108 protein-coding genes and 3 pseudogenes (1 of these 111 running past the window's edge) are annotated in these 115,343 nt (G+C 49.2%); 25 read left to right on the forward strand and 86 right to left on the reverse strand.

The genetic code is table 11. The features are described 5' to 3' along the window. Positions 1-189 precede the first annotated feature (189 nt). From LKD70_RS02245 to LKD70_RS02255, 3 genes are read right to left on the reverse strand one after another with little or no spacing between them, the layout of a single operon-like run. Positions 190-1,029, reverse strand: coding sequence for an SGNH/GDSL hydrolase family protein (locus tag LKD70_RS02245; protein WP_227706435.1), 840 nt, complete (start codon positions 1,027-1,029; stop codon positions 190-192). Between the two features lie 22 nt (positions 1,030-1,051). Continuing rightward, on the reverse strand, positions 1,052-2,407 hold the full coding sequence (locus LKD70_RS02250) for an MFS transporter (protein WP_227706436.1): 1,356 nt from the start codon (positions 2,405-2,407) through the stop codon (positions 1,052-1,054). Further along, positions 2,404-3,693, reverse strand: coding sequence for a family 1 glycosylhydrolase (locus tag LKD70_RS02255; RefSeq protein ID WP_227706437.1), 1,290 nt, complete (start codon positions 3,691-3,693; stop codon positions 2,404-2,406). The genes LKD70_RS02250 and LKD70_RS02255 overlap by 4 nt, the downstream gene beginning before the upstream one ends. A gap of 154 nt (positions 3,694-3,847) precedes the next feature. Here LKD70_RS02255 and LKD70_RS02260 point away from each other — a divergent pair, with 154 nt between their 5' ends. After that, positions 3,848-4,978 (forward strand): AraC family transcriptional regulator, encoded by a 1,131-nt coding sequence (locus LKD70_RS02260; protein WP_227706438.1) that lies wholly within the window; start codon positions 3,848-3,850, stop codon positions 4,976-4,978. Positions 4,979-5,151: 173 nt separating this feature from the next. Here LKD70_RS02260 and tnpA read toward each other — a convergent pair whose 3' ends face one another. Next, positions 5,152-5,580 (reverse strand): IS200/IS605 family transposase, encoded by a 429-nt coding sequence (tnpA, locus tag LKD70_RS02265; protein WP_227706439.1) that lies wholly within the window; start codon positions 5,578-5,580, stop codon positions 5,152-5,154. A 263-nt stretch (positions 5,581-5,843) separates the two neighbouring features. On the opposite strand from tnpA, the gene LKD70_RS02270 reads away from it, so the two are divergent. Then, positions 5,844-6,290 carry a sporulation initiation factor Spo0A C-terminal domain-containing protein gene (locus LKD70_RS02270; RefSeq protein WP_227706440.1) on the forward strand — a complete coding sequence of 149 codons (447 nt, stop codon included), beginning with the start codon at positions 5,844-5,846 and terminating at the stop codon, positions 6,288-6,290. Positions 6,291-6,762: 472 nt separating this feature from the next. Here LKD70_RS02270 and LKD70_RS02275 read toward each other — a convergent pair whose 3' ends face one another. The 8 genes from LKD70_RS02275 to LKD70_RS02310 all read right to left on the reverse strand — a co-directional run bounded on the left by LKD70_RS02275 (position 6,763) and on the right by LKD70_RS02310 (position 15,198). Further along, complete coding sequence (locus LKD70_RS02275) at positions 6,763-7,242, reverse strand: hypothetical protein (protein WP_227706441.1); 480 nt, start codon at positions 7,240-7,242, stop codon at positions 6,763-6,765. 63 nt (positions 7,243-7,305) lie between these two features. Beyond that, positions 7,306-8,313, reverse strand: coding sequence for an alpha/beta hydrolase (locus LKD70_RS02280; protein ID WP_227706442.1), 1,008 nt, complete (start codon positions 8,311-8,313; stop codon positions 7,306-7,308). A gap of 129 nt (positions 8,314-8,442) precedes the next feature. Further along, a complete protein-coding gene (locus LKD70_RS02285) occupies positions 8,443-9,273 on the reverse strand; it encodes an Mrp/NBP35 family ATP-binding protein (protein WP_227706443.1) in 831 nt (276 codons plus the stop codon). A gap of 156 nt (positions 9,274-9,429) precedes the next feature. Continuing rightward, positions 9,430-10,305, reverse strand: a complete 876-nt coding sequence (locus LKD70_RS02290; RefSeq protein WP_227706444.1) for a Uma2 family endonuclease — start codon at positions 10,303-10,305, stop codon at positions 9,430-9,432. 128 nt (positions 10,306-10,433) lie between these two features. Then, a complete protein-coding gene (locus LKD70_RS02295; protein ID WP_227706445.1) occupies positions 10,434-11,846 on the reverse strand; it encodes an amidophosphoribosyltransferase in 1,413 nt (470 codons plus the stop codon). A gap of 121 nt (positions 11,847-11,967) precedes the next feature. Beyond that, the gene (locus LKD70_RS02300) at positions 11,968-13,116 is read right to left on the reverse strand and encodes an ABC transporter permease (RefSeq protein WP_227706446.1); all 1,149 of its coding nucleotides are present in this window, start codon (positions 13,114-13,116) and stop codon (positions 11,968-11,970) included. Beyond that, complete coding sequence (locus LKD70_RS02305; protein WP_227706447.1) at positions 13,103-14,236, reverse strand: ABC transporter permease; 1,134 nt, start codon at positions 14,234-14,236, stop codon at positions 13,103-13,105. The genes LKD70_RS02300 and LKD70_RS02305 overlap by 14 nt, the downstream gene beginning before the upstream one ends. A gap of 32 nt (positions 14,237-14,268) precedes the next feature. Continuing rightward, positions 14,269-15,198, reverse strand: coding sequence for an ABC transporter ATP-binding protein (locus LKD70_RS02310; RefSeq protein ID WP_227706448.1), 930 nt, complete (start codon positions 15,196-15,198; stop codon positions 14,269-14,271). 205 nt (positions 15,199-15,403) lie between these two features. On the opposite strand from LKD70_RS02310, the gene LKD70_RS02315 reads away from it, so the two are divergent. Genes LKD70_RS02315 through glgX form a run of 3 tightly spaced genes read left to right on the forward strand, consistent with a single transcriptional unit; the run spans position 15,404 to position 19,293 of the window. After that, positions 15,404-16,522: a sensor histidine kinase gene (locus LKD70_RS02315; protein ID WP_227706449.1), complete on the forward strand. Its 1,119-nt coding sequence runs from the start codon at positions 15,404-15,406 to the stop codon at positions 16,520-16,522. Next, on the forward strand, positions 16,503-17,129 hold the full coding sequence (locus LKD70_RS02320; RefSeq protein WP_227706450.1) for a response regulator: 627 nt from the start codon (positions 16,503-16,505) through the stop codon (positions 17,127-17,129). Before LKD70_RS02315 ends, LKD70_RS02320 begins: the two co-directional genes overlap by 20 nt. Positions 17,130-17,172: 43 nt before the next feature. Beyond that, entirely contained in the window at positions 17,173-19,293 is a 2,121-nt protein-coding gene (gene glgX, locus LKD70_RS02325; RefSeq protein WP_227706451.1) for a glycogen debranching protein GlgX, read from the forward strand. A gap of 99 nt (positions 19,294-19,392) precedes the next feature. Here glgX and LKD70_RS02330 read toward each other — a convergent pair whose 3' ends face one another. The 14 genes and pseudogenes from LKD70_RS02330 to LKD70_RS02400 all read right to left on the reverse strand — a co-directional run bounded on the left by LKD70_RS02330 (position 19,393) and on the right by LKD70_RS02400 (position 34,083). Continuing rightward, a complete protein-coding gene (locus LKD70_RS02330) occupies positions 19,393-20,268 on the reverse strand; it encodes a M15 family metallopeptidase (protein WP_227706452.1) in 876 nt (291 codons plus the stop codon). Positions 20,269-20,561: 293 nt separating this feature from the next. Next, positions 20,562-21,803, reverse strand: a complete 1,242-nt coding sequence (locus LKD70_RS02335) for a metal-dependent hydrolase family protein (protein ID WP_227706453.1) — start codon at positions 21,801-21,803, stop codon at positions 20,562-20,564. Between the two features lie 86 nt (positions 21,804-21,889). Next, positions 21,890-22,890 (reverse strand): annotated as a pseudogene (locus LKD70_RS18495) (proline racemase family protein). Between the two features lie 81 nt (positions 22,891-22,971). Continuing rightward, positions 22,972-23,355: a RidA family protein gene (locus LKD70_RS02350; protein ID WP_227706455.1), complete on the reverse strand. Its 384-nt coding sequence runs from the start codon at positions 23,353-23,355 to the stop codon at positions 22,972-22,974. A 3-nt stretch (positions 23,356-23,358) separates the two neighbouring features. Continuing rightward, positions 23,359-25,449, reverse strand: coding sequence for an acetate--CoA ligase family protein (locus LKD70_RS02355; protein ID WP_227706456.1), 2,091 nt, complete (start codon positions 25,447-25,449; stop codon positions 23,359-23,361). A 28-nt stretch (positions 25,450-25,477) separates the two neighbouring features. Next, positions 25,478-26,014, reverse strand: a complete 537-nt coding sequence (locus LKD70_RS02360; protein WP_227706457.1) for a 2-oxoacid:acceptor oxidoreductase family protein — start codon at positions 26,012-26,014, stop codon at positions 25,478-25,480. Then, on the reverse strand, positions 26,014-26,754 hold the full coding sequence (locus LKD70_RS02365) for a thiamine pyrophosphate-dependent enzyme (protein ID WP_227706458.1): 741 nt from the start codon (positions 26,752-26,754) through the stop codon (positions 26,014-26,016). Before LKD70_RS02365 ends, LKD70_RS02360 begins: the two co-directional genes overlap by 1 nt. Position 26,755: 1 nt before the next feature. After that, positions 26,756-27,841, reverse strand: a complete 1,086-nt coding sequence (vorB, locus tag LKD70_RS02370) for a 3-methyl-2-oxobutanoate dehydrogenase subunit VorB (RefSeq protein WP_407690884.1) — start codon at positions 27,839-27,841, stop codon at positions 26,756-26,758. 21 nt (positions 27,842-27,862) lie between these two features. Next, on the reverse strand, positions 27,863-28,072 hold the full coding sequence (locus LKD70_RS02375; RefSeq protein ID WP_227706459.1) for a 4Fe-4S binding protein: 210 nt from the start codon (positions 28,070-28,072) through the stop codon (positions 27,863-27,865). Positions 28,073-28,083: 11 nt separating this feature from the next. Then, a complete protein-coding gene (locus LKD70_RS02380; RefSeq protein WP_227706460.1) occupies positions 28,084-29,631 on the reverse strand; it encodes a BCCT family transporter in 1,548 nt (515 codons plus the stop codon). Positions 29,632-29,745: 114 nt separating this feature from the next. Next, the gene (locus LKD70_RS02385) at positions 29,746-30,171 is read right to left on the reverse strand and encodes an aconitase X swivel domain-containing protein (RefSeq protein WP_227706461.1); all 426 of its coding nucleotides are present in this window, start codon (positions 30,169-30,171) and stop codon (positions 29,746-29,748) included. Next, complete coding sequence (locus tag LKD70_RS02390) at positions 30,159-31,448, reverse strand: aconitase X (protein ID WP_227706462.1); 1,290 nt, start codon at positions 31,446-31,448, stop codon at positions 30,159-30,161. The genes LKD70_RS02385 and LKD70_RS02390 overlap by 13 nt, the downstream gene beginning before the upstream one ends. A gap of 495 nt (positions 31,449-31,943) precedes the next feature. Further along, positions 31,944-32,846: a PhzF family phenazine biosynthesis protein gene (locus LKD70_RS02395; RefSeq protein WP_227706463.1), complete on the reverse strand. Its 903-nt coding sequence runs from the start codon at positions 32,844-32,846 to the stop codon at positions 31,944-31,946. Between the two features lie 22 nt (positions 32,847-32,868). Next, a complete protein-coding gene (locus LKD70_RS02400) occupies positions 32,869-34,083 on the reverse strand; it encodes a PucR family transcriptional regulator (RefSeq protein WP_227706464.1) in 1,215 nt (404 codons plus the stop codon). Between the two features lie 555 nt (positions 34,084-34,638). Between LKD70_RS02400 and abc-f the strand changes: the two genes are divergently transcribed. After that, positions 34,639-36,162 carry a ribosomal protection-like ABC-F family protein gene (abc-f, locus tag LKD70_RS02405; RefSeq protein WP_227706465.1) on the forward strand — a complete coding sequence of 508 codons (1,524 nt, stop codon included), beginning with the start codon at positions 34,639-34,641 and terminating at the stop codon, positions 36,160-36,162. A gap of 124 nt (positions 36,163-36,286) precedes the next feature. On the opposite strand, the gene dnaJ is transcribed toward abc-f, so the two are convergent. From dnaJ to LKD70_RS02605, 40 genes and pseudogenes are all read right to left on the reverse strand, one after another. Next, entirely contained in the window at positions 36,287-37,492 is a 1,206-nt protein-coding gene (gene dnaJ, locus LKD70_RS02410; RefSeq protein WP_227706466.1) for a molecular chaperone DnaJ, read from the reverse strand. A gap of 86 nt (positions 37,493-37,578) precedes the next feature. Beyond that, complete coding sequence (gene dnaK / locus LKD70_RS02415) at positions 37,579-39,444, reverse strand: molecular chaperone DnaK (RefSeq protein WP_227706467.1); 1,866 nt, start codon at positions 39,442-39,444, stop codon at positions 37,579-37,581. A gap of 58 nt (positions 39,445-39,502) precedes the next feature. After that, complete coding sequence (gene grpE, locus LKD70_RS02420) at positions 39,503-40,249, reverse strand: nucleotide exchange factor GrpE (RefSeq protein WP_407690885.1); 747 nt, start codon at positions 40,247-40,249, stop codon at positions 39,503-39,505. Between the two features lie 15 nt (positions 40,250-40,264). Continuing rightward, positions 40,265-41,314, reverse strand: coding sequence for a heat-inducible transcriptional repressor HrcA (hrcA, locus tag LKD70_RS02425; RefSeq protein WP_227706468.1), 1,050 nt, complete (start codon positions 41,312-41,314; stop codon positions 40,265-40,267). A gap of 137 nt (positions 41,315-41,451) precedes the next feature. Continuing rightward, a complete protein-coding gene (locus LKD70_RS02430; RefSeq protein ID WP_227706469.1) occupies positions 41,452-42,696 on the reverse strand; it encodes a coproporphyrinogen-III oxidase family protein in 1,245 nt (414 codons plus the stop codon). A gap of 13 nt (positions 42,697-42,709) precedes the next feature. Next, the gene (lepA, locus tag LKD70_RS02435; protein WP_227706470.1) at positions 42,710-44,524 is read right to left on the reverse strand and encodes a translation elongation factor 4; all 1,815 of its coding nucleotides are present in this window, start codon (positions 44,522-44,524) and stop codon (positions 42,710-42,712) included. Positions 44,525-44,581: 57 nt separating this feature from the next. Next, positions 44,582-45,715, reverse strand: a complete 1,134-nt coding sequence (holA, locus tag LKD70_RS02440; RefSeq protein ID WP_407690886.1) for a DNA polymerase III subunit delta — start codon at positions 45,713-45,715, stop codon at positions 44,582-44,584. Continuing rightward, positions 45,640-48,003 carry a DNA internalization-related competence protein ComEC/Rec2 gene (locus LKD70_RS02445; RefSeq protein ID WP_227706471.1) on the reverse strand — a complete coding sequence of 788 codons (2,364 nt, stop codon included), beginning with the start codon at positions 48,001-48,003 and terminating at the stop codon, positions 45,640-45,642. Before LKD70_RS02445 ends, holA begins: the two co-directional genes overlap by 76 nt. Beyond that, on the reverse strand, positions 48,000-48,926 hold the full coding sequence (locus tag LKD70_RS02450) for a GerMN domain-containing protein (RefSeq protein WP_227706472.1): 927 nt from the start codon (positions 48,924-48,926) through the stop codon (positions 48,000-48,002). Before LKD70_RS02450 ends, LKD70_RS02445 begins: the two co-directional genes overlap by 4 nt. An 11-nt stretch (positions 48,927-48,937) precedes the next feature. Further along, positions 48,938-50,308 carry a sensor histidine kinase gene (locus tag LKD70_RS02455; RefSeq protein WP_407690888.1) on the reverse strand — a complete coding sequence of 457 codons (1,371 nt, stop codon included), beginning with the start codon at positions 50,306-50,308 and terminating at the stop codon, positions 48,938-48,940. A 61-nt stretch (positions 50,309-50,369) separates the two neighbouring features. Beyond that, positions 50,370-51,056 carry a response regulator transcription factor gene (locus LKD70_RS02460; protein WP_227706474.1) on the reverse strand — a complete coding sequence of 229 codons (687 nt, stop codon included), beginning with the start codon at positions 51,054-51,056 and terminating at the stop codon, positions 50,370-50,372. A gap of 25 nt (positions 51,057-51,081) precedes the next feature. Next, positions 51,082-51,807 (reverse strand): helix-hairpin-helix domain-containing protein, encoded by a 726-nt coding sequence (locus LKD70_RS02465; protein ID WP_227706475.1) that lies wholly within the window; start codon positions 51,805-51,807, stop codon positions 51,082-51,084. Between the two features lie 219 nt (positions 51,808-52,026). Next, positions 52,027-52,461: a DMT family transporter gene (locus LKD70_RS02470; protein WP_227706476.1), complete on the reverse strand. Its 435-nt coding sequence runs from the start codon at positions 52,459-52,461 to the stop codon at positions 52,027-52,029. A 139-nt stretch (positions 52,462-52,600) separates the two neighbouring features. Beyond that, positions 52,601-53,782, reverse strand: coding sequence for an aspartate aminotransferase family protein (locus LKD70_RS02475; RefSeq protein ID WP_227706477.1), 1,182 nt, complete (start codon positions 53,780-53,782; stop codon positions 52,601-52,603). Further along, positions 53,769-54,671: an acetylglutamate kinase gene (gene argB, locus LKD70_RS02480; protein WP_227706478.1), complete on the reverse strand. Its 903-nt coding sequence runs from the start codon at positions 54,669-54,671 to the stop codon at positions 53,769-53,771. Before argB ends, LKD70_RS02475 begins: the two co-directional genes overlap by 14 nt. 103 nt (positions 54,672-54,774) lie before the next feature. Continuing rightward, complete coding sequence (argJ, locus tag LKD70_RS02485) at positions 54,775-55,998, reverse strand: bifunctional glutamate N-acetyltransferase/amino-acid acetyltransferase ArgJ (RefSeq protein ID WP_227706479.1); 1,224 nt, start codon at positions 55,996-55,998, stop codon at positions 54,775-54,777. A 117-nt stretch (positions 55,999-56,115) separates the two neighbouring features. Next, positions 56,116-56,610: pseudogene (locus tag LKD70_RS02490) on the reverse strand (GNAT family N-acetyltransferase); the annotation flags it as partial. A gap of 186 nt (positions 56,611-56,796) precedes the next feature. Then, complete coding sequence (gene argC, locus LKD70_RS02495; protein WP_227706481.1) at positions 56,797-57,837, reverse strand: N-acetyl-gamma-glutamyl-phosphate reductase; 1,041 nt, start codon at positions 57,835-57,837, stop codon at positions 56,797-56,799. Between the two features lie 269 nt (positions 57,838-58,106). Then, positions 58,107-58,709, reverse strand: coding sequence for a hypothetical protein (locus tag LKD70_RS02500; protein WP_227706482.1), 603 nt, complete (start codon positions 58,707-58,709; stop codon positions 58,107-58,109). After that, positions 58,660-60,060 (reverse strand): ABC transporter permease, encoded by a 1,401-nt coding sequence (locus LKD70_RS02505; protein ID WP_227706579.1) that lies wholly within the window; start codon positions 60,058-60,060, stop codon positions 58,660-58,662. Before LKD70_RS02505 ends, LKD70_RS02500 begins: the two co-directional genes overlap by 50 nt. Then, the gene (locus tag LKD70_RS02510; protein WP_320442576.1) at positions 60,060-60,839 is read right to left on the reverse strand and encodes an ABC transporter ATP-binding protein; all 780 of its coding nucleotides are present in this window, start codon (positions 60,837-60,839) and stop codon (positions 60,060-60,062) included. The genes LKD70_RS02505 and LKD70_RS02510 overlap by 1 nt, the downstream gene beginning before the upstream one ends. 126 nt (positions 60,840-60,965) lie before the next feature. Next, positions 60,966-61,880 (reverse strand): sensor histidine kinase, encoded by a 915-nt coding sequence (locus tag LKD70_RS02515; protein WP_227706483.1) that lies wholly within the window; start codon positions 61,878-61,880, stop codon positions 60,966-60,968. A gap of 118 nt (positions 61,881-61,998) precedes the next feature. Next, positions 61,999-62,664 (reverse strand): response regulator transcription factor, encoded by a 666-nt coding sequence (locus LKD70_RS02520; RefSeq protein ID WP_227706484.1) that lies wholly within the window; start codon positions 62,662-62,664, stop codon positions 61,999-62,001. 2 nt (positions 62,665-62,666) lie between these two features. Continuing rightward, the gene (locus LKD70_RS02525) at positions 62,667-63,917 is read right to left on the reverse strand and encodes a glutamate-5-semialdehyde dehydrogenase (protein ID WP_227706581.1); all 1,251 of its coding nucleotides are present in this window, start codon (positions 63,915-63,917) and stop codon (positions 62,667-62,669) included. Between the two features lie 159 nt (positions 63,918-64,076). Further along, positions 64,077-64,295: a FeoA family protein gene (locus LKD70_RS02530; RefSeq protein WP_227706485.1), complete on the reverse strand. Its 219-nt coding sequence runs from the start codon at positions 64,293-64,295 to the stop codon at positions 64,077-64,079. Between the two features lie 182 nt (positions 64,296-64,477). Beyond that, positions 64,478-65,005: a nitroreductase family protein gene (locus LKD70_RS02535; protein WP_227706486.1), complete on the reverse strand. Its 528-nt coding sequence runs from the start codon at positions 65,003-65,005 to the stop codon at positions 64,478-64,480. A 46-nt stretch (positions 65,006-65,051) separates the two neighbouring features. Further along, positions 65,052-65,333 carry a hypothetical protein gene (locus tag LKD70_RS02540; RefSeq protein WP_227706487.1) on the reverse strand — a complete coding sequence of 94 codons (282 nt, stop codon included), beginning with the start codon at positions 65,331-65,333 and terminating at the stop codon, positions 65,052-65,054. 80 nt (positions 65,334-65,413) lie between these two features. After that, positions 65,414-66,595: an iron-containing alcohol dehydrogenase gene (locus LKD70_RS02545; protein WP_227706488.1), complete on the reverse strand. Its 1,182-nt coding sequence runs from the start codon at positions 66,593-66,595 to the stop codon at positions 65,414-65,416. A 119-nt stretch (positions 66,596-66,714) separates the two neighbouring features. Further along, positions 66,715-67,251 (reverse strand): cysteine hydrolase family protein, encoded by a 537-nt coding sequence (locus LKD70_RS02550; protein ID WP_227706489.1) that lies wholly within the window; start codon positions 67,249-67,251, stop codon positions 66,715-66,717. Positions 67,252-67,259: 8 nt separating this feature from the next. Beyond that, a complete protein-coding gene (locus tag LKD70_RS02555; RefSeq protein ID WP_227706490.1) occupies positions 67,260-68,117 on the reverse strand; it encodes a DNA-3-methyladenine glycosylase family protein in 858 nt (285 codons plus the stop codon). 233 nt (positions 68,118-68,350) lie between these two features. Then, a complete protein-coding gene (locus tag LKD70_RS02560) occupies positions 68,351-69,856 on the reverse strand; it encodes a redoxin family protein (protein WP_227706491.1) in 1,506 nt (501 codons plus the stop codon). 128 nt (positions 69,857-69,984) lie between these two features. Continuing rightward, positions 69,985-70,671 (reverse strand): FadR/GntR family transcriptional regulator, encoded by a 687-nt coding sequence (locus tag LKD70_RS02565; protein ID WP_227706492.1) that lies wholly within the window; start codon positions 70,669-70,671, stop codon positions 69,985-69,987. A gap of 143 nt (positions 70,672-70,814) precedes the next feature. Continuing rightward, positions 70,815-71,699: a 2-hydroxy-3-oxopropionate reductase gene (gene garR / locus LKD70_RS02570; RefSeq protein ID WP_227706493.1), complete on the reverse strand. Its 885-nt coding sequence runs from the start codon at positions 71,697-71,699 to the stop codon at positions 70,815-70,817. Between the two features lie 36 nt (positions 71,700-71,735). Beyond that, positions 71,736-72,665, reverse strand: coding sequence for a transketolase family protein (locus tag LKD70_RS02575; protein ID WP_227706494.1), 930 nt, complete (start codon positions 72,663-72,665; stop codon positions 71,736-71,738). An 18-nt stretch (positions 72,666-72,683) separates the two neighbouring features. Then, positions 72,684-73,508 (reverse strand): transketolase, encoded by an 825-nt coding sequence (locus LKD70_RS02580; RefSeq protein WP_227706495.1) that lies wholly within the window; start codon positions 73,506-73,508, stop codon positions 72,684-72,686. 1 nt (position 73,509) lies between these two features. Further along, the gene (locus LKD70_RS02585) at positions 73,510-74,550 is read right to left on the reverse strand and encodes a zinc-dependent alcohol dehydrogenase (RefSeq protein ID WP_227706496.1); all 1,041 of its coding nucleotides are present in this window, start codon (positions 74,548-74,550) and stop codon (positions 73,510-73,512) included. A gap of 2 nt (positions 74,551-74,552) precedes the next feature. Beyond that, positions 74,553-76,592: a glycoside hydrolase family 127 protein gene (locus tag LKD70_RS02590; protein ID WP_227706497.1), complete on the reverse strand. Its 2,040-nt coding sequence runs from the start codon at positions 76,590-76,592 to the stop codon at positions 74,553-74,555. A gap of 66 nt (positions 76,593-76,658) precedes the next feature. Next, positions 76,659-77,501 carry a carbohydrate ABC transporter permease gene (locus LKD70_RS02595; RefSeq protein WP_227706498.1) on the reverse strand — a complete coding sequence of 281 codons (843 nt, stop codon included), beginning with the start codon at positions 77,499-77,501 and terminating at the stop codon, positions 76,659-76,661. A gap of 3 nt (positions 77,502-77,504) precedes the next feature. Beyond that, positions 77,505-78,410: a carbohydrate ABC transporter permease gene (locus LKD70_RS02600; RefSeq protein ID WP_227706499.1), complete on the reverse strand. Its 906-nt coding sequence runs from the start codon at positions 78,408-78,410 to the stop codon at positions 77,505-77,507. A 22-nt stretch (positions 78,411-78,432) separates the two neighbouring features. Next, positions 78,433-79,686 carry a sugar ABC transporter substrate-binding protein gene (locus LKD70_RS02605; RefSeq protein WP_227706500.1) on the reverse strand — a complete coding sequence of 418 codons (1,254 nt, stop codon included), beginning with the start codon at positions 79,684-79,686 and terminating at the stop codon, positions 78,433-78,435. A gap of 623 nt (positions 79,687-80,309) precedes the next feature. Here LKD70_RS02605 and LKD70_RS02610 point away from each other — a divergent pair. The 4 genes from LKD70_RS02610 to LKD70_RS02625 all read left to right on the forward strand — a co-directional run bounded on the left by LKD70_RS02610 (position 80,310) and on the right by LKD70_RS02625 (position 85,500). Further along, positions 80,310-81,329: an Rpn family recombination-promoting nuclease/putative transposase gene (locus LKD70_RS02610; RefSeq protein ID WP_227706501.1), complete on the forward strand. Its 1,020-nt coding sequence runs from the start codon at positions 80,310-80,312 to the stop codon at positions 81,327-81,329. Positions 81,330-81,597: 268 nt separating this feature from the next. After that, a complete protein-coding gene (locus LKD70_RS02615; RefSeq protein WP_227706502.1) occupies positions 81,598-82,638 on the forward strand; it encodes an Rpn family recombination-promoting nuclease/putative transposase in 1,041 nt (346 codons plus the stop codon). Between the two features lie 251 nt (positions 82,639-82,889). Further along, on the forward strand, positions 82,890-83,888 hold the full coding sequence (locus tag LKD70_RS02620) for an Rpn family recombination-promoting nuclease/putative transposase (protein WP_227706503.1): 999 nt from the start codon (positions 82,890-82,892) through the stop codon (positions 83,886-83,888). Between the two features lie 379 nt (positions 83,889-84,267). Continuing rightward, entirely contained in the window at positions 84,268-85,500 is a 1,233-nt protein-coding gene (locus tag LKD70_RS02625; protein ID WP_227706504.1) for an argininosuccinate synthase, read from the forward strand. Positions 85,501-85,612: 112 nt separating this feature from the next. Here LKD70_RS02625 and LKD70_RS02630 read toward each other — a convergent pair whose 3' ends face one another. The 4 genes from LKD70_RS02630 to LKD70_RS02645 form a co-directional block, all read right to left on the reverse strand. Then, positions 85,613-86,752, reverse strand: a complete 1,140-nt coding sequence (locus tag LKD70_RS02630; protein ID WP_227706505.1) for a helix-turn-helix domain-containing protein — start codon at positions 86,750-86,752, stop codon at positions 85,613-85,615. Positions 86,753-86,959: 207 nt separating this feature from the next. After that, the gene (locus LKD70_RS02635; RefSeq protein ID WP_227706506.1) at positions 86,960-87,787 is read right to left on the reverse strand and encodes a C39 family peptidase; all 828 of its coding nucleotides are present in this window, start codon (positions 87,785-87,787) and stop codon (positions 86,960-86,962) included. A 135-nt stretch (positions 87,788-87,922) separates the two neighbouring features. Next, positions 87,923-89,185, reverse strand: a complete 1,263-nt coding sequence (gene uraA, locus LKD70_RS02640) for a uracil permease (protein WP_227706507.1) — start codon at positions 89,183-89,185, stop codon at positions 87,923-87,925. A 69-nt stretch (positions 89,186-89,254) separates the two neighbouring features. Continuing rightward, entirely contained in the window at positions 89,255-90,274 is a 1,020-nt protein-coding gene (locus tag LKD70_RS02645) for a dipeptidase (protein ID WP_227706508.1), read from the reverse strand. Between the two features lie 126 nt (positions 90,275-90,400). On the opposite strand from LKD70_RS02645, the gene LKD70_RS02650 reads away from it, so the two are divergent. The 3 genes from LKD70_RS02650 to LKD70_RS02660 all read left to right on the forward strand — a co-directional run bounded on the left by LKD70_RS02650 (position 90,401) and on the right by LKD70_RS02660 (position 91,661). Then, a complete protein-coding gene (locus LKD70_RS02650) occupies positions 90,401-91,132 on the forward strand; it encodes a gamma-glutamyl-gamma-aminobutyrate hydrolase family protein (RefSeq protein WP_227706509.1) in 732 nt (243 codons plus the stop codon). Between the two features lie 25 nt (positions 91,133-91,157). Continuing rightward, positions 91,158-91,340: a hypothetical protein gene (locus LKD70_RS02655; RefSeq protein ID WP_227706510.1), complete on the forward strand. Its 183-nt coding sequence runs from the start codon at positions 91,158-91,160 to the stop codon at positions 91,338-91,340. Between the two features lie 81 nt (positions 91,341-91,421). After that, the gene (locus LKD70_RS02660; protein WP_227706511.1) at positions 91,422-91,661 is read left to right on the forward strand and encodes a spore coat protein; all 240 of its coding nucleotides are present in this window, start codon (positions 91,422-91,424) and stop codon (positions 91,659-91,661) included. A 66-nt stretch (positions 91,662-91,727) separates the two neighbouring features. Here LKD70_RS02660 and LKD70_RS02665 read toward each other — a convergent pair whose 3' ends face one another. The 7 genes from LKD70_RS02665 to LKD70_RS02695 form a co-directional block, all read right to left on the reverse strand. Next, positions 91,728-92,570, reverse strand: a complete 843-nt coding sequence (locus LKD70_RS02665) for an HAD-IIB family hydrolase (protein ID WP_227706512.1) — start codon at positions 92,568-92,570, stop codon at positions 91,728-91,730. Positions 92,571-92,634: 64 nt separating this feature from the next. Continuing rightward, complete coding sequence (locus LKD70_RS02670) at positions 92,635-92,844, reverse strand: hypothetical protein (protein WP_227706513.1); 210 nt, start codon at positions 92,842-92,844, stop codon at positions 92,635-92,637. Positions 92,845-93,005: 161 nt separating this feature from the next. Further along, the gene (locus LKD70_RS02675) at positions 93,006-93,638 is read right to left on the reverse strand and encodes a hypothetical protein (protein WP_227706514.1); all 633 of its coding nucleotides are present in this window, start codon (positions 93,636-93,638) and stop codon (positions 93,006-93,008) included. Then, complete coding sequence (locus LKD70_RS02680; RefSeq protein WP_227706515.1) at positions 93,635-94,369, reverse strand: ATP-binding cassette domain-containing protein; 735 nt, start codon at positions 94,367-94,369, stop codon at positions 93,635-93,637. The genes LKD70_RS02675 and LKD70_RS02680 overlap by 4 nt, the downstream gene beginning before the upstream one ends. A gap of 87 nt (positions 94,370-94,456) precedes the next feature. Continuing rightward, a complete protein-coding gene (locus tag LKD70_RS02685; protein ID WP_227706516.1) occupies positions 94,457-95,647 on the reverse strand; it encodes a sensor histidine kinase in 1,191 nt (396 codons plus the stop codon). A gap of 7 nt (positions 95,648-95,654) precedes the next feature. Beyond that, complete coding sequence (locus LKD70_RS02690) at positions 95,655-96,350, reverse strand: LytR/AlgR family response regulator transcription factor (RefSeq protein ID WP_227706517.1); 696 nt, start codon at positions 96,348-96,350, stop codon at positions 95,655-95,657. After that, positions 96,341-96,853: a flavodoxin gene (locus LKD70_RS02695; protein WP_227706518.1), complete on the reverse strand. Its 513-nt coding sequence runs from the start codon at positions 96,851-96,853 to the stop codon at positions 96,341-96,343. Before LKD70_RS02695 ends, LKD70_RS02690 begins: the two co-directional genes overlap by 10 nt. A gap of 292 nt (positions 96,854-97,145) precedes the next feature. On the opposite strand from LKD70_RS02695, the gene LKD70_RS02700 reads away from it, so the two are divergent. Continuing rightward, positions 97,146-97,283, forward strand: coding sequence for a helix-turn-helix domain-containing protein (locus tag LKD70_RS02700; protein ID WP_407690887.1), 138 nt, complete (start codon positions 97,146-97,148; stop codon positions 97,281-97,283). A 732-nt stretch (positions 97,284-98,015) separates the two neighbouring features. On the opposite strand, the gene LKD70_RS02705 is transcribed toward LKD70_RS02700, so the two are convergent. The 4 genes and pseudogenes from LKD70_RS02705 to LKD70_RS02720 form a co-directional block, all read right to left on the reverse strand. Next, on the reverse strand, positions 98,016-98,561 hold the full coding sequence (locus LKD70_RS02705; protein WP_087308756.1) for an AAA family ATPase: 546 nt from the start codon (positions 98,559-98,561) through the stop codon (positions 98,016-98,018). A 199-nt stretch (positions 98,562-98,760) separates the two neighbouring features. Continuing rightward, positions 98,761-99,536, reverse strand: a pseudogene (gene ant(9) / locus LKD70_RS02710) (aminoglycoside nucleotidyltransferase ANT(9)). Positions 99,537-99,560: 24 nt separating this feature from the next. Beyond that, complete coding sequence (locus LKD70_RS02715; RefSeq protein WP_002578723.1) at positions 99,561-100,331, reverse strand: nucleoside phosphorylase; 771 nt, start codon at positions 100,329-100,331, stop codon at positions 99,561-99,563. Between the two features lie 24 nt (positions 100,332-100,355). Continuing rightward, positions 100,356-101,153, reverse strand: coding sequence for a helix-turn-helix domain-containing protein (locus LKD70_RS02720; protein ID WP_002578724.1), 798 nt, complete (start codon positions 101,151-101,153; stop codon positions 100,356-100,358). A gap of 338 nt (positions 101,154-101,491) precedes the next feature. Between LKD70_RS02720 and LKD70_RS02725 the strand changes: the two genes are divergently transcribed. From LKD70_RS02725 to LKD70_RS02760, 8 genes are all read left to right on the forward strand, one after another. After that, positions 101,492-101,905 (forward strand): cysteine-rich VLP domain-containing protein, encoded by a 414-nt coding sequence (locus tag LKD70_RS02725; RefSeq protein ID WP_058722955.1) that lies wholly within the window; start codon positions 101,492-101,494, stop codon positions 101,903-101,905. A gap of 111 nt (positions 101,906-102,016) precedes the next feature. Beyond that, on the forward strand, positions 102,017-102,412 hold the full coding sequence (locus LKD70_RS02730) for a replication initiator protein A (RefSeq protein WP_087308758.1): 396 nt from the start codon (positions 102,017-102,019) through the stop codon (positions 102,410-102,412). 184 nt (positions 102,413-102,596) lie between these two features. After that, entirely contained in the window at positions 102,597-103,541 is a 945-nt protein-coding gene (mobV, locus tag LKD70_RS02735) for a MobV family relaxase (protein ID WP_087308759.1), read from the forward strand. A 72-nt stretch (positions 103,542-103,613) separates the two neighbouring features. Continuing rightward, entirely contained in the window at positions 103,614-103,808 is a 195-nt protein-coding gene (locus LKD70_RS02740) for a hypothetical protein (protein ID WP_087392011.1), read from the forward strand. 145 nt (positions 103,809-103,953) lie between these two features. After that, the gene (locus LKD70_RS02745; RefSeq protein WP_265104726.1) at positions 103,954-105,531 is read left to right on the forward strand and encodes a DUF4368 domain-containing protein; all 1,578 of its coding nucleotides are present in this window, start codon (positions 103,954-103,956) and stop codon (positions 105,529-105,531) included. Positions 105,532-105,826: 295 nt separating this feature from the next. Next, positions 105,827-106,570 (forward strand): hypothetical protein, encoded by a 744-nt coding sequence (locus LKD70_RS02750; RefSeq protein ID WP_227706519.1) that lies wholly within the window; start codon positions 105,827-105,829, stop codon positions 106,568-106,570. Positions 106,571-106,589: 19 nt separating this feature from the next. Continuing rightward, complete coding sequence (locus tag LKD70_RS02755; protein ID WP_227706520.1) at positions 106,590-107,540, forward strand: ABC transporter ATP-binding protein; 951 nt, start codon at positions 106,590-106,592, stop codon at positions 107,538-107,540. After that, positions 107,537-108,322 (forward strand): ABC transporter permease, encoded by a 786-nt coding sequence (locus tag LKD70_RS02760; RefSeq protein ID WP_227706521.1) that lies wholly within the window; start codon positions 107,537-107,539, stop codon positions 108,320-108,322. Before LKD70_RS02755 ends, LKD70_RS02760 begins: the two co-directional genes overlap by 4 nt. Before the next feature lie 7 nt (positions 108,323-108,329). On the opposite strand, the gene LKD70_RS02765 is transcribed toward LKD70_RS02760, so the two are convergent. Both LKD70_RS02765 and LKD70_RS02770 read right to left on the reverse strand, forming a co-directional pair. Next, positions 108,330-109,739, reverse strand: coding sequence for a sensor histidine kinase (locus LKD70_RS02765; RefSeq protein WP_227706522.1), 1,410 nt, complete (start codon positions 109,737-109,739; stop codon positions 108,330-108,332). A gap of 1 nt (position 109,740) precedes the next feature. Continuing rightward, positions 109,741-110,460, reverse strand: coding sequence for a response regulator transcription factor (locus LKD70_RS02770; RefSeq protein WP_227706523.1), 720 nt, complete (start codon positions 110,458-110,460; stop codon positions 109,741-109,743). 156 nt (positions 110,461-110,616) lie between these two features. On the opposite strand from LKD70_RS02770, the gene LKD70_RS02775 reads away from it, so the two are divergent. Genes LKD70_RS02775 through LKD70_RS02785 form a run of 3 tightly spaced genes read left to right on the forward strand, consistent with a single transcriptional unit; the run spans position 110,617 to position 112,876 of the window. Continuing rightward, positions 110,617-111,387: an ABC transporter ATP-binding protein gene (locus tag LKD70_RS02775; protein ID WP_227706524.1), complete on the forward strand. Its 771-nt coding sequence runs from the start codon at positions 110,617-110,619 to the stop codon at positions 111,385-111,387. Further along, positions 111,384-112,109 (forward strand): ABC transporter permease, encoded by a 726-nt coding sequence (locus tag LKD70_RS02780; RefSeq protein ID WP_227706525.1) that lies wholly within the window; start codon positions 111,384-111,386, stop codon positions 112,107-112,109. Before LKD70_RS02775 ends, LKD70_RS02780 begins: the two co-directional genes overlap by 4 nt. Beyond that, positions 112,106-112,876, forward strand: a complete 771-nt coding sequence (locus LKD70_RS02785) for an ABC transporter permease (protein ID WP_227706526.1) — start codon at positions 112,106-112,108, stop codon at positions 112,874-112,876. The genes LKD70_RS02780 and LKD70_RS02785 overlap by 4 nt, the downstream gene beginning before the upstream one ends. Here the strand turns inward: LKD70_RS02785 and LKD70_RS02790 are convergent. The 3 genes from LKD70_RS02790 to LKD70_RS02800 all read right to left on the reverse strand — a co-directional run. Then, positions 112,836-113,759: a sensor histidine kinase gene (locus tag LKD70_RS02790; RefSeq protein ID WP_227706527.1), complete on the reverse strand. Its 924-nt coding sequence runs from the start codon at positions 113,757-113,759 to the stop codon at positions 112,836-112,838. The two genes, LKD70_RS02785 and LKD70_RS02790, sit on opposite strands and share 41 nt — an antisense overlap. A 101-nt stretch (positions 113,760-113,860) precedes the next feature. Continuing rightward, positions 113,861-114,733 (reverse strand): ABC transporter permease, encoded by an 873-nt coding sequence (locus LKD70_RS02795; RefSeq protein WP_227706528.1) that lies wholly within the window; start codon positions 114,731-114,733, stop codon positions 113,861-113,863. Then, a protein-coding gene (locus LKD70_RS02800; RefSeq protein ID WP_227706529.1) for an ABC transporter ATP-binding protein crosses the window boundary here: on the reverse strand, positions 114,726-115,343 show its 3' portion. The gene runs 297 nt beyond the window's last position; only the last 618 of its 915 coding nucleotides appear in the window; its start codon lies beyond the right edge, outside the window; the stop codon is at positions 114,726-114,728. The genes LKD70_RS02795 and LKD70_RS02800 overlap by 8 nt, the downstream gene beginning before the upstream one ends.

Here is a 115,343-nt window from a genome sequence, read left to right on the forward strand (position 1 = left end):
CTCCAGAAAAAAAGTAAGCGAAGATAAAACATTACTATATTTCAAGTATGGTGCACAAAGTGCCACAATCCCTGTATCTTCAAGGATTGTGGCACTCGTTTTTCTTTTCAACTGTCAAAGATGGGATATTACCATGAATGACCAGTAAAATCAATGACTGGCTGCGCATAAAATCCATATGAATCCGGATTATTCCCTCAATAACTGCATCAGGATCTCCGCACAGATCTCATGGCCCTGTTTTGTCGGGTGATTCAGTCCGTTTGCAAGCATATCTTCGGCCGGGTATCCCCTTTTCTCATAAATTTTCCAGACACGGTATACATCTGCAAGACACACTTTCTCTTCATCTGCGATTTTCCTAATTGTCAGAGCACGGCTTTCCAAAGAGGAAACAACGTTGACCGCATTCTGCATCTGCACCTCATCATTCGGCGTCATTAAAATAATATCTGCTTCTGTCTCCAGTTTAATTTTCCTGACAATTTCACGCAGCACATTTTCATATACTTCTGTACCGCCGCATTCAGGCGGCCAATTCAGCGCACCATTTATAATAACAAGATCCGGTTGATGGCAAATTACATCCCGATGTAGACGCCGTTTCATTCCAATGAGTGTATCTCCTGAAATTCCTGCATTGACTACGCTGACTGATGTCATTTCATATTTTTCTATCAGCATTTCTCTGAATTTTTCCAGATAGCACTCCCGTACATCTGTCACTTCAACAGCGTCAAACTCTCCCAGAAGACCTTTCCTGTGTTTTTCAAACAATTCGTTCTTGCTGCCATTAAATTCAAAATGTCCGGCTGTCACGCTGTCACCAAGTGCAACAATCAACGGATTCCTGCGCGGCATGCCGTCTTCCGGCGTCTCATAATAATCATACTGTACTATTTGTCCCCGGTTCTTTTTCATACATTCCACAAATTTTCCCGGACGTCTTACCGGCTGACCGAAGCACTGTTCTGCAATTTGCATCATCGCCTCAAAATTTTCACTCCGGGACTCAATCTGAGTTTTCATTCTCTGTCTCCTTTATTGAAAACTACCTGTTTTTTATTGCCTCCAGCTTTTTATCTACATCGATAAAAGAAATACATATCATAACCAGCACAGCGCAAATAAACGGGATAATGCAGAATCCGAGCTTTACTGCAAACTGGGTATGGGCTGTCTGCGCGGTCAGGGAGGCATCATACTGTCCCCATGCAAGAAGCCATCCGATGGCTGCCGACCCAAGACCAATTCCAATCTTCTGACCAAAACTTGAAATACTGTTTGTAACCCCGCTGAAATCTCCTTTTTCCGTAATATCCGTATACACAGCTACATCCGAAACAGTCGCGAACAGGAGCGCGTTCACAAATCCCATTCCGACAGATTTCAATACCATACCGATCACAATAACCTGAAGCGTGGCCGGCAGTGCCGCAGCGATAAGAAAACCTGCCGCCTCAATTCCTCCTCCTATGAGCAAAGCCGAACGTTTTCCAAATTTTTTTGCGACACGGGGGACAATGTCAAGCGCCAGTATAATCAAAGCCGGGAGGAAGCTTGCCGCAGAGATAATACTCATAAACTGCATTCCTCCGAGTACATCTCTCACAAAATATACCATAGATGCCCCATTTACTCCAAGGAGCAACCAGTTCAGCAGAAATGCCCCGGCAAGAATCAGAATATACCGGTTGCTTGTAATAACTGTTACACTGTCCTTGAATGTAGTATTTGGTTTTTCTTCATCCGCATGAACCTGAGAAGAATTTTCTTTACATACCATTCCCGTAATCAGCAGACAGAAAAGTGAACCTCCTCCATATATCAGTATCATCATGTCATATCCAGTCTGCGAAAAACCGTATTTCCCGAGAATTTCCACTGTAAAAATATTTGCCAGCATCATTGCCAGAGTCGCAAAAAATGTTCTCGTTCCCGTCAGCTTCATTCTTGTCTGTATATCGTCACTCATATAAGTACACAGCGTACTGTAGGAAACATTCAAAATAGTCATACAGATAACAGTATTAAAAATATACGTTGCAACTACATAGATGCTCCGTCCGATTCCTTCCAGTCCGGCCGGCACATGAAAAATTAGGAAAAACGATATTATTAACGGAACGATCCCTATGAGAAGCCAGGACCTTGCCTTCCCGAATTTCAAATTTGTATGGTCAATAATATACCCCATAACCAGATCAGAAAGAGCGTCGAAAACACGCGCAATAATCATCAGTGTTCCAACCATTGCCGCGCTGATCAGCACATTGTCCGTATAGTACAATGTAATATATGATGCTGTTGCGCCACTCATCATATTTCCGGCGAAGTCTCCCAGCCCGTAGGCAATACGGTGACCGAATTTTATTTTTCCGCTATTTTGCATCTGATTTGTTTTCATCTTGCTTCCTCCTGTAAATCATTTTTCGAAGGCATACTTTTCAGATATTTTTGAATCATTTCTTTACTGCACTTGTGGGTTCTTGAAATATCTCCCAGAAGTCTGCCGCTGTCTTTTGGTATTCTACGGTAAGTTACTTTTTCCACCTCCGCGATTCCAAACTGAGGCAGACAGCTTCCCCACTCCCAGTTGTCAAGCAGCGACCAGCACATATATCCCCATACCTCGACGCCCATATCCATAGCCTCACGGATAGCCTGAAGCATAGATGTAAGATATACAATCCGGAAACGGTCATCCTCCGTTGCCATTCCATTCTCTGTAATCATACAGGGTTTGTCTTTCATTCTAAGAAGAGCATTGATCATAATATCCGGATAAATTTCATCTGTGTAAAATGGGATTTTCAGACTACGTATATGGCTCGCCCGGTAGATCGGATGATCCATCAGCCAGTCTTTTTTTCTTCCGTCTACCATACATCTTGCATATGTATTAAACGCCCAGAAGTCACAGCTGTCTTTTACATCTTTCACATATTTTCCATCGAATCCCGGCGCGCATATTTCGCCGGTACGGATGGCATGTAAAAAATATTCATTTTCCAGGAAGTCCGAGTATCTGCAAAGTGCGTTATCCAGCATATCTGTCTGTCCCCGATATGGCATTTTCATCGAATACGCAAGTGTAGTTGAAACCGGTTTCGCAGAATATTTTTTTATGATTTGATATCCTGCCGCATGGTATTCCAACAAATTCAATCTCTCATTCATGTCATAGCGGTAGGGAAGATTGGGTTCATTGATTACAATCCAATAATCTACGTACGGTTCTACAATCGGAACAATATATTCCACATATTTTTTCCATTCTCCCATCTGATTTAAATCGGTAAATTTTCCCAGCCTGTCAAACCATATCGGATGTGCAAAATGATAAAGTGTTAAACATATTTTAACCCCTGCCTCCTTCAGCTCATTCAGCTGTCTTACATAATGATCTGTTGCCTCTCTGTCAAATAATCCCTGTTCCGGTTCGATGCGGGACCATTCAACAGACATTCTGTATGCATCAAGTCCGAGTTTCTTTATCAACTCTATATCGTCCCTGTACATACGATAACTGTTGCACGCGATTCCGGCGGGCTGATAATAGTCGGAAGGCGGAAATATATCAGGATCATCGAACTGGGAATGACTGTTTCCATCTATCTGCTGACCTGCTGTTGATGCACCGAATATAAAATTTTCCGGGAATTTAATTTCTCTGTACTGAAAAATATCCATTGTTTCTCTCCTTTATTTCTTGAGCCGGCTTCTTTTTTCTTATATTACCACTTGAAGATCCCGTAACACACATGATATATTTACATATAATCCGTACTTTTTTTACTTTTATATTCTATTAACTGCAGGGGCGGAAAAAAAGGGAGGCGCTTTCATGAATTTCTATGTTCCTTTATCTTTAATCAGGAAAGAACTGCTGCAGCACTATGAAAAATTCGGCTCCTGCTGCACCATTTCTTTTATCTGTGAAAAACTCCGGAAGAAACCGGAGCTGCTGATACAGCAGTACAATAACCCGTTTTCCGAATTTGTCGAATCACTGACGGATAAAGAATTTATGGATCTATTTTTTCAAAGCCTCTATCCTGTAGGTCAGACATGGTCTGCAATAAAAAATAACGATCCTTACAGCTACAACACAGAAACCTTGTTTTCCAAAAACAATCTGTTTCTTGTTTTTCTCCATGAGAACTTTGCAAAGCAGGGTCTCCACAGTCACCAACATTTTGAAATTACATACGTCTACCAAGGCGAATGCACGATCATTTTTGAGAATTCCTCCCTGCAGATGAAAGAGGGGAATATCTGTATTGTTCCGCCGGGTACAATACATGAACCTCTTGTCCTCGACAGGGAGTCTTTTGTAATAAGTCTTTCCATGACGGCAGAAGCATTTGAAGCTGCTTTCTCCGTTGTTCTGCTTCGCCGTGATTTAATTGCATCTTATATACAGACGATCCTCTTTGGGAAAAATATGCAGAATTATCTTTTCATTCCATGTTCCAATACAGATAGTATGAAAATCGCTGTACGGCATATTGCATACGAGGCGCGCCGACTCAGTTCCTTTTCCTACAGCTTCTGTGTCAGCTGGCTCAGTATTTTTATGAATTGTGTACTTGCAAACTACCAGTCAAATATTCAACTGTTTAACGAGGGAGGTCAAAAAACTTCTCACTCAGAATATATGGCGCTGCTCAATTATATTCAGAGTAATTATCGAACCGTCACTCTGGATTCCGTGGCTAAGATATTCAATTATAACAAATCCTATCTTTCCAGGCTGATTTTACAAATTACTGGGAAATCATTTATAGAAAATATTACGGAATTCAAGCTGAATGCCGGTAAAGAATTATTGGAAAACACAGATTATTCTCTGGATCAGATTGCAGAATTAATCGGTTACAGCTCTGGAGACTATTTTTCAAAGGCATTGAAAAAGAAAGATCATATTTCACCTTCAGAATACAGGAAGAAGGCAAAGGCACAGCCGCTTGTGTGAAAAGCCTGATTTTGTCCCATCCTGTCTTTCTTCAAAACTCTCTCATTGTTTAAGTCTGTCCATCTTCTAAGTCACAACCACCACTTCAAGTGGTGGTTTGATTTGGCCCTCATAAGGGCCGGTTACATGCTCGCCCAAAAGGGCGGGTATCGCAAGCGTTGTTACTGGTCCGCTTATAAAGCGGTACTTCCTGAATCTTCTCTCCTCGACTCTTCTGCTTGCTCTTTTATATATTTCTTTATTGCATCTTCTGTGATATTACCAATTGTTGAAACATAATATCCTCTGGCCCAGAACGCTTTATCCCATTTGCTCTGCAGTTCCGGATGTCTATCATATATCATTAGCGTACTCTTCCCTTTTAAGTACCCCATAAATTTTGAAATACTATACTTGGGTGGAATGGCTACGCTTAAATGAATATGATCTTCGCATACCGCACCATCTATAATCTCTACATCTTTATATCTGCATAATGTAGAAATTATATCTCTTACATCTGCTTTCAGCTTTCCATACAGTATTTTCTTTCTGTATTTCGGAATAAAAACGATATGGTATTGGCATTTCCATCTTACGTGTGATAAACTCTTATTGTCCATTTTGGACCGCCTCCTATACTAAATTTTGAGTTTGGCTTGCGACACCATTCTCATTTTAGCATAGGAGGCTTTTGATTGTTATCCTACACGCTCCTGCTTACTCCATTCTCCCCAGCATAGCTGGGGGATTAGGCTTTTCATTTATTCGACCTTTTGAGGTCGAAAATAGTCGAAACAATTGTATTGTCTGCCAAAATATTACATTTTAGGATAATATTGGTGTACAGAAGGAACAGAGTTCTCAGATCGGAGAGGATGTACAGATGAATTATGAAAAAGTAATAATGAATACTCTGGATTCCTTTGGAGTTACCCGTTCTTACACAGGTTACGATTATGTAGTGCACGGACTCCTGCTCATTATTGAAGACCGGGAGCGGATTGAATGTATCACAAAACATCTCTACCTGGATATTGCAAAGCATTATCATACTTCATGGAACTGCGTCGAGAAAAATATGCGGACCGTTGTCAACTCCGTCTGGAATTCGCGCAACACAGAACTGCTGGAAGCAGTCTTTAGCCGGTCATCAAGGACAAAAAAGCCAACAAACAAAGACTTTCTGAAATATATGTACGATTATGTAATACAGCCAAGAAAAGAAATCTCCATCGCCGGCCGGAAGATTCCCTTCGTTTGTCCGATCTCAAACAATTACTGCGAGGCTCTGGTGTCGTTCTATATCCGGATCGCGCGTATGATTGAGTAATAAGGGAAATCTGGGTTTTTCTGACAGAGAAACTGAGGAAACATGGAATACAGAATACGGATAAACTTACAATCTCCTCTGACACTGCGACTGCATTCACTTGCTCAGGGTCGCGCTTTGCGCTCCATTCGCCGTTCATGCAGCACAGTGTCAGAGGAGATCTGTTTCCCTGCGTATGAAGTTTTCAATCCTTCCGGCAGTATCATACCAGAAAAAGGCAGAATTCCGCACGGAAGGATGCACGTACCGGAAATTTCTTCCTTACAGAGGAAATTCATTTTGTTGCAAGAGCGTCTTACGACTGTTCCAGTGGCGGTTGAAATAAACAGCCGGAAAAAGTTCTGCTGCGTGAGCGGCGAATGGAGCGCTACGCGCGCCCCTGAGCAAGGGAACGCAGCAGGACTTTTTCCGGCGTACACATTTACAGCTCACTCTGTCAGAGGGGGCGAAACTCTGCAGCAAAACCAGATTCCTAATACTGACACATCACCACGACTTTCTGCGGCGTCGTCCGGGCCGGTATGCTGAACGTCGCCGCCGTGTAGTAGACGAGCAGCTCCGAATTCTCCGGGCTGCACGTATACTGCTGTCCGTTCAGCGTCGCTACATTTGTCATAGGTCCTATATTAATCTGTAGGGAATTGTCCGCGGATGTGAGATTGTCATCAAAATAGTCCAGCAGGACCTGCTGCCCTCTGCGAAGCGATGTCACCAGTTCCGCGCGGTACTGGGGCGGATAGACGGCCGGCGTCGGAAGATTCGTATCATAAAACGCCGCAATCCGCATTCCCGGGCGGAGACGCACATTGTCGATCACAATTGTATCCCCGTCCACCACTACATTTACAATATTGGAATCACTGATCAGGGATACCGTCATGGAACAGCAGGAATCCCCTCTGTTGATTCCCTGTATAATTCCCTCTACTTTCTCGAATGTCTCATATGCCATAACAGAAAAACTCCTTGGTCTCTTTCTGTTATACTATGCGCCGGCCATCCGTTGAGTGCCATTTCAGGCTCCATACTTCCACAAATCACCAAGCCACTGTTCCGCCAGTTTCGGCCAGGCTCCCACCTGGGGAAGGGTCTGTCTGATCTGCTCTTTTGTAATGGGATCCCACTTTTCCTTTTTCGTTCCGTCCAGTCCGAAATGGTTTAAAATCTCTTCGCCTTTCTCCTTAGGGCAGACGGTCTCGCCCCTCTCGATCGCCGCGGCAAGCATCCGGATCTGCTCGTGTGTGTACGGTACACTGAAATCCCTCTCCAGCCACTGTGATGTGGCGACAGAAAGCCCGTGGACTCCTTCCGGGAACACGTGGTGCGCGAAAGGTACCCCTGCTTTCTTCAAAGCCATGGCAAAAAGATAACTGTTCTCCACCGGGACCGTAAGATCCGTCACGGTCTGCCAGAGGAAACACGGCGGGGTATCCTTTTTTACATGTTTCTCAAGAGACATATAATCCAGATCTTTCTTCCCCGAATCTTTTCCGAAAAGCGCGGTGAAGGAATCCCTGTGCGCATATTCACCGGATGTAATCACCGGGTAAGCGAGAACGGCGGCATCCGGACGGTTGGATATACCTTCATATTCCGGGGATTCATCCTCCACATCTTCTCCGTGCACACACAGGCTTCCGCAGAGATGTCCTCCTGCGGAAAATCCGCATACCGCCACCCGCGACGGATCCACCGCGTATTGCTGCGCCCTTTTCCGTAAGATACGTACTGCCCTTGAAATGTCTTTGAGCGGCTGAAGCCCGAGCGGCGCTTTCAGCTCATCGAGGAGATTGACTGTGTACGCAAGCACGAATACATTGTATCCCGCGCTGTAAAATTCCATAGCGGGAAGATGAGCCTCGGAAGGCGACACATCCCTGTATCCGCCGCCCGGGACGACAAGCATCGCCGGATGGATCTCCCGGTCTTCGTGGATATAGCTCGTCAGAAACGGGATGAACCCGTAAGCGGCAGGATATGAATATTCATCTTCATTCCAGATTATTATCTTCTCTCCTGTCATGTAAAATCCCTCCTGTCCTGGAATTCACAGACAGCGGGCACTTTTCCCCGCGCGTTCTGTTTCCCGCGCGCCGGAAAGATCCGCCCGCTGTTTCTGCTGTTTTATCCGTCTGTTTTCTGTTTCCCTGTATCAAAGCTCTGTGTCTTTCAGATACGGATTCTTTGCCTCGTAGAACTTTTCATCCTCAACAGCCTGTGCAAGTTCTGCGTCGATCGGCATTTTCCCGAGTACCGGAACGCCCATTTCCTCTGCGATATCCTCGATATGGCTCTCGCCGAACACTTTGATCTCCCTGCCGCAGTCCGGACATTTCACATAGCTGTAGTTCTCCACGATACCGAGAACAGGGATGTTCATCTGTTCTGCCATATTGGCAGCTTTCTTTACAATCATCTGCACAAGATCCTGCGGAGAAGTCACAATCACGACTCCGTCCACCGGAAGCGACTGGAATACGGTAAGCGGCACATCGCCTGTTCCGGGCGGCATGTCCACAAAGAGATAATCGATATCTCCCCACATAACATCTGTCCAGAACTGCTTCACCACTCCGGCGATGATCGGTCCCCTCCAGATCACAGGAGCAGCCTCATCCTCCAGAAGCAGGTTGACAGACATAATTCTCGTCCCGTCCTTTGCGATACACGGCATAATGCTGTCTTCCGTTCCTCTGGCCTTCTCATGCACTCCGTACATCTTCGGAATCGAAGGTCCGGTGATATCTGCGTCGAGGATTCCGACCGTATAGCCTTTCTCAATCATCATCCTTGCAAGCGACGCCGTCACAAGTGATTTTCCGACTCCTCCCTTGCCGCTCACCACACCGATCACTCTCTTAATCGAGGAGTACTGGTTTGCGGGCTCACGGAAATCTGTCTTTTTGCTGCTGCATGAATCCGCATGTGCACAGCCGGCACAGGATTCTTCTGTGCATCCGGCTGTATTCTGTTCTTCTGCCATAGTTATTTCCCTTCTCTCTGATACATTCCGCCGCTGCATAAGACTGTTCTGCGCGGCGTTTCACTGGACAGTATACCACATTTGACAAAGAATTGTATACCTTCTCTGCGCTTTTCTCTGCGCTTTCCCGCGTTTGCTCCGTTTTCATCCGCCCTTTTACGATCTGTCCGATTCGTCCCCGTCTCCATCCGGAACCTGGCCGTCTTCCCCTTTCAGTTCGCGGACAATTTCAAACAACCTTTTCATCGGTATTGTCAGTTCATTTTCGAAAATCCCCACCGGCACATCCTCATCCGGCCCGTATACCCTGATCAGATCCTCCTCGTCCGTCCAGAATACATACGTCTTCTCCCCGTCGGGATCTACCACCCAGTACTCGCGCACTCCGGCCTGCGCGTATTTTGCCATCTTCAGCTTCAGATCCATCTTCCTCGAACTCTTTGACAGGATTTCCAGCACAAAATCAGGCGCGCCCATAATGCACCGGTTGATAATCTTTGACCGCTTGCAGATGACAACCACATCAGGCTGAAGCATGGTTCTGTCATCACAGTCGATCTGGACATCTACCGGGGACGGGAAAACCATGCATCCGCCTTTTTTCTCTGTTACATAGTTAAACAGCGCAGAAGTAAAAAATGTAACGATATACTGATGTACTGTGCTGGGAGCAGCCATGTCATAGATCACGCCGTTTAAAAGCTCCACCCGGCGCTCATCCGGCAGCGCATAGTAATCATCCAGTGTATACCCGTCTTTCCGGACATGGTACGCCGTCGAGGATTCACGGACAGCGCCTGCTGTATAATAGTCTTTTTCCCATCCTGCCGATTCGTCATCCCAATCAGCACGATTCGATACATCCGGGCAGAGTACAGCCTCCAGCGCCTGCATGGTCTCCCTCCGCGGCCGTTTTGTCTCTCCGGTAAAAATCTTCTGGATCGTTCCCTGGGGAACTCCCGACAGTTTCGCAAGCTGTTCAAAAGTATATCCGGTCTTTTCCTTGTAATAATGCAGCTGGTTCAGGTTCATATGCACACCTCCATTCAGAAAACGCAGCCTGATTTTCCTGCGAAGCAGAAAACGGTTAGAAAACGGTTGTTCTGTTCATAGAATACCGTTTTCTAACCGATTTGTCAATCTTTTATTCTTTCCCTCTTTTACTCTTTTCCGTTAAAGCAGTACGTGCACACTTCGCACGGCTTAAGCCCGATCGATGCGATCAGATCATCCAGCCTGTGATAGCGGAGCGTCGTAAAGTTCTGGAGCTTCCGGATCTCCTCAATCATTCTCGCGTAGCGGCATGAATCCGGATTCGTGTACTCTTCCAGCACTTCCTCCGGGCAGTTGTCCCCCTCCTGCTCCCGGATCACGCGCCGGGTAATCAGTTCCATATCCGATTTGGACCGGGAGAAATTCAAATATTTGCACCCGTACACAAGAGGCGGGCAGGCAGGCCGTACATGAACTTCCTTTGCCCCGCTCTGGTACAGGAACTCCGTCGTCTCCCGAAGCTGCGTTCCGCGGACAATGGAGTCGTCGATTAAAAGCAGTTTCTTATCCTGGATCAGCGCCTGCACGGGGATCAGTTTCATCCGGGCGATCAGATCCCTCTGGCTCTGGTTCGCCGGCATGAATGACCGGGGCCATGTGGGCGTATATTTGATAAACGGCCGGGCGAACGGGATCCCGGATTCATTGGCATATCCGATGGCGTGCGCAATTCCCGAGTCGGGTACGCCTGCCACAACGTCCGGATGGACAGAGTCCCCGTCCCGCTTCGCAAGCATACTTCCGCACTTGTACCGCATCTCCTCCACATTCACCCCCTCGTAGGATGAAGTCGGATAGCCGTAGTATACCCAGAGGAAAGAACAGATCTTCAGCTTGTCTCCCGGCTGCACAAGCGTCTCGGCTCCCTCAGGCGTGATCCGGACGATCTCGCCGGGGCCGAGCTCCCTGTAATCCGTAAATCCCAGGTTGATATAGGCAAAGTTTTCAAATGACACACAGCAGGCGTCTTCCTTCTTTCCAAGGACAACCGGCGTCCTTCCGTAAAGATCCCTCGCCGCGTAAATCCCGTCCTTTGTCATGACAAGCAGGGTCATGGAGCCGTCGATCATCTCCTGCGCATAGCGGATTCCCTCTGTCAGAGTAGGCTTTTTGCAGATCAGCGATCCGACCAGCTCCGTAGCATTGATCTGCCCGCCGCTCATTTCCAGGAAATGGGAATGTCCGTCTTTGTACGCTCTCTCCAGAAGTTCCTCAAGGTTGTTGATCTTCCCCACCGTCGTAATCGCGAAGCTTCCCAGGTGGGACTGAATGAGAAGCGGCTGGGGCTCATAGTCGGAAATACATCCGATCCCCATATTTCCCTTCAGTTCCTCTACGTCCCGCTCAAACTTCGTCCTGAACGGAGAGTTCTCAATATTATGAATCGCGCGGTTGAATCCTTCCTTACCGTACACTGCCATACCGCCCCTCCGGGTTCCCAGGTGGGAGTGATAGTCCACTCCGTAAAAAAGTTCCAGTACACAGTCCTTCTTCGATGCCACTCCAAAAAAGCCGCCCATGTGTATATACCCTCCTTCATTTTGATAAACAGCTTCATTCTTTTACCAAATACAGCATAAAGGAAACAGCTGCGGAAAGTCAAGAACCCGTGAAAAAGAATTTTTCCGGAAAGGCCGTACGTTAAACAGCCCTCTCCTTTCTTTTTGCCGCAGCCAGGGTCAGGCAGACAAGCGCCGCCGCGAACAGAACCTGTATCCCGATTCCGCTTAAAATCTGCGTCATAACGTTCCCGGCCGAATCTCCATACCGGGCCAGAAGCGTGTTCACGGATTCATACCAGTAAACGGGAAGGAACTGCGCGGCCTTCCGTACCGGGCCGCTCAAATAATCCATCTCCACAAACACGCCGCAGAGGAAACACATGCCCAGTCCCAGAATGTTCACAATCCCGTTGAGCGCATCGGACGTTTTCACAAGCGTTCCCACAAAATAAGCCAGTGACAGAGAGACAAGAAGCAGGGCGAAGGAATTAATCAGATACCATCCTGCTGCCGAATTATTGAGAAATTCCCGGCTGTACAGAACAAGCGCCGCCAGAGTGGCTATCAGCCACAGCGATATTGCGAGGACACCGGACGCGGCAAAACCTTCCAGGCTCTGCCGCCGGGCCGGCACCGCGGATGCCTTCATTCTCTGCGGAAGGCTTCCTCTGCCGAATCCCATCAGAATATATCCCATAACATAGCAGAGCACGCTTAAAAACAGATATGGCAGATAGCGGTAATAAAATACATAAGCTGGGGTTCCTCCCTCGTTTCCGCTGAAATCCATCAGTTCAACCGACGCGCTCTCCCTGTCCGCGGCAGCGTCTGCGATCTCCTCCTCCGAAAAACCTGCGGCCGCGTAAACCCTTGCGAAATTCACAAAATTGTCAATCTGCTGTTCCACGTAATGCCCTGAGTAAGTTCCGGGAACCGACGTCACTTTCAGGCTCTCTTCCCCGAGAATGCATGTTTCAAAAAAGTTTTCGGGAATCCTGACAATATACTCCACATTCCGGTAGAACAGATCTTCCTGCATGGATTCCCTGTCTTTGTCAAGCATTACCACCTCATTGGTTTTCCCGATATATGCGGCCAGCCCTGCAGCCGCCTCTCCCCGGTCATCGTCCACAATACCGACAGGTACGCTCCTGGCAGAATAATCCTGCGTCTCTTCACCCGCAAACATCTGAAACATTGCCGTGACCGCAAAAAAGATGCCGAGATACATCAGAATCATCCAGAAATTTTTTCTGGCGATTTTCATATATGCCTTAAATACTGCCATAACGTTCCCTCCTTATCAGCAGATATGTCCCCGCCGTCAAAAGCACGCACATGACCGCCAGGATCACCATATCCTGCGCATATCTCTCCGGCGCATCGTATACATTCAGGCAATAGAGAGCGTCCGAGATAACCGCCGCGGGGTTGATCCGGTTTAAAAGCGGGGCGGTCCGGTCAACCGCATTTTTCACATCAGCGTTCATAAGCCCTGCCAGAAAGCTCATTGCCATAGACACTCCGATCATTATTCCGATCTTCACGCCCTCTCCCATTCTTCCCACACTGGTAATAAACATTCCCATCGTCACACCGATCATGCTTCCCATAAAAACCGCAGGAAGCATCTCCAGGAAAGACCCTGTAAACTCCAGCTTCAGAATATACTTCATATAAGCCAGCAAAAGCGACATATTCACGAAATGAATGCCAAACGATACCGCCGTCTCTGCAAGAATCATCTTAAGCCTGTGCACCGGCCCCGCGCACCGCCTGGCTGCCAGCGGCGTCAGGTTCGCCTGCATCTCCATGGCTGAGCTGTATCCGATAAAACACCCGTACAGACAGGCCATTCCGATCAGTGCGTAAAAAAACTGCGCTGTCCCGTCCGTCGTCCTGCCGCCAAGCGAGACCTGTTCCACCGTATCTGTATATTCTCCCATCTGGTTTACCGCACTTTCCATCCCTTCCGGGTGAAGAGCCGCCACATCCTCCAGCGTCTCTTTTCCCTCCATGTAGCTCTCCAGTACCATTTGGAGGATAGTCTGCGCAAATCCGGTTGTGCTTACAGTAAGCGAAGGATTTTCCCCGCTGTAAAAGATCCCGTCCACTTCGCCTTTTTCGAGCGCGTCCAGCGCCTCCTTCCGCGTCATTTCCTCTGCGAGCATCATGTCGGAGGATTCTTCCATCGCTTCCAGATAAGAAGAAAAACTTTCTGTTCCGGACAGTTCCCCTCCTTCATCCGCCACTACCGCCGCTCTCACAGTTTCAAAATCCGCCTCCCCGATCTGCCCGATGGAAAAATACATGACTGTAGCCAGCACAAACGGGAAGATAAGCGGCCAGAAAATCAGGCTTCTGTTCCGCAGCTTTGTAAGCAGGCTGTATTTGATTAAATGCATCATCTGACGTCCCTCCTGTTTTCATAAAAGTCTGTTTAATCTCTGAGCTGCTTGCCTGTAATCTCAAGGAACACGTCATTTAATGTAGGAAGCTCGGAGAACACCCGTCCAAACGGGATTTCACGTTCATTTAAAAAATTGAGGATATGGATCAGGTTGTGCTTTCCTTTCGTACACTTGACCGTAAGCGTCTGTCCTTCGTACCGGACCTCGTATACTCCCGGAAGCTCCCTCACTCTTTCCAGTTCCTCCCCGGCCAGTATCACAGCTTCTATCGTCACTGTCTCTCCGGTTTTGATCATACTCTTCAGCTCTTCTTTTGTTCCCACAGCGATCTCTCTGCCATGGTCCATAATGGCGATTCTTGTGCAGATCTGCTCTACCTCCTCCATATAATGAGATGTATAGACAATCGTCGATCCCTGTCTTGAAAGCTCGCAGATCCCCTCCAGTATCCGGTTCCTGCTCTGAGGGTCCACCGCCACAGTGGGTTCATCCAGAATAATCAGTCTCGGCTTATGCGCAACTCCGCAGGCGATATTCAGCCTTCTGAGGAGGCCTCCGGAGAGCTTCTTCGGATATGCCTTCCGGTAATCTTCAAGGCCGGCAAACCGTATGGCTTCCTCAACCAGTTCTTTCCTTTTTCCTTTGTCCGATACATACAGGCTGCAGAAATAATCGATATTGTCCCGGACGTTCAATTCCTCAAATACAGCCACATCCTGCATAACAATTCCGATCTGCCGTTTCACCCGGTAATTGTCCGGCGCCATCTCCTCGCCCATAATTTTAATCGATCCCCTGTCAAATTTTAAAAGGGCGAGCATACAGTTGATCGCGGTTGTCTTTCCGCTTCCGTTGGGGCCCAAAAGTCCGAATATCTCCCCTTCTTTTACGTTCAGATTAAAATGGTCCAAAGCGACTGTGTTTCCGTACCGCTTCACAAGATTTTCTATTTTTATCACAACGCGTACCTCCTGTCACATTTCATTTTATGCTGTCATTATAGAACAGCACATTTGCTTGCTGTAGTGTTCTCTGTCACAGACCCGCATGACAAATGTCACTTTCCGGGTATGTTTGTGCCGTCCTTTCTTTATTTTTCTTTGCTTTCCCGCTGTGATAGTCTATAATTATCAGTAGTAAGACACTGGTTTTCGGAGGGACACTATGTATGCGGATACAATACAGGAAGAGCTGAATTACATTCTGCTCCTTCTTTTGTGTATATTTTCACTGTTTTATGTACGCCCGGATCTTCTCTATGTGGCGGCGTTTCTCTGCGCCCTTATTCTCTGCTCAGCGGATCGTTTTCTGAATGGCAGCCGCATCTTCGGCGCTCTCTGCGTCTGCTTTTTCGCCGCGTTTTTCCTGGCTCCGCCGTTTTTCTTTTTCGCCCCGGCCGTCATGTACGGCCTGTTCCGGCGCAGACTTTTCCCGGCGGCAGGCCTGTGCATCATTCTGTTTTTGCTCTGCGCATTCCGTCTGCATATTTCAGGTACTGTGCTTTTTTTCCTGGAACTGTTCGGATTTGCCGCCGGTTTTCTTCTTGCAAAAACTTCCAGGGAATGTTCAGAGTTAAAAGACGCACTCAGACGCATTCAGGATGACAGCGCGGAACGTGACATTCTGCTCACAGAAAAGAACCGGACGCTTCTGGAAAAGCAGGACTATGAAATTTACACAGCTACATTGAAAGAGCGCAACCGGATCGCCAGAGAGATTCACGACAACGTAGGCCACCTTCTCTCCCGCTCCATCCTGCTTGTAGGCGCTGTTAAATCCGTCAACCGCAACCCTTCTCTCTCCCAGACAATTGACTCCCTGGACGAGACGCTCTCTCAGGCCATGACAAGCATCCGCGCAAGCGTCCACGATCTGCGGGATGATGCCGTCAACCTGGATGAAGCCGTGCGTTCTCTTCTTCGGGAATTTACATTCTGTCCGGTCTCCTACTGCTTCGACGCAGGCAGGTTTATACCCAGAGATGTAAAATACAGCTTCATCAGCATTATAAAGGAAGCCCTCTCAAACATCATGCGGCACAGCAGCGCGGAGAATGCCTCCATTACCATCCGGGAACATCCCGCCCTCTATCAGCTCTGCATTGAGAACGACGGTCCGCCGGGAGTCCACCCACCGGAAGTGACGGGCGGAATGGGCCTTTCCAATATGCGTGAACGGGTAAATAAACTTGGGGGAAGCATCCACTTTTTTACAGAAAACGGATTTAAAATACTGATTACTATACCAAAAAGGAGTTCTTACCATGAAACTGATACTGATTGACGACGACTGCCTTGTCGTAAGCGCTCTGAAGATGATTCTTGAATCGCAGCCCGGATTTGAGGTCGCCGCCTCTGCCTTTGACGGAAGTGAGGCCCTCTCCCTGTACAGAAAGCACCGTCCTGACGTCCTGCTTATGGACATCCGCATGAAGGGAATGGACGGCCTTAAGGCATCCGAGCAGATTTTAAAAGAATTTCCCGATGCCCGCATCCTTCTTCTGACAACCTTTTCCGACGACGAGTATATTATAAAAGCCCTGAAGCTTGGCGCGGCCGGATATCTTCTCAAACAGGATTATGAAAATATTATCCCGGCAATCCATGCCGCAGCGTCCGGACAGTCCGTATTCGGAGACGGAATCGTCTCCCGTATCCCCGGACTCATCGCAAAGGACGAGAAACCTTCCTTTGATTATACGGCGCACGGGATCAGCGAGCGGGAACTGGACGTAATACGCCTTATCGCGGAAGGGCTCAACAACCGTGAAATTGCCTCACAGCTGTATTTAAGCGAGGGAACCGTGAGAAACTATCTCAGTATGATACTTGATAAACTCGGCCTCAGGGACCGTACCCAGCTGGCCGTATTCTATCTGGAGAGAAGATAGCTTCCGCTGTCTTTCCGGATAACCGAAAAAGGAGATGAATTATATGTCACTGCACACATCCGACCTTATACTTGTTCCGGGGCAGCAGCTGCAGCCGCTTGATACGATCTCCGGCTTTCAGGTACGTCCCGGCTTTTTCCGCTTCTTCGGGGCGACAATTATTCCCGGAGGGGTAAATTTTACGATTCAGTCTCACGGGGCGGCCTCCTGCGAACTTCTCCTTTTCCACCGTGAAGCCGAGGAGCCGTTCGCCGCGCTTAAATTCCCGGAAAATTACAAAATCGGTTTTGTCTACTCCATGATTGTATTCGGACTGGACGTAGAGGAATTTGAGTACGCGTACCGGCTGGATGGCCCCTATGATGAAAAAAAGGGACTGCGCTTCGACAGGACAAAAATCCTTCTTGACCCATACGCGCGCGCCGTCACCGGCCAGAGTCAGTGGGGCTGTACGAACAATCCTCAGCACAGCTACCGCGCCCGCGTCGTCCACAATAACTTTGACTGGGGACTTGAACGCTCCGCCCCTATTCCCATGGAGGATCTTGTCATCTATGAACTGCATGTGCGGGGCTTTACAAAGTCTCCCACTTCCGGCGTGGAATGTCCGGGAACCTTCCGGGGACTGGAAGAAAAAATCCCGTATCTGAAAAAGCTGGGCATCAACGCGGTAGAGCTTATGCCCGTATTCGAGTTTGACGAAATGCGTGACGCCCGCCTGATCGATGAAAATGAGCTGCTTGACTACTGGGGCTACAACCCGGTCTGTTTCTTTGCCCCGAACACAAGCTACTCCTCCTCCACAGAATACAACCGGGAGGGCATGGAGCTTAAAAGAATGATCAAGGCGCTCCACGACAACGGCATCGACGTAATTCTGGACGTTGTATTTAATCATACCGCCGAGGGCAATGAACTGGGGCCTTCTTTCTGCTTCAAGGGATTTGACAACAACATCTACTACATGCTGACACCGGACGGGAAATACTATAATTTCAGCGGATGCGGCAACACGTTAAACTGCAACCACCCGGTTGTCCAGGAACTGATCCTGGACTGTCTGCGCTACTGGGTGACAGACTACCGGGTAGACGGGTTCCGTTTTGACCTCGCTTCCATCCTGGGAAGAAGCGAGAACGGTACGCCTTTAAATCAGCCGCCTCTCCTTCGCAGTCTGGCATTTGACCCCATTCTCGGAAATGTAAAGCTGATCGCGGAAGCCTGGGACGCCGGCGGCCTCTACCAGGTAGGATCGTTCCCCTCCTGGAAACGCTGGGCTGAGTGGAACGGACGCTACCGCGACGATATGCGATGCTTTTTAAAAGGCGATGCCCACATGGCGGCAATCGCGGCGCAGAGAATGACAGGCTCCCCCGATCTGTACGATCCGGTATATCGCGGCGGAAATGCCTCTGTAAATTTTCTGACCTGCCATGACGGCTTTACTCTGTATGACCTTTACAGCTACAACCAGAAGCACAATGAAGCCAACGGATGGGACAACACAGACGGTTTTGACGACAATAACAGCTGGAACTGCGGCGTGGAAGGGGATACTGACGACCCGGATGTCCTTTCCCTGCGTTTCCGCATGATCAAAAATGCCTGTGCTGTCCTCATGTGCAGCCGCGGGACTCCCATGTTTTTATCCGGAGACGAATTCGGCGATACCAGATTCGGAAACAACAACCCGTACTGCCAGGACAACGAGATCTCCTGGATTGACTGGAGCCTGCTTGAGAAAAACGCAGACCTGTTTGATTTTTTCCGCTACATGATCGCCTTCCGCATGAACCACCCGGCCATCCGCAAGGATCTGGAGCCAAGCTACATCGGCTTTCCTTCCATGAGTATCCACGGGCTTATTCCCTGGGAAACAGACACTCCCAAAAATGACTTTGTGTCCTGCGTTCTTTTCTCAGGCTACGACGAGGACGCCGCCCGGGAGGATCTGGTCTATGTAGCTGTAAACGCGCACTGGACAGCGGCAAATCTGACTCTGCCCGATCTTCCTGACGGGTATACATGGAAAATTGCCGTCAACACAGGCGATAAAAAACAGCAGACCTTTTCGCCGGAGGAAATGCCCTCCGCGGAAAAAAATCTGCTGCTCGGTGAACGGTCTGTAATTGTATTTACAGGAGAAAAGCTGCCTCTCTCTTAGGGGCAGCTTTTTCACGAAAACATTCTCTGCTCCACAGGCGGTTCTCTCCGAAACATTTCCCGGCTCACGGGCGGCTCACCTTCAGAATCGCCCCTGGCTTTACGAACGGTTCTGTCCAAGATACTCTTCAAGAGTCACATTCTGTTCTGTAATCTCTTTCGCCGTCTCTGCTCCCACATAGCGGTAATGCCACGGCTCATAAACGATTCCCGTAATCTCTTCCGTTCCTTCCGGATACCGGAGAATAAATCCGTATTCCCAGCAGTGCTCCATCAGCCACTGCTGCTCGGCTGTGCGGGCCTGTCCCTCATCCAGCTGCGTATACCCTGCTGAAACGATATCAACCGCCAGCCCGCTTGCATGCTCGCTCGTGCCGGGTACAGCCACATTGCGCGCCGTCTCGCTATATGCCTCCGCCTCTGTAAGACCCTGTCCCATGCGCTGGCTGACTCCGTCATTGAAGAGCTGCGTCTGGTAATCATAGGAGCGGTATCCTGATATTACATACATATCAAGCCCCTGGGCGGAAGCGTCATTTAACATCTTTAAGAGTGCGTCGGCTATGCGGGAATCCACAGAGTGTGAATCATCAATCTGTGTAAGACTCGCGGGTGTATAGGAAGCGTCCAGCGGATGATCCCTGTTTATGAGAGCAAGCATCCAGCTGTCCTCACCTGCAAGCATCTGGGCGTTGTCCTGCTGTACGGTCTCTGTTTCACTGCCCGCCGTCCCGGAATCCCCGGACGCCGCGTCCTCCGCGCTGTCCGCCGTCTGATCTGCGTCTGATACGCCCCCCGCTGAAGCTTCCGAAGAAGTCTGCGCAACAGTTTCCTCAGTCTGGGCCGCATCCGCTGTTTTCGCAAAAAGCCTCTGAAATTCCGGTGATAAAAGAATCAGGCCAACCAGGATCAGACTTAAAACTCCGGTCGCTGCAGGTTTAATTATTCGATAATGCTTTCGGTAAAATAATTTCATGTCGGTCTTTTCCGTATTCTGTGTTTTAAAGTACAGAGCCCATTATAACACCTGCTCCGGATTTTTCAAGGGGGTGGAAAAATGCAGGGGGTGGAAAAATGCAGCGAAATGAGAACTCCGGAAAATCACAGCGTATATGCCTTGAATGGAGGGCGCCAGTTCTGGGCATACAATGCGGCTGTGATTTTCCGGATTCTCTGTGATTATATGATATTCAGGATGGCTTTCCCGTCCGGTTTTGTACATGTGAATTAAAATAACGGGATTTCCATGCAAAATCTTTGGAAAAACTTCTACAGGTTATTTCTGGCGAAGTCTCCTTCTTTCATAATGACGAGCATATTGTCGACTGTAATATTCCTGATGTTCTCCAGCGGGTTCCCGTCGATGACAAGCAGGTCCGCGCTCTTTCCTTCCTCCAGAGAGCCTGTCACATCGTCTACCTTTAACACTTTCGCGCCGTTTAATGTTGCGGCTACGATTGTGTCCATCTCGCTGATTCCTGCGCATTCAACAAATGCGTGCAGCTCACCCACCGCTGTCTCGCCGTAAGGTGTCATCTGGGAGTTGAAGGAATCAGAACCGATTGTCAGCAGGATTCCTCTTTCCTTTGCCTTTTTCAGGTTCGCGTAGATACGCTGGAGATCTTTCTCCGCCACTGTCTCTCCCGGGTACTGGTCATGAAGCGCCGGGTCATATTTGGGCGGGAATGTCTTAAGCCATGCCGGCATGAAATTGATCGTCGGGCAGAGGGCGATTCCCTTCTCCGCCATCATATCCAGCGTCTCGTCATCCAGCGACTGGCCGTGTATGATCAGGTCGACGCCGGCCTTTACTGAATTGTAGGCGCTTCCGAAGCAATGGGACCATACAGGCACATGGCGCATCTTGCACTCGTCAACAACCGCCTGGACTTCTTCCATCGTATAATGCTGGTCCATAGCCGTCTCCCAGCGCCAGATACCGCCGCCGGTCGCCCAGATTTTGATCGCATCCGGATTCTCACGGAGACGTCTGCGTACTGCTTTTCTTAAATCCCACGGGCTGTCCACACACTCGCCCCAGGGATGTCCCGCGTAGTTCTGCTCGATCGATACCTTGTGGGAATCTCCGTGGGAACATGTTGCGCAAAAACCCCGCCCTGTCGCAACAACACGCGGCCCTTTCATCACTTTCTGCTCAATCATGTTCCGGATATGAATACCGAACAGAGAGACCTCGCCGACTGTGGTAAGTCCCGCGTCAAGGCACTCATGCGCCTGCTGAACCGCCACAACCGCCTTCTGCAGATTATCCTCTGTCGGCCAGTCTGTGTCATTATCCGTAAGATTTCCCGAAAAGTGGAGGTGAGCGTCGATCAGGCCGGGCATGATCGTCTTCCCGCTGATATCAATTGTCTCATATCCTTCCGGAATTTCTTTTGCCGCCCCTGCGTAAGCGATCTTTTCTTCCTCCACAAGCACAAGGCTGTTTTCCACCGCCGGCGCGCCTGTTCCATCGATCAGCATGCCGCCTTTAAATGCATATTTGGCCATAGTATTCTTCTGCCTCCTTTTTATTTTTCTTTCTCCCCCGGCAGCACACCGGGATCAATTTCATCAAGTTCACTCTTCTGCATCCTCTACGCCCAGATATCGCCGATCGTATACCCTTCCGGGAATGGATCTGTAGAATCAAGGACAAGGTTGCTGTATCCGTAAATCCAGGACTCTCCCGCGATCGTCGGAATCACTGCTTTGTGCCCCGCGATCTCAGTCTCCTCGATCAGATGTCCTTTGTAGACAACTCCGAGAAGTCCCTGATGCCGGAATGTCTCGTTTAACTTCAGTTCTCCTTTGGCGTACATTGCAGCCATTCTCGCGCATGTTCCGGTTCCGCACGGACATCTGTCCAGAGCGCCGATCCATGTGGACGGATTGTCAAAATCGACCTCGCCGCTGGCAACTGTAACCGCATTTCTGATATCTGCGTTCGGATCGTCTGTCGGTCCGAAGAGCTGGGAGATTGTAATTCCCACGCCCGGATAATTCGGATGCTCTACCGGAAGCTGATCCTGGGCTGCGCGCAGGATCAGTGAAGAAACTCTCGTGATCTCACGTCCCATGTCCGGCGTAAGTTCAATCCACGGGAACTGGCGTACATCCGCCATCACATAGAACATTTCGCCTTGATTCCGATCAGACCTGCCGGAGCCTCGAGCTGGAACTCTGTGTAGGGCTCCTTCATCTCAATCATTCCCGTTTCAAGGAGAACTGTCGCGACAGAAATGACATTTCCGCCGGACATCATCGGATACTCCGTCTGCTCCATAATAATGAAACCTGCAGCTGCGTCCGGATGCTTTGGAGGAACAATGATATTGCAGCACATCGGGGGATATCCTCTGGGCTCACGAAGCAGGAATTTACGAAGGCTGTCGTCCTGCGTGCGCAGATACTCTTCCATCTCATAGACGCTGTCGCCCGGAATATGCCCGACTCCGCCTGTTACAACTCTCATCGGCTCGCCGTCATGCGTCTCTACTACGTTGATCACTCGTTTAAATCCCATATAAATCCCTCCTTTATGAGAACAAGCCGCCGGAAAATCATTTGCGTATATGCTTAAAATGGAGGGCACCATTTCCGAGCAGACAGTGCAGTCCTGATTTTCCCGGCAGCTTGCTTACTCTGCTGTCTCACCAATATGTACTATTCGTCAGCCTTAATCTCCGATATATGCCGTTGCAGCCGCCTCGAGAACCGCATTCCCCGGCATCCTTGCAGCCTGAACGAGCCATCTTGCAGGTTTGTTTTCCCCGAAGAACTCCGCGTACACTTCATTGATCGCCGCAAAGTCATCCAGATCCCTGACAAAGATTTCCATCTTCACAATGTCGGCCTTTGTTCCGCCGCCTTCCTCAACGATGGCGAGCACGTTTTCAAGAACAAGTTTCGCCGCTTTCTTTACATCTGTCTCCGCTTCGCCTGTTCCCGGATAGAGCGGGATCTGTCCTGATGTAAAAATAAAGTTTCCGCATTTCTTTCCGTGGCAGTACGGTCCGATCGCCGCAGGTGCCTTGTCTGTATTTAATGTGATTCCAGCCATTTTTTATTCCTCCTCTTCATAAGAGATAAGCAGTGCGTCTGCCATCTCGACTCCTTCTTTTGTGACAAGAACCGGATTGATATCCATCTCCTTGATCACATGTTTCTCCTGTGCAGCCACATCGGACACCGCCACAAGGAAATCGGAAAGCGCATCCACATTGAGCTTTTCCGCGCCTCTGTATCCGTCAAGCAGCGGGAACCCTTTGAGCGCCCGTATCATATCCATTGCCTGTTTCTTCGTAATCGGCGCAAGAGCTGTCTGTACATCCTTGAAAATCTCTACAAACACACCGCCAAGTCCTGCCATAATCATTGGGCCGAACTGGGGATCGTTTTTGACTCCGACGATCACTTCCACACCGGATTTGAGCATGTGTGCCACGAGTACGCCCTGAATGTCCGCATCCGGGCAGTGTTTTCTTCCTGAGCTTATGATCGATTCAAAGGCTTCTTTTACCTCGTCCGCGTTCATAAGATTTAACTTTACGCCGCCTACATTGGACTTGTGCATGATATCCTTGGAATTGATCTTAAGGACAATCGGATATCCGATTCTCTCCGCCGCTTCCGCCGCTTCTTCTGCGGTAAGGGCGATCTCCTGGGGAACAACCGGAACCCCTCTCTCTGCCAGGAACATCTTGCTCTCATATTCGGTGTACACTCTTGTCTTCTTTCCGAACGGCTTCTCCGGCAGACTTGCAGGAGTATCTTCATACTCGAATTTCAGGAAATCCATCAGTTTCTTCAGGGATTTGAGTCCGTATTTTCCTGTAAACAGAAGCGGAACCCGGCACTCTTCCAGAATCTGCGCCGACTTCGGATGGCGAGTATGCTCGATAAACGGAAGCCAGAAGATCGGTTTCCGGTCTGCATCATTGCTCACCATCTGAATAGCCTCTACCATATAGTCCACCGTTGTATCCCAGATCTCCGGAGTGATTGTATAGCCGAGACATATGCTGTCCACTCCCGGATCTTTAAACAGATACCTGAATGCCGCCGCCAGCTTGTCGGAATCATATCCGAGAGAAGCTGTCATATCAAGCGGATTGTTGACCGTTGCATAGGACGGAAGCATTTTTTTGAGTTCCTCTTTTGTCTCGTCCGAGAGATCTGCAAGAGTGATTCCGCTCATATCCGCCAGATCTGCGGTCACTCCGGCCTCGCCGCCGGAAACATTCATGAATACAAACCGTTCTCCCTTCGGATATTCGCTGAGTGCGGAAAACATCTTCGCATGAGCGAACAGTTCTTCCAGATCTTCTGCCTCGATCACGCCGTATTTCTTAAGAAGCGCACGGAACGCTCCGTCTGATCCCGCAAGGCTGCCTGTGTGGGAACTTGCCAGCTCTTTCGATTTTGCAGAACGTCCGGTTTTCAGTATGATGACCGGCTTTCTGATCTGCGCCGCTTTCCTGAGCGCCCTCTCGAGCACATCCGGCTTTTTCACTCCTTCGTAGTATGCCGCCACAACTTTTGTGTCCGGATCATTTACGAGAAATTCGATATAATCCTCTACCGTCACATTGGCGCTGTTTCCTGAGGAGATCACATAGGAGAATTTGATTCCCGGAAGATCAAGCCCCGCCAGAACGATCTGCCCGCTCTGGGAGATCATTCCGATATTTCCCTTTCTCTCCCGTTCTTCCGTCTCAAATGCAAAGAGGAAAATGTCGTCCACATAGTTTGCAAATCCCGCGCAGTTGGGACCCATCAGCGCGATATCAAGCTCCGCGCACTTATCGATAAGTTCCTTCTGAAGCGCCTTTCCTTCCGCTCCTGTCTCACCGTAGCCGCTGGCGAACACGACCGCCGCGTGACATCCCTTGCGGGACGCCTGCTCAAGCAGCGGGATGACTGTCTTCTGGTTTGTACAGATTACCGTCAGGTCGATCGTATCGTCGATCTCATCCAGGGAATGCCAGCATTTATGGCCCAGTACTGTATCATATTTCGGGTGTACCAGATAGACTTTCTCGCTCTTTTTTGTAAAGCGGAAGAAGTTTCTCGTCGTATCCCCGCCGAAGCCGGCTTTCTCACTGGCTCCGATAATCGCAATGGATTTCGGTTTTAAAAGTTTATCCAGTCTCATAAATTTCTACCAGACCTTTCCGTCATTCTCAGACCTTCTCTGCAAGCTCGTATCCTCTTTCAATACTGACAGCATTTGCAGGATTAATTTTTCCTTTTTTCTCAAAATATGCGTTCATCTGCTCAATGAAAAAGTCTTTTTCCATCATGCCTGTAGCTTTTACGAAAGCCCCCAGCATATAGATGTTTGTATTTCTGGCTGCTCCCTGCTCATTGGCGAGATCTGTCGCCGCTATCTTCCACACATTTACATTGTCAGGATAGTTTTCCTTCTTTACAAGAGAGCTGTTGACAATTACAGTTCCGCCCTCTCTCACCATAGGAAGAAATTTATCATAGGAAGGCTCGTTAAGCGCAAGAAGCACATCCAGTTTGGTCGGATACGGGCTTCCGATTTCTTCATCCGAAATCACCACGCTGCAGCTTGCGGTTCCTCCGCGCATCTCAGCACCATAGGAGGAGGTCCATGTTACGTTTTTATCCTGCTTTACCGCTACATTGATCAGGATCAGTCCTGCAGTAAGCACACCCTGTCCGCCGAATCCGGCCAGAATAATATCAGCCATTATTTCGCACCTCCTCTGTCAACAAATACACCTGTCGGGAAAATCTTTTCCGTTTCATCTTTTATCTTCTCCATTGCCTGTACCGGAGTCATTTTCCAGTTTGTCGGACATGGGGAAAGAACTTCAATGATGGAAAATCCTTTCTTGTCTCTCTGGTTTTCGAAGCCTTTTTTAATGTACTTCTTCAGTTCTCTGATATGCTTCGCATCATATACGGCGCCTCTGGCAGCAAACTCGATGTCCATGGATTTGAGCATCTGGAGAACATCAAACGGTTTTCCGGTATCCTCTACATTTCTTCCCTTTACAGAAGATACTGTCCAGTCTCCTTCAAGAGTTGTCGCCAGACAGAGCTGTCCTCCCGTCATTCCGAAAATACCGTTATTTACAACAATCATTGTAATAGGAATATCTCTGGCCGCGGCAAAACATGTCTCCGCAAGGCCGATTACATAGGAGCATCCGTCTCCTGCATGTACATATACATTTGCATCCGGGCGTACTTTCTTAATACCTGTCGCAACCGACGCACAGCGGCCATGGGGGCCGGCAATTCCGTCAAAATTAAGTGCATCCAGTGACCAGTATGCACAGGCAATATCCACTACTGCGATCGTCTTTTCCGCAATGCCCAGCTCTTCCACAGATTCTGCGATCAGGCGCTGGATGATTCCGTGTCCGCAGCCGCCGCAGTATCCGGCCGTCTGCACGATTGATTCCGGTTTTTTCATTCCTGCCATTTTACAATACCTCCATTGCTTCTATCTCGCCTGCGAGAATCTTTTCACAGTACTCAATCAGTCCTTCCGGCTCCGGTACATCCTCAGCGGTCAGATATCCATACAGTGGACGCTGATGTTTGCAGGCCAGCAGAATATCCTCGCCCATCTGGGAGGAAAGGCTCATCTCAACAGTCACATATCCTTTCACATGATCCGGAATATTCTCGAAAGCCTTCCTCGGATACGGCCATACAGAAATCGGACGGATCAGCCCGAGCTTTAAGCCTTTCTTTCTCGCCTCTCTGACAGCTGTCTTGCAGACTCTGGAAGAAATTCCATATGCTACAAGAATCAGCTCCGCGTCTTCTGTCTCGACTTCCTCCCATCTTTGCTCTGTCTCAAACATAGTTTTGAATTTTTCCCGCATCATGCTGTTAAACGCGGGTTTTCCGATGGTGCGGTCCAGGTTGGTTACTTTATTTTTCTTATCTTCTTTCTTTTTTGTCTCCGTCAGCGTCCAGTCAAACTTGTTGATGTCGTGTTCCTTTGCCTCAGGCAGTGTACACTGTTCAACCATCTGGCTGATTGCTCCGTCACTTAAGATAATTACAACATTTCTGTATTTCTCAGCCAGGTCAAACGCCTCATATGTAAGTTTCGCACATTCATCCACAGAAGCCGGTGCAAGAACAATACAGCGCTTGTCCCCATGTCCTCCGCCTCTTACTGCTTCCCAGTAGGAGTCCTGCCCCTCTGTAATTTCACCGTCGCCGGTACCATATCTCATAACGTCGACAATTACAGCCGGGAGATTATAGGAAGATAAATAAGAGATTCCTTCCTGCTTTAAGTCATATCCCGGACCGGAGGAACTGGACATACACCTTGCTCCCGCTGCGGCTGCTCCCCAGAGCATACTCATACTTGCAATCTCATTTTCCCCCTGGATAAATGTTCCGCCCCATTCTTTCATATGCGCTGCCATATACTCCAGGATTTCACTCTGAGGCGTAATCGGATAGCCCGCATAGAAACGGCAGCCCGCACGGAGCGCAGCTTCAGCGATCGCCTCGTTGCCTTTCATCAAAATCTTTTCTGTGCTCAAAACTGATTCCTCCATTTCTTTTCAGACTTCTTCGATCGAGAAAACATAATCCGGACACATTGTGTAGCAGTTTCCGCACCCGATACATTTATCCTCATCAACTCTGATGATCTCATAGCCCTTTTTATTCACCTGCATAAGGGCTTCAATCGCCCCTACTGGGCAGGCGCCGACACACAGTCGGCAGCCTTTGCACAGTTCCACATTTGTCAATGCTTTCTTTTTTGCCATGTTTCCTACTCCTATTCTTTTTCGTCCTCTATCACAATGTTGTCATCTTTCTTCACACATTTAGCCGCATTTCTGAAGCCGGAGATAATGACTACAAACATGAGGAATGCGATTGGCAATCCAACGATATTCCACATTCCCTTGATCGAATCCACACCGCCTGATGCTACAAGGACATATGCCATCGCACACATGATCACTCCGATGACGATTTTAAGCTTCGCAGGAGCCTCGTCGTCAACGCTTAATCCCTTTGTGCTGACAGTTGCAAGTGCAGCCGCAACCGGGTCAGCCATTGTCGCAAAGGATGTGAAGATTGAAACAACGAACACGATTGTAAGCAGTTTGCCCAGCGGGAATGTATTCAGTATGTAGAAGATTGTTGACTGCATTCCTGTTGTATTTACGCCTTCCCAGATATCAAAAGCGCCTGTTGTCTGAAGATTTACTGTTAATCCGCCGAATACTGCGATCCAGACAATGCAGAAAATTGACGGAGCCAGTACGTTTACAAGGATAAACTGGCGGAGCGTTCTTCCCTTCGCCATACGGCTTAAGAACATTCCGAGGATCGGGGCATATACAACAAATGAAGCCCAGTACTGTACAATCCAGTCAGCCGGCCATGTATCGCCCTCTGCCATGGTATTTAAAATAGCCGTTTTCTCAAACGGATGATCCATCAGTTCTGCCACAGACTCTGTTCCAAGATTTGCGACGAACGTTGTCGGTCCCAGAATCAGTACATAGATCAGGATAGCGATAAAGACAATCGTTGTAAAAGAAGAAAGCTTCTTAAGTCCGTTTCCGATTCCAGACACACTGGAGGAAATAAAGATTACACCGATAACTACTGCTACAATCAGCCAGATCAGCGCTGACTGCGGGATTCCGAATATAGACTCTACACCTGCGCCGATCTGCATCAGACCAACACCCATGGAGTTTGCAACCGCGCCGCACAGACAGAAGATAACGACCGCATGTACAAAAGTCTCAATCTTTCTTCCTTTCTTTCCGATTCCTGTTGTAAGGATCGGTCCGAAAGCCAGTTTCTTTTTCATATTGTAAGTAATAATTGCAAATGCCGCCGCACAGATTGTATACAGGCAGTACTGCGGTACAGACCACTGCCACATTGTCTGGGATACCGCGAAGATCGCCGCTTCTCTGGAGCCGGCTTCCACGCCTGCCGCAACCGGAGGAGTCATAAAGTGATAAATCGGTTCTGCCATTGCCCAGAAAAGGAGGCCTGTTCCGATTCCGCCGCACAGTGACATTGTAATCCAGTTCCATGTTTTATAATCCGGTTTTGCGTCCGGTCCGCCGATACGGATATTTCCGAATTTAGAAAATGCAAGAACAAATGTCAGAATAATGACAACGATAACCGACAGTTCAAAAAACCATCCCATGTTATCTGCCATTCCGTACATGATAAAAGTAAGCAGCGCTCCCATCTCATCCTTAAATAAAACACCTGCAATCAGGAATATGATAAGGCATATAATTGCCGGCCAAAACGCCAGTTTATTCACTTGTCTGTTATTATCTTCCATATTTCCTTCCTCTCTTTAATCTCTCTTCCACAGAAAGTGCGTACACGTCTGCTTTCTCTGTAAATAAAGCCTGTCATCTTCCGCGTGTACCACTCCCTTTGCATCAGTTCCAAATCAATAGTAAACGTCTATATAGTCGTGATCCTCGTAGAACTCAACTTCCTTTGCTCCGTTCAATTTGTCATAATCTTCCTGGCTTAAATTTACAACCGGAATGCTCTTGTTATAAAAATGCTTTGCGATCAGAGGACCTGTTAAGATAACCGGATCGCTGTTCACATTAATCAGTGCTGCCGGCGCACAGTTTAAACGTACCTGCTCAAGAATGACAAGTCCTGCTCCGCTTGAGCCTTTGCCGAACGGAAATGCGAACACCTGTCCAGCCATATTCTTTTTCCAGCAGTCACTTCTGTCATCACGGATCTCTCCTGTTTTCGGATCAGCGCCGCCCCAGAAGCAGAAAGAGTCTCTTGAGTAAATCAGTTTTGCCCTGACGTTTCCCGATACTGCAACTTTACAATTCATTCTTACTTTTTCCATGGTCTTACCCCCTTAACGATCTTTCCTGTCACTGCGGTTTCCACACACTCGTACATATTTCCGAATACCGGGTGAACGCCTCTCATGCTGAAGCAGTATGTATCAAATTTTCCTGAATTTGACATAATGGAGTGCTTGCCCAGGATGTCATTTCTGTACTCTAAGATACATCCGTCACTGTAAATCTTAACTCCGAGGTTCTGAAGCCTGTCATAAAGACCGCTCTCTTTGATTCTGTCAACAGTTGCTCTGCCTACAATCAGCCACATCTCTGTATCAGGGCTTACATGTCTGCCCTTCATAAGATCTTCTACAACCGCGCATTCATTGAATGAGAAATGGGGACATCCCATAAGAACAACGTCGATCGGATCTCCTTCACGGCAGCCGCCCTCTTCGATATGCTCGGCTTTGGAAAGCTCATACTCTGCCTTCTCCAGATCATCTACGTGAATCTCTACGATCTCTTTCGGCTTCTTTCCTCCAAACGCCATCTCAAGTGTCTGCGCCTCCGGCGTAACGCCGATCATATGGAACAATGCGATTCCTCCTGAAGAAGCTGCAGTCGCGCTGAACTGTTTTAAGTTGTCATTGGTAATATTGCGCGGCATTCCGTCGATTGCCCAGATACGGTTGCCTACGATAGAGCCATATGCGTAGGATACGATCGGATAAAGCGCTTCGTCCTCGAACCACTCGAGCTTAATATCGTCGCCCAGCTTCACGAGGCCTTCCGCATACCTGTTCTCCGGCACATGAAGTCCGAAATAGGGAACTCTTCCGGCAATTCCACAGAGGAGTTCAAGGGGTCCTGCATATCTGTTTGTGCGCGCCCCGATAATAGAGTTGTAAAAGCAGATAACGTTAGACTCCGCACAGGCAAGCTGCTGTCCGAAGGATGGCTGGAACCCTGCCTGGTAAGGCGCGCATGACCATGTAGGAATTGCCCCCATTTTTACATGAGATGCAACGATTCTTGCCGTTGCGTCAACAACAGTATCGTCATGTCCCTGCTCTTTTCCTTTTGCGATATCACAGGCTGTTGCGTTTGTCGTTGTCGGCACTGCAAATTTCGCCCCTGCAGCTGCCAGTTTCTCTGCGAACGCCACCTGCGCCTCTCCTGCGTATACAGTACTGTCATCATGACAGAGCACGATCTCTACGAACTTCTCCACATCGTAAAACTGCGCCAGATCATACAGTGCCTGCATCGCCTGCTGACGGACCTCACCGTGCTGTCCGTCCAGCATCTCCTTCTCATAATTCGTCAGTTTCATTTGTTTCTCCTTTCTACTTTACTTTTACTTCTATACTTCTCCACACCTTCCAAAGCCGGCATGCCGGTGCCGCTTCCATAAAAATTGTCTTAATTAAGCAAGGAGCGAACCCCTGTATTACCCGGCTTTTCATGGTGGAAAAATCTGACTCCGGAACATTGCTTAGTGAAAAAAACCACTATGCAATTTATATATTTTGTACTAAATACTGTTTAAATTATAGTTTTATCTGTGCATTTTATATATATTCATCCACACAAAAAGGTATGTGCAGTTGTCCAAAGACTTTTCGCGATACCTCGCTCATCTCGCGGCATAGCCGCTCGATGACCGTTGCCCGTCGGATACCCGCTCGTGCAAGCACGGCGGTCGTCCTCCGGGCTTATCGCACAAAAAGGCTGTCTGCAGCCGGTTTCAAATCCGGCTGCAGACAGCCTCCTTAAAATGCGAAAGTGGTTGAAATGATCTGACTGACTAAGATGTAATAAGCTCACTTTACTCCAGATATATTGTTCCTTTTATGAGGATTCTTCCTGTTCCTCCGACAAGAATTTTAGGGCTCCCTTTCTCCTTTTCCTCCACCTGTCCGAAAATGCGGCTTGCGCGTCCGAGCTTTTCCCCCTGGGTGAACACATATTTTATGCCGCTTTTCATCACCCCGTTTTTATACAGATAGTACAAAAGAGACGCGTTGGACGTCCCTGTGGCGATATCCTCCTTCACGCCGTACAGCGGCGCGAAATTCCGGCAGTGCGGTCCTTCCTTCCCTTCGGCAAGAGTGAAGATGTGGAAGCTTGCCGCCCCGTAATCCTTTGACATCTTGTTAAGGACATGGTAGTCGGGATCTACTTTTGAAAGTTCCTCCTCGTCCCTGACCGGAACAAGCATGTCCGAGATCCCCGTTGACACAATGGCCGGATAAAGCCTGATCCGTCCTCCGTCCGGAAGTTCTGCCGGCACGTTCTGGAAATCCAGGCCGAGTATCTCATACATCCTTGCCATTTCAATCTCACTGTTTACAATGCGGATAATCTTCCCTTCGCCCTGCTCGATCATAACAAATCCGTTCTGGATAATCGCCTCCAGCGGGCCGACCGGGGTACAGTACACATAGGAATTGTTGTCCTCAACCCACCCGATGTCAAGAAGCGCGGTGAAAGCCGCTATTGTGGCATGTCCGCACAGATCCAGTTCATCCACAGGGGAAAAATATTTGAACATAAGCCGTCCGTCTGCGTCTCTGCGCACAAATACCGTAATATTGTACTTCAGTTCCTCCGCTGTTTTTTTCATCATCTGTTTTGTAATATAAGGGGCTGAGTCATCCATCAGCACAACGCCTGCCGTATTGCCGCCCATCAGCTCTTCTGTAAACGCATCTACTACATAAAATTTCATAATTTCTCCTCCCGCTGCGGTTTTAACTCTGCTGCCGTTCGTCCTCTGCCAGATCTTTTATAATAAGGGCAAGCCTTAAGTTGACAAGATCATCAATATTATCAAAATCACAGTGCAGAATCCCTTCTATCTTTTTCAGTTTATACAGAACCGTATTCTTGTGAAGGTACGCCGTCTCGCTTACTTTCTTTACATTGCAGTTGCACCTGAAATATATCTCCAGAAACGAACAGAAATCCGTATGGTTCATCTCATCATAAACACGGAGAGTATCGTAGTTTTCCTTCTGGAATTCCCGTATGTAATCCTTGTCGATGCAGTCCGCAATCATCTGAAACAGCCCCAGCTGATTATACTGATAAATCATCTTTTCTTTCTGTATCTCAGAATTGATCAGCCGGAGCACCATACAGGCTCTGCGGTATTCCTCCTCCAGATTCTCTATATGTGTAAAGGGATTGCTTAATCCTATTTTGATCCGTATTCCCGGATGCTCTTCTTCAATCTTCTTTGAAAAGTCCCGAAACTCCAGCAGAATGGAGTCATTAATCAGTTCTGACGCATTGTTTTTCCACATGATCGAAACCGAGCCGTCATCCATCGGGACAATGAGCTGCGCGATCTTCTCGACCGAGCGGAATCTGGCAATCATCTGCTCCCGCGCCGTCTGAAATGTCCGGGGCGGGACATTGCTGTCACCGGAAATCCGACAGACGCTGACCTGATATTTTTTCTTGTCCGAAATTCCCATCTGGCTGATTACCGCCATGGCTTCTTCGTTATTGTGCAGAGAAATCTCGCCTGAAAACACTCTTCCCAGAATAGAACTGACAGAAAGCCGGCGCTCTGCACTGGTCAGCAGATACTGGCCGATAGCGTGGGTGTACTTCGATATTTTCTCGCTCCAGTCAATCGCCAGGAAGGGAAAATCGTGCGCATCACAATATTCAAGTACAATGGCCGGTGTTCTCTGCCAGTACGGCCCGCCTATTGAAAATACAACGCCTGACTGCTGATGCTCGTCCGCCATTTTCACCAGCTGCAGAAATTCATCCTCTGACTTTAACTGTGTCCCGGTCATAAATATGAGCTGATTCGGCGTCGAATAGGGAATTCTGTCCGGCGTCTCAATAAGGTCGATCCATTCGACGAGCCGTCCGAGCCCGCCCTGCCCGGCCAGAAGTCTCATACCGGCACATTCCTTAATTGTAAGAATCTCGTTCAATGCCTTTTTCATGATGATAAACTCCTTCCAAGATTTTGGTTTCCACAATATTGAGTTATTAACAATCGTTCCCTGCCGATTGTACGGCAAAAAATACATTACTGCTATTTTACTATAGTAAAACTTCCAAAACAAATCTTGATTATTCTGCAGATTTGTGATATGGTGACAAAAGATTCACGATGAACCTGATCCGAGTAGCGGGGTCACATCATACGAAAGGAGTGGAAGGATGATTATTTTTTCCTGCAGATAATAATTTAAAGCGCGCGGTGATACTGTTTTTTCAGTATTATTTTCGTCTGATGCAGGAAAGTTAAGAATCTGTCCTTTCATTTCAGCTCATATAAAAGCCGTCTTTGCGCGGCTTTGCAGATTTATGCTGATTATGCCTTACAGGGCTGCGGGAAACTTTCCTGCGGCCCTTTTTTTGTAATCGCGCCGGGCAGAAATTCGGGCGTGTCCGAGCTCCTGGCTGAGGGCAAAAGTCCAGGCTTATGAGCGTCGCCTGTACAAAAAGCTGGTCAGCACTGAACAGGCTGACAGAAATCGAGGTGAAATCTGACTATGTCTATGATAAAAGTTGAAAATCTGACTTTCTCCTATCCGTCCGGCTGGGACAACATTTTTGAGAATGTAAATTTTCAGATTGATACGGACTGGAAACTGGGATTTGTCGGAAGAAACGGAAGAGGAAAGACGACCTTTTTAAATCTGCTTCTCGGAAAATATGAATACAGCGGAAAAATCCATGCTTCCGTAGAGTTTGACTATTTTCCGTATCCCGTAAGCGACAAAAACCGTATGACAGAGGATGTTCTGCGGGAGGTCTGTCCTCTCGCAGAGGACTGGGAGATCATGCGCGAACTCTCTCTCCTTGAAGTAAACGCGGATGTCCTTTACCGCCCCTTTTATACACTCTCCAACGGGGAACAGACGAAGGCTCTGCTCTGCGCTCTGTTCCTGAATGAAGGGCATTTTCTGCTCATCGACGAACCTACCAATCATCTGGATATGCAGGCAAGAGAGGCTGTGTCCGCCTATCTGAAAAAGAAAAAAGGCTTTATCCTTGTCTCTCACGACAGGCATTTCCTGGACGGATGCGTGGACCATATCCTGTCGCTGAACAGAACCGACATCGAGGTGCAAAGCGGTACCTTTTCATCCTGGTATGCAAATTTTGAACGTCAGCAGCATATGGAGGAGGCCAAAAATGAACGTCTGAAGAAAGATATCGGCCGTCTGAAAAAGGCGGCGAAACGGACATCCGCCTGGTCGGATCAGGTCGAAGCTTCCAAGTTCGGAGGCGGTCCGGCCGACCGGGGATATATCGGTCACAAGTCCGCAAAGATGATGAAGCGTGCCAAATCCATCGAGGCACGGAGAGAGCAGGCTGCAGAAGAAAAAGCCGGCCTGCTCAAAAACCGGGAGACTGCCGAGCGACTGAAGCTCTTTCCCCTGCAGTACCACACGGAAAGACTCGCAGTGTTCTCCGACGTTCAGATCCACTACGGTGAAAAGGCAGTCTGCGCCCCGGTCTCTTTTACGGTAAATCAGGGGGACCGGATCGTACTCGACGGCAGAAACGGCAGCGGGAAAAGCAGTCTGCTCAAACTCCTGACCGGGGAACTTTTCTCGGAAAACGGTGCTGGAATTCCTGCCGTTGGGAGCCCGGCTGCAGTAAGCGGATCAGTCTCAGTGGGATCCGGTCTTGTAATTTCCTATGTGCCGCAGGACACGTCACATCTGCACGGCAGCCTGTCCGACTATGCGGACAAAAACGGGCTTGACGAAAGCCTCTTCAAGGCAGTGCTTCGCAAAATGGATTTTGAACGAGTTCAGTTTGAAAAAGATATGAAAGATTTTTCAGGCGGTCAGAAGAAAAAAGTACTCCTGGCAAGAAGTCTGTGTGAACAGGCCCACCTGTATGTCTGGGATGAACCTCTTAACTTTATCGATATCTATTCGCGGATACAGATTGAACGGCTCATCCGGGAATTCTTGCCTACAATGATTTTTGTAGAACACGACAGAGCCTTCCGGGAAGCAGTAGCGACAAAGACAGTAAGTATAAACAGCGGGGGAATCTGATCCCCCGCTGATAATAGATTGTCTGCAAAGCTGTTCTATTCATGTTTCGCTCTGCGACTCTAAATGCGGATAAAACAGCACACACCGTCCGGCGGAAGTATATAATCTTCCGGCAAATCAGCCGCTAATCTTCAAAGGCCTCTTTCATCTTCTCCATGAAGCCTTTCTTTTTCTTCTTGTCCCCTTTTTCACTCTTGTCTGTCTTTTCCGTCACATCATCATGCTGATGCAGCGTATTTCCTGACAGTTCGTCGAATCTGCGAAGCGCTTCTTTCGCCTCGGGACTTAAACGCTCCGGCGTCTGGATCACGAGCGTCACGTAGTGATCGCCCCTCACCTGAGAATTGCGGAGGGAAGGCACGCCTTTTCCTTTCAGGCGTACTTTCGTATCCGTCTTTGTTCCCGGTTTTACATTGTAGATCACATCGCCGTCCACCGTCTGGATGCGGATGTCGCCGCCGAGTGTCGCCACGGCAAACGAGATCGGCACTGTGGAAAAGATGTGCACATCCTGTCTCTGGAATACCGGATGGCGTGACACATTGACCTCCACAAGGAGATCTCCTCTCGGCCCGCCGTTTGTCCCCGGCTCGCCCTTGTCGCGGATGCGTACGCTCTGTCCGTTGTCGATACCCGCAGGGATAGATACCTGAATCTTCTTCCTGCTGGAAGTATAGCCTGTACCCGAGCATTTCGGGCACTTGTCTTTGATCACTTTTCCGGAACCTCCGCAGTTCGGACAGGTCTGTACGTTCTGCACTGTTCCGAAGAATGACTGTGATGTATAGACTACCTGGCCCCGGCCGCCGCACTTCGGACAGGTCTCTGGGGTTGTTCCGGGTTTTGCACCGGTTCCGTGGCAGTCCTCGCACGGATCTTTCAGAATCAGATCCAGCTCTTTCTCACATCCGAACACCGCTTCCTCAAACGTAATACGGATGCTTTTTCTTATATTGGCTCCTTTCATCGGGCCATTTCCCGCGCGTCCGCCTCTGCGGCTGCCGCCGAACAGGTCGCCGAATATATCTCCGAATATATCACTGAAATCAGCGCCGCTGAAGTCAAAGCCGCCGAATCCGCCGGCTCCTCCTGCTCCGCCTTCAAAGGCCGCGTGTCCGAACTGGTCGTACTGGCGGCGTTTCTCGGAATCACTTAAAACAGCGTACGCTTCGGAAGCCTCTTTAAATTTCTTCTCGGCCTCCTTATCTCCCGGATTCATATCCGGATGATATTTTTTTGCAAGCGCACGGTATGCTTTCTTAATCGCTGCGTCGTCCGCGTCTTTGCTTACGCCGAGCACCTCATAATAATCTCTCTTTGCCTCTGCCATAACTCGAATACTCTGCCTTTCACGAAAAAATCTACGAAACCGCACCGGCGGTTCCGTAGAATTTTCTTATTTTCATCAGGAGACTTTTAGACTTCCTTGTAATCTCCGTCTACCACATCGTCGCCCTGGAATCCTTCCGGAGCCGGACCTGCGTCTGCTCCCGGGTTCGGGCCGCCTGCTGCACCTGCACCGGCCTGCTCATACATCTTTGTAAACAGCTTCTGTGCGCTCTCCATCAGTTTCTCTTTTGCAGCCTTGATCTCAGCCACGTCAGCGTCTGCCGCTGTCTCCGGAGTTGATTTTGCAAGTACGTCTTTGAGTGCCTGCATATCTGCCTCAACAGCTGCCTTGTCATTTGCATCCAGCTTGTCGCCTACATCTTTGAGAGCTTTCTCTGTCTGGAATACCATCGCGTCAGCTTCATTTCTCGCATCGATCGCTTCTTTTCTCTTCTTGTCCTGAGCCTCGAACTCAGCCGCCTCTTTGACTGCCTTGTCGATATCTGCATCAGACATGTTGGAGCCTGCTGTGATCGTGATGTGCTGCTCTTTTCCTGTTCCAAGATCTTTTGCGGATACGTTTACAATACCGTTTGCATCGATGTCGAATGTAACCTCGATCTGCGGTACTCCACGCGGAGCCGGCGGGATTCCGTCCAGTCTGAACTGGCCGAGTGATTTGTTGTCCTTTGCGAACTGTCTCTCGCCCTGTACCACGTTGATATCCACTGCTGTCTGGTTATCTGCCGCTGTAGAGAAGATCTGGCTCTTCTTTGTCGGGATTGTTGTATTTCTCTCGATCAGTCTTGTAGCGACACCGCCCATTGTCTCAATGGACAGTGACAGCGGAGTAACATCCAGAAGAAGGATGTCGCCTGCGCCTGCGTCTCCGGCAAGCTTTCCGCCCTGTACGGATGCACCAAGAGCCACACACTCATCCGGGTTCAGAGATTTGCTCGGCTCTTTGCCTGTCAGTCTCTTTACCTCTTCCTGTACTGCAGGAATACGTGTGGAACCACCTACCAGAAGTACCTGGCCCAGGTCGGAAGCTGTGATTCCCGCGTCGGAAAGGGCACGTCTTACCGGCTCTGCAGTCTTGTCTACAAGATCTCTTGTCAGTTCATCAAATTTTGCTCTCGTCAGGTTCATATCGAAGTGCTTCGGACCCTCGGATGTCGCTGTGATGAACGGAAGATTGATATTTGTTGTTGTTGCGGAAGAAAGCTCTTTCTTCGCTTTCTCAGCTGCCTCTTTGAGTCTCTGGAGCGCCATCTTGTCTCCGGACAGATCCACGCCCTCTTTTGCCTTGAAGTCAGCCAGCATATAGTCTGTGATCTTCTGGTCGAAGTCATCACCGCCCAGTCTGTTGTTTCCGGCTGTGGAGAGAACTTCGATGACACCGTCGCCGATCTCGATGATGGAAACATCGAATGTACCGCCGCCCAGGTCATATACCATGATCTTCTGCTCTTTCTCATTGTCAAGTCCGTATGCAAGCGCAGCGGCCGTAGGCTCGTTGATGATACGCTTTACATCAAGACCTGCGATCTTTCCCGCATCCTTTGTTGCCTGACGCTGTGCGTCATTGAAATAAGCGGGAACTGTAATGACAGCCTCTGTCACTTTCTCTCCCAGATATCCTTCTGCATCTGCTTTCAGTTTCTGAAGGATCATTGCGGAGATCTCCTGCGGAGAATATTTCTTTCCGTCAATGTCTACCTTATAGTCGGAACCCATCTCTCTTTTGATGGAAGAGATCGTTCTGCTTGCGTTTGTTACCGCCTGACGTTTTGCAGGCTCTCCTACGAGACGCTCTCCTGTCTTTGTGAATGCCACAACAGACGGTGTTGTTCTTGCGCCCTCTGTGTTTGCGATGACTGTCGGCTGACCGCCTTCCATAACAGCCACGCAGCTGTTTGTTGTACCAAGGTCAATACCAATTATTTTGCCCATAGTAATGTTCCTCCTTTAAATATACTTTGTTATGCTGAATGTCGGTAAATACTCAATGTCAGTTTGCAACTTTTACCATGCTGTGTCTGACGACACTGTCGCGGTACATATACCCTTTCTGGAATTCTTCGGCGATAATGTTCTCGCCAAGCTCCTCATCCTCCACATGCATCACTGCATTGTGGAAATCCGGGTTGAATTCCTGACCGACCGCCTCGATCGGTTTTACGCCGATCCCGTCGAGCGTGGTCATCAGCTGCTTGTAAATTTTTTCCATTCCTTCCGCAAACGGAGTTGCCTTTTCTCCCTCGGGCATGGACGCGAGTCCGCGCTCGAAATTGTCAACTACCGGAAGGATTTTCTCTATGATATCTTTCGCACCGATTTCGTACATCTGGGATTTTTCCTTTTCCGTACGCTTGCGGAAGTTATCAAACTCTGCCATCTGGCGTGTGAGACGATCGGTAAGTTCCTCGATCTTCTCATCCTTTTTGTCTTTTTTGTTCTTCTTGCCGAAGAGTTTTTTCTTTTCGGGTTTTGCGTCTTTATCAGCGGAACTTCCGTTTCCGGAATCTTTTGTTCCCTCTGCCTCTTCCGCATTCTCCGCATCTGCGGCATCCGCTGTATCCTGGTTTTCTTCGGAAAGATCCTCTCCTCCGTTCTGCCCGTCACCGGATACGTCCCCGGTATTCTGATCTGCCGTACCGTCTGTATCCTCAGCTTCCTCAGCCTGCTTTGCAGCCTGTGCCTTTGCCTCCTCGACAGCTTCTTTTACCATATCTTCTTTGCTCATCCTGTCACTCACCAGCTTTCTCCCTTTCTATTCTTTCGGGTTTTTATTGTAAATCGCGTCCAACTCTCCCTGAAGAGTCTTCAGCGTCTTCATGACATGTTCATAGTCCATTCTCTTCGGTCCGATAATGCCGATGGTTCCCTTCATTCCTTCACCGAGCTCATATGTCGCTGTCACAACGCTGCAGTCTTTCATCGTCTTCACCGGAGTCTCGTCTCCGATATAGACCTGAATCCCGTGATTGTTCTCACTGGCGAGCGTCTCCGTAACAAGCTCCTCAAGCTGCTGTTTCTCCTCAAATGCACTGATGATTTCCTGCGCACTCTGCTTGTCGCTCAGCTCCGGATATTTGAAGATGTTCGTCGCGCCGCTGGTGTAGATCTTCATGTCGTCATCCACATGGATGATCTCTGCCACTGCGTCAAGCACATGCGCCACGACTTCGCTGTGAATGCCTGCCTGCTCTTTGAGTCTTGCGATCAGTCCGAGTGTTATCTGGTCGATTGACATTCCGTTCAGTGTCGTATTCAGAAGCATGTTGAGCTTCAGCAGTGTCTCATTGCTTAGTGTTTCACCAACTTCGATGATCTTATTCTTGATCACGTTGCCGCCCAGGACAATGACCGCGACAATCTGTTCCGCATCCACCTGGGAGAGCTGGATGAACTTCAGCGTATTGCGGCTGTTGATCGGAGCTGATACCATTGTGGCGTAATTCGTGTTGGAGGCAAGCACTCTTGCCGCCTGCTGAAGTACTTTTTCCACTTTGTCAGCTTTTTCCAGCATGGCATCTTCCCGCTGTGTGATCTCCTGCTCCTTCTCCTCCATCAGCATGTCGACATAGAGTCTGTAGCCCTTATCGGAAGGAATTCTTCCTGCTGATGTGTGGGGCTGGAAAATATATCCAAGGTCTTCCAGATCCGCCATCTCGTTGCGGATCGTCGCGGAGCTCAAATTCAGTTCCGTGTATTTCGAAAGGGTCCGCGAGCCCACCGGTTCACCGGTCTCAAGGTAGTTCTGTATGATCGCTTTCAGAATAATGAGCTTTCTCTCGCTCAACGTTGCATCGACCGCCACAGTTCTTCCTCCTTTCTCCCGCTATTAGCACTCTATCATTTCGAGTGCTAACACCTTCCGTATATTAAGATAGCACTGCCTTTTGCGTTTGTCAACACTGTTTATATTTTTTTCACGAAAAACAGCAGGCAGGCATTTCAGAACAGGAACTCCCCAAACACATAGTTGCTGATATCCGTCCCTCTCTCTGTCAGGAAGATACGTCCCTCTCTCTGTTCGAGAAGTCCCTGACTTTTCAGTCTGCTGATCTGCTTTCCGTACACATCAGAAACCGCTGTTCCGAAAGCGCTCTTAAACGCCTCCTCAGTCACTCCTGCCGTCTTCCTGAGTCCAAGAAACATAAACTCCTCCATCTGATCTTTCACCGAGAGGATCTCCTCCTCTTCCCGGATCAGCTTTTCGCTGCAGGAGAGATAGGTATTCATATCTGCCGTGTTGCGGAACCTGTGTTCTCCGATCAGCGATGACGCGCCCAGGCCAAGTCCCAGATACTCTTTTCTCTCCCAGTACCCCAGATTGTGGCGGCACTCATACCCTTCTTTCGCATAGTTGGAGATCTCATATCTGTGATACCCGTACTCTTTGAGAATCCGCAGGGTCGCGTCGTACATCTTCCGTTCTTCCTCTTCATCGGGCAGGGGCGGCCACACACCCTGAAAGACGCTCCCGGCTATTTTTAAACCGCCGTTTTCCTCTTCAGAGCTGTCCCCATGCTTTACAGAAAGGTTCTCACCATTGCTTTCCGGCTCGCCGTACTTCTCGAAAAAGGGAGTCCCTTCCTCCACGATGAGACTGTACGCGGAAATGTGTCCGGGTCCAAGTTCTGCTGTTCTTCTAAGTGTCTGCTCCCAGCTTTCCGCGGTCTGCCCGGGCACGGCAGAGATCAGGTCCACATTGACATTCGTAAATCCGGCTTCCCGCACTGTCTCCCATGTATTTAAGAAATCCCGGTACGTGTGGATGCGTCCAAGCAGTTTCAGCTCCTCATCGTCCGCGGACTGAAGTCCGATGCTCAGCCGGTTGATCCCGCACGCCTTCCATACTTCCGCCTTTTCCCGGGTGACGGTCCCCGGATTCGCCTCCATCGTAATCTCCGCGTCCGGTGCAATGAAAAAGCACTCCCGCAGAGCGGAAAAAATGCGGGCGGTGTCCTCCCCCTCAAGGATGGATGGAGTCCCGCCGCCCAAAAATACTGTTTCCACACGCCGTCCGCGTTCTTTTCCTGATTCATTTTTCCGTGAATAAAACGCTCCCGCTGAACGGATCTCGCGAAGGAGGGCGTCCACATAAGCCGCCCTCGTCTCTTCATCCGCCGGTCCTGACAGAAAGTCGCAGTACGCGCACTTTCTTACACAGAACGGGATATGCACATACAGTTCCATTGCCTTTTCCTTCTCAGTCATCATCCAGCTTCAGCACGCTCATGAACGCCTTCTGCGGAATCTCCACATTTCCCACCTGGCGCATGCGCTTCTTTCCTTCCTTCTGCTTCTCAAGAAGCTTCTTCTTCCGGCTGATATCGCCGCCGTAGCACTTTGCCAGCACGTCCTTTCTCATCGCCTTTACAGTCTCACGCGCGATGATCTTGCTGCCGATGGCAGCCTGAATCGGGATCTCAAAGAGCTGACGCGGAATCTCCTGCTTAAGTTTCTCGCACATCCGGCGTCCTCTGTCGTAGGCGCTTCCCGCAAACACGATAAAGGACAGGGCGTCCACTTCCTCCTTATTAATAAGAATATCCAGCTTCACAAGTTCAGAGCGCTGATATCCCATCATCTCATAATCGAACGATGCATAGCCTCTCGACCTGGATTTCAATGCATCGAAGAAGTCATAGATGATCTCGTTCAGCGGCAGATGGTAGTGAAGCACAGCTCTCTTCTCCTCAATATACTCCATGCTCTGGTAAATTCCCCTGCGTTCCTGGCACAGGTCCATAATGGCTCCGATGTACTCTGATGTGACCATGATCTCAGCCTTTACCATCGGTTCTTCCATATATTCGATCTCAGCCTGATCCGGCATGTTTGTAGGATTGGTCAGGTCGATGACTTCGCCGTTTGTCTTATGCACTTTATAAATAACGCTTGGCGCGGTTGTGACAAGATCCAGATTGTACTCTCTCTCAAGCCTCTCCTGGATAATCTCAAGGTGGAGAAGTCCCAGGAATCCGCAGCGGAATCCAAATCCGAGCGCCGCAGACGTCTCCGCCTCAAACTGAAGCGCGGCGTCGTTCAGCTGCAGCTTCTCAAGCGCGTCCCGCAGATCCGGATATTTTGCCCCGTCAGCCGGATACACACCGCAGTAAACCATCGGATTGACTTTTTTGTAGCCGGGAAGGGGTTCGTCGCACGGATTCTCTGCATTTGTGATCGTATCTCCGACCCGTGTGTCCTTGACGTTCTTCAGGCTGGCGGTGATGTAACCGACCATTCCCGCCTCCAGCTCGTCGCAGGGAATGAACTGTCCCGCACCGAACGTGCCGACCTCTACCACTTCCGCTTTCGCGCCTGTGGCCATCATAAGCATCGGCGTTCCTTTCTTTACGGTTCCTTCCATAATGCGGCAGAACACGATCACCCCTTTGTAGGAGTCATACTTGGAGTCGAAAATCAGCGCCTTTAACGGCGCCTGGGCATCCCCTGACGGAGCCGGGATCTTTTTCACGATCTGCTCCAGCACCTCGTGCACATTCTGGCCGGTCTTGGCGGAAATGAGCGGAGCATCCTCCGCGTCGATGCCGATCACGTCCTCGATCTCCTCCTTCACCCGCTCCGGATCCGCGCTCGGAAGATCGATCTTATTGATCACCGGCATGACATCCAGATCATGATCCAGGGCAAGGTACACATTGGCCAGAGTCTGCGCCTCTACGCCCTGGGCCGCGTCCACAACAAGGATCGCTCCGTCGCAGGCCGCAAGGCTTCTCGACACTTCATAGTTAAAATCCACATGTCCCGGAGTATCGATCAGATTGAACATATACTCTTCCCCGTCGTCCGCCTTATAAATCGTCCGGACGGCCTGCGCCTTGATGGTGATTCCTCTCTCCCGCTCAAGTTCCATATTGTCCAGCACCTGTGACTGCATCTCACGGCTTGTGAGAAGCCCTGTCATCTCGATGATCCGGTCCGCCAGCGTGGACTTCCCGTGATCGATATGTGCAATAATGCAGAAATTTCTTATTTTGCTCTGATCTATAACTGACACTTTAATTCCTCCAAATCTGTTATCGCTCTGCTTTCTGTGATATGATTGATTTATGGTTTATGCTTTCTTTCCCGACTGTCTCACGATAAAAAGTTCCACCGCAAGACTGTCCGTAAGAAGTCCTGTCTTGACTCTCTGCTCGATCTGTGCGCCTTCCTCCATAATGGAGCGCAGTTCCCCCAGACGGAACCGTTTCGCCTGATCCAGATACCTGCCCGCCGCGAACGGGTGAATCCCCGCCTTTGAGGCGATCTCTTTCCTTCCGTAGCCCTGTTCGGCCAGCGCCTTTACATGAAACAGAAGCCGGTACTCTCTCGTCATGAGAAACAGGATTCTCATCGGCGGCTCTTTGAGCGCCAGAAGGTCATAATACAAGTCGAGGGCCTTTTTCTGGTTCTGCTCCGCCACCGCGTTTACCATCTCAAAAATGTGGTTTGTAATCTGAGTCACACAGACCGCATCTACGTCAGCACGCGTCAGCGTGTCTCTGTCCATGGCATAACAGAAGAGTTTCTCGAGTTCCCCCGTGATATTTTCCATATCCGTGCCGACCTTGTTCAGGAAATAGGCGATATCCGCCTGGGACATTTCTTTGTTTTCCTTCCTCACCAGACCGGCAACCCATTTTCTCAAAGTGGCCTCATCCTGAATCCCGAGTTCCACGATATGTCCTTTCGACTTCACCGCTTTGTAAAGCCTGCTCCGCTTATCCACTTCATTTTCGATAAAGATGAAGTACGTCGTCGGCGGCATCTCTCCGATGTAGTCTGCAAGCTCGGAACCGGAACTTTTGAAAAATCCGGTATTTTCAAACACGATAAGTCTGCGCTCCGCAAAAAAGGGCAGCGTCTCCGCAAGGTCGATCACTTCTTTGATGTCCGTGTTTTTTCCCTCATAATAAGCATAGTTCATCGTATCGCCCTCAGGGAGCATAGCCTTGACAAAGCGCTCTTTATACTGCTTCTTTAAATATCCTTCCTCCCCGCAGAGAAGATAAATCTGTTTAAATTGTCCGGTTTTTAAATCTTCATTCAGGCTTTTCATAACTCTTGTATTATAAAGGAAATCCCCCCGTTTTGACAAGAGGGAAACCGACGGTTCACCTGCCGGAATACCTACGGCAAAAAGAGACTCTCTCCATCCGTATGGATTATGACTGCTCCCGTATCCTGCGTGGAATACACCGTACACCCGCTCTCTCTTAAGCGTTCCAGTGTCTCTTCATGGGGATGGCCGTACCGGTTGCCCACGCCGGCAGAGATCACGGCAATCTTCGGATTCACGGCCTCCAGAAACGCTTCTGACCCGGAGTTTTTTGAACCGTGGTGCGCTGCCTTTAACACGTCGGCCCTGCCCAGCCGGCCGCTCTCAAGGAGACATTCTTCTCCCGCGCCTTCCACATCCCCGGTAAGCAGCATGTCAAACGCCCCGTACTCTATCCGGAGCACAAGGGACGCTTCATTTCCCGGCTCCAGGCCGGCCCCCTTCTCAGGCCCCAGACAGGTAATCGAAAGATCGTATTCCCCGGCGTTCTTCTCCTCCCTTTCCCAGGTGATCTCATCCCCTGCTTCCATTGCGAGCACGCGGGTGCCGTTTGCCTCCGCGGTCGCTGCGAGCGCCGTCAGCTTCTCATCGTGATACTCTTCGGGCGGCAGAACGAGACAGCGGATGCGGACGCCAAGCTCCTGTCCTGCAAGCAGTTCCGCAACTCCGCTTATATGATCCTCATCACCGTGCGTCACGAACACATAGTCCAGCGTATCCGCCGCGTTTGAGAGCAGATACGGCTCAATCCGGTAAGATCCCACAGAGGAAATATCACTGCTTCCTCCGTCGATGAGACATGCGGCTTCCGCGCTCCGGATAAAAATCCCGTCCCCCTGTCCCACGTCAAGAACCGCAGCCGTCACCCCATCCGCCTTCTCATAGCCCAGACGGCATACGAAGGACATAACCGCGGCCAGCACAATCACGGCGATCCCGGGGATTCTGCATGCGCTCTGAAACCGCCCTTTTCTCTCCCGGAAGGCGGTCAGCAGGGCAAAGCATCCCCGCAGGAGAAGAATCCCTCCATAGTAAACCGCAATCCAGATGATCTCCGGTTTTCCCGTAACGAACCGGCTCCCCGGAAGCGCACCGGACGCCCCGCAGACAGCGTCATAAAACAGAAGAACCGCCCGGCAGACAAAAAACACCGCACCTCCCGCCGCCTCCGAGACAAGACAGAGTCCCGATCCGAAAATCCCGGCCCCGAAAGCCGCAGGCATGACCGGGATGACAAGAAGATTAAGAAATACGGAATAGGGCGGCAGCTCAAAATAGAAATACAGAAGCGGCCCCAGAAGGAGCGCGCTGACCGCCAGACTGGAGGACAGGCCGTTCAGCGTCCATCCGAGTCCTTCCAGCGCATACAGCTTCAGACGCTCCCTTTTTCTGGCCTTTCTGACACTTTTTCCCGCTTTTTCTTTCTGACGTTTCCTCTTCTTCTGCACCTCGCCGCAGAAAAGCATCTCGCCAAACACCGGAGTGAGCAGGGCGATCCCCAGGATCGCGCCGAACGAGAGCAGAAAAGCGGCGTCTGTCAGATACAGAGGCTGTATCCCGCACAGTATGGCAGCCGCCAGGGCAAGGCTTGTGGGAAGATCATAGTCTCTCCCTGTCACCTCCGCTCCCATCCGGACCAGAAACATGATCAGCGCTCTCATGCTGGAGGCGCCCGTCCCAATCATCACACTGTACGCAATCAGGATGCACCCTCCGCACAGCCCGGACGGAAGGAATCCGAGCCCCATTCTTCGCAGCAGGCGGTAGAGCCCCATTCCGATAAACGACATATGAAGCCCGGAAATGGCCAGAAGATGACTGATTCCGTTCTTCTGATAGCTCTTCTTCATATCCGGATCAAGCCCGCTTTTGACGCCGAGAAGAAGCGCGCTCATCGTCCCTCCGTAATATGACCCGAGATTTTCAAGAAGCAGATCATTCCAGGCGCATTTTACTTCATAGAGAAACTGCTCCGGCTGCTTCACGTTTCCCGCAAGGGACTCCGCACGCTCCGCCCAGACAAGAACGTAAAGCCCCATCTTTGCATAATAGGCTCTCTGGTCAAAATTCCCCGGATTGCGGGCGCGCTCAAAAAGCTCCGCCTCCCCGGTTACCCGGAGGATATTTCCGATTTTTATATTCTGTGGATTCTGATCTGGTCTGACATAGACAAGAACTTCGGGCTCGCGGATCACGCGGCCCGGGACAGACACGGCGCAGTCTTCCAGAAAGACTGCCGTTACTTTTTTCTTTTCTTCGATCCGGATCACAGTCCCGTCAAGGCGCACCTCTGCCTGCGCCTGCGCTTCCGATTCCTCTTCCACGCATCTGCCAAGGGCGGAGACGCCGTACGCCTCCGCGCCGGACAGGATAATCCTTGCGGACTGTACCAGTAGAAATAAAACACATATCGCACAAAGCGGCCGTTTTTTCATTCTTCTCCATTTTCGGCTGCGAGAAGATCCCTGTTTTCTTTAAGAGGCTGCGTAAGATCCACAGTCTCCATATATGTCTCATTTGATTCCCCGTTGATCGTAATCTGCACAAGGTGCGCCTCTGTTCCCTCAATCAGAGAATTCACGATCGAATAAATCGTAAGTTCCGGCAGGATATCATATGCTCCTGTCAGAAACGTACTGTCGAAATTCACATAGCAGATGCCGTCCTTCGTCGTCACACTTAAAAGATTCGCGGCGGGATTGATGGTCGGATACGCATCGCTGCCTTTCGGCCCCTGCATGAGTTTCTCGACAATCAGCTTGTCTTTTGACACATTGCTGCTGTAGCGCACATCCTGCGTCTCCTCCACAAGCTTCTCTCCGCTCTCATCCGCAAAATAGAGCGTCAGCGTGTCGGTCTGATAAGAGCTGGGAGAGGAACCTGTATTTTCCACAAAATCATCCCCGTTCATCAGCCCCACTGTGGCCCCCTCGCTGTCAGTCAGAGGAGAGCCGTCCACGGTAAAGGACACGGCATTGACTCCCTCAATCTGCATCAGCGACTGCACAACTGCCGCACGGATCAGCTTTTCCTCCAGACTTCCGATATCCAGATATGTCCCGCTGAAATCCACCTCCAGAATTGTCCCGCTCAGCTCACAGCTCTGCACGCTGACATTTTCGGGAAGAGGCGCCGTGCAGTCGATATCTTCCGGTACCGTCCCAAGCTGGTCAAGAACCGCCTCTGCCGCGGTGAGCACATCCCCCTCCGGAATGTCCCATTCCGTCTTGACAAGCCCCGTTCTGTCCGCATTGAGACAGTAAATGAAACTGTCCCCGTCTCCCCCTGTTCTGCCGCAGCCGGACAGCAGCACTGCCAGACAGAGACAAAGGGCACAGATCTGTCTTCCGATTCTCATTCTGACACCTCCTATGCCGCTGCGTAGATCAGAGGAATCCGCACGGTAAACGTGGTTCCCTCCCCCTCGCTGCTGTATACCTTGATCGCTCCGCGGTGGACAATCACCGCGTTTCTCGCTATGGCAAGTCCCAGCCCTGTCCCGCCGATCTCTCTGGAATGGGACTTGTCCACCCGGTAGAACCGCTCGAAAATATGAGCCTGGTCCGCCTCCGGAATTCCGATTCCCGAATCCTCCACCTTGATATAGAGATACTTGTGGTCCGCGTTCAGCGACACATGCACCCATCCGTTGTCATGATTGTACTTGATGGCGTTTTCCACAAGGTTCGAGATTGCAAGTGTGAACTTCATTTCGTCAATCTCCGCCGTCACCGGACGGAAACTCTCCATGACCATCTCCACATTCTTCTTCTCTGCAATGGGCTTCAGGCGCTTTAAGATCTGTTCCAGAAGCTCATTGATATTGACTGACTGGATGTTCATGTTCTGTCCGGTCTTGTCCATCTTGACAAGGGAGAGAAGGTCTGTGATGATCTGATTCTCCCGGTCAATCTCTTTCGCGATGTCCTCCATAAACTCTCTGTACATCTCCACCGGCACATTTTCCTGCTCCAGAAGAGAGTCTGCCAGAACTTTCACCGAAGTCATGGGCGTCTTCAGCTCATGGGATACATTGGAGACGAACTCTTCTCTCGACTCGTCCAGCTGCTTCAGCCGTCCCAGCATCTTGTTAAACGCCTCGCTCAAAAGACGGGTCTCCGTATATGTATCCACATGGAGCACGTCGTCGCTGTACCCTTCCGTCACATTTTCGATGGCGCCGGTGATTTTATGAATGGGGCGCACCATCCGGTCCGCCAGAAACACGCTGAGCACGCCGAGCAGTATCATGGCAATCCCCACGATCACGCCTCCATACGCCCAGATCATCTGTCTTGTCACGGCGATGCTGTCCGTGGACACACTGGCCAGCATGACGCCGATTACCTCGTTGCTGCCGCCCGCTGTAATCGGGGACGTCACCTCAATGTAATGATTGTCACTGTCATAGTAGCTTGTCGTCTCCCCCCTCATACAGAGGACAACGTTTTCCGAAACATCGGTCTTTCCCTCGTCCAGACTGTATGTGTCCTTGACTACATTCAGGTCATGGTCAATGATCATAACTCTTCCATTGTAAATGTTGGTAAGCTGCGTCAGATTTGCGTTGATGACGTCGGAGGATGGATCCGTCAGATAGTCATAGGCTGCCAGCTGATTGCTCAGAATCGTACACTGATTCTGAATATCAGCCGTCCGGAGCCCCACCGCCCGGGACTCATACAGTTGAACAGTCCCGAAAAGCAAAGCTGCGCAGGGTATAAACCCTGCGAGCATCATAAACAATATAAGGCGGAACCTCATATTTCTGAAAATACTGTCTCTGAATCTGAATGAATGTTTAACCCTGGAAATAGTAACCAACTCCCCACTTGGTATGTACGAACTTCGGTTCGCTCGGATTGACTTCGATCTTTTCTCTGAGTCTGCGGATATGTACATCCACGGTTCTCGCGTCCCCGGGGTAGTCATACCCCCACACGAGGTTCAGAAGGTTTTCCCTGCTGTACACCTTGTTCGGGTTTGTGGCGAGGAGTTCCAGCACATCGAACTCCTTCGCGGTCAGGTTGATCTCCCTGTCGCCGATGAACACTCTCCTGCTCTCACAGTCGATCTTCATATTTCCCTTCACAAGCACCGGACTTCCGGGCGTCTCCCTGCGCTTGGACGTGCGGCGCATGATCGCCTTGATCCTCGCCTTTACCTCAAGGATGTTGAACGGCTTTGTAATATAATCGTCCGCCCCGTACTCAAGGCCCAGTATCTTGTCCATGTCCTCGCTCTTTGCGGTCAGCATGACAATGGGCATATCGGAAAATTCCCGGATCTGCTGGCACACCTGAAACCCGTCCAGCTTCGGCAGCATGACGTCAAGAAGGACAAGATCGTACTCACAGTTTTTCGCGAGTTCAAGTGCCTCCTCCCCGTCATAGGCACAGTCCACTTCCATGCCCTCCTGCTCCAGGCTGAACCGGATTCCTTTCACGATCAGCTTTTCATCATCTACAACCAATATCTTTTTACTCATACTCCTGTTTCACGACTCCTAAGTATCAAACTGTAATGTCTTCTTTTATTTTGCTGAATACGCCTTCTTTGATTCCCTCAATCTCCATCAGTTCTTCGATGCTCCCGAACGGACCGTTTTTTTCCCGGTAATCCAGAATGCTCTGCGCCTTAGCCTCGCCGATCCCCGTCAGGGTCATAAGTTCCTCTTTTCCGGCCGTATTGATATTCACCTTTCCGCCTGAAGCGGATGTACTCTCCGCGCCTCCTGCGCCGCTTATCACTGCGGACGTGCCTCCCTGCGCCTGCGTCTCCTCTTTCGTGGGGATGTAAATCTGCTCTCCGTCCGACACAGTTTCCGCCTGATTCACCGCGTCTGCATCCGCCTCCGCCGTCAGACCTCCCGCCAGCTCGATGGCCTCATACACTCTCGCATCCGGCGCAAGTTCATAAACGCCCGGAGCGTTCACTGCTCCGCTCACAAAAACAAACGCAGTACCTCCCTGCGCTTTCTCTTTTGCCGGTGTTTCCCCGGGTGTTCCGTCGTTTTCTTCCCCTGTATCTGCAGACGCACCGTCATTTTCCGAAGATGCGTGTTCTGTTTCTCCAGACGAGCCGTCTGATTCTGCGGATGCGCTGTCCGAGAGGGCGATTTCCTCAAGTCCCTTTTCCTCTGCACCGCCTGTGCACCCCGAAAGGCACGCTGCAGCGGTCAGAAGGAGAACAGCCGCCACAAACCGCGCTGTATCTTTCTTCTTCCGATTGTCTCGCATAGTTTCTCCTCGGTTCTTTTCCGGGAGAAGTACCCCTTTTATGCCGGACAGTAACATTGTAACGAATTTTTACCCAAATTACAATAGACAATTAATTGTTTGTTACCTGCTTGTAACAGAACGGTTACTGTTCACGGCTGCAGTACTGAAAAAACCGCCGTAATAAATTGCAGAAATATTACATTTTTATTACAAAAAATTATTTTCCCTGCGGAGAGATCATTTTTCCCACTGAAAAATGGCAATTCCAACAACAGCAAGCGCGAGACCGCCGAACTTCCGCCATGAAAAGGGCTCCTTCTCCATGCCAAACAGTCCGAAAAGCTGAATCAGATATGACACGGTAAGCTGTGCAATTACAATAAGCAGCGCGGATCTGGCGGGCCCCAGCGCCTCCACACTCTTAATCACCGTCCACGTAATGGCCGCGCCGATTACGCCTCCGAGAAGCATGTACTTAGGCTCCACCTTGCCGATTGCCGCAACGCTGTCCCTCCCGGTAAACAGCCACGCCGCAAGACAGACCGCAAATGCGGTGATCTGTACCCAGCCATTGCTCACCCACACGCCTGTCGTTTTTGTGACCTGCGTGTTAAATACCCCCTGTATACTCATCAGCGCCCCTGACAGAAGGGCAATCAAAAAACCAGTCATCCCATACCTCCTGCAGTTTCAATCCATCCGGAAAATCCATCTGCCTTTTTCGTAGTATGTCCTGTGACTGGTTTCTTATGCAAAGTTATCGCAGTCCGTTTACAGCATTTGCTGCAGACCGTTTCTGCCAAAAGACTGTTTATGCCAGAGCCCGTTTCAGCTTTTCGATCATCTCATCAATATGCTTTTCCTCCACAATCAGCGGCGGCACGAAACGGAGCACATTTCCATGTGCCTGAATCACGAGGAGCCCCTCTTCGATGGCTCGTTGATTTGCCTGTGCAATCGGCTTTGTAATCACAATTCCCTGCATCAGGCCTTTGCCTTTTCTCTCTGTCACGCAGTCAAGTTCTTCCACAAGTTCATCAAGGCGCTTCGTCAGATAAGGCGCCACCTGATTGACATGTCCCACGATGTCGTCCCTCTCGAAGATCTCGATCACCTTTTTCACCGCAGTACATGCGAGCGGGTTTCCTCCGTATGTTGCGCCGTGATCTCCCGGCTGAAGGGAATATTTTGCCACTTCCTCTGTCATGGCAAACGCGCCCACCGGAATTCCGTTTCCGATGGCTTTTGCCATTGTGAGAATATCCGGTTTTACACCGAATCCCTGCCATGCAAACATGCTGCCTGTCCGTCCCATACCGCACTGCACTTCGTCGCAGATCATAAGGATTCCGTTCTCATCGCAGATCGCCCGGATGCCTTCCATAAACTCCTGGGTTGCAAGATTGATGCCGCCTTCCCCCTGGAGAGGTTCCAGAATAATGGCGCATGTTTTGTCATTCACCAGTGTTTTCACGCTGTCCAGATCATTGAACTGTGCAAATTTCACGCCCGGCACAAGGGGCTCAAAGGGCTCCCTGTAGGAGTCGTGTCCTGTCACGGACACCGCCCCGAACGTTCTGCCGTGGAAGGAGTTGTTCATAGCGATAAACTCGTATCTTCCGGTGCCTTTCGTGTAGGCATAGCGCCTCGCGGATTTCAGAGCGCCTTCTATTGCCTCACCGCCGCTGTTTGTAAAAAACACCCGGTCCATGCCGCTTACACGGTTCAGCTCTCTCGCCGCCTCTCCGCAGCTCTCGTGATAGTAAAGGTTCGATATGTGGCACAGCTTGTCAATCTGGCTTTTCAGTGCCTCGTTTAACTCTTTGTTGCCGTAGCCGAGCCCTGTCACCGCAAACCCTGCCGCAAAGTCAAGATATTTTTTCCCCTCTGTATCGTAAATATACATTCCTTCCCCGTGGTCCAGTGCAATCGGGAAACGATTATACACATGAATCAGATTTTCTTCTGCTGCCTGTATCTTACTGTTCACCATGATAATACCTGCTTTCTTCACTGTTTAAAATAGCCGTACCGATTCCTTTGTTTGTAAAGATCTCAAGGAGGAGACAATGCGGGATTCTTCCGTCCAGAATATGTACTCTGGAAACACCGGCCTCAATGGCGTCTATGCAGTTCTGCAGTTTTGGAAGCATTCCCCCGCCGATATAGCCGCCCACCATCAGCTCCTTCGCCTCGCTTACTTTGAGTTCGGAGATCAGCGTGCCTGGATCTGACGGGTCCCTGTATACGCCCTCAATATCTGTCAGGAACGCCAGTTTCTCTGCTTTCACCGCGCGCGCGATAGCACATGCAGCATCGTCCGCGTTGATATTATATGTGTTGTAATCATCGTCCAGACCTACCGGGCAGACAATCGGGAGAAAATCCTTCTCGAGCAGGTCATAGAGAATCTGTGCGTTCACGTCTTTTACGTCCCCGACAAATCCGATATCCTGTCCGTCCGAATACTTCTTCTCCACTTTCAGAAGCGCGCCGTCCTTTCCGCTGATGCCGATAGCGCGGACTCCCAGGCTTTCCACGAGCTGAACAAGACTTTTATTCACTCTTCCGAGCACCATCTCCGCTACTTCCATCGTATCCTCGTCTGTGACGCGGAGTCCGTTTATAAATTTCGGCTCCATGCCGACTTTGCCGACCCACTTGCTGATCTCCTTGCCGCCGCCATGCACGATGATCGGTTTGAACCCGACCAGCTTTAAGAGCGTTACATCCTCAATGACACGCCGCTTTAAGTCCTCGTCGATCATGGCGCTGCCACCGTATTTCACGACAATGATTTTGCGGTTGAACCGCTGGATGTACGGCAGGGCCTCGATTAAGACCTGCGCTTTTTCCAGGTATTGCTGCATGTTGCTGTTCATATCCTACCTCCTTCGGGGACGTAGTGAAATTGAATTCTGCTACGTCCCCAATTAAACTTCAGTGTGTCCCAAATTGATTTTCGCCCTGTCCCTTTTTTGACATTCAGCTTCGATAATCAGCATTAATACTGATATATTCATGGGTGAGATCGCATCCCCAGGCAGACGCTGTTTCTCCGCCTTCCTTGATATCCGCAATCGCTGTCACTTCCGGCTGAGATAAAATCTCCGTCGCCTTCTCTTCGCTGTAGTCCACCGCGGTTCCATTCTCTATAATCTTCAGTTTCCCTGCTGCACTCTCAAAATAGAGATCCACTTTCTCCGGGTCAAATTCAGCGCCCGAATATCCCATCGCGCAGAGAATCCGTCCCCAATTGGCGTCATGTCCTGCAATAGCCGCTTTTGTCAGATTGGAACATACAATCGATTTTGCCAGGATTTTCGCCTGATTCTTTGTTCCGGCACCAATGATTTTCGCCTCGAAAAGCGCTGTGGCACCTTCGCCGTCACCTGCCATCTTTTTGGCCAGTGTCTCATTCACATAATGGAGCGCCTCTTTGAACTTTTCAAATTCCGGCGTCCCTATTCTGATCTTTTTATTGTCCGCCATTCCATTTGCAAGAAGAAGAACTGTGTCATTCGTAGAAGTATCGCCGTCCACCGATATCATATTGTATGTATCTTCCACATCGCTGCTCAGCGCTGCCTGAAGCGCTTTTTTTGAAATTTTAGCATCCGTTGTAATAAAGGCAAGCATTGTACACATATTTGGATGAATCATGCCGGATCCTTTCGACATTCCCCCGATCGTAACCGTCTTTCCCCCGATCTCAAATGTCACTGCCGCTTCCTTTTTTACCGTGTCCGTTGTCATAATGGCCTCTGCTGCCTCTGACCCGCTTTCTGCATCCGCCTTTTTCTCTTTTGCGAGCGCCTGCACCCCGGCTTTGATCCGGTCGATCGGAAGCTGCATTCCGATCACTCCGGTCGAACCGACGAGAACGCCCTTCTCATCGATCCCAAGGGCGCTTGCCGCTTCGCGCGCTGTTTCCCGGCAATAGGATATTCCCTCCTCCCCGGTACAGGCATTGGCAATTCCGGAATTCACGATAACAGCCTGGGATTTCTGACCACTTCTCACAATCTCTTTGTCCCATTTTACAGGCGCAGCCTGCACAATATTTGTCGTAAATGTGCCCGCTGTCTTACATGGCTTTACACTGTATATCAATGCCATATCCGTCCGGTCCTGATATTTAATCTTCGCTGCTGTCGCCGCAGCCTCAAATCCTTTTGCCGCTGTTACTCCACCTTCAATGACCTGCATGTTTCCACTCCTTCTTTCCGTTTCATTCTATCAGTTTTCTCACCGTGCTTCTCTGAATTTTTCCTGTATTTCTTTGTATTTCCTTCAATATTTTTCTATTTTTCCGGATTTCTGCGGCTATTGTTCATTAAAAGCCGTTATATTTTTTTCGTTCAGTGTAAAGTCATAATAATTCAGATCAAGCCGCTCTGTCCACCCGATCGTATTCCAGAATGCATTTCCGATATCATTCCTTGTAAATGCAATCAGCGAAACCTTATTGATCTTCTCGGCCTGAAGGGCCTTCATTGCACGCACAACCATCGCCCGTCCGATACCGTGCCGCCGATATGCCTCGTCCACGCATACATGATACAGACAGCCGCGTCTTCCGTCATGCCCGCACAGAATACTTCCCACAACTTTTCCGTCTTCCACAGCGACAACGCTTGTCTGTGGATTTCTTTTCAGAAACCGCTCTACCCCTTCCCGGGAATCATCAATGCTTCGGATGCCGAATCCTCTGATCTTCTTCCAGAGCGCATATACTTCATCATAATCCTCAATCGTCATAGCCCGTATTTCAAACTCCATAAAACTGCACCTTTTCTCTGAATTTTCCTTTTCCCGTTCAACATTATTCCTTCCGAACCTGCTTTACTTTCGCATCCCGGCCCCCCTGTTCTCTCGAATTGGGGACACACCGAATTCTGCTCCGGGACACAGCTGTCTTCATTTGGGGACACACTGAATTCCATTTAGGGACACACTGAACTTCAATTGGGGACGTACCCAAATCCAATTTCACTACGTCCCCGATCAGGGGAACATCGGTACCAGTTCCAGCCCCTCGCTCTCCTCACACCCGAACATGAGATTCATATTTTGAACCGCCTGTCCTGCTGCGCCTTTCACAAGATTGTCAATCGCGCCCATCATAATGATCCGGTTCGTCCTTGGATCGATCTTAAATCCGATATCCACATAATTGCTTCCTTCCACCCATTTTGTCTCAGGGCAGACGTCTTTATCAAGGACACGCACGAATTTCTCATCAACATAATATTTATCATAGACTGCCTTTACTTCTTCCCAGCTCACCTTTTCTTTCAGAGACGCGTACTCGGTCGCCAGTATTCCTCTGTTCATGGGAACAAGATGCGGGGTGAAATTCAGTACAACCTTCTCTCCTGCCGCATAGCCGAGCTGTTCTTCAATCTCCGGTGTGTGCCGGTGTGTTGCCACTCCGTAGGCCTTGATATTTTCATTCACCTCACAGAACAGGTTCGGAAGCTTTGCTCCTCTTCCCGCCCCTGATGTACCGGACTTTGCGTCGATAATAAGTGTGCCCATATCAATAAGGCCTTCTTTTGCCAGCGGGTATGCCGTCAGGATGGAACAGGTCGTATAGCATCCCGGGTTCGCGACGAGCCGCGCTTTCTTTATATCCTCCCGGTTCACTTCGCAGAGTCCGTACACTGCCTCATCGATAAACCGGGGCGCCTTGTGCTCGATCTTATACCACTCTTCATATACACTTACATCTTTCAGACGGAAGTCCGCGCTTAGATCAATAATCTTTGTCTTTGAAAGAATATCCTCATTTACAAGGGACGCGCACAGTCCCTGAGGCGTAGCGGTAAAAATTACGTCTACCTGGGAAGCCAGCTCTTCCATATTGTCATCCATGCACACTGCGTCTACGATCTGGAACATATTGCGGTACACATCCGCATACTTCTGGTCAATGTAGCTTCTTGATCCATACCATTTAATTTCTGCATTTTTATGCCCTTTTAAAATTCTTACGAGTTCCCCGCCCGCATAGCCGGTTGCTCCGATAATACCAACTTTTATCATAATTTTACTCCATATCCTTTCTCCGGCATGGGCCGGACGTATCCGACGCCTTCTTTGCTCTTACTATGACGTCTGTCTCTTTCCTCTGGCATCCGTCTTTTTCCGGGAAACACGCCGAAATATCACATTGACTAATAATATACCACATTGAAAAGGAAGTAAAGTCCTTCCTGAACGCATTTACACATGCATAGATATCCGCTTATTCTGTATGTGCTTGCATAATAATACATCTTTTTTGTATATTATGCAAGCAAAATCTTATAATTTTACCCTTTTCTGAAACTGAACTGCGCCGCACAGAAGTAGATTCCGTATAAAATCACAAAAAAACCGAGCGCGCCGGCATACGCGCGGACGATCCAGAGATCTGTCCCAAACGCAGGAAGACGGAAAGATCCGGCCTGAAGTCCCTTTGCCGCTGTATACACAAAGCAGGCGCTCATAATCATCGCCGGGATAACCGGCACCAGAAATGAGAGGAACAGCTTTCGGTTTTCCATTTGTATAATCATGCGTTTTTCCATACCGATCCACTGTAAAATCCGGTCACTTTTCTGCTTTTCCCCTCTGTCGCTCAGGAGCTGTACAACAAGAACAGCTGCCCCAGTAATTTCAAAAATGAGCGCAAGATAAAACAGGCAGATCACCACTGCGTATACCTGAACCGAAGTCTCATTTTCCGACCACTTTCCTGAGAGATAATCCACATTTTCCTCCGTCAGACAGGTAATGAATCCGTCCGCCGTGGATATTGCCCGGTCCCGCCTTAAACTCTCAAGGCCGTCAAAGGCATCCCTCATCGCCTGTATATCATATCCGTTAAGCGGCTGCTCCGTCACCGCCGCCCACAGACTGTACACGTTCTCCATTTCTTCCACCGCCTGGTCGGGAATAATCAGAATATAATCCCAGCTCTTTCTCTTTCCTGATCATCTCCTCAAAGGGCTTTTCCAGGGATGGAACGCAGTGAACATAGCAGAGTGACGGATCCAGCTCCACAGATCCATATCCGAGCATTTCCCTGAGTTTCCTGTAATCGCTCTGCCTCATGCACGTATCACTCCGGTATTCTGCATAGGGATTATCCGCTGAGTATCCGTGTTCTTTTGCGGTGCGCGCCCTGACCTCGGAAAAATCCGTCTGGCCGTCCGTATAAACACCATAGGAACAGCAGCCTCTTACCGGATACTCACTGCGGAGATACTCCTCATATTCTCTGTCCTGACGCGTATGGTTCTGCGGTTCTCCATGGTACAGGATCATAATATCAAACATACTGTCCTGTGCCAGTTTTTCTGAAATCATATACACAGCCGTACCGGTTCCCATAAGAGTAAGAGACAGCATAAGAAGAACAGAAAGGACACTCATCACCCCGCTCATGGACCGGATCTTTGACGTGAACCAGCGAAATACGGTGAGCCGGTTTTTCCTGTATTTCCAGGAAGGCCGGACGCCGAACCGCATCGACAGAAATACGGGGACACTCTGGAAAAAGCCGGCGAGGAAAAGCACCATGCAGACTGTTCCCGCCAGAATATCATATCCTCTCCTGAACGGCTGTACCATAAACAGAGACACGCCGATCACACAGGATAGAACCGACAGGAAAAAAAGCGGAAAAGACAGTCCGTTTCCGCAGAATGATTCTTTTTCATTCTGCCTGTCATAAGAAAGCAGCTCATACAGACACGCTTTTCGAACCCGCTTCCGGCTCTTTTGCGCCGCGTACAGCAGTATCACAAGAAAGCCAAGCAGCGTCATCCCGACTGTACCGGGGGAAAACGAGAATCGAAGCGTATAAGGAAAAGCAAACATATGAAAGAGCACAGCCTCAAGAAGCTGTGACAGCAGAATGCCGGCAGGAATTCCTAAAGCGAAGGCAATCAGGCCGACCAGCATGTTTTCACAGAACACAAGTGTGCTGACCTGCTTTGCTGACATGCCGGATAGCATGTAAATGCTAAGCTCCCTGCTTCTCCTTTTCAGAATATAGCCGGACATATAGCTGACAAACCAGCCCATAATCAGCACAGTCAGCACAGTGGCCGCAATGATCATGTACGGAAGTACCTCCAGCCCCGGGAGCATTTCTATAAGATCAGAAAAAATCAGGCTGCCAAACGCATACATAAACGCGGCTGCGCATCCAAGCGTGATCAGATACAGAAAATAATCCCTGGCCTGTCTCTTCGCATTGCGCACGGAAAGTTTCCACATCACGGACGCTCACCTCCCATCACAGAGAGCACGTCGAGAATTTCATGATAGAAAACAGAGCGTGTCTTTTCTCCCTTCCGGATTTCATTAAAGAGTTTCCCGTCTTTTAAAAACAGAATCCGCTGCGCATAACTGGCACACAGCGGGTCGTGGGTGACCATCAGGATCGTAGCCCCGTTTTTCCTGTTCATGCGGGACATCATCTCAAGAAGCATCTGCGCGGAATGGGAGTCCAGGGATCCCGTAGGCTCGTCTGCCATGATCAGCTTCGGGCCGCAGATAACAGCTCTCGCAAAGGCACAGCGCTGTTTCTGTCCGCCGGATACCTGAAAAGGAAATTTCTGAAGTTCACCGCTGATTCCGAGCGCCTCAGCCGTCTCTTTCACCCGCGCTTCAATCTGATCCGGCGCCATTTTACCAATCGTCAGAGGCAGCGCGATATTCTCCTCCAGCGTCAGCGTATCCAGCAGGCTGAAATCCTGGAATACAAATCCCAGATTGTCCCTTCGGAAAGCGGCAATTTCGTCTTCGCTGATTTTCGTAATGTCCTTTCCGTCCAGAAACACATGGCCCGCACTCACTGTATCAATGGTGGAAATACAGTTGAGAAGCGTTGTCTTTCCCGATCCGGAGCTTCCCATAATACTTACATATTCCCCGCTTTGCACATGGAAGCTGACCCGGTTCAGCGCTTTCGTGACCGCCTCTGCCGTGCCGTAATATTTTTCAATGTTTTCCACAAGGAGCAGCGGCTGCTGCCGTTTTATCATTATCTTCATCAAAACACCTCCTGCCGCACCGGATATGAGAGCCGGCGTACTTCGTATTTACCGGTGCTGTCCCGATTATAGACAAAGGCAGATGAAAGTTGTATAGAAGCTGATTGATTTTAAATGACAGATTTGTCAGATTTCTCTGTATTCCCTGCTTTGCAAAGATATGTCTTTCGGAAAAAGAAGGGAAACTGTCGTGTACTGCCCTTCTTCGGAATCAATCTCTATGCCGGTCCCAAGTCTTTCGCAGAACTGCTCACATAAATAGAGCCCAAGTCCAGTGGAATTGCGGCCCACAGTTCCGTTTCTCCCGTTGCTCCCCACAAATCCCTTCTCAAAAACACGCCCCAGCTCACTTTCCCTGATTCCGATTCCATTATCCGTCACAGACAGCGAGATATAATTTCCCATATCCTGTGACGCCATGCATATGACAGGCGCTCTCTCGCTTCGGTACTTCACACTGTTGTATAGAAGCTGGCTGAGAATAAAACAGAGCCACTTTTCATCAGAATACACAGTATGAGAAACCCGTTCTGTGTCAACTGACACACCGTTCTCGATCAGATACTGTCTGTTCTGCGAGATCACTGCCTCCACACATTTCCGAAGAGAAAGCTCTTTTATAAAACAGTCTTTCTCCGCACTGCCAAGCCGGGCGTAAAACAGAGCTCGTTCCACATCCTGCTCGATCCGCTCTGTCTGAGACATGATTTTCCGTGTCACGTCATTTCTGTTGTTCCGGCACAGAAGCCGGATCCCCGTGACCGGCACTTTCACCTCGTGTACCCACTGTTCTACAAACTCACGGTATTCCTCGTTCTGTCTCCTGCTTTCTGACACCTCATCCGTCATATCTTTGAGCGCTTCTCTCAAAAGGCGGAAATACACTTTCTCCATCCCGTTTTCCGGCACATCCGCGATCTCCGCAAACAAGTGCTTCTGACCAGCTTTTCCATCTCTGACAGAAGAAGATGTGCTCTTCTGCTCTCCCCGCGCCAGATGGCGAGCATCGCAGAAATAATAATCAGAAGAAAACAGATCCACAGAAGTACAAGTTCTCCTGTCCCAAGCCCGAACAGCACAAGAAGAAGAGTAAACACTATTCCGCCCGCAAAGCAGGCAAGGAGAACTTCCCTTCTGTCAGTGATAAAATCAGAAAACCTCATATCCTGTACCCCATTCCCCGCTTTGTCCGGATCAGGCCGTCCGCGCCAAGTTCGCGAAGTTTCCCTCTCAGCCGCATAATATTGACACTTAAGGCATTGTCGTCAATATGGATCGCATTGTCCCAGAGATACTCTGTCAGATCCAGCCTGGAGACAATTTCTCCGGGATGACGGAAAAGATAATACAGGATTTTCAGCTCGGTTTTCGTAAGCTCGACCTCTCTTTTTTCCGCGGAAACTGTGCCGGCGACGGGATTCAGCCGGATTCCCTTATATTCCATTACCGGATCCGTCTTCCCGCCGCTCCTGTATAGAAGGTTTTTAATCCTCGCCAAAAGCACAGGGATATTGCAGGGCTTTGCAATGTAGTCGTCCCCGCCCACAGTCAGAGCCTCAAGCTCGTCCATAGCTGTGCTGCGCCCGGTCAGGAAAAGCACCGGAGTCTTGCAGAAGCGTCGGATCGAAGCGCAGATGCTGTATCCGTCCCGGTCCGGAAGATTGACGTCAAGCAAAATCAGATCAGGTGAAATCTGCCTGATCTGATCCGGAATATTTTCAAATTCAGTGACACAGTCCGCGCTGTATCCTTCATTTTCCAAAAGTATTTTCAATTCGTCGCGGATGAGAACATCATCCTCAATAATGAGTATCCTGCTGCACATTGTCACTTCCTGATCTGTCCGTTCCCAAAAATAATATATTTTGTCGTTGTAAGCGCCTCAAGCCCCATCGGACCTCTCGCATGGAGCTTCTGAGTGCTGATGCCGATCTCCGCTCCGAATCCGAACTCAAAGCCGTCTGTAAATCTCGTGGACGCATTCACATACACCGCTGCCGCGTCAATCTCATCCTGAAATTTCAGTGCGTTGGCGTAACTCTCCGTAATGATGGACTCGGAATGCCCCGTGTTGTACCGGTTGATATGGGCGATCGCCTCATCGATAGAATCCACGATTTTCACAGAAATAATGGCGTCCAGATACTCTGTTCCCCAGTCCTCGTCGGAGGCGGGGATGATCTCTTCGCAGATCGCGCGGGCTCTCTCGTCGCCGCGGATCTCCACATCGTGCTTCTTAAGTTTGGCGGTAATTACAGGAAGCGCTTCTGAAGCAATATCCCCGTGAATGACAAGAGACTCACAGGCATTGCACACGCCAAGCCTCTGCGTCTTTGCATTTTCGATAATATCCGCCGCCATACGGATATCCGCGTCCGCGTCCACATACACATGACAGTTTCCGGTTCCGGTCTCAATCACGGGAACTGTACTGTTCTCCACCACATTTGCGATCAGCCCCGCGCCGCCCCGGGGGATCAGCACATCGATCATCCCATGCATTTTCATCATGGCATTGACTGCTTCCCGGCTCGTATCTTCCACAAGGACAACCATATCCTGGGAAAGCCTTTCCTTTCTGAGTCCCGCCTTAATGGTGCGCACAATCGCCTGGTTTGAATGGATCGCGTCACTTCCGCCGCGTAAGATCACTGCGTTTCCCGTCTTAAAGCAGAGCCCGAAAGCATCTGCCGTCACGTTCGGACGGGATTCATAGATAATGCCCACAACGCCGAGAGGCACCCTTTTCTGTCCGATGCGCAGTCCATTCGGTCTTGTCTTCATATACAGGACTTCCCCGATCGGATCTTCAAGAGACGCGATCTGCCTTAAGCCTTCCGCCATATCGGCAATCCTTTTTTCACTGAGCGCCAGTCTGTCAATCATCGACTGTTTCATTTTCTTCGCCCTGGCTGCCTTAAGATCCTTTTCATTCTCTTCTAAAATAATCTCCTGCTGTGCGATCAGTTCATCCGCAACTGTAAGAAGTCCTCTGTTCTTATCTGAAGTACCAAGTCTGGCCGCTTCCGCCGCGGCGCTTTTCGCATGGGATGCGAGCATTTCCATGTATGATTCCATCATGCTCTCCTTTCTGCACTTTCCGGCACGGCTGCAGTTTTGCGGCAGTGCCTGCTGATTTTTATTATCCTGGCAGGGGTTCCCCTGACCTGCTGTTCATTATTTTACCATCAAGCAGACAGATTTTCCACCGTTTCCATGCAAAAGAAGAGCAGCCGGTCAGACCTTAATCCGATCGGCTATCCCGTCTCCGAGTACAAGACGCACATCTTCACCCTGAACACCGATAATAACACTGTCGCTCAGGCGCCGGATAACTCTCACCGTACCGCCCTCTTCCACATGGCGGCTGTGCAGAAACTCAAGAACATCCGGCAGTCCCAGCATCCATTTGATTGTGTAGTCTTCACCTGGTTTTGCTTCCGATAACGCCTGCATCGTATCCCTCCTTTTTTATATTGTAGGAATCCGGCGCATGGTTAGTCAATCGCAATTTATGTTGCATGAAAACGACTTCAGTGAGGCTTCTCATACCCCGGAGCGCCAACGGCCGGATTACCGGTATCATTCCCCGCGGCCGCCGGAAGTACGCCAGTGTAAATGAGAAATTTTATCTGTTTCTATCTGACATAGACAATATAATCGTTTTTCCTCGGTTTTGCCTTCGGTTCCGCATCATCCGCCGGATATCCGAGAATACAGTGTCCCACGCCGACGTAATCGCCCTCGATACCCCATTTTTTCAGAAGAGCTTTTCCCTCCTCGGATGCGAACACTTCTCTTGCCCTGTGGATCCAGCAGGAACCAACGCCGACCGCATAAGCGGCGTTCATCAGATTTCCCATGACAAGAGAGCCGTCTTCGACACAGGTCGGGCGGTCTTTTGACGCCAGCACAACGAGTACCGTAGGCGCACCGTAAAACGGATCTGAACTGCCTCCCCCAAGATATTCTGCATTCAGCTTCGAGAGATAATCCCGTGTCTCTTTGTCCTGAACTACTACAATTTTCGGCGACTGCATTCCCATTCCCGTGGGCGCGTATGTTCCGGCCTCAAGAATCTTCTGAAGCTCCTCTTCTTTAATCTGCTCCGGTTTGTAGGAGCGGATACTTCTTCTTTCTTTTAAATCTTTTAATGTTGATTCCATTTTCGTTTTCCTCCTTTTCAATGGTTTGATTCTCATAACGCGGCACCTACTCAATACCGGCGAAAAACATTTCGTACAGATCGTCTTCGCCCTTCAGCACAGGTGAGTTTTCCCCGCCTCCGTTCGTACTTCTTTTCATCGCCGCATAGAACTCGTCGCCTGCCTGAATTACATCCATCGGATAAATGTCATATCCGAGTTCCCTGCAGATCCGGCAGAACGCACCGAGCGGATCCTCTTCCCTGCGTGACTGAAGAAATCTTTCCTTAAGATCATGGTCTCCAAGTACTCTTGTCTGGATTTCATCAAGAATTTCCACCGTATTCATTGCGCAGCCATCCTTTCCCTGTTCTTTCCTGTATTTGCTGCATTTTTCTGCCGCTTTATCCTGATGTGCATTTTATCTTTTTATCCCAGAGCGTTTCTGTAGATCCGGTACATATCATCCACATCCAGCTTCTTCATACAGCCGATTGTCCTCTTCCGGAAATGGCTGCACTTCTCGGCCAGCTCGTGCACCTGCTCATCTGTCGGGTCAATGCCCAGATCCTTTATGCAGACCGGCATTCCAATGGAACGGAAGAAATCCTCTGTAGCTTCTATTCCCCGCAGAGCGGTTTTCGTGTCACTGTTTTCCGGCTCAACTCCCATTACATTCACCGCATAGCGGGCAAACCTTGCAGGGTCTGCATCCATCACATAGCGCGCCCAGCTTCCCCAGACAGCCGCAAGTCCTGCCCCGTGGGCCACGTCGAACATTCCTCCAAGTTCATGCTCCAGCTGATGGGAAGCCCAGTCGCCGTGAGGCCCTCCGCACTCCATCAGTCCGTTGTGGGACAGACTTCCCGCCCACATTACTTCAGCTCTTGCCTCATAGTTATCCGGCTCATTCATCAGAATCTTTGCGTTCTTCATCACTGTCCGGAGAAGATGCTCGCAGAATCCGTCAGTAAGTTCCATTGTAGTGCAGTTGCAGAAATACCTTTCCATCGTGTGCATCATAATGTCTGTGCATCCGGACGCCGTCTGATACCGCGGGAGGGTCATTGTAAGCTCCGGGTTCATGACCGCGAATTTAGGTCTTCCCAAATCGCTGCTGTATCCGCGCTTCAGCCATCCTTCCTCATTCGTGATAACGGATGAATCGCTCATCTCAGAACCCGCCGCCGCGATCGTGACAACCGCGCCGATCGGCAGGCACGCCGCTGCCTTGCGCTTTTTCTCATAAAACTCCCACACATCGCCGCCGTCTGCCACACCGTATCCGATGGCTTTCGCAGAGTCAATCACACTTCCCCCGCCCACGGCAAGAATAAAGTCAACACCTTCCTTTCTGCAGAGTTCGATTCCTTCCCTCACAAGAGAAAGCCTCGGATTCGGGACAACTCCGCCTAAAGAAACATAGTTCACTCCCGCCTCAGTCAATGAACCATAAATCCGGTCCAGGAGTCCGCTTCTTACCACGCTTCCGCTTCCATAATGAACAAGAACCTTTCTGCATCCCTGCTCTTTTACAAGCTCCCCCGCCTGCCGTTCTGTTCCTTTTCCGAATACAACTTTCGTCGGGGTATAGTAAACAAAATTTTCCATCTCTTTTCTCTCCTTTTTCTTTATATCCCGCCCTGATCCAGCGCACTTGCTGTTTTCAAGACAGTCATATTCTCTGCTTCTCTGTTATGACACAGCCGCCGTTTCTGTTCCGGCAGTTTTCACTCTATCACTTCGATCTGACACATCTTCATGGCCTCAATTGCCTGTATATGGCTCTCGGGCGTCACCCCTGCACAGCAGGATTTAACAACCCTGATCGGTACTTCCGGCAAATACGCCTTTAAAAGCAGTGCGTTTGAGATCACACAGATATCGGTGCACAGACCGATCAGGGTAATCTCCTCCACCGGGTCTCCCGATTCATTTAACTTTTTCACATATTCGCCCAGTTCCACGCTCCCGAAGGTAGGCTTATCTATAACAAGGCTGTCCGGTTTCGCCAGAAGCGCCTCTTTTATCCCGCTTTGGATCTCCCATCCGTGCGTTCCTTTCACACAGTGTACAACCGGAAGATTCTTCCCCTCCTCCGTGTTCAGGTAGTCCTCTCCATGGGTGTCCCGCGTGGCGATCACCGTCCCGTCAAAATCGCGGATTTTCTGAATAACTCCCGGCACAATGGCCTCTGCTTCTTTCGTGCCGAGCGCCCCGTCTATGAAGTCGTTCTGCATGTCGATCACTGCCAGTATTTTTTTCATCGTCTGCCTCACTTTCTCCCACTGTCCTGCTCTGAACTGGTTCCTTTTAAATCATAGTAAAAAATATACTGCTGCATCACTCCGGCGCACCCTTTGTATCTGTCAAACGGAAATCCTCCGGAATAATGGGTGTCAAGCACCTTTTTAATATGCGTATCCACAGGAAAAGAATCCATCTTGTGCAGGGCAAACAGACAGATACAGTCCGCCACTTTTTTCCCGATTCCCGGGAACTTCATAAGCTCCCGGCGGGCCTCTTCAGCGTCCGCCCTGTACAGCCTGTCCAGATCCACTTTTCCCTCCGCTGCCATCCGTGCTGTTTTGCAGATATAGGGACTGCGGTACCCAAGCTTCATCCCGCGCAGCTCCTCCTCTGTAGCCTCCGCGAGAGCTTCCGGTTCGGGAAACGCATAATAGACCGTTCCCTTCTCCGTAGTTTTCTCAGTCCCGTATTGTTCGCACAAACTCCGGATCAGCCCTTTGATGCGGGAAATATTATTCTGCTGGGAGAGAATAAATGTGATAATCATCTCCCACGGATCCTGCCTTAAGATGCGGATGCCGCTTCCGAACGCAGCGGCCGCATTTAAGTAGCCGTCTTTCTCATCCACCCTGGCAAGATAGTCCCGGTAACATGTGTCCAGATCAAAATAATGCTTCCAGAACGTCTCAAATTCCTCCCCGGAGCACGCAAGAACGGTCTTTCCCTCTCCCGCCGCTTCTGCTTTCGTCTGTATCTTCACATATCTGTCCCGGGCGATCAGTTCATACGCCCCCGGTTCGTCCGGAACCGGATCAAGCCGGAAACACTGGCCGGACTCACAGATCTGAGGGATCGAGAAGCAGTCGTTATCGATTTGTACCATAGCTTTCCTCGTCTGTTGTTTTCATTTGTTGTTTTCATTTTCTTTCGCCGCAGTCATCGTAAGTGCCGGAGGCATATTCCGGGATTGCAGCCAGCTAATGTTCTCATTATAACACGATTCCCCGATGGGAAAAAGTCCTCACCGGGGAACAATCTTTCTTTTCACAAATCTTTCTTTTTACAAATCCGCTTCTTTCTGATTCTTTACAGCCTGTCACAGACACAGCTGCCTCCTTACCCCAGCGTCTGTTCAATAATACTCCGCATAATATCCTCTGTCATCTGCCCGGTCACATATCCGAACACGTTTCCTTCCTTATCGATCATAAATGTGGTTGGAAACGCCGAGATCCCGTACCAGCTGAACATCTCCCCTGTCCCGTCCATGAGCACAGGGTAAGTATATCCGTTCTCCTCCATAAAACTTACGATCTCTTCCCGGGATCCTTCCTGCCCGAATCCGGGAGCCGCCACGCCGAGAATCACAACCTCTGCGTCCTCTCCCTGGGAAGCGTACTCCTCGTAAAGCTTCTGGATATCCGGCATCTCATTTCTGCACGGCCCGCACCAGGTCGCCCAAAAGTTAAGAAAGATCACCTTGCCCTCATACTGCGCAAGCGTGTGGGTATTGCCATACTGATCGGTCATCTCGAACTCATATGCCCGCTGTTTTTCCTCGTCCTCCCCGGACGTACTTCCATTGCCGTTTCCCGTCTCCTGGCCGTCCGTCTCCCCGTCAGAGACACTTCCGCTTCCCGCAGTGCCTGCATCTTGTGCGCTGTCTCCGCTCTGTGCACCGCCTGCATCCTGTGGATTTCCTCCATTCTCCGCATCGTCTGCGTCCTGTGCATTGTCCCCGTTTTGCGAGCCGCTTCCGCTCTCATCCGACACACTCTGACTCTGCGCCGTCCCCTGCTGCCCTGTGCCGGAGAGATATCCTGTAATATCATTCATCTTTCCGGTAAACATAAGAACTCCAAGAAGGATCATCAGGACACCGCCCGCCTTCACCGTATACCGCACGATGTTTCTGTGGCGCTTAAACGCTCCGAGAAGCTGTGCCGTAAAGATCCCCGCCGCGAGAAACGGCAGGATAAATCCGAGCGTATACACTCCGATCAGCAGGAATCCTTTCGCCGCCGAGGAGGCGCTTCCCGCCATGAGAAGGACGCTCGTAAGCGCCGGCCCCACGCACGGCGTCCACGCAAAACTGAATGCAAAGCCCATCAGGAACGCGGTCACCGGCGACATGGTCATCCTGCCGATATGAAACGGAAGCCGGTGCTCCTCTCCGAGAATCTTTGAGCTTCCGAACACGCCAAGCTGGTACAGGCCGAAAAAGATCACAAGGATTCCTCCGATCCTTGCAAAAAGCATTCTCTGCTCGCTGAAAAAGCTGCCTGCCGCTGAGGCCCCCAGGCCCAGCACAAAAAAGGCGCCGCTGATTCCCAGCGTAAAGCAGAGCACCCGCAGGAAAAGCCGGAGTTTTGCGTTTCTTAAACTCCCTGCACTATTTCCTGCCCGGCCTGCCCCCTCCTGCCCTGAAGCACCGTCCCCTGAAGCTGCCCTGCCGTCCCCGGACGGCGCGGCGGAAGTTTTCGCCTGTTCCATATTAAGTCCGCCCGAAAGATACCCCAGATACAAAGGCACCAGCGGAAGGACACAGGGTGAGAAAAAGCTCAGAAGCCCCTGTACAAATACTGTAAATGCTGATATTCCCGTTTCAATTGAAAAGCCCATGACTTTTATCTCCTGTTGTTTTTCTGCCAGTATATCATAATCCTGACATATTTACAGTGACAAAAGTCACGGACTTTGAAACTCTAGCCGCAATATTTTCAGTCATAATTTTTCAAGTCTTTCTGTTTCTAGTCGTAGTATTTTCTGTTGTTTCTGATATGGTCTCTCATAAGCTGCATTGCGCTGTCATGGTCTTTCTTCTTTATCGCATCAAGGATCTTCGTGTGGTAATACATGGCCGGCTCGCATCCCATCTTGTCGATAACGTCTTCCATGGATATTTCCAGAATCCTGCGCAGTATGATATTCGTCTGAATAAGCAGACTGTTGCCGGTCATCTGGGTTACCTTGAAGTGAAACTCAAGGTCTTTCTGACCGAACATCTTTACATTTCCGGCCTTATTGTACTTCTCCATATCCTTCAGAATTTTTTCCAGCTCCTCAACCGCCTCCGGTGTTGCCCGCTCTGCCGCAAGTCCGGCTGCTTCCGCATCTATGATCTCTCGGAATTCAAATACCTGAAAGTTAGAATTCTTATTCAGATACATCATGGGAACGAGTGCGTTCATGTTCTCGCCCACATCGGCTTCTCTGACGAAGGAGCCCTCTCCGAATCGGGTCTCTATCATTCCCAGAGCCGACAGTTTCTGCAGAGCCTGACGGATTGTAATCCGGCTCACATTGAACATCTCCGCGAGCTCATTTTCAGACGGAAGCTTATCTCCCGGCTTCCATTCACCTCTGATCAGCTGCTCCTGCATCTGGTCAAAAACCATTTGTCCTACATTTACTTTTTTGATCGGTTTAATTCCCATTGATACCTCGTTCCCAGCTTTCTAAAAAATTTTCTCTATTCTAAGTATCTCGTATATTTCCGCGAATGTCAATCGGGGCATAAGGAAAAAACTTCCAGAAAGGCTGGAGACTGCCGCTTTGCCTGCAGCAGTCTCCCTCTTCATTACTTACGGACTTCTGTCCCTGTCACCTTTTCATAGAAACGCATCAGCGCACTGTGATCGTTCTGACCATAGCCGTCCTCGTGGAGAATCTGCATCATCTCCATCACCTGTGCGGTAAGCGGAAGGTACGCCCCCTCTGCATGGCCTGTCTCAATCGCATTGTTGAGATCCTTAATATGAAGGTCGATCTTGAATCCCGGCTTGAAGTTGCCGTCCAGGATCATTGGTACTTTCGCGTTCATCACGGTAGAACCTGCAAGTCCTCCCTTGATAGCGTCAAACACCTTCTCCGGATCCACGCCTGCCTTTGTACTCAGCATAAATGCCTCTGCCACAGCGGCGATATTCACTGCAACGATCACCTGATTTGCAAGCTTCGTCGTATTTCCTGCTCCGATGTCTCCGCAATGTACGGCGCTGCCGCCCATAATCATCAGAATATCGTACACTTCATCGAATACAGCTTTGTCTCCGCCCACCATGATGGACATCGTTCCGTCGATGGCTTTCGGCTCACCGCCCGAAACCGGAGCGTCGATCATCTTCACGCCTTTCTCAGCGCATGCCGCGCAAATCTCTTTAGATGCCAGCGGGGCAATGGAGCTCATATCAACAAGGATGCTTCCCGCTTCTGCTCCCTCAAGGACTCCGCCCGGTCCCATCACCGCTGTTTTCACATGTCCGGAATTCGGAAGCATTGTGATAATCAGCCGGCACTGTCTTGCCACGTCTGCGGAGGAGGCTGCCGCCTTTGCCCCGTCTTTTTCCACTTCTTTGATATTGTCTTCGATAATGTCATATACAACGACCTCATGGCCTGCCTTCATCAGGTTTCTCACCATCGGCTTTCCCATGATTCCAAGTCCGATAAATCCTATTTTCATGATATTTTCCTGCCTTTCCTGCTCTGTTTCCTGCTCCTAATACGCAGCCATTTTCTCCACAGCCTCTTTCACTTTTTCCGCATTCAGTCCGAAATAGTCGAGAAGCTCTTTATAATTATGTGCGCTGCATCCGAATGTGTCCTGAACTCCTACGAACTCAATGGGACGCGGATCCTTGCACAGCACTTCGCTTATCGCGCTTCCGAGACCGCAGAGCACGCTGTGTTCCTCCGCTGTCACAATGGCCCGGCAGTCTCCCGCTGCTTCAAGCACTGCCTCCGCATTCAGCGGTTTGATCGTAGAGATGTTGATCACTTTTACGGAGATTTTTCCTTCCAGCTCTTCCGCTGCCTTCATTGCCTCTCCGACCATATATCCGGTGGCGAAGACAGCTACATCGTGGCCATCCTTTAACACTTTCGGCACACCGATCTTGAAGGGTTCGCCCTCTTTTGTCACATTCTCATAGTCGTTTCTGTTCAGCCTGATATAGCACGGTCCCTGCATCCTGGCCATCGCTTTGACCGCTTCAACCGTCTCGTTTGCGTCCGCCGGGCAGAGTACGGTCATATTCGGGATTGCCCGCATAATCGCCATGTCCTCCACACACTGATGTGTTGCGCCGTCGCCGAAGTCAGACAGTCCGGAGGAAGATCCGCAGATCTTAACATTCAGCTTTCCGATGGCGATCGTCTGTCTGATCTGGTCATACGCTCTTCCTGCTGCAAACGCTGCGAAAGAGTTTGTAAATGGAATCTTTCCTGTCTGAGCGAGTCCGGCTGCCACACTGGTCATATCCGCCTCTGCGATTCCCATCTCAAAGTGACGTTCCGGATATGCCTGCTCAAACATTTTTCCCATGGTGGAACCGCCGAGATCCGCATCGAGCACTACAATCCTGGGATCGTCCTTTCCAAGTTCTACAAGCGTATTTCCATAAGCAATTCTCTGATTGTTATAACTCATGATATCCCTCCTCTTTCTCTATGCCAGTTCCTCCATGGCCTGTCTGTATGTATCTTCCGTAAGCGTTCCATTGTGATATCCAACCACATTTTCTGCAAAGCTTAATCCCTTGCCCTTCACTGTGTTGGCCACAATGACAGTCGGTATACCTTTCACCTCATCTGCAGCGTCAAGCGCTGTGAGGATCTCTTCCATGTTGTGTCCGTCAATCTCAATCACGTTCCAGCCGAAGCTTAAGAATTTCGCGATAATATCTCCGGAGTCAAACCGCTCTTTGACTTTTCCGTTTGCCTGAAGCCTGTTTCTGTCCACAATCGCAACAAGGTTGTCTGCGTGGAACGCGCTTGCCGCCATGGCAGCCTCCCAGATCTGTCCCTCCGCAATCTCACCGTCTCCGACAAGTACATACGTCTTGCTGTCCAGACCGTCCAGCTTCTGTCCGAGAGCCATACCGAGTCCGATGGAAAGTCCCTGTCCGAGAGAGCCTGTGCCTGCTTCGATTCCCGGTGTCTTGATCACGTCCGGATGTCCCTGAAGATAGAAGCCCAGTTCTTTTACATGCTTTAAGTCTTCCACCGGGAAATATCCACTCTCTGCAAGCGCTGAATACTGAAGGATTCCCACATGTCCCTTGCTTAAAAGAAAACGGTCTCTTTCCTTCATCTGCGGGTTTGACGGATCGTGTTTCATCTTATAAAAATACAGCGCAGTCACAATATCAGCGGAGGAATTGCTGCCTCCGATATGTCCGGCAACGCCCACACCCACGCAGGTAACAATATCCCGGCGGATCTGTTTTGCCATGTTTTCAAGCCGATTAATCAATTGTCTGTCGTATCCCATTTCATACCTCCACTGTGTCTTTGTCCACAACTACAACTTTTATCAGGTTTCCCGGCCTGTTCGCGAGAATATTAAAATATTCCGGTGCCTCATCCAGCGTGATTGTCTTGCTGATCAGCGGCTCCACATAGATCTTCCCTTCATTTAAAAGACCGGCCACTTTCTGGAACTCGTCATATCCGTACAGGAATGATCCGTGTACGGACAGCTCATGTGTCACGACTTCCTGCATATCGATGTTGATCATACGCTGGTTGTTTCCGATCCACACTGCAGTACCCGAAAGCCTCAGAGCTGACATTGCCTGGCGCACTGTCGCCTCCGCGCCCACCGCCTCAACCGCGATGTCCACGCCTCTTCCGTCTGTCTCATCAAGAATCCTCTGCTTAAAGTCTTCCTTTCCCGGGTTGACTGCCACATCCGCTCCCATCTTAAGCGCAACTTCCAGTCTGTGGTCACTTAAGTCGGAGACGATGATCTTCTTTACGTTTTTCTGCTTCACACAGGCCATAGCAAGAAGGCCGATCGTACCCGCGCCTACAATCAGCACGGTCTTTCCATCCAGGTCTCCGGCGTTTCCGATTCCCCGGTAGGCCACAGCCAGCGGTTCCATAAGAGACGCCGTCTCATAGGACACGGAGTCCGCAATGGGGAAACAGCACTTCTCCGGCACATTGATGTACTCGGCAAACGCGCCGTCCACATCGAGCACACCGTATGCTCTCTTGTTCAGACAGAGATGAACGTCGCCTTTTCTGCACATCTCACACTCGCCGCAGAAATCCACCGGATAGACTGTGACGCGGTCGCCTTTTTTTAACTTTGTCGCTTTGCTTCCCAGCTCTACGACTTCGCCGCAGAACTCATGGCCCATAACCATCGGGGCGATCCTTCTGCCGGTCTTGCCAAGATATCCGTGGACATCACTTCCGCAGATCCCGCAGGCTTTGACCCGGATTTTCACTTCCTGATCTTTCACCGGAACGTCAGCAATCTCTTCGATGCTGAGGATTTCCGGCCCTTTGTACACCATCGCTTTCATTGTTATTTATCCACCTTCTTATATATTCTGTTTATCCAAACAGTCATTTCACCTGGCTGCCGGTTGCTCCATGCATAGTATGGGACGGCCCGGAATCTGACTGTTTCAAAATCATCGTTGACCGGCCGATAAAGAGTATGCTCCCAGCCTTTCACAGACCGTTTCAGTGCTGACCCCTCTATCACCTGAATGCCTCCCAGCAGATCCGGTTCTGTCTTTACCGACAGTTCTGAATCTGTATCCGCAAATATTGATGGAAGTCCAGGGCCATTGTCTGCTTCTTCCAGACAATAAATCAATGGTCCATACTGAATCGCAACTTTTCCTGCATCCATCCGTACAGACGGGTGTGCTTCCACAAATTCCGGTTTCATGTCAAGCTCTACAAGAATCTCTGTGTCCCCATCCCACTGCCTGTCAATAATAAGGTAGCCTGATTCTTCTTCCGGGTGAATGACTTCGCCATTTACAGAGATTTTTGTTGCTCTGCTGAACAACGGATTGCGTACCGCAACACGCAGCGGAACGTTGCCTTCTGATTTGACAGTAATCTGTATTTTGTTATTCCACGGATATTCTGTCTTCTGAATAACCCTGAGCGTTCCGCTGTCCCTCTTTATTTCTGTCTCACTGTCCGCAAAAAGATGGACATACAGCGTCGACTCATTTTCTGAATATATATATCCGCTGACTGATTCCGTAAGTCTTGCCAGATTCATAGGACAGCAGGAAACAGCAAACCACTTCTGTCTTACCGGGAACATCCTCGGATTGCGGATGATTTGATCGGAGAACATTTTCGGCTCGGCTGCAAGGTGATTTGCATAGAAGAATCTGTCACCTTCCAGTGAAACGCCGCTGATTACTCCATTATAAAGTGTCCGCTCCATAAAATCCGCAAAACATCTGTCCGGTCTGACCTGCAGCATTCTGGATGCCCACATAACCATACCGACACTGGCACATGTTTCCTGGTACGATGTCTCATTCGGAAGCTGGTAATCAAAGTTAAATCTTTCGCACCCATCCTGTGATCCAACGCCGCCTGTAATGTACATCCGCTTTTGCGTCACATTGTCCCAAAGGGTCTTGCAGGCATCCCAGAGCGTCTCATCTCCGGTTTCCGCTGCCAGATCCGCCATCGCACATCCCATATATGTGACTCTCACCGCATGCCCTTCTGCAGTCTTCTGCTCCCTTACCGGAAGATGGGACTGAAAAAGCGCGTAGGGTCCGGCTGGAAGAAAACTTCGGCCCAGAATCCCTTTGGGGCCTTTTTCCTCAGGATCTCTGCCGTACTTCTCCGCCTCCATATCGAAAAAGTACGGTTTTTTTCCTCTCTCATTTATAAAATACAGGGAGAGATTCAGATACCTTTTTTCTCCGGTAATCCGGTATAGCTTAACCAGAGCAAGTTCGATCTCCTGATGTCCCGGATATCCATGAATCTTGCCTTCCTCAGGGCCAAATGTCCTGTCAATGCAGTCAGCATATCTGCACATAATATCCAGCAGCTTTCTTTTGCCGGTAGCCAGATAGTAAGCGCATGCAGCCTCAATCAGATGCCCCGCGCAGTAAAGTTCATGCATTGCAAAGACATTTGTCCAACGCTTTCCGGGTTCAACAACAGTGTAGTATGTATTGAGATACCCGTCCGGCTGTTGAAGCTTTTCAAAATCATCCACAATTTCATCAATTCTTTTTTCCGTTTCCGCATCCGGATGTTCGGCAAGGATGTATGATGCAGCCTCAATCCATTTTGCGAGATCTGAATCCCAATAGTGATGAGGTTTTGGGATCTTTCCGTCCTCTGCCAGATTCTCCGACAGTACTCCGTCGATCGTAAATTCTCCTTTTTCCGGCCGGTCATCTTCCTCCGGCTTATAAAGGCATTTTATCGAATCAACACGCCCGGATTTCTTACACTGTTCATATTCTGCGGGGAGCGTCACCTTCTCATTAATCTCAAGTCTTTTCTTCCAGAAGCCTCCTGTAATTCTGACGTCTTTCCATAATAAAAACGATGTCTGTTTTAAATTCATCTGTAATCCTCCAGTTTGCTGCGGTACTGTCATCGACTCTGCCACAGTTTTCTGTCCTAATCTTTTTTATGCTTTCACAGCTCCTGCCGTAATACCTGAAATCAGGTACTTTTGAAGGAACAGGAACATAATCATTACCGGAAGGGTAAGGATAACGGCATATGCCATCAGGTTATTCCACTCGATTCCAAATTCTCCGATTGCCTTATACATATTAACAGTCAGCGGCTGAAGAGAATCTGTCTGGATAAATGTCAGCGCGCCCATTAAGTCGCCCCAGCCCCAGAGGAATGTAAATGCGGCTGAAACAACGATTCCCGGATAAGAAATAGGGACCATTACCTTTGTAAATGTTTTGAAACGCCCGCACCCGTCAATCAGCGCCGCATCCTGAAGTTCTCCCGGAATATCCAGGAAATACGGCCGCAGTGTAATAATACAGAACGGAATACTCTGAAGGCTTGTGTAAAGCACCGGCGCCAGCAGTGTGTCCAGCACTCCGATTTTCTGGAATGTAATAAAAAGCGGAGATAAGAATAAGACTGTCGGCATCATCTGGGTAACAAGTACAACAAACATAAGTGTCTTATTCAGCTTCAGTTTAAATCTTGCCAGCCCGTAAGCGGAAAATACCGCAAGTGTCGCAGAAATCAGCGTAGACAGCGTTGCAATGATAAAACTGTTCAAAAACTGTCTCCATAGAGGAACCGAACCAATCACCGAAAGCTGGGAGATATATCCGTCAAATGTAATATTTTTCGGGAAAAAGGTCGGTACCTTCGCAAAGATTTCTCCCGTGTCCTTCAGTGATGTAATCACCATCCAGTATATCGGGAACAGGAACAGTATCAGCACGATGACAGTAATCACGTTATAAATTACATTTCTTGCCTTTTTTCTTCCGGTCATCCGCTACACCCCTTCTTTCTCTGTCAGTTTCAGGTTTACAAATCCTACAATAAGCATAAGTATAAGCATAATGTTCGCTACCGCCGCACCCTGTCCAAACTCAAAGTTGGTAAACGACATCTTATAGGATTCTGTTGCAAGGATCTGAGTAGAATCCAGCGGTCCGCCTTTCGTCATGACAAAAATCAGATCGAATACCTTGAATGTATTGATAAATCCAAGTGTAATTACACTGATAATCGTCGGCTTTAAGAGCGGCACTGTAATTTTGAAAAAGCTCTGTATCTTGGAAGCTCCGTCTACTACAGCAGCCTCAAAAACATCACTTGGCAGGGTAGTGATTCCGGTAGCCAGCAAAAGCATGTTAAACGGAACACCTCTCCATATATTAGAAATAATCAATGCTGCCATTGCTCCGTTCGGAGTTGTAAGCCATGAAATCGGTTCATCAATAACATGAATCTGCATCAGAATATAGTTCAAAATTCCGGAAGTATCTCCCGCGAAGATCCATTTCCATATACTGGCGAAAACGATAACCGGAATCAGCCAGCATACCATAAGCAGTCCTCTGGATATTTTTGCCAGTGCATATTTCTGTGAAAACAGAAGCGCCAGTGCAAATCCGATAATGAACTGGAAAATCAACGATACTACTGTAAAAAATATCGTATTAAAAATCGCCCGGCGCACTACCGGCATGGAAAGTACATCAATATAATTTTGAAGTCCTACAAACTCCTGCTCTCCGTTAAATGTCTGAAGTGTCACATCACGGAAACTCATCGTGATGTTATAAAAAAGCGGATATATAACCAGCAGAAGTAAAAATATAATGGCGGGCAGGACAAATGCATATCCTGCCCTTTTCTCTTTTATCGTATTTACGCTATAGTTGTGTTTTTTCATTCAAAAACCCTCAATCAGTCTGTTATTCAAGCGCATTTATAGCTTCTCCCGCCTCTTTCGCTGCATCAGCCGGCTCTGCCTGGTTAAGAACAACCTTCTGCCACATCTGAATCAGGATATCACTGATGCTGTTATAGTCTTTCTTCGGCATCGGCTTTGCATACTCCATTGCAGATACGAATGTACTCAGATCATCTGATTTGAAATATTCAGAATTCTCGCAAACATCTCTGCGGGACGGGATATAATTCTCAGCCTCGCTGTATTTCTGCATAACTTCCGGCTGATTCATATATTTTACGAACTCCCAGCTTGCGTCAACATTGTCTCCGTCAGTAATTGCAAAATTGTGACCGCCAAGCACTGTAATCTGTTCAGCGCCTTCTTCTTTTACCGGAATAGCTGCAACACCATACTCAAAGGACGCATCTGACTGAATTGAGCTCAGTCTCCACGGTCCATCGATGATCATTGCTGTATTTCCTGCTGTAAACTGGTTTGCGTTGTCGCCGGATGCATAGTTTACAACTTCCGTGCTCATATATCCGTTATCTACAAGTGTCTGATAGAATTCAAGCATTTCCACTGTAGCATCAGAATCGATGGAAGTTTCATCTGCTCCTGCTCCCCAGATAAACGGCCACATCTGGAACGTTGTATCTGTAGACTGATTTCCGGCAACGCCGAAGCCGTATACTCCGATTGCCTTAAGCTGTTCACATGCTGCCAGAAGTTCATCCCAGGTAGTCGGCACTTCTGTCACACCAGCCTGAGTCAGAAGATCCTGGTTATAGTAGAGGCAAAGGTTGTTTGCTGTAAACGGAAGTCCGTAATACTTGCCGTCCACCTGCTGTGATTCAAGTACACCTTCATAATACTGATCCGTCTCAATTTCGCTCTCTACCCGATCAGTAAGATCTGCAAGAATTCCCATCTCCACGTAGTTCTGAGTATCTGTATTGTCTACGTCCATTACATCCGGAAGACTGTTGCTTGCCACCATTGTACTGATCTGTCTTCTCGAATCTTCAAGAGGCATATACTGTACTTCAACCTCAATACCTGTCTCAGCAGTAAAATCATCGATGCACTGATACAGTTCTGTCTTCTCCTCCGAATATGTGAGAAGCAGAGAAATGCTTTTTCCGTCGGAACTGCTTTCATCAGAGCTTTCGCTTCCGGAATCCGTACTCTCAGTTCCTGATGATCCGCATCCAACTGCCAGCCCCATCACCATAACACTCGCCAGGAAAATACTTAAAAATCTTCTTTTCATCGTTACCTCCCATAAGTGCGCTTTTCCTTTTCAGCGCCTGAATTCAAACTACTGTTACCAATTTTCTGACTGTTCTTATTGTCTCTTCTTTGTTCCTTTTTCATCCTCCTTTATCTTTGTATGTTGCTACTTGTCTGCTGTATTACAGCTCATGCTATATTAATACTCCATCGTTTTTATTTTGTCAATGCTTTTATTTATTTTTCATTATAATACACAATTTTAATTATTTTTATTGTACATTATGCGCAAATATTGTTTTCTGTTTTCCGTTTTACCTTTTCTTCATTTACAACTTGTATGACAACATACAAACCCTTGATTTGTTGCAATGTATCTCTTCTTTTATACGCATGAATTTCGGTTATCACATGAATGCAAACAGGTGCCAAACATATTTTCTGATTGCATTTCTGTCAGCCCTGTGCTATTTTTATTTTACTGATACCGGCGGTGTTCTTGCCGCCGAATATCACAGCCTTTGCGGCTTCTCATTTTCGGAGCTTCAGTTCGAAGCGCTTACCCGACGATGAACGGAACTAATTTACCTTTGATTCAGCCTTAGTATCATCAGTTTTATCATTACGCATCTGATACTATGGCGTATAACGGAGGAAATGCCTATGCCAAACATGTTGCAGAAAAACTTTTCCATGATCCGCACTCGGGAAGAGCTTCTCAATGAAATCTCCCGAGATGATCCATTGCGGAATATCTATCACGGCTGGAATGAAGACCAGCAGAACGAATTTCTCGACTTCTGCACCGGAGTAAAGGGAGTAAAAATCCTTTACGATGCATTCTTTAAAGAAGTCATGGATCCATCCGCAGTCCCGGAGCGTCTGAACGAACTGCTCTCCCTGATCCTGAACCAGAAGATCCGCATTCTCAATGTCCTTCCCAACGAATCGCCGCACATCGCGGAAGAAACTTCACTTGTGATTATGGATATCGTTGTGGAACTGGAGAACCGCAGCCTGGCCAACATCGAAATTCAGCGACAGGGATACATGTTTCCGGGCCAGCGTGCCGCCTGTTACTCTGCAGATCTGCTTCTTCGGCAGTACAAACGGATAAGGAGCGAAAAGAACAAGGCAGGAAGGAAATTCAGCTACCGGGATATCAAAAAAGTCTATACTATCATCTTCTATGACAAAAGCCCTATGGAATTCCATCAGTTTCCGAATGACTGTATCCATCGCGCCCGCCACAAAACCGACACTGGTCTCGAGATTGATCTTCTCCAAGAATACGCCTTCATTCCGCTTGACATTTGCCGGAAGATTCTCCACAATAAAGGTATCAACAGTAAACTTGAGGCATGGCTTGTTTTCCTAAGTTCAGATGATCCGGAATGGATAATCAGGCTGAGCGAAAAATATCCTCAGTTCCGGACGTATTATGAAGAGATCTATATGCTGTGCCTGAATACGGAGAAGGTGATGAGTATGTTTTCCAAAGAATTGCAGGAACTGGATCGGAATACGGTACAGTATATGATTGATACGATGCAGGAAGAGATTGATAAACAGAGGCAGATCATTGGAGAGAGGGATGCTGCTCTTCTGGAAAAGGAGGCTGATCTTGCCGAAAAAGACCAGGAAATTAAGGAACTAAAAGCCAAACTCGCTCAACTGCAGTAACACATAAATCAAATATTTCTGATACCGGCGGCGTTTCTTGCCGCCGAATATCACAGCCTTTGCGGCTTCTCATTTTCGGAGCTTCAGTTCGAAGCACTTACCCGACGATGAACGAACAACTTTTTAATTCTCGATTCATTAAGTTTCGGTATTACCAGCTTTTCATACGGATTTTCCATTTCAAACTGCCTTGTAAAACGGTATTTTGTTGGATTTGATGTTCTCTCACTGCTGTTTATACTGTAAACGTCCAATGGAGGAAATGCCTATGCCAAACATGTTACAGAAAAACTTTTCCATGATCCGCACTCGGGAAGAGCTTCTCAACGAAATCTCCCGAAATGATCAATTGCGAAGTATCTATCACGACTGGAATGAAGACCAGCAGAACGAATTTCTCGACTTTTGCACCGGAGTAAAGGGAGTAAAAATCCTTTACGATGCATTCTTTAAAGAAGTCATGGATCCAGCCGCAGTCCCGGAACGGCTGAATGAACTGCTCTCCCTGATCCTGAACCAGAAGATCCGCATTCTCAATGTACTTCCTAACGAATCACCGCACATCGCGGAAGAAACGTCACTTGTGATTATGGATATCGTTGTGGAACTGGAGAACCGCAGCCTGGCCAACATCGAAATTCAGCGGCAGGGATACATGTTTCCGGGCCAGCGTGCCGCCTGTTACTCTGCAGATCTGCTTCTTCGGCAGTACAAACGGATAAGGAGCGAAAAGAACAAGGCAGGAAGGAAATTCAGCTACCGGGATATCAAAAAAGTCTATACTATCATCTTCTATGACAAAAGCCCTATGGAATTCCATCAGTTTCCGAATGACTGTATCCATCGCGCCCGCCACAAAACCGACACTGGCCTCGAGATTAATCTTCTCCAGGAATACGCCTTCGTTCCGCTTGACATTTGCCGGAAGATTCTCCACAATAAAGATATCAACAGTAAACTTGAGGCATGGCTTGTTTTCCTAAGTTCAGATGATCCGGAATGGATAATCAGGCTGAGCGAAAAATATCCTCAGTTCCGGACGTATTATGAAGAGATCTATATGCTGTGCCTGAATATGGAGAAGGTGATGAGTATGTTTTCCAAAGAATTGCAGGAACTGGACCGGAATACGGTACAGTACATGATTGATACGATGCAGGATGAGATTGATAAGCAGAGACAGATCATTGTAGAGAGGGAGGCTGCTTTGTCTCAACAAAAGACTGCTCTTCTGGAAAAGGAAGCTGCTTTATCTGAAAAAGACCAGGAAATTAAGGAATTAAAAGCAAAACTCGCTCAACTGCAGTAACACATAAATACAAATATTTCTGATACCGGCGGCGTTTCTTGCCGCCGAATATCACAGCCTTTACGGCTTCTCATTTTCGGAGCTTCAGTTCGAAGCACTTACCCGACGATGAACGGAACTTATTTACCTTTGATTCAACCTTAGTATCATCAGTTTTCATACAAAAAAAGACCGATGCAATATTATCAGATATTCTGTTAAATGAATCTGAATCGCATCTGATACTATGGCATATAACGGAGGAAATGCCTATGCCAAACATGTTGCAGAAAAACTTTTCCATGATCCGCACTCGGGAAGAGCTTCTCAACGAAATCTCCCGAAATGATCCATTGCGGAATATCTATCACGGCTGGAATGAAGACCAGCAGAACGAATTTCTCGACTTTTGCACCGGAGTAAAGGGAGTAAAAATCCTTTACGATGCATTCTTTAAAGAAGTCATGGATCCAGCCGCAGTCCCGGAACGGCTGAATGAACTGCTCTCCCTGATCCTGAACCAGAAGATCCGCATTCTCAATGTCCTTCCCAACGAATCGCCGCACATCGCGGAAGAAACTTCACTTGTGATTATGGATATCGTTGTGGAACTGGAGAACCGCAGCCTGGCCAACATCGAAATTCAGCGGCAGGGATACATGTTCCCGGGGCAGCGCGCCGCCTGTTACTCTGCAGATCTGCTCCTTCGGCAGTACAAACGGATAAGAAGTGAGAGGAACAAGGCAGGAAAGAAATTCAGCTACCGGGATATCAAAAAAGTCTATACTATTATCTTCTATGACAAAAGTCCTATGGAATTCCATCAGTTTCCGAATGACTGTATCCATCGTGCCCGCCCCAAAACTGACACTGGCCTTGAGATTAATCTTCTCCAGGAATACGCCTTCATTCCGCTTGACATTTGCCGGAAGATTCTCCACAATAAAGATATCAACAGTAAACTTGAGGCATGGCTCGTTTTCTTAAGTTCAGATGATCCGGAATGGATAATCAGGCTGATCGAAAAATATCCCCAGTTCCGGACGTATTATGAAGAAATCTATACGCTGTGCCTGAATACGGAGAAGGTGATGAGTATGTTTTCCAAAGAATTGCAGGAACTGGACCGGAATACGGTACAGTATATGATTGATACGATGCAGGAGGAGATCGATAAGCAGAGACAGATCATTGGAGAGAGGGATGCTGCTTTGTCTGAAAAAGATCGGGAGATTGAGGAATTGAAAGCCAAACTCGCTCAGTTACAGTAACATAATTCTATACAAATTGTCTGATACCGGCGGCATTTCCCTCCGCCGGTATCAGCAGTTCTTTACAGTTTTTCTGTCCTTTCTTTTTTCAGGTTTCGGGTTGAAACGTTTCCTTCTGGCAGGCATAGTACATTCCGTTCTTTCCAACTCTGTCCCCGCTGTCTTTCCATTGTATATTTAGTCGTTTTAATTGCATTTTTATGCATTTATCGCTTCATTTTTGCATATCTTTCATTTTTTATAATTTCCTCTTGCATATTTATAAATTGTAGTGTATAGTATGTTGTAGCTTATGAAAGCGGAACATCTATCACTGAAAATGCCGGCAGGTTTCGCTGCGCGGCATAATTTATAAAAATACATTCAGGAGGCATTTAAAATGAGTAAGGAAAAAGTAGTTCTGGCATATTCCGGCGGTCTTGATACAACCGCAATTATCCCGTGGCTTAAGGAGCAGTTCGACTATGAGGTAATCTGCTGCTGTGTCGACTGCGGACAGGGAAATGAGCTTGACGGACTGGATGAGCGTGCGAAGCTCTCCGGCGCATCTAAATTATATATCGAAAACATTATTGACGAATTCTGCGATGAGTACATCATGCCGTGTGTAAAGGCAGGTGCTGTATACGAGAACAAATACCTTCTCGGAACATCTATGGCCCGCCCTGTCATCGCAAAGAAGCTTGTTGAGATTGCCCGCAAGGAAGGAGCTGTCGCAATCTGCCACGGCGCTACGGGAAAAGGCAATGACCAGATCCGTTTTGAACTAAGCATCCGCGCGCTGGCTCCGGATATCAAGATCATCGCTCCATGGCGTATGACAGATGTGTGGACAATGCAGTCCCGTGAAGACGAGATCGAGTACTGCAAACAGCACGGAATTGACCTTCCCTTTGATACGAAACACAGTTACAGCCGCGACCGCAATCTGTGGCATATCAGCCACGAAGGTCTGGAACTGGAAGATCCTTCTGTTGAGCCGAATTATGATGATCTTCTTGTGCTTAGCGTATCACCGGAGAAAGCGCCTGACGAGCCGGAATATGTGACAATGACTTTTGAGGCCGGTATCCCGAAGACATTAAACGGCAAGGCAATGAAAGTATCCGAGATCATCTCCGAGCTCAATACACTGGGCGGAAAGCACGGTATCGGTATCATCGATATCGTGGAAAACCGTGTTGTCGGAATGAAGTCCCGCGGTGTCTATGAGACTCCGGGCGGTACTATCCTTATGGCGGCTCACGAGCAGCTTGAAGAGCTTGTTCTTGACCGTGCCACCTATGAAGTGAAAAAAGAGATGGGCAACAAGCTTGCACAGGTTGTCTACGAAGGCAAATGGTTTACTCCTCTGCGCGAAGCAATCCAGGCATTTGTCGATGTGACCCAGCAGTATGTGACCGGCGAAGTGAAGTTTAAGCTTTACAAAGGCAACATCATCAAAGCAGGTGAGACTTCCCCGTATTCTCTGTACAGCGAGTCACTGGCAAGCTTCACAACAGGAGATCTCTATGATCACCACGATGCAGACGGATTTATCAATCTGTTCGGTCTGCCGCTCAAAGTCCGCGCGATGAAGAAACTGGAACTTGAAAATTCAAAACAGCAGTAATTTCATTTTTACATAGCTGCAAAAGCAGAACTGCCGCACCGGCACGGAGCAACGAATCCCAATGTTCTCCGGCCGGTACGGCAGTTTTTGTACACTGACGCTATTCTGTTCTTTACTCTGAACTCAGCCCTGCTGTTTCCCCGTCCTGATATTTTCTGCTGTACTCTTCCATCAGAGACTGAAACTCTTCATCCTCCCTGAGGAATTCATACTCTGGAGAAAACTGAAGTGCACGCACCACTGTGGCTGCAATATCTGCATAAGCATCTCCTTTGGCATTTTCTCCCGTGTTTTTTTCTTCTCTTCGGGAACTGATATGCCGCATCAGTACCGACTGTTCTGCTGTGTTTTCTGAGGAAGTCATCGTCGGCGCGACACATCTCTCCAGCATTTCTCTGATATATCTGACACTTTCGCGGATGTCTTTCTTCTTTACAGCCAGTTCCATGGGAAGCAGTATCGAATTATATCCCCAAAGAGAGAAAAGTTCCGCCATCCGGCTTCCGATATCCGCGATCTTCTCCGCATCCGCCTCATTTCCCTCATCCATCGTTATATCCATCAGTCTGTCAAGCGCGATATGAATTTCATTGACATCCCCGATGATCTTGCCCTCCAGAATCTCTGCAGCCTCAGAAAGCCTTCCCTGACACTGAAGTACATTGGCCTGGAGTATTCTCTTATCCGCTTCCCTTTCAGGAAGTATGTTTATGAGTTCTTCTGCCTGTTCATATTGCTCACGCCCCACATATTTTCCCACCAGCATGTAAGCGGCGCTGTTTTTTATTCTGCCTTCTTTTGCATTCCGAAAGACAAATTCATAGTATGCAACTATTTTTTTCCTGTATTTATCAAGATTATACTCCATCTCTTTTCCGCCGTATAAAATCACAGACCCCTCAAGACATGTAGTCAGCCCCTGAATCAGCTCCATACAGTTCGGGTATTCCCTCATTTTTCTTTCTGCCAGCTCAAAGCCTGCCTCAATCCCCTTTTCTTTCACAGTTCCGGCCACTTCCTCTATGTCGCGTACAATCTCCTGTTCCGTCAGTTCCTCCCTGAAACAGAGGAGTGTATTCAGATCCGTCTCAAGCAGACGCGCCAGCGCTGGCAAAATCGTAATGTCCGGATATGTGCTTCCGCTCTCCCACTTGTTTACGGCAGGAGCAGATACTCCAAGCCGCTGCGCCACCTGTTCCTGTGTAAGTCCCAGTTCTTTTCTCTTTGTACGTATCACCGTGTTAACCGGCATATCGCAGTCCTCCTTCCGATACCTGTTTTCATCCGATTTTCTCTTCATCCAACATCTTTTTATCTGATATCAGTATAGCAGAACAGCGCTGACGCACACAATTGAGCTGTTTTTAAAAAACGCTCAAAAAAAATAACCGGCCGTTAAGCACAGGCAAACCGGGCAGAAAAAGTTCTAAAGAATACTTTTTCTGCCCGGTTCCATTGCTCAGTACAGCAGACTGTATACCCACAGATTGCTGATCTGCCATTCCAGTGTGTCATAATCCCACAGCTTTTCACTGCGGATTCTGCTGTTTGGGTCATTGACTCTGATTTTTCCGTTCTCCACACCTGTCAGCACAATGAAATGCCCCGTTGTGGTAAAATCGCCCGGCCGCATGCTGCATATGATCGGACACCCGCTCTCAAGCGCCGCCATGACTTCACTTTCGGAAAGCCCCATCTCTTCCCCGTAAATTCCAAACCTTTGTACTCCTGACGTCATCAGGTCCCAGCTCGTGCCGGATTCTCCGGTATAGTATCCCTGTTCCGCCGCATACCGGGCCACTTTACAGGGCGTGATTGTGTTATCTCCTGTAAGACCTGCCGCCACCATGGCGACTGCCGTCGGGCCGCATCCGTTCACTGCAAGATAATTATCACCGTAAATGGTATAGCCCCAACGCTCATCCCACTGAAGGAGCAGGGGAATCCCGCCGGTCAGTTCCCCGACTGTATCTGCCGGGGCCTGATCTTTCTTTTCCGGATAATCCAGCACGAACTCAGCAGTCTCCGGATTATTCTTCACTATTTCCACCAGATCCGCCGGATACTGATCCGCGTTTTCCATAACCTGCCTTGCCTTTCCGTCAGTAAGAAATGCAAGCTGCGGCACTGTGCCTTCCGACACAATATTTTTTATCTGAAACACCAGTACAACTGCAAGCAGAATCACAAACAGATTCCGGATCTTCTTTCCTCTGCGCTTCTTCTTTCTATAACCGCTTCTCCTGCCTTCATACTCATAATCTGTAAATTTCTTTCTGCCTGACATCGGTCTCCTCCATCGCTGTCTCCGGAATGCTGTTCCATACACGGAACAGCTGCCCGAAGTATTCTTATGTCAGATATTTTATTCCCTGCATGCGATGGATTTTTTAAACAGATTCTTAAGTTTTTATGAATCGGGTTATTCCTCTTCTCTGTCATTTGTAAGCTTTAATTTGTCAAACACGAAGAACATCAGTCCCATCAGCATGCCGACCACGCAGGCCAGAACCATTCCCGAAAGCTGAATACTGCCGAACTGAACGTTGATTCCGGAAAGACCGACTACGAAGATCACGGATGTCATTGCCATGTTCCGGGATTTGTTGTAGTCCACCTGAGACTCCACAAGAATCCGGATACCGGATGTTCCGATCATTCCGTATAAAAGGAACGAGATGCCGCCGATTACCGGCCCCGGTATTGTATTGATCAGCGTCGTCATCTTACCGATAAAGGAACAGATAATCGACAGCACCGCAGCACCTCCGATCACGTACACGCTGTAGACCTTTGTCATCGCCATGACACCGATGTTCTCCCCGTATGTGGTCGTCGGGACAGATCCGATCAGTCCGGAAATCATACTGGAGAAGTTGTCCGCAAAAAGGGAGCGGTGAAGTCCCGGATCTTTTAAAAGATCTCTTCCCACAATCTTACTCGTTACAATCTGGTGGCCGATATGTTCGGACGTGATCACGAGCAGTACCGGTATAAGAATCACGATGGCTTCCCACTTAAATTTCGGTGTGGAAAAATTCGGGATCGAAAACAGGGATGCCGCTGCCACCTGCTCAAAGTCTACAATACCGCACGCAAGAGCTGCCACATATCCCGCAATGATCGCGATCAGGATCGGGATCACTGACAGAAAGCCGCGGAACAGAACAGAGCCCAGTACCGCAGTCAGAAGGGTCACAAGAAATACGATCACATTTCTGCTGTCAATCACCTCATCTGTAAGTCCCGCATTTGACGCGGCAGTTCCCGCAAGTTCCAGACCGATCAGAGCGACAACCGGTCCCATTGCCGCCGGCGGGAGCACCACATCGATCCAGTCAGAACCGAATTTCCAGACAATCACTGCCAGAATACAGCCCAGAAATCCGACGACGACGAATCCTCCCAGCGCGTATTCATATCCCCACTTTGAAATCACGACTCCCGCAGGGGCCAGAAACGCAAAACTTGATCCCAGATAAGCAGGCGCCCGTCCTTTTGTAATCAGGATGAAGAGAAGCGTTCCCACTCCGTTCATAAACAGCACGACCGCCGGATTGATTCCGAACACAAACGGCACAAGCACTGACGCGCCGAACATGGCGAACATGTGCTGAATGCTCAACGGAACCAGAAGTTTAAAGGGCACCTTCTCTTCCACCTGAATGATTCTTTTGTTTTCCATGAATAACCTCCTCTTTGTCATTCTTTTCTCTCATTCTGCCGCCGGAGCAGACCCGGCGTTTTCATTTTATCACAAGAGATGTCCAAAGGAAACATCTCTCATCAGCCGCATTACATTTTGATATGCAATCTTCTCAATCTGGCGGGGCGTGAGCCCTTCTTTTTCAAATGCATTCCACACCTTTTCCATATCCTGTACCCCGCGCATCCCCTCGGGAAGCGCCTGCATACCAAAACCGTCGAAATCCGTGCCGAGTGCGACCGCGTCTTCCCCCGCCTTATCGATCATCCATTTTGCGTGCCGGGCAATATCCGCTGCTGATGCCCTGAGACTTTCCACTCCTTTCTTACTTCCGTTTTCTCCGGATCGGCGAGTATTCTGAACCAGAAACGCAGAATAGAAATTCAGTCCCGCAACTCCGCCGTTTTCTCCGAGAGCATGGAGCATCTCATCACTCAAATTCCTCGGGTGGCCGCAAAGACTCCTTGCATTTGAATGAGAAGCCGCAACCGGCGCTCTGCTCTGCCTGATGCAGTCCCAGAAGCCGCCATCAGAAAGATGGGAGACATCGATGATCATTCCCAGACGGTTCATCCGCTCCACTGTCTCCATCCCAAACCCGGTAAGCCCTTCCCCCATAACTTTTGCGTCCCGGCTGTTAGGGCTTCCGATACAGTTTTTATAATTCCATGTCAGTGTAATCAGTCTCACCCCAAGGGAGTGCAGCTGTTCCAGCCTCCCGGCCATTCCGTTTAAAACTCCCCCTTCTTCCACAGTCAGTATTCCCGCAAGTTTTTTATCAGACGTTAAAAACGGATAATTTTTCTCTGAGGAACGGACAATGTAAAACTGTTCATTCTCCTCTTTATAAGCGCTGTCAATTAACCGCAGAACCTCCTTCCACGCAAGTTCCCAGTCCATATTCATTCTGCCGGCATTAACAAAACAGGCAAAAAACTGGGCGCGGCTTCCTGCATTTAAAAGCCTCTCCACATCCACACAAAGCCCTGCGTTTTTTTGCAGGCTTTCTGCTGCCGTTTCTTTTTCCAGCTCACTGAGTGTGTCACAGTGCATATCGATCCATTTCATATTTTCTCCTTTTGCTTATCAGTCTATAAACTACTGATCTCTTATTCCGAAATTTTAAAATTTATGTATAATATCTTATTTCTGCGTATACTTTAACAGATAAAAACAACTGCAAGGAGCGCGATTATGGAACCTAAAATCGGAATCGTTGTCTGCGGGCTTGAAGAAAACCGACAGTTTGTCACCAATCCGTATATTCAGTCCGTGCGCTACTCAAGAGGTGTTCCTCTCATACTTCCTCTGGTAAGAAGCGACCGCCTGATCGATGAATACACAAAGATTTTCGACGGTTTTCTCTTCTGCGGCGGCGGAGACATCACACCGCTGCTCTTTGGCGAGGAACCTGTAAAGGGAAACGGGAGAACGGATATCACGGTGGATCTTTTCCAGATTCGTCTCATGAAGCACGTCCTCAAAACAGAAAAACCGGTTCTGGCAGTCTGCCGCGGAATGCAGATTTTAAGTGTGGCGTGCGGAGGAACAATCTGGCAGGACATGTCTTTAATGCCCGGGAAAGTCCTCGACCACATGCAGCAGACGTCTTCCCGCAGCGAGGTCAGCCACAGAATCCATACAGAGCCCGGAAGCCTCCTTCACAAATATATCGGTTCCCGGCTTTATGTAAACAGTTTTCATCACCAGGCTGTCAATTTTCCCGGAAAGGGTGTGGACGTCTGCGCGCGGGCACAGGACGGAACTGTCGAGGGAATTGAGCTTAAGTCTCACCCGTTCGCTCTGGGCGTACAGTGGCATCCCGAATGTATGTACAGAATCTCCCCTGAAATGCGGACTCTTTTCCACGAATTTATCTCCCACGCACTCATAAATTCAGGACGGCCGGGACATAATAAACTCTGAAATTATTATCAAGGAGGTAACAGCCATGTCAGAGATATCAATTCTCGATCTTCAGAATCTGCGTCATCTCATCGGCGGATACACAACCACACACTGCAAGATGACCGACTATGCATCCAAAACCGAGGACCCTGAGATCAAAAAACTGTTCCAGGATGCAGCAGATTCTGCCATGAAAAACAAACAGGAACTCATGAAATTTCTGTAGGTGCTTTCCGACGCGGAGTTTGCGGGAAATAAAAACAGCAAACGTCAATACACAGATATTCTAACAGTGAGGTGCAGAAAAATGGATGAAAAGACAATGGTGTCCGACGCGCTTGTCGGCATAAACGGTGAACTGAAACTGTTCGGCGATATGATTGCCCAGACCGAAAACAAAGAGCTGAAACAGTGCTTAAAGCAGATACGCAACCAGTGCGAAATGTCTCAGGAGAAGATGTATGACGCGGCGCGCGAGAGAAGCTATTACGTGCCGGCGGAGAAGGCGACTCAGGCAGAAATCGACCATGTAAAATCGATATTATAACCCATTTGGGGACGTAGTCAAATTGAATTTCACTACGTCCCCTTTCACACTTTTTTCACACTTTCTTTACAAAACCCACTTCCGCACTGCCTCTGCCACGCCGTCCTTTTTATTGGAAGCGGTCACATAATCTGCCGCGTCTTTCAGCTCTGACACCGCATTTCCCATGGCGATCTTCAGCCCTGCTGCCCGGAACATCGACAGATCGTTCTCGCCGTCGCCGATACACGCGATCTCATTTTTGTTGATCCCGAGTTCTTCCGCCAGCATCGAGAGTGCATGTCCTTTTGACGTCTCCGCGGAAAAGATTTCCACATAAATCGAGGTATAGGCCGCGCTGATCTCTTTTCGCGGATCAAGTCTTCTCTTCACTTCTTCTTTTGCCTTTGGTGAGAGAAAATATATCTGCAGTTCCTCCACGTCATACCGGCTGTTCCGTATGATTCTGCACATATCATCCACACAGCATACGCCTCCGGCATCTTTTCCGTAAATCACCCGGCCCATAAACGCAAACGGGCGCCCCTGGATCAGGTATCTGTTTTTGATATGCGAAGCGATTCCAAGCTTCATGTCCCGGCAGTCTTCCAGAACAGACAGGGCAGTCTCTTTTTTCAGCATGGAATGAAACATCGTTTTCTTTGACTGAATATCCGTCACCCTTGCTCCGTTCGAGGTAATAGCGTACCGGAACAGTCCCCGGTTTTTCTCTCCATCCGGCCCATTTGCCTTTTGTATTGTACCGTCTGCCAGCCGGTGGGGCAGACAGAGCAGGTTGCGCCCTGTCGCGGGTACGATGATGACTCCCCTTGCTGCCGCTTCTCTTAAAGCACTGATTGTACCGTCTGTCATTGCGCTCAGCGGATTCAGACAGGTTCCGTCCATATCAACTGCAAGCAATCGTATCATTTGTCTGTGTATCTCCTCTGAATCTGTTTTCTTTTTCCTGCTGCTTCCTGGAATATGCCGCCTGTCAGACCGGGTGTTTCTCTGTCAGATCATACAGATCATACATGGAAAGCATGTTCTGATAAGTCAGTTTTCTCGTCATAAGCTGCTGGTAAGTCACAGATTTTATCTTGCCTTTTTCCTTCAGTTCTTCCATCTGCCGGACAATGGAAGCGTACTCTGTCTGCACGGCAGCGAGCATTTTTTCAAATTGTTCCAGTCTTTTTTCATTCATGTGTTTTTCCCTCCATCTGCAGATTTTTCGTTATGTTTCTTACAGCGTCATTGTACAAGGGGCAGAAGAAATTATTGCTGCTGCATTCATGTAGTATAATACTGCTGTTAATTATTTAATACAAGCCACTATTTGATATAGCATGAATTTATCCGCAGCGTCTATTTCAGCCATCCCGCCTTTCCTCTCTCCATCTGCTTTTTGAGCATTTCCCGTGCCGCAAACGCAGCTGCCGCCTCTGCTAAAAGGAACAGGGCTGTAATCTTGTTCTCCCCGATCAGCCCAATCGTAAGACAGACCGCAGGAAAGGAGGCAATCACGAAATATACAGCCATACCGTCACTCAGGCACAGCAAAGACACCGCAAAAAAAGCGTAAATCAGGGCATTCGCCGCATTGATTCCCAAAAGCGAAGCCGAAAACAGGTCGTTCCTTCCCCAGAGCAGGCAGCTTAGAGCATAGAAGGAAAGTGCGCAGAGCAGTCCTGTTCCTGCTGCCGCAGCGCTTTTTGCGCATACAACCTTTCCGATTCCGCCGAAGGCTGCCGCCATCTCCAGAGACTTCGATTCCCGTTCACATTTCATCACTTCATAAACAATATAAAATATCATGTAGGCAGTAGTCCCGAACAGCCCTGACGCGGCAAGAATTTCCGATTCAAGCTCTGTCACGCCTCTTAAAGATCTTGCATATGGAAGAAGATAAAAAATCACAGGTGCCAGAATCATAATAAAAACAGCTGACCGCCTGAATATCCATATCAGCCTGCATTCTCTGAAAACAGCGTTCCTCATTGCCGTTCCCCTCCTTTTTTGCTGTTTCTGCCTTCTTCATCTGCCGCAATTCTAAGATACAGTTTCCCAAGCTCATCGTGCGCGTCTGCGCCATACTTTTCTCTCAGATCCTGCCCGGAAGCCAGTTCAATTTTCCTCCCATTTCGCAGAATCAGCAGCCTGTCTGTGATTTCCTCCAGATATTCCAGGTTATGGGATGACACAACGACAGTACTCTCCTTTAGATACTCCCGAATTACTTTCTGAATACACATACATCTTTCAATATCAAGATGGACAAATGGTTCATCCAGAAGAACAAAGGGAGGATGCCCCGCGACGGCGCAGGCAAAAAGGACCGCCTTTTTCATCCCCGACGAAAGCAGTCCTGCCTCTCTTTCAAGTATTTTTTCTATCCCTAGCGTCTCCGCAAGATATCTTCTGTCGTCTTCAGGGACGTGCCGGGCACGAAACCAGATCTCCAGATTTTCCCGCGCGCTCAGACAGTTCAAAAGGCCTCCCGCGGACGGCATATACCCGATTTTTTCCCTGGAAACACAGCACTCCATTATCCCGCCGGAGATGCGAAGGACACCTGCGAGACAGCGGATCAATGTTGTCTTTCCTGAACCGATAGGGCCGATAAGGCCGATATTTTCTCCTTTCCCTATATCAAAGCAAAGCCCGCTCAGAGCGCTTTGCCCTCCGCCATACGACATGGAAACGTTTCTGCAGCTTACAAATTTTTGCATCCTTTTCCTCCTAAACCATCACCGCATTAATATATATACAGAATATATTTCCATTGTCCGCGTTTCAATCGTATGGCCCAAACTGTTCTATATCCGTCCTGTTTTGTCATGCATTTTTACCGTACTTCCCGTCATTGTATCGAATATCACATTGACTGTGACTTTAAAAAGCGGTTCCACACCTTTATACAGGCTTCTTTCCGCGCGGATGCTCACTCTGCCGTCATATCTTTTCGCCGCTTCTTTTACAGACTCCAGCCCGTATCCGTGATGTTCCTTATCTTTCTTGGTCGTTTTTATCTCCCGCCCGTCAAGTTCTGCCGCGTCCTCCCCGGCAGTGTTTTCCATCCGCAGCACCAGATACTGCCGCCGTCTTTTCACTGACAGGGAAATACTCTTTTCTGAAACCTTTTCACATGCTTCAATCGCATTGTCAAACAGATTACCAAGTATGATATTAAGATCCACATCTGATATTCCTTCAATCTTTCCGCAGACAATACAGTAAAAGCATATTCCTTTCTGCTCCATCTTTTCAGCCTTTGCATTGATCACATAGTTTGCCGTCATATTGCTGCAGAACACCTTATCCGCGTGCGGCATCCGTTCTGAACCGGCGAGCCTGTCCAGGTAGTCAAGCGCCTCCTCCGCGCGGCCGTCCTCCAGCATGGATTTCAGAAGAAGGACATGGTGCTTTTCGTCATGCCTTGTGCGCTGCAGATGTCCGTACAGCTCCTTTATCTGCTCCATGTCACGTTCCTGGGCCGCATACCTTTGCCTTATCAGTTCTTCCTCCAGTCTTTTTTTCTCTCTGTTTTTCATCACTGCGTAAACCGCAGCATATACTGCCATATCAATCACCAGGATTCCCGCCGAAGACCAGACGGCAACCGCCTCCGGATTTTCCTTTGTGCCCGCAAAAAGTGTGATGACAAACGCCAGAATCAGTCCCAGGAGAAGAACTGATATGATCGGGACCAGACTTGTAAAGAGGACAGCGGCTGCCAGCTTTTTCTTCCATGTACCGCAAAGCGCCGCTGTAGAGTACAGAAACGATGCCAGCACCGGAAGAGCCATTCCAAGCAGTGTAAGTCCGATATTATTTCCACCCGAAAGGCCGGAGACACTGAGCGCCAGAAACAGGCATACTGCAGCGGCAGCCTCTGATGCCTTTCCCTTAAAACCTCCGTATCTTTTTCCCAGATATTTTGTCGTCAGCCATATGATAAGAAAAGCCTGGAATGCGTTAATTCCAGACTCAAACATCATTAAAACCATCTCTTTTTCACATCTCCTCCAGATAACTGTAAAACGCATCCCTGACCATTCTCCTGGCGCTTCTGCTGACCGCCAGCGTCTCTGCGTTTTCCAGTATGATCTCCGAACCGCGGATACTGCTGACCCACTTAAGATTGACGATATTCCCGCTGTTGATCTTCACAAAATCCCGTTCCGGAAGATTTTCCTCAGCGTCTGAAAGCCGTCCGCGGAACTCCACTGTCTCATTCTTCAGATGCAGCCTCACCTTATGTTTCTGCACATCCACATACAGAATATCTTCGCAGCTCACTCTTCTAAGCATGCTTCCCGCACGGACAATATATTCTTTCTGCGCTGCTCGGGTTCTTTCTTCAATCTTTGCAAGAACCGGGCCAAGGCTGTTTTCCAGCCGGTCTTTGCACAGAAACCAGAGCGGTTCATATTCGAAAGATTCATAGACCAGTTCATTATGGCAGGTACAGAAAACGACCATGCATCCCGGCGTTTTTTTCCTGATCTGTTCCGCCAGGGAAAATCCGTCCGCGTCCGGCATATCAATATCAAGGAACACCGCATCGGCGGGGGCGGCAGATATTTCTTCCATGAGTGCGTTTCCGTCCGTACATGTCCGGATCTCTGCGTCTCTTGAAAATCCGTCCCTGATTCTTGCGCTTAACATTGAAAGAAAGGATGCATCATCGTCACACAAAATCAGCCGCATGTCTCCAGCCAGCTCCTGATTGCATCCCCCGCCATTTCCGCTTCCGCGCCGTGCACGGAAAGTCCTTTTCTCACGTCTGCGCCGGGACAGAGCCTTTTTATGTCCTCCTCGCTGCGCCCCATACCGCTCCCCTCATTTGTACAGAGAGGACATATCTTCTTTCCGGTAAAGTCATATTTTTCAAGAAATGTAAACAGGATCATCGGCATCGTCCCGCAGTAATTCGGATACGCAAGATAGACCGTGTCATACTGCTCCATATTTTCCGGCCAGGAGACAGGTTCAGGTCTCGCGCCGCTTTTCATATCAGCCACCGCTTCCTTCACACATTCGGAATAAATCTCAGAATAGCTTACAGCCGGTTCAATTTTAAACAGTTCACATCCGGTTTCTTTCTGCAGTAGAAGGGCCGCAGTTTCTGTATTTCCGGTCTTTAGTTCTTTGATCTCTCCGTTTACATAATTCTGGCCTGCCCGTGAAAAATATACTGTAATTGATTTCATAATATATACCCGTCCTTTCCGGCATGCTGCACATAAAAACATGCTTCTTCACCGGGGCGGTGAAATATAACCTTCCGCCGTCCCGATACGATTTTATTTACATTCTACTACGCTGTAAAGCTTCGTTCAAGAGCCTCACGCAGAATACGTCCGCGGTGGTTAACTTACAGTTGATTTTATCTACCAAAATCGAATTTGATTCCATTGTAATCTGCATCTGTTTCCCGTAAAATGAAAGCAGAATAAAAAGCGGATACCGCAGCGTCAGTGTACAATCAGGAGGTGCAGGATCGTGAAAGAAATACATCTTGGCGAAATATTGATTAATAAACGCCGCAGTCTCGGCATCACCCAGGACGACCTTGCAGCTTTCCTGGGCGTGTCAAAGGCAGCCGTTTCGAAATGGGAAACCGGGGGTTCACTTAGATAAAGATACCACATCAATCCCACGCTGACTTTTGCTCAACCGATACAGCCGGAGGGCTGGATAACAAGAAAAGGCGGTATGCGCCCCGTGGAGGGGTAGCGTACCGCCTTTTCTTGTGGGGGTTTCCAAAGGGGGCAACGCCCCCATTTGGCACACGACTCTGCGAAGCAAAGTGTAGTGTGTTATACGCTCTGTCGGCGTTGCCGTGAAAATGCCGTTGCCGCCGGGGAGGGCAAGGGCATTTGAAGCGGCAGGAAAACAGGGCTGTGCTTGCGTGGCGTAGAGCCGTAAGCACAGGTCTGGTTTCAACAGCAGACTGGGCGTATATGAAATCCCCCGTCCCTCGTCCTACGCTCCGACTTGTGGACAAAGTGTCCCGAAGTTGTGGCTACACTCCCGGAAAAGTAACAGGACAGCGGGCAACCGTCAAGGCTGAAATGAACGGGCTTACACCCGGCCTTGACCGCCACCCGCCGTCCCGCTGAATGGGTGAACAAGGCGACCAATCCCTCAAAGTGCTTGGCCGCTCTCTTTCTGATTTTGGAGCGTTTCTTTTCTCATAATGAAATGGGCGGGAAGCCATTTTAGGGGTTTCCTGCCTTGATTGCCCATCTGCAAAGACAGGCGGGACTGTCAACGGCGGCGCATGAAATACGCCGTTCATCTTGACCGTTGACTACCCCGGCTGGCTTTGCTATTTCTCTGATAAATGAAATTTCGATTTTTAGAAAGCGTTTAAGATAACAATGCGGCTCCACTTGAAATTTTTTCTTTTACTGCCAAAACAGCCTCTTGGATAGAATAGGTTGTCGTTTCTATAACATTCGATTCATATATCCCCAAATTACAAAATTGCTCCCACATTGTTTCTACTAATTCAACATTTGTTTTTCTGTCTAATTTTGAGCGTTCCACAGCTCGTTTCATAGTTTCTTCTTTACTGGCTCTTAAAACAATATAGTGTACTTCATAATCTTCTCGAACAAGGGCTCTCCATGGTTCTAAAAACCACGGCCCGACAATTCCATCTACAATTACATCATATCCGCCGCGGGCATAGCGCTTTGCAGCTTCTAAAAAGGCTTCAATGACAACTAAATTTTGTTCGTTGGACTCTGGTAAATGCGGCGGTATTGCTCCTTTGCTTAAATAATGAAAAAAGTCGTCTGTGTGCATATGCACAGATTTATCCATGTTCGATTCTTTTGCGACAATCGACGCAGTTGTTGTCTTTCCTGTTCCCGGCGAACCTGTAATCACAATAATTCTTCCTTGATTCATCTACATTCTCCCTCGCAATTCAGATTTACCGCTCTCTTTCTGATTTTGGAGCGTTTCTTCTCTCAAGATTGAAATGGGCGGGAAGCCATTTTAGGGCTTTCCCGCCTTGATTGCCCATCAGCAAAGACGGGCGGGACTGTCAACGGCGGCGCATTTATGCGCCGTTCATCTTGACCGTTGATTGGCCCCGCTAACTTTGCTACTCTGTTCTAAGTAATTCCTCAATTTGTTTTTTCATATATTCTACAAGTGCCATCGCTTCCTTTTCTACTGTCTCCCATTCATCAGACAAATTTCCCAAATAAGCTTCCTTTGCCGTTGTTAGCAGGGGGGAAATCTCTCCGGCAATTTTAAAATTACCCATTTTGCGGCAACATCTTTTGTCGTGATTTCTTCTGTTACTAAAGTAAACCACATTCGTGATAAGGTTAATAACACATTTCTTTCATCACCCTTAAAGCTGGAAATCAAACCAGGTAAAGAAAACCGAATTGCTTTTTTAATTTCGTGAAATGGGATAGCGGGAATAAGCTCTTTGCTTTCCGCCCCCTTCAAAGTTATGCTATTTTTTCTTGCTTGCCATAATAAAATCATTATATCTGGGTCATTGCAGGCTTGCGGATATTCTCCTGCTTCCATCTCTCCCCTTAGCCATTCACCATACATATACTGACATTTTGGCGGAAATTGCAACGGAACAATATCAGATTGATTGATAATAGTTACCTCTAAAGGTCTTTTTTCAATACAGCCTACGGAGCCAGAAATTTTCAATAATTGCTTTGTTAGATCTGCTCTGATTGAATTACTCAATTCTTGTTTAGTAATTATCAGTATATCTATATCACTATCTGGACGCAGCCCATTCATTGTTGCTGAACCATATAAATATATCCCCAATATTTGACCTTGTAATATGGTTTCTGCTATTGAAATAACTTGATTTACTTGTTGTGGAAATTCATTTATATTCATTGTAACTCCTATATGTATTTATTTTTACTCCTCAACAACTGATAAAACAGCGTCTAAGGCTAATTCTAAGGCTATGGATATACTTGTTTTTCCCCATTCTCTTTCTTGGTATTTATGAGGGTCTGCAAGAGTATCGGCTGAAAAAAGCAGCATAGCCCATGTAACTTTTCTAAATTTTGCACACGCCGCCAATGCGGAACATTCCATTTCTACTACTTGACATCCCTCTTCTTTCCGATACTGAACCATTTCTACTGTTTCTCGATAAAAACCGTCTGTTGTCCATGTTTTAACTTCCCAATATGGTATATTCTTTTGGCTTAAAGCAGATTCAATCGCATTTATACCAGCCTTTGAAATCTCTACTTCTCGGGAGGGAGGAAGATAATGGTAAGATGTTCCCTCATCTCTCAATGCAGAAACAGGTATCAAAAATCTATTTTCCGGGATGTCTTCCAATACGCCGCAAGAGCCGACGGAAATAATCTTTGTTACACCCCCTGCAATTAAATATTCTAAAACTTGGACGGCAGCAGCACTTCCCACAGGAGCCGGACATAGACATATTTTCTCCTGATTATAAAGACATTCATAAATAGGATATCGTCTTGTTGCACTTTCAAATTCATCTATCTGTATTCCATCATGGGTATGTGCATAATTTTCAACCTCGTCTCCTAAAAAAGCAAACACTGCTTTTGCAGGAAAACATTTTTTCCCATTTCCCGGCTGAAAAACAGCTTTTGATGCGGTATCGTACTCTAAAACAGGGTAGTCATGCTTTACTAATGGCATATTATTATCTCGAATAACAGGCTATTATTCTATTCCTTTCATCATCTTTTTTGCCAACTGCTTGAACAGGTCGGCAGTTTCTTCATCCATCGGCGTAAGCTGTCCGATCTGTCCGGCAACCATCGCCGCTACATCGTCAATGGAAAGCGGGTTTTGCTTCTGTTCCGCCAATGCGTCCCGCATGGCTTGGAACATCGCGGCGGTCACAGCTTCTCCCGGCTGTTCCCCGTTGTCAATGTCTTTCTTAATATCCCGCAGGATAGCAAGGAACACATTTTTGATTTTCTCAATCTCCGCCTCATGTTCCCCCATCTTCTGGGCGTTCAAAAGCTGTAAATCCTGCTTTGCTTCCGCCCGGTGTTCCGGGTGTTCTTTCATCAGGTCGGACAGGGAAGCCGTTGCTATCTCGATAAGCTGGTTTCTTGCTGTTATGCCTTTTGCCGCTGTGTCCTGAAAATAAATCCGTATCAAATCTATCAGCTTAGGAAAATTCCTGTGTTCCAACAGGCGGTTGAGGATTTGCACATCAACAGCACCCGTCACGAGCCCCCTCACGGCTCCCTCGGACAAGCCTAATTCAGAAATATCGTAGCTTTTACGGACGCTCACGGTGGATAAGCCCAGTATGTAGTCTGTCGATACCTTAAATTCCTTTGCCACGCCTATGAGAATATCACTGCTGACCGTTCTCGTTTCGCCGCTGACAATGCGGCTCAACTGGGAAGCGGAAACCCCTATCTTCTCCGCAAGTTCCTTTTGTGTGATGTGGTTCCCGTTGCATAAATCGGAAATCCGCTGTCCGGGTGTTCCGGGTAAAGCCATAGATACGCACCTCCTCCGCATACTTCCATTATACAGAATGATTGCAAAAATGCAATTTCCAAAGTGTAAACTTCATCAAAATGCAATTCTCGCAAAATTCCGGGGATTGCATTTTTTTCGTGTAGACTTAGGGTAGTTCATCGATGGACAGCACCTTGAAAACAGAATGACCGTCCGAAAAGGAATACCCCGGCTGGGGAAGCACCGCAAGGAACCGGACTTCGAGACAAAATGTCCCGAAGCTGCGGGGAGCGTGCCAACGCTGGAACACGCCGCAGGAATGGGGCAGGAAACCTTTTCGGGGAGAACGGCAACGGAAAGCAAAATGGAGGGAACGCATGAGAGATAACCCCTATAAAGACTTGCCGCCACTGGAACGCAGGCCGGACGGTTCCCTTTACCGCATGACACCGGCGCAGAGAAAACAGGCGGCCAGCCTGATACGCCGGGAGTGTTGTTGCTGTGAGGACGGCAACTGCATTGTCCTTGATGATGGGGACACCTGCACCTGCCCGCAGACGATTTCTTTCTCGGTCTGCTGTAAGTGGTTCCGCTGGGCGGTCTTGCCGCTGGACGGGACGTTGGAAGCGGAGATTTTCCGGGATAAGGACTTGAAACGCTGTGCGGTCTGCGGCGGCGTGTTCGTCCCCAAATCTAACCGGGCAAAATACTGCCCCGGCTGTGCCGCCAGAGTTCACAGGCGGCAGAAAACAGAAAGTGAACGGAAAAGGAGGTCTGCTGTGGACAGTTAGGAGCGAAAAAAGCCTTGATTTATCAGGCTCCGCAAGCCCCAAAACGGGGCAGGTGGTATAAAGTATCGCCCGCCCCGGAAAACGGGCTTCTAACCGTCCACAAAATGCGCTATGACAAATACCATCTATATCCATCAGCCGGAAAAGGCGTTCAGCTTCACCCGGCTCCCGAATTTCCTCTTTGAAGCCCCCACATTCAAGCCCCTGTCCAGCGAGGCAAAGGTTCTGTACGCCTTTATCCTGCGCCGGACAGAGTTATCCCGCAAGAATGGGTGGGCGGATGACTGCGGACGGATTTTCCTGTATTACCCCATCTGCGAGGTGGTTGACCTGCTCCACTGTGGGCGGCAGAAAGCGGTGAACACCCTGCGGGAACTGCAATACGCCGGACTGGTGGAAATCCAGAAGCAGGGCTGTGGAAAACCCAACCGCATTTTCCCAAAATCCTATGAAGCGGTTCCAAACACCGACTTCAAGAAATCCCGTTCTGGTACGCCGGAGGGCTGAAAACCGTACCCATGAAGTACGGAAACCGCCCCCCCTGAAGTACGAAAACCGGACGGTATATAGAAATACAAAGATTAAAATGATTTATTTATATCCATTCCATTCCTATCGTATCAGAGATAATTCCGGCGGGATTTTCCCTGTGGAAAACCCCGGATAGGAAAGGAATGGGGAAAGGAGCAGAATGGCACAACACGCAATTTTACGGTTTGAGAAGCACAAGGGCAACCCGGCAAGGCCGCTGGAAGCCCATCACGAAAGACAGAAAGAACAGTATGCCAGCAATCCCGACATTGACACAAGCCGGAGCAAATACAACTTCCATATCGTCAAGCCGGAAGGACGCTATTACCACTTCATTCAGAGCCGTATCGAGCAGGCCGGATGCCGGACGAGGAAAGACAGCACACGGTTTGTCGATACGCTGATAACTGCCAGCCCGGAGTTTTTCAAGGGGAAATCCCCAAAGGAGATACAGGCGTTCTTCCAGCGGGCGGCGGACTTCCTCATTGGACGGGTAGGACGGGAAAATATCGTGTCGGCGGTGGTACACATGGACGAGAAAACGCCCCACCTGCATTTGACCTTTGTTCCGCTGACAAAGGACAACCGCCTGTGTGCAAAGGAGATTATCGGCAACCGGGCAAACCTGACGAAGTGGCAGGACGATTTTCACGCCTATATGGTGGTGAAATATCCCGACTTGGAGCGTGGGGAGAGTGCCAGCAAGACAGGCCGGAAGCATATCCCCACCCGGATTTTCAAACAGGCGGTTTCCCTCTCCAAACAGGCCAGAGCCATTGAAGCCACCCTTGACGGCATTAACCCGCTGAACGCCGGAAAGAAAAAAGAGGAAGCCCTCTCCATGCTGAAAAAGTGGTTCCCGCAGATGGAGAACTTCTCCGGGCAGTTGAAAAAGTACAAGGTCACAATCAATGACCTGTTGGCGGAGAATGAGAAGTTGGAAGCAAGGGCAAAGGCCAGCGAAAAAGGAAAGATGAAAGATACGATGGAACGGGCAAAGCTGAAAAGCGAACTGGACAATTTACAGCGGCTGGTTGACCGTATCCCGCCGGATATACTGGCGGAACTGAAACGTCAGCAGCGGCACACGGTAAAGGAAAGGTGATAGATATAAGCAGAAATTTTCGCCGCCTCTGTGCGGCATTGTACCTTGAAAACTGAATATGGAGGACACTGGATGGCAAAAAGCAAAAGCGATATTTTTACACCCCGGACAGGGCAGGTCATACAAGCAGAGAACGGCACGCAGTATTTTGTATGTGGGAACAACCGTATAAAAATCTCCGAACACTTCGCCGCAGGCGGGAAGCCCCTCGGTGATCTGATTGTAGATGTGGTGCGGCATACCGCAGAAAAAGCCGCTTCAACCTGATAGCCCATCATTGATAACACGCCCACGCTTATGATATAATTGCCATAGAGCAAAAGTATTGTAAGCGTGGGTTGTTTCTTTAGAAGGAGGATTTTTAACGGTGAAACAACCTTACAATACTACGATTTACAACACGGCGCTTTATATGAGATTGAGCCGGGACGATGAACTGCAAGGAGAAAGCGGGAGTATTCAGACACAACGCATGATGCTCCGGCAATATGCCGCCGAGCATAGCCTGAATGTCATAGATGAATATATCGACGATGGATGGTCTGGAACGAACTTTGACAGGCCGGATTTTCAGAGAATGATTGATGACATTGAGGACGGGAAAATCAACTGCGTTGTTACGAAGGATTTATCCCGCTTAGGCAGAAACTACATTCTGACCGGCCAATACACGGAAATCTACTTTCCCAGCAAAGGAGTCCGCTATATCGCTGTCAATGACAATGTGGACACCATCAACGGAGAGAATGAGCTTGCCCCATTCCTCAACATTCTGAATGAAATGCACGCCCGCCAGACCAGCAAAAAGGTAAAAGCGGCCATGCGGACACGGTTTGCAAATGGCGCACACTATGGAGCCTATGCCCCGCTGGGCTATGTCAAAGACCCGGATAAGAAAGGCCATCTTCTGATTGACCCGGAAACAAGGTGGATTATCGAAAAGATTTTTGACCTTGCCGTTCATGGCCGGGGAGCCGCCAGCATTACACGGATTTTGGTCGAAGAAAAAGTGCCTACTCCCGGCTGGCTGAATTTCCAGAGATACGGCACTTTCGCAAATATCTATGCCGGAGCGCCGGAGGAAAAAGCCTATGCGTGGACGATAGCGCAGGTGAAAAGTATTCTGAAAGAGGAAACCTATATCGGACACAGCGTCCACAATAAGCAGACCAACATTTCATTCAAAAACAAGAAGAAAGTACGCAAGCCAAAAGAGGAATGGTATCGTGTGGAGAACACCCACGAAGCGATTATTTCCGAAGATGTGTTCCGTCAAGTACAGGAGCAGATTTGCAACAGGCGCAGACGGCAGAAGAACGGCACAACACAGATATTTTCCGGGCTGGTAAAATGTGCGGACTGCGGCTGGTCGCTGGCCTATGGTGTGAACAGCCAGAACAAAAATCCCTATGCCCACTACCATTGTAGCAAGTACGGGCAAGGATTGCACCAGTGTTCCATGCACTATATCCGCTATGATGTGCTTTACGCCTATGTCCTTTCCCGTCTGCAATACTGGTCTGTGCTGGCACAGCAGGATGGGGACAAACTTCTGAAACGGCTACTTAACGCCAGCGACAAGGAACGCAATACTGCAAGGAAGCGGCAGACAGCCGAACTGAAAAAGGCGGAAAAGCGCAAAGCAGAAGTAGACACCCTGTTTGCAAAAATGTATGAGGACTGGTCTGCCGGACGCATTACAGAATACAATTTCAATATGCTGTCCGAAAAGTATCAGGGCGAACAGCGAGAATTGGACGCAAAAATTGAACGGCTTCACGAAGCGATGGAGGTCGCCGCCCAGACAGCGGTTGACGCTGAAAAGTGGATAGGTCTGATGAAACAGTATGTCAATCCCACAGAATTGACGGCTGAACTTCTGAATACGCTGATTGAAAAAATCCTTGTCCATGAAGCGGTCAAAAGTGAGGACGGAAGCCGGGAACAGGAAGTGGAAATCTTCTACCGCTTTATCGGCAAAATCGAATGACACATCTTGAGATACCCAACAATATCTTTAACTAAGGGAAACCGGAAATTCTTATCCCGATATACAGCTTCTCCCCAGGCTGGCCGCCTTTTTTGACATCAGCATCGACGAGCTGGTCGGATATGACCCTCAGCTTGACGATCAGGCGATCCGGAAGCTTTACCTCAGCCTGTCCGGAGAGTTTGCGTCACTGCCCTTTGATGAGGCATGCACGCACTGCCGTGAATATATCCGGAAATATTATTCCTGCTGGCCGCTTCTCTTTCAGATCGGTGTTCTCTTACTCAATCACGCCATGCTGGCGCCCTCCCCGGAACAGTCCGAACAGGTTGTCCGTGAGGCGATGGCGCTCTTTGAGCGCGTGAAAGCCGGAACAGACAATCCGGTACTTGGAAACGAATCGCTGCAGCTTAAAGCCTACTGTCTTATCACCCTGGGGCAGCCTGAGAAAGTTCTTGCGCTGCTTCCGGAAACGCCGCCCCTCTGCGGGCCTTCCGAACCTCTGCTGGCGTCCGCGCTTAAGATGACCGGAAATACGGCTGAGGCAAAGCGGGTCCTTCAGACAGGCATTTACAATGAAGTTCTCGCGCTTTTTAACCTTCTCCCCGCATACATGAGCCTGTGTATGGATGACCGGAACCGTTTTGAGGAAACCTGCCGGAGAATGCGTCTGCTTGCGGACACGTTTCACATAGACCGCCTTCATCCCGGACTCTATCTTTCCTGCCTCATCATCATGGCTCAGGGCTGGGTATCCTTCGGTGAAAATGAGACGGCCCTGTCCGTGCTGGAAGAATATACCTCGCTTGCCGCAGGAAATATCTATCCCCTTCGTCTGCACGGAGATGAATATTTCTATCTGCTGGATAACTGGTTTGACCGGGAAATAATCCCCGGCGCCTATCCGCCCCGGGATGAATCACTCATCCGCCGCAGTATGGCACAGGCGCTTACTGACAATCCTGCCTTTGCTGTTTTCTCGGACCACCCGGATTTTCAGCGTATGGCAAAATCACTGACGGAGGCGGAAAAGGGATAAATGAAAGGAGCAGATCACAATGAATGCAGTCACAATCACCCATCTTTCCAAAACTTATCCGAACGGCACAGCGGCGCTTCAGGATATCACTCTCGCCCTTCGCCCCGGCGAAGTGTGCGGATTTCTGGGGCCTAACGGCGCGGGCAAGACAACAACAGTCAAGCTGTTAAACGGGATCCTCACCCCATCCGGCGGCTCCTTAAGCGTCCTCGGGATGGATCCGGCCAGAGAGCCGGAAAAGATTCATGCCCGCTGCGGGGTTGTCACAGAACACGCCCAGATGTACGACAATCTGACAGGGAAGGAGAATCTTCTCTTCTACGCCTCTGTATTCGGAATATCGCCGTCCGAAGCCGCAGACCGGGCGGATGCGCTTCTTTGGGAGCTTGATCTTTTAAACGCACAGGACAAAAAGCTTTCCTCCTACTCAACCGGCATGCGGCAGAGACTTTCCCTTGCGCGGGCGCTGATCCACCGCCCGGATGTTCTTTTTCTGGACGAACCGACCTCCGGACTGGACCCTGAGAGCGCCCGGAATGTAAATCTTATGATCCGCAGGCTGGCCGAAGAATCCGGCGTCACAGTCTTTCTCTGTACCCATCAGCTCAGATACGCGCAGGAAATCTGTTCCCGCTACTGTCTGATTGAGAAAGGGATGCTTCTCGCAGACGGCACACTCAAAGAGCTGCGCAGCCGTATCCTTCCGGATACTGTTCTCAGAATCCGCGCCGGACATATGCCTGTCATAGCAGGACAATACGATCCGGGACAGCATAGCCGGGAAAATATATTTCAGGAGATATCTCCCGGGCACTATGAAACACATATCCGCTCGGAGGAGGAAATCCCGGCAATCGTCAGGCAGATCGCCGAAAAGGGGGGACTGATCTATTCTGTTGAAAATATTCAGCCCTCTCTGGAAGACATTTATTTCGCCCTGACAGACATTCAGAAGGAGGCATCACTATGAATCAGGCAGTAAAAACAATCATAAAAAAGGACATAAAAGGGATCACCTCGAACCGGAGTCTTTTTCTCTCCCTCCTGATCGTTCCCCTTGTCCTTACAGTACTTCTCCCGTGTATCTTCCTGTTCGCGGTTCACTTTGTCCCGGATGATCCGGATATCCGGAAGCTCCTTGATCTTCTGCCCCGTTCCGCATGGAGCAGCAGTCCGGAACTGACCATATCCGGGCTGATCCTCAACTATATCATGCCTGTCTTTTTCCTCATTATCCCGATTATGGCCTCCTCTGTTATGGCGGCCAGCTCTTTTGTCGGAGAAAAGGAAAAACACACGCTGGAAACGCTGCTCTACAGCCCGCTCACCCTCGGACAGATCTTCCGCGCAAAAGTGCTGGCCTCTTTCCTGATGAGCATGGCCGTATCTCTTGCATCGTTTCTGGTCATGCTGCTCTTTATGGAACTGGAAGCCTTTTTCCTGATGGGAAGCCTGCTCCCTCTTTCGGCAAGCTGGCTCATTCTGCTCTGCATGCTCTCCCCGGCAGTTTCACTGATCGCCGTCACGCTGATTGTGAGAGGTTCCGCGCGGGCGCAGAGCATGGAGGAGTCCCAGCAGGCGGCCGTCTTTTTGATCCTCCCGCTGGTTCTCCTCGTCGTCGGCCAGTTTACCGGAGTCCTGCTTGTCAGCCAGTGGCTCCTGCTTGTCTTAAGCCTGGCCTGTGCCCTTCTCGCCTGGATTCTTCTCCGGAGAGCGGCAGCGCGCTACACTTACGAAATGGTACTGAAATAGGATTGAATCACATTTTCTCTGATTCACTCCGTTTAAACAGAATCTCCACCCGCAGTCCGTGAGGAGAAACAGCCTTAAACGCAACTTCTCCTCCGTGTACAGCGGCAATCTGCTGCACAATCAAAAGTCCCAGACCGTGCCGCGGCTCCTCTGTCCCTCCGTCGCTCATCATATAATGAGGAATGGACTTCAGCTTTTCCAGCTCCTCTTCTCTTATCCCGATTCCATCGTCCTCCACGGCCACAGCATATCCTTCTTCCCGGCCGCACACTTCCACACAGACCCGGCATCCGTCGGGATTGTGCGACTGTACGTTATTCAGAAGGTTTGTAACCGCCCTGACAAGGAGGTCTTTATCCCCCGAAACCAGCGGAACACTCTCCGTTTCCGGCCCGTTCCATTCAAGTGTATACCTTCCGTCCACGTCCGCATTGATAAAATCCGCCGCGCACTGGCGTGCTACCGCCACAAGGCTCACCTTTTCCATATGGAGAGGCTGCATATGGTATTCCAGTTTGGAGGCCAGGTTCAAGTCATTTACGAGGTTTTTGATTTTTAAACTCTGCTGCCTGATCACCGTAGCCTTTCTCCTGTTTTCCTCTGACAGGGACATGTCTCCTTCCATCTGTCCCGCATATCCCATGACCATGGAAAGAGGCGTTCGTATATCATGGGAAACGCCGGAAATCCAGTTTGCCCGGGCGCTCTCCCTTTTCCTGAGTTCTGCTTTTTGCGCACGGAGGATCTCAGAAGCCTGGTTGATCTTCTTCGCCAGATCTGAAAGCAGTCCTTTCTCTTTTATATGTTCTCCCATTCCTGACGGGAGAGCCTGTATCCCTTCCACAAGAGGACGGACTGAACGAAGAAGCTTTGTATTGGCAATGACATAGATCAGAAAGACAAGCAGCAGATTTGCCCCGACTGCCCCCAGTACAATATACGGGGAATTTTTGATCAGGTCATAATCCCATGCCGGACGCATATGCTTCCAGTAACGCCCCTCAGGAAAACCGACTGCCACAAGCCCTTTCCCGTCCTGCGCCTCTGCGGTAAACACAGGGCTCCCGGCCAGATACCCCCTGGTAAAATTCGAGATATCTGTAGCGGTATATTCCATGGGGACCCCTTCTGGCAGTTCCTCGGTATGCCATTTTACCTGGAGCGTATAATCGTCAATATACATCGCCCAAATGCCCTGTTTTTCTAATTCCTCTTCCATTTCTTCTGAAAATGTCCAGCCGCTTTCTGTTTCTTTTAAAGCCGCAGCCGTCTTTTCCGCGACCGTCCACGGCCCGTCCCCCGGAACCTGTCCCACGGCGACAATCAGAAACAGTATGATATTGAGAGCAAAAACAAGCACTGTACTGATCAGCAGGATTCCCATGCAGCGTCTGATCAGCTTTGCAATACTTCGCATCTTATCTTCCCTCCACCATCAGTCTGTATCCCAGTCCCTTGACGGTGATAAGCGACACCGGTCTGGACGGATTTTCCTCAATCTTCTCCCGAATCCGCCGGATGTGTGCCATGAGACTGTTTTCATAGCCAAACGGGTTGTCTCCCCATGCGGCTTCACAGAGCTGGTCAATCGTCACAATTCTCCCCGCATTTTTCCAGAGTGCCTTCAGAATCTCATACTCCTTGGCGGTCAGCGGGAGATGTTCCCCGCCTTTGATCACTTCTGCCCGTGAAAAATCAATACGGCTTCCCGCAAGAAGCACAAGGGGATCTTCTTCCTTATAATATCTTCTGAGAATATTCCCGATGCGAAGCAGAAGTTCCCGGTCAAGAAAAGGCTTTACCATATAGTCATCCGCCCCCAGCCCAAGTCCGCGTATTCTGTCCTCATCTTCTCCTCTTGCAGTCAAAAACAGTACCGGCATATTCCTCGTCCTGCGAATTTGTTCAAAAAGTTCAAATCCGTTTCCATCAGGAAGCATAACGTCAAGAACTGCAATATCCGGCTCCCAGTCCGCAACAGCCGCGGCCGCCTCCGCTGCCGTCTTTGCCGTGTGTATCTGAGTGTATCCGTCCTCCTTAAGAAAATTGACGATCATTTTAAGTATCTCCGTCTCGTCATCCACAAGAAGAATCTTTTTTTGTCTGATATAGTCGCAGTTTAAAACGGTGTCATTCATTATATCTCCCTCCTAATCTACGTTCACATTATATCACAGAAAAGCGGCTTCTCATCCGGGCACGCTCAAATGTAAGGTAAATGTAAGGCAGAGAAAAGGAGGATGTAAGGAAAACGCTTTATACTAAAAGCCATCAAAGGAAAGGAGCATATAAAAATGAACATGATAGAAACACACAACCTCACCAAATCCTATGGGAGTTTCACTGCAGTTTCCCGCCTGAATCTTCACATCCGAAAAGGAACCGTCTACGGTTTTCTCGGACCTAACGGAGCAGGAAAGTCTACAACGATGAAGATGTTTCTCGGGCTTACCGCCCCTACAGGGGGAACCTTTCAGATCGACGGAAAGTCTTACCCCCGCGACCGAACAGCCATCTTAAAAGAAGTCGGTTCTTTCATCGAAGCCCCCTCCTTTTACGGCAACCTGACCGGAGAGGAGAATCTGGACATCATCCGGAAAATACTCGGTTTACCGAAGAGCAGCATAGAGGACGCGCTGAGGCTTACCGGGCTGGCCGAGTTCAGAAAACGCCCCGCAAAGAAATACTCTCTTGGCATGAAACAGCGTCTCGGACTTGCAGGAGCCCTCCTTGGCCGGCCGCCCGTCCTGATTCTGGATGAACCGACCAACGGACTCGACCCCGCCGGTATTCATGAGATCCGTTCCCTGATCCGTTCCCTGCCGGAACAATTCGACTGCACAGTGCTCGTCTCCTCCCACCTTTTGTCCGAAATAGAGCTGATGGCCGATGATATCGGGATTCTGAATCATGGCCGCCTGCTCTTTGAGGGCACCCTGGACAGCCTGCGCTCATCTGCCCGCATATCGGGACTGCCGTCCGACAATCTGGAAGATACCTTCCTCGCCATGATCGACGGGGACAACAAGTGCAGAGGCCGGCAAAAAGGAGGCGCGGACAGATGACTTTCGGGATTGAAATAAAAAAGCTGAAACGGACAGGATATCTCCCTGCATGTCTTGGCGCAGCGGCCCTGGCGGCTTTATTTCCCGCGGTAAACATGGCGGCTCGCTCAGAAACCTTCACTGTGATGCCGGGCGCACCCCTCGATATCGTGACAGATGCAAGCTGGCAGGTGATGGCCATGTTAAACGTAATGCTCCTGATCTGCGGGGCATGCCTGATGTACCACATCGAATACGCGGACAGCGGCATACAGAAAATGTCCTCTCTTCCTGTTCGTCCGGGGCAGATCTTTTTCGGCAAGGCCGCCGTCACGGCGCTCGTCATGGCAGTCTCTCTCGTTCTGGAAACATCTGCGCTCTCGCTGTGTGCTGACCGGTGGTTTCCCGGCTTCGAGCCGGATATCCGTGAAATATTTATCCGGGCCGGATTCCAGTGGATCACTCTCCTGCCTACGGGAGTCCTGATGCTTCTGATCGCGTCCCTTTGCCGGAATATGTGGGTATCTTTAGGGACAGGAATCATCCTTGTATTTACCCTGTCCGTCCTTCCCACTGACAACCCGGCAGCTGCATTTCTGCCCTTCTGCTCCCCGTTTCAGACGTTTTCATCCGCGTCAGGGCAGGGGCTCATCCCGGCTTTTATCGCCGTGTGCCTGACCGAGTCTTTATGTTTTGGAATTGCTGAACTGATCTGTCAGAAATTAAGGAGGTATTTTGAATGAATTATATATCTGCAATCAGCATAGAAATGAAAAAAATCCGGCGCTCAAAAATACTGCTGCTGTTGCTCATCCCGGTTCTCATGATGTGGATTCCCAGCCTTGTCAACTCAGACATGATCTTTGACGTAAGAGATATTCCCATTACTCCGGAACGCAACTTCTTCATCCAGGGATTCATGGGAATGGCATGGTTCATGCTTCCGGCGTCTGTTGTCATCTGTACGGTACTGCTCACCCGGACAGAACTCTCTCACAGGGGAATTGTAAAAATGCTCTCTCTTCCGGTGAGCCGGACAAAACTCTTTCTCGCCAAATACACTGTACTTGTCTTTCTTATTTTTGTGCAGATGGCATTCACTGTCCTGGCATACTTTATCTGCGCCGCTGCCGCTTCCCGGATGCATGGCTGTGACCTTGTCTTAAGTCCGGCTTATGTTTTAGGCAGCACTTTCAGGATTTATGCATCGGCTCTTCCGATGGCGGCGGTATTCTGGATGCTCTCTGTCCTGATCCCCTCACCGATATTTTCTGTCGGGATCGGGCTTGCTTCCATCGTCCCCTCCGTCCTCGTCATCAATACTGAATTCTGGTACGCCTATCCGGTCAGCTATCCTTTCTATTTTCTCATGGTTGAATACGGAAGGGCGGCTGAAGGGGTCTATGAAACAGGAATTGACTGGATACCGCTCATTCCTGCGGCACTTCTTATCACTGCCGCGGCGCTTCTCATTGCATGTATCCGTTTTCAGCGGAGTCAGAAAGTCTGATCCGTATTTCAACCGAGAATACATCCTCTTCCATCCACGCCCGGATCTCTCCGCCCATACGCTCCACAAGCCCTTTCGCGATGGAAAGCCCAAGGCCCGTGGACGTATGGGTTCTGGCGGAATCCGCCTTGTAAAACCGGCGGAACACCTGATCCGGATCGATCTCCTCCGGATGTTCCGTGTCATTCGCACAGCGGAAGATGGCGCATCCCTCCCGCTCAGACAGCGCAAGGCGGATGCGGGACTGTCCATGAACAAGGGCGTTTCGGATCAGGTTCTGAACCGACCGGCGTACGGCCTCCTCATTTCCCGCTACCATGAGGTGCCCGTCGCAGAAGTCGATCTCCGGCTCGATTCCCTTTTTCTGAAATTCATCATAAAAGGAAAACACTGTGTCATAGACGCATTTCCCGAAATCAACGCACTCGGTCTCCAGTTCATACTCCGCGTCCTGGAGCTTTGTGTACGTGAAGAGCTCTTCCAGCATCTCCTTTAAGCTTCCGATCCGCGCTTTTATGATTTCAATATAGCGGAGGCGCTCCTCCTCTGATTCGCTCTGAATCAGAAGCTGGAAATATCCGTCCAGAGAGGTAAGGGGCGTCCGGATATCATGCGACAGGTTGGTGATCGTCTCCTTTAAGTCTGTCTCGTTTTTCTGCGCCTCCTGCCTCATCTCCCGGGACAGATCAAGCACGCTGTTGACACCGTCTGTCAGCTCATTAAGCTCCGGAAACGGCAGATCTGCCGTCAGCCTCATATTTGTCTTCTGCTCTTTCAGAAACGCAAGCTGGAGGCAGGTCTTTTTCACCTGTCGCCGGTAGATAATCCATATCAGTGCAAAAACAACTGCCGCTGCTGTGGCGGCAACCGCCCAGATCAGCATCCTGGCGCCCTCCTTTTAAAAAAATTAACAGTTCAGCCATCCGGCATCATCAGACGGATTTATGCTCACATGGAAATCCGCCGATTGATGTTCAGATGTATTTAGCGCACATCCCGCCTTTTAAGAATCAGCATGGAAAACAATGCGCACAGTACGATAAATGCAGCGCCCACGGCAGCCGCCCGGACCATAACGTCCGCATCCGCTCCCAGTCCCGCAAGTCCGATATTCCCGTCCAGCATGTACAGACTGATGTCAAACTCCCACGAAGGACGGATTTCATAGACTGCCCGGTTAATAATCGAGTAGAACGGAACGAAAATTCCCATTGTCATAAGGATTCCCGCTGTCATTCCAAACGCAGAGCTTTTTGTGAGGATGCACAGAAACATCATCAGCGCAGCGAAACCCAGATGAAGCAGGTACTGCGTTCCGAAAAACACAAGGAGATCCGCGGTCACATTGACCGTAAACCGCTCTCCCCATAAAATGAATCCCAGAACCGTTTCCGAGACTGCAAACAGGGCAATCATGACCGCCGTCTGTACAGCCAGCGCGGCCAGTTTGGACAGCGCCAGGGCGCCGCGGTTTGGAATCGCTCCCGCAATGTTCTTGATATAACCGTTTTTCTGCTCCGCATTCACAAACACTGCCGCGAAAATCACACAGAGCAGGACAAGCAGGCCGCTTACCAGCTGACTGCTGATAAATTCACCGGCATCAATTTTTCCGATGACCCACTCCGGATCTGTTTCCGTGTACAGGCCCATTTCTCTGTCTTCATTTCCTTCTGTTTCAGTCTGTATTTCTTCCTCCATCTGAACCGCATACGCAGGATCCTGCGCGATGGCATCCAGGTCCATATTCGTCATGACCGTGCAGAAGAACGCGATCCCGACCGTAAACGCCAGTATCACCCACGTTGACACCGAATGAAACATCCGGTAAAGATCCATCTTAATCAGATTAAACATTGACGCCACCCCCTGTCAGATTCAGATAATAGTCTTCCAGCGCTTCGTTTTTCACCGTGATCCCCAGCGTCCGGATCCCATGTCCGGCAAGGCTCATGGTGATCTCGCCGCTGTCGCTTAACCGCTCAAAGATATGAATGGTATCTGTATCTACTACCTTGTACCGGGTGATTCCCATTCCGTCAAGGACCGTGCACGCCCCGCGCGTGTCGTCTGTTTTCAGTTCAATCCGCTCGCTGCACCGGGACAGAAGCTCCTCTCCTGTCAGCTCCTGAAGAAGCACGCCGTCGTGAATAATCCCGTAGTGAGTGGCGATCTTTGAGAGCTCTTCCAGAATATGGCTGGAAATAAGGAAGGTAATGTTCCGCTCTTTGTTCAGTCTTAACAGGGTCTCTCTCACCTCTGCGATCCCCTGCGGGTCAAGACCGTTGATAGGCTCGTCGAGGACAACCAGATCCGGGTCGCCTACAAGGGCAAGAGCGATACCGAGACGCTGTTTCATTCCAAGGGAGAAATTCTTCACCCTTTTGCGTCCTGTGTCCGCAAGGCCGACGATGCGCAGAAGTTCCTCGATCTCCCCTTCCTTGCGCACTCCAAGCGCCAGACATTT

It is taken from the genome of Ruminococcus turbiniformis, from assembly GCF_020687545.1.
GTDB lineage: Bacteria > Bacillota > Clostridia > Lachnospirales > Lachnospiraceae > Mediterraneibacter > Mediterraneibacter turbiniformis.

Bases quoted from the DNA above. Each gene is read 5' to 3' on its own strand.
- LKD70_RS02245 (WP_227706435.1), bottom strand. From the start codon at position 1,029: ATGAAAACTCAGATTGAGTCCCGGAGTGAAAATTTTGAGGCGATGATG.
- LKD70_RS02250 (WP_227706436.1), bottom strand. From the start codon at position 2,407: ATGAAAACAAATCAGATGCAAAATAGCGGAAAAATAAAATTCGGTCAC.
- LKD70_RS02255 (WP_227706437.1), bottom strand. From the start codon at position 3,693: ATGGATATTTTTCAGTACAGAGAAATTAAATTCCCGGAAAATTTTATA.
- LKD70_RS02260 (WP_227706438.1), top strand. From the start codon at position 3,848: ATGAATTTCTATGTTCCTTTATCTTTAATCAGGAAAGAACTGCTGCAG.
- tnpA (WP_227706439.1), bottom strand. From the start codon at position 5,580: ATGGACAATAAGAGTTTATCACACGTAAGATGGAAATGCCAATACCAT.
- LKD70_RS02270 (WP_227706440.1), top strand. From the start codon at position 5,844: ATGAATTATGAAAAAGTAATAATGAATACTCTGGATTCCTTTGGAGTT.
- LKD70_RS02275 (WP_227706441.1), bottom strand. From the start codon at position 7,242: ATGGCATATGAGACATTCGAGAAAGTAGAGGGAATTATACAGGGAATC.
- LKD70_RS02280 (WP_227706442.1), bottom strand. From the start codon at position 8,313: ATGACAGGAGAGAAGATAATAATCTGGAATGAAGATGAATATTCATAT.
- LKD70_RS02285 (WP_227706443.1), bottom strand. From the start codon at position 9,273: ATGGCAGAAGAACAGAATACAGCCGGATGCACAGAAGAATCCTGTGCC.
- LKD70_RS02290 (WP_227706444.1), bottom strand. From the start codon at position 10,305: ATGAACCTGAACCAGCTGCATTATTACAAGGAAAAGACCGGATATACT.
- LKD70_RS02295 (WP_227706445.1), bottom strand. From the start codon at position 11,846: ATGGGCGGCTTTTTTGGAGTGGCATCGAAGAAGGACTGTGTACTGGAA.
- LKD70_RS02300 (WP_227706446.1), bottom strand. From the start codon at position 13,116: ATGGCAGTATTTAAGGCATATATGAAAATCGCCAGAAAAAATTTCTGG.
- LKD70_RS02305 (WP_227706447.1), bottom strand. From the start codon at position 14,236: ATGATGCATTTAATCAAATACAGCCTGCTTACAAAGCTGCGGAACAGA.
- LKD70_RS02315 (WP_227706449.1), top strand. From the start codon at position 15,404: ATGTATGCGGATACAATACAGGAAGAGCTGAATTACATTCTGCTCCTT.
- LKD70_RS02320 (WP_227706450.1), top strand. From the start codon at position 16,503: ATGAAACTGATACTGATTGACGACGACTGCCTTGTCGTAAGCGCTCTG.
- glgX (WP_227706451.1), top strand. From the start codon at position 17,173: ATGTCACTGCACACATCCGACCTTATACTTGTTCCGGGGCAGCAGCTG.
- LKD70_RS02330 (WP_227706452.1), bottom strand. From the start codon at position 20,268: ATGAAATTATTTTACCGAAAGCATTATCGAATAATTAAACCTGCAGCG.
- LKD70_RS02335 (WP_227706453.1), bottom strand. From the start codon at position 21,803: ATGGCCAAATATGCATTTAAAGGCGGCATGCTGATCGATGGAACAGGC.
- LKD70_RS02350 (WP_227706455.1), bottom strand. From the start codon at position 23,355: ATGGCTGGAATCACATTAAATACAGACAAGGCACCTGCGGCGATCGGA.
- LKD70_RS02355 (WP_227706456.1), bottom strand. From the start codon at position 25,449: ATGAGACTGGATAAACTTTTAAAACCGAAATCCATTGCGATTATCGGA.
- LKD70_RS02360 (WP_227706457.1), bottom strand. From the start codon at position 26,014: ATGGCTGATATTATTCTGGCCGGATTCGGCGGACAGGGTGTGCTTACT.
- LKD70_RS02365 (WP_227706458.1), bottom strand. From the start codon at position 26,754: ATGGCAGGAATGAAAAAACCGGAATCAATCGTGCAGACGGCCGGATAC.
- LKD70_RS02375 (WP_227706459.1), bottom strand. From the start codon at position 28,072: ATGGCAAAAAAGAAAGCATTGACAAATGTGGAACTGTGCAAAGGCTGC.
- LKD70_RS02380 (WP_227706460.1), bottom strand. From the start codon at position 29,631: ATGGAAGATAATAACAGACAAGTGAATAAACTGGCGTTTTGGCCGGCA.
- LKD70_RS02385 (WP_227706461.1), bottom strand. From the start codon at position 30,171: ATGGAAAAAGTAAGAATGAATTGTAAAGTTGCAGTATCGGGAAACGTC.
- LKD70_RS02390 (WP_227706462.1), bottom strand. From the start codon at position 31,448: ATGAAACTGACGAATTATGAGAAGGAGATGCTGGACGGACAGCACGGT.
- LKD70_RS02395 (WP_227706463.1), bottom strand. From the start codon at position 32,846: ATGAAATTTTATGTAGTAGATGCGTTTACAGAAGAGCTGATGGGCGGC.
- LKD70_RS02400 (WP_227706464.1), bottom strand. From the start codon at position 34,083: ATGAAAAAGGCATTGAACGAGATTCTTACAATTAAGGAATGTGCCGGT.
- abc-f (WP_227706465.1), top strand. From the start codon at position 34,639: ATGTCTATGATAAAAGTTGAAAATCTGACTTTCTCCTATCCGTCCGGC.
- dnaJ (WP_227706466.1), bottom strand. From the start codon at position 37,492: ATGGCAGAGGCAAAGAGAGATTATTATGAGGTGCTCGGCGTAAGCAAA.
- dnaK (WP_227706467.1), bottom strand. From the start codon at position 39,444: ATGGGCAAAATAATTGGTATTGACCTTGGTACAACAAACAGCTGCGTG.
- LKD70_RS02430 (WP_227706469.1), bottom strand. From the start codon at position 42,696: ATGGAACTGTATGTGCATATCCCGTTCTGTGTAAGAAAGTGCGCGTAC.
- LKD70_RS02445 (WP_227706471.1), bottom strand. From the start codon at position 48,003: ATGAAAAAACGGCCGCTTTGTGCGATATGTGTTTTATTTCTACTGGTA.
- LKD70_RS02450 (WP_227706472.1), bottom strand. From the start codon at position 48,926: ATGAGAATCGGAAGACAGATCTGTGCCCTTTGTCTCTGTCTGGCAGTG.
- LKD70_RS02455 (WP_407690888.1), bottom strand. From the start codon at position 50,308: ATGATGCTCGCAGGGTTTATACCCTGCGCAGCTTTGCTTTTCGGGACT.
- LKD70_RS02460 (WP_227706474.1), bottom strand. From the start codon at position 51,056: ATGAGTAAAAAGATATTGGTTGTAGATGATGAAAAGCTGATCGTGAAA.
- LKD70_RS02465 (WP_227706475.1), bottom strand. From the start codon at position 51,807: ATGCGAGACAATCGGAAGAAGAAAGATACAGCGCGGTTTGTGGCGGCT.
- LKD70_RS02470 (WP_227706476.1), bottom strand. From the start codon at position 52,461: ATGACTGGTTTTTTGATTGCCCTTCTGTCAGGGGCGCTGATGAGTATA.
- LKD70_RS02475 (WP_227706477.1), bottom strand. From the start codon at position 53,782: ATGGTGAACAGTAAGATACAGGCAGCAGAAGAAAATCTGATTCATGTG.
- argB (WP_227706478.1), bottom strand. From the start codon at position 54,671: ATGAACAGCAACATGCAGCAATACCTGGAAAAAGCGCAGGTCTTAATC.
- argJ (WP_227706479.1), bottom strand. From the start codon at position 55,998: ATGCAGGTCATTGAAGGTGGAGTAACAGCGGCAAAAGGATTTGAGGCT.
- argC (WP_227706481.1), bottom strand. From the start codon at position 57,837: ATGATAAAAGTTGGTATTATCGGAGCAACCGGCTATGCGGGCGGGGAA.
- LKD70_RS02500 (WP_227706482.1), bottom strand. From the start codon at position 58,709: ATGGAGAACGTGTACAGTCTGTGGGCGGCGGTGACGGAGCAGCCGCTT.
- LKD70_RS02505 (WP_227706579.1), bottom strand. From the start codon at position 60,060: ATGTGGAAACTTTCCGTGCGCAATGCGAAGAGACAGGCCAGGGATTAT.
- LKD70_RS02510 (WP_320442576.1), bottom strand. From the start codon at position 60,839: ATGAAGATAATGATAAAACGGCAGCAGCCGCTGCTCCTTGTGGAAAAC.
- LKD70_RS02520 (WP_227706484.1), bottom strand. From the start codon at position 62,664: ATGTGCAGCAGGATACTCATTATTGAGGATGATGTTCTCATCCGCGAC.
- LKD70_RS02525 (WP_227706581.1), bottom strand. From the start codon at position 63,917: ATGGAATCATACATGGAAATGCTCGCATCCCATGCGAAAAGCGCCGCG.
- LKD70_RS02530 (WP_227706485.1), bottom strand. From the start codon at position 64,295: ATGCAGGCGTTATCGGAAGCAAAACCAGGTGAAGACTACACAATCAAA.
- LKD70_RS02535 (WP_227706486.1), bottom strand. From the start codon at position 65,005: ATGGAATCAACATTAAAAGATTTAAAAGAAAGAAGAAGTATCCGCTCC.
- LKD70_RS02540 (WP_227706487.1), bottom strand. From the start codon at position 65,333: ATGAATACGGTGGAAATTCTTGATGAAATCCAGACAAGAGTACTTGGA.
- LKD70_RS02545 (WP_227706488.1), bottom strand. From the start codon at position 66,595: ATGGAAAATTTTGTTTACTATACCCCGACGAAAGTTGTATTCGGAAAA.
- LKD70_RS02550 (WP_227706489.1), bottom strand. From the start codon at position 67,251: ATGAAAAAAATACTGGCAGTGATCGACATGCAGAACGACTTCATAGAC.
- LKD70_RS02555 (WP_227706490.1), bottom strand. From the start codon at position 68,117: ATGGTACAAATCGATAACGACTGCTTCTCGATCCCTCAGATCTGTGAG.
- LKD70_RS02560 (WP_227706491.1), bottom strand. From the start codon at position 69,856: ATGGGCTTTTCAATTGAAACGGGAATATCAGCATTTACAGTATTTGTA.
- LKD70_RS02565 (WP_227706492.1), bottom strand. From the start codon at position 70,671: ATGGGAATTAAACCGATCAAAAAAGTAAATGTAGGACAAATGGTTTTT.
- garR (WP_227706493.1), bottom strand. From the start codon at position 71,699: ATGAAAATAGGATTTATCGGACTTGGAATCATGGGAAAGCCGATGGTG.
- LKD70_RS02575 (WP_227706494.1), bottom strand. From the start codon at position 72,665: ATGAGTTATAACAATCAGAGAATTGCTTATGGAAATACGCTTGTAGAA.
- LKD70_RS02580 (WP_227706495.1), bottom strand. From the start codon at position 73,508: ATGGGATACGACAGACAATTGATTAATCGGCTTGAAAACATGGCAAAA.
- LKD70_RS02585 (WP_227706496.1), bottom strand. From the start codon at position 74,550: ATGAAAGCGATGGTGTACAAAGGGCCGGAAATCCTCAGCATCGAAGAG.
- LKD70_RS02590 (WP_227706497.1), bottom strand. From the start codon at position 76,592: ATGAATTTAAAACAGACATCGTTTTTATTATGGAAAGACGTCAGAATT.
- LKD70_RS02595 (WP_227706498.1), bottom strand. From the start codon at position 77,501: ATGACCGGAAGAAAAAAGGCAAGAAATGTAATTTATAACGTGATTACT.
- LKD70_RS02600 (WP_227706499.1), bottom strand. From the start codon at position 78,410: ATGAAAAAACACAACTATAGCGTAAATACGATAAAAGAGAAAAGGGCA.
- LKD70_RS02605 (WP_227706500.1), bottom strand. From the start codon at position 79,686: ATGAAAAGAAGATTTTTAAGTATTTTCCTGGCGAGTGTTATGGTGATG.
- LKD70_RS02610 (WP_227706501.1), top strand. From the start codon at position 80,310: ATGCCAAACATGTTGCAGAAAAACTTTTCCATGATCCGCACTCGGGAA.
- LKD70_RS02615 (WP_227706502.1), top strand. From the start codon at position 81,598: ATGCCAAACATGTTACAGAAAAACTTTTCCATGATCCGCACTCGGGAA.
- LKD70_RS02620 (WP_227706503.1), top strand. From the start codon at position 82,890: ATGCCAAACATGTTGCAGAAAAACTTTTCCATGATCCGCACTCGGGAA.
- LKD70_RS02625 (WP_227706504.1), top strand. From the start codon at position 84,268: ATGAGTAAGGAAAAAGTAGTTCTGGCATATTCCGGCGGTCTTGATACA.
- LKD70_RS02630 (WP_227706505.1), bottom strand. From the start codon at position 86,752: ATGCCGGTTAACACGGTGATACGTACAAAGAGAAAAGAACTGGGACTT.
- LKD70_RS02635 (WP_227706506.1), bottom strand. From the start codon at position 87,787: ATGTCAGGCAGAAAGAAATTTACAGATTATGAGTATGAAGGCAGGAGA.
- uraA (WP_227706507.1), bottom strand. From the start codon at position 89,185: ATGGAAAACAAAAGAATCATTCAGGTGGAAGAGAAGGTGCCCTTTAAA.
- LKD70_RS02645 (WP_227706508.1), bottom strand. From the start codon at position 90,274: ATGAAATGGATCGATATGCACTGTGACACACTCAGTGAGCTGGAAAAA.
- LKD70_RS02650 (WP_227706509.1), top strand. From the start codon at position 90,401: ATGGAACCTAAAATCGGAATCGTTGTCTGCGGGCTTGAAGAAAACCGA.
- LKD70_RS02655 (WP_227706510.1), top strand. From the start codon at position 91,158: ATGTCAGAGATATCAATTCTCGATCTTCAGAATCTGCGTCATCTCATC.
- LKD70_RS02660 (WP_227706511.1), top strand. From the start codon at position 91,422: ATGGATGAAAAGACAATGGTGTCCGACGCGCTTGTCGGCATAAACGGT.
- LKD70_RS02665 (WP_227706512.1), bottom strand. From the start codon at position 92,570: ATGATACGATTGCTTGCAGTTGATATGGACGGAACCTGTCTGAATCCG.
- LKD70_RS02670 (WP_227706513.1), bottom strand. From the start codon at position 92,844: ATGAATGAAAAAAGACTGGAACAATTTGAAAAAATGCTCGCTGCCGTG.
- LKD70_RS02675 (WP_227706514.1), bottom strand. From the start codon at position 93,638: ATGAGGAACGCTGTTTTCAGAGAATGCAGGCTGATATGGATATTCAGG.
- LKD70_RS02680 (WP_227706515.1), bottom strand. From the start codon at position 94,369: ATGCAAAAATTTGTAAGCTGCAGAAACGTTTCCATGTCGTATGGCGGA.
- LKD70_RS02685 (WP_227706516.1), bottom strand. From the start codon at position 95,647: ATGGTTTTAATGATGTTTGAGTCTGGAATTAACGCATTCCAGGCTTTT.
- LKD70_RS02690 (WP_227706517.1), bottom strand. From the start codon at position 96,350: ATGCGGCTGATTTTGTGTGACGATGATGCATCCTTTCTTTCAATGTTA.
- LKD70_RS02695 (WP_227706518.1), bottom strand. From the start codon at position 96,853: ATGAAATCAATTACAGTATATTTTTCACGGGCAGGCCAGAATTATGTA.
- LKD70_RS02705 (WP_087308756.1), bottom strand. From the start codon at position 98,561: ATGAATCAAGGAAGAATTATTGTGATTACAGGTTCGCCGGGAACAGGA.
- LKD70_RS02715 (WP_002578723.1), bottom strand. From the start codon at position 100,331: ATGCCATTAGTAAAGCATGACTACCCTGTTTTAGAGTACGATACCGCA.
- LKD70_RS02720 (WP_002578724.1), bottom strand. From the start codon at position 101,153: ATGGCTTTACCCGGAACACCCGGACAGCGGATTTCCGATTTATGCAAC.
- LKD70_RS02725 (WP_058722955.1), top strand. From the start codon at position 101,492: ATGAGAGATAACCCCTATAAAGACTTGCCGCCACTGGAACGCAGGCCG.
- LKD70_RS02730 (WP_087308758.1), top strand. From the start codon at position 102,017: ATGACAAATACCATCTATATCCATCAGCCGGAAAAGGCGTTCAGCTTC.
- mobV (WP_087308759.1), top strand. From the start codon at position 102,597: ATGGCACAACACGCAATTTTACGGTTTGAGAAGCACAAGGGCAACCCG.
- LKD70_RS02740 (WP_087392011.1), top strand. From the start codon at position 103,614: ATGGCAAAAAGCAAAAGCGATATTTTTACACCCCGGACAGGGCAGGTC.
- LKD70_RS02745 (WP_265104726.1), top strand. From the start codon at position 103,954: ATGAGATTGAGCCGGGACGATGAACTGCAAGGAGAAAGCGGGAGTATT.
- LKD70_RS02750 (WP_227706519.1), top strand. From the start codon at position 105,827: ATGCTGGCGCCCTCCCCGGAACAGTCCGAACAGGTTGTCCGTGAGGCG.
- LKD70_RS02755 (WP_227706520.1), top strand. From the start codon at position 106,590: ATGAATGCAGTCACAATCACCCATCTTTCCAAAACTTATCCGAACGGC.
- LKD70_RS02760 (WP_227706521.1), top strand. From the start codon at position 107,537: ATGAATCAGGCAGTAAAAACAATCATAAAAAAGGACATAAAAGGGATC.
- LKD70_RS02765 (WP_227706522.1), bottom strand. From the start codon at position 109,739: ATGCGAAGTATTGCAAAGCTGATCAGACGCTGCATGGGAATCCTGCTG.
- LKD70_RS02770 (WP_227706523.1), bottom strand. From the start codon at position 110,460: ATGAATGACACCGTTTTAAACTGCGACTATATCAGACAAAAAAAGATT.
- LKD70_RS02775 (WP_227706524.1), top strand. From the start codon at position 110,617: ATGAACATGATAGAAACACACAACCTCACCAAATCCTATGGGAGTTTC.
- LKD70_RS02780 (WP_227706525.1), top strand. From the start codon at position 111,384: ATGACTTTCGGGATTGAAATAAAAAAGCTGAAACGGACAGGATATCTC.
- LKD70_RS02785 (WP_227706526.1), top strand. From the start codon at position 112,106: ATGAATTATATATCTGCAATCAGCATAGAAATGAAAAAAATCCGGCGC.
- LKD70_RS02790 (WP_227706527.1), bottom strand. From the start codon at position 113,759: ATGCTGATCTGGGCGGTTGCCGCCACAGCAGCGGCAGTTGTTTTTGCA.
- LKD70_RS02795 (WP_227706528.1), bottom strand. From the start codon at position 114,733: ATGTTTAATCTGATTAAGATGGATCTTTACCGGATGTTTCATTCGGTG.